This window comes from Micromonospora arida (assembly GCF_042873195.1).
Lineage (GTDB): Bacteria > Actinomycetota > Actinomycetes > Mycobacteriales > Micromonosporaceae > Micromonospora > Micromonospora arida.
Genome location: NZ_JBIALC010000001.1, coordinates 536,384 through 651,726, shown reverse-complemented (window position 1 = coordinate 651,726; position 115,343 = coordinate 536,384). Strand labels below are relative to the sequence as shown.

Below are 115,343 nucleotides of genomic sequence, written 5' to 3'. Positions count from 1 at the left end.
GTGACCGTGACTGGTCCTCCTTCAAGATCGTGCTCGATCCTGGTTGTAGTGGCTTCCGGCCGCTCGGAGGGCCCTCTTTCCGGGATCGAGCACGATCTTGTGAGTGGTCAGCGCCCGCGAGTGCCTTCCGGCGTCCCTCGGAGCCAGGTCCGTCGCCGACGGTCTCGGGGGACGGGAATTACACAAAACCTGATTCTCAGGATAAATAACGGTGTTATAGATCGATGTCTTGACGCCGCCGCAATCTCGCCGCAACACTCCTACGAGAGCGCTCTCCTCCCCGCGGCACCGCGTCGGCGGCACCATCCACGGCGTCACGGGCGAGTCCGATCCCCAACCGTGCGGCAACCCGTAACCCCCTATCGACAGGCGATGTCATGACATCTCGTGCTACATCCGTACGCCCGCGTCCCCGGGTCGTGCGGCACCTGCTCGTCGGGCTCACCGTGGCCTTGGTCGCGACGCTCACGCCGACCGGAACCACCACACCCGCGCAGGCCGCCCCCGTCCTGCTGTCCCAGGGCCGCTCGACCACCGCCTCGTCCACCGAGAACGCCGGCACCCCGGCCGCCGCAGCTGTCGACGGCAACACCGGCACCCGTTGGTCCAGCGCGTTCAGCGACCCGCAGTGGCTCCAGGTCGACCTGGGCGCCCGCGCCACCATCACCCAGGTCACCCTGGCTTGGGAGGCCGCCTACGGCCGGGCTTTCCAGCTGCAGACCTCCGACAACGGGTCCACCTGGACCACGATCTACTCGACCACCACCGGCACCGGAGGGACCCAGAACCTCGCCGTCTCCGGCGCCGGCCGCTACGTCCGCATGTACGGCACCGCCCGGGGCACCGGCTATGGGTACTCGCTCTGGGAGTTCCAGGTCTACGGCGAGAGCGGCGGGACCGGCGAGCCCCCGGTCGACACGACCGACCCGCGCAACCCGAACCTCGGGCCGAACACGTTCGTCTTCGACCCGAGCACGCCGACGTCGACCATCCAGAGTCGACTGAACACCATCTTCACGCAGCAGGAGACCAACCAGTTCGGCCCGCAGCGCTACGCGGTGCTGTTCAAGCCCGGTACCTACACCGCCGACGTCAACCTCGGCTTCTTCACCCAGGTCGCCGGCCTCGGCATGAGCCCCGACGACGTCAACCTCAACGGCCACGTGCGTGCCGAGGCGTTCTGGTTCGGCGGCAACGCCACCCAGAACTTCTGGCGGGCCGCCGAGAACCTGTCGGTCACCCTGCCCGCCGGGCAGACCGTGGAGCGCTGGGCGGTGTCCCAGGCGGCGCCGTACCGGCGGATGCACCTACGCGGCGCGCAGAACCAGATCCAGCTCTGGAACGGCGGCGACGGCTGGTCCAGCGGTGGCCTGATGGCCGACACCCGCATCGACGGCCTGGTCGTCTCCGGCTCGCAGCAGCAGTGGTACTCCCGCAACAGCGAGTTCGGCAACGGCTGGACCGGCTCGGTGTGGAACATGGTCTTCCAGGGCGTCAACGGCGCTCCGGCGCCGAGCTTCCCCAACCCGTCGCACACGGTCATCCCGCAGACCCCGCAGGTCCGGGAGAAGCCGTTCCTGTACGTCGACGGCACCGGTGAGTACCGGGTCTTCGTGCCGGCGCTGCGCACCAACTCGACCGGAACCAGCTGGTACAACAAGACCCCGGCCGGCTCGTCCATCTCGCTGTCGCAGTTCTACGTGGTCCAGCCCGGCACCAGCGCCGCCACCATCAACGCGGCCCTCGCCCAGGGGCGGCACCTGCTCTTCACCCCGGGCGTGCACCGCGTCACCGAGCCGATCCAGGTCAACCGGGCCGACACCGTCGTCCTCGGTCTCGGTCTGGCCACCATCCAGGCCGACAACGGCGCGGTGGGCATGCGGGTGGCCGATGTGGACGGCGTGAAGGTGGCCGGCATCATGTTCGAGGCCGGCACGACGAACTCGCCGGTGCTGATGGAGGTCGGGCCGTCCGGCTCGTCCGCGAGTCACGCCACGAACCCGACCTCTTTGCACGACGTGTTCTTCCGTATCGGAGGGCCGCACGTCGGCAAGGCCACCAACACGCTGACGGTCAACAGCGACAACGTGATCGGCGACCACATGTGGTTGTGGCGGGCTGACCACGCCGCCAGCGGCGTGCCGACCGGGTGGACGCTGAACACCGCCGACACCGGGCTCACCGTCAACGGCGACAACGTCACCATGTACGGCCTCTTCGTCGAGCACTACCAGAAGTACCAGACCATCTGGAACGGCAACGGCGGCCGGACGTACTTCTACCAGAACGAGCTGCCGTACGACCCGCCCAACCAGGCGGCCTGGATGAACGGGTCGACCCGGGGCTACGCCGCGTACAAGGTCGCCGATTCGGTGACCAGCCACCAGGCGTTCGGGCTGGGCAGCTACAGCTACTTCAACGTCAATCCCGCTGTCGTGGAGGAGCGGGCCTTCGAGGTGCCCAACAACCCGAACGTGCGCTTCACCAACATGGTCACCGTCTCGCTCGGTGGCGTCGGCACCATCAACCGGGTGATCAACAACGCCGGTGGTACCGCGAACGCGGCCAACCAGCAGGTGTACCTGACCACCTACCCCTGACCGGGGCGCCCGCGCCGACCCGGTCCTCCGTGACCGGGTCGGCCGGGTAGCACCCAGGGCCGTGGCCGGCCCGGTCCCGCCGAGACCGGGCCGGCTGCGGTCGTGCCGCTCAGCCGGCCAGGACCTCGGCCGCCGCCCGTTCACCGGCGCGCACCGCGCCCTCCAGGTAGCCACTCCAGCGGGTGGCCGTCTCGGTGCCCGCCCAGTGCACCCGCCCCACCGGCGTCCGCAGGTGCGGACCGTACGTCCGCCAGGTGCCCGGGGTGAGCGCACCGGAGAAGCAGCCCCGGGTCCACTCGTCGGCCGACCAGTCGTACTCGACGAGATCCACCGGGTCCTCGGCGCGTGGCCCGACCACGTTGGCGAACGCTTCCAGCAGGCACTGCCGACGTCGCGCGGGGGACATGCCGCGAAGCGCGGCGGCGTCCGTGGAGTAGCTGAACCCGGTCAGCACCCCGAGCGGCGAGGTGGGGGTGGAGTTGTCGACCGACTCGGTGAGCGGACCGGTGCTGCTGGTGGTCACCCCGGAGCGCCCGTCGGCACGCCAGAACGGCTCCGGGTAGACGGCGTGCACCTTCAGCGCCGAACCCATCGGCATGCGCTGGGTGAGCCCGTCACGCAGCGGGGGCAGCGGCGGGTCGTACCGGATCCGGCCGGCCAGTGCCGGGGCCAGCGCGACCACCACGGCGTCGCCGTCGACGCGCCCGGTGTCGGTCCACGCCGTCGCCCCGTGGATGGTCTGTTCGATGGCTCGCACCGGCGCGGCCAGGGTCAGGGCGCCCGGCGGCAGAGCGGTGGCCATCCGTTCCGCCAGCGCAGCCGGCCCGCCCACGATCCGGTCCTGCTGCGCGCCGCCGGCCATCCCCAGCAACGGCCCGGTCCCGCCGGCGCTGCGCAGGTAGAACAGCAGGTGCAACAGGGACAGCTCGTCCGCGCCGGTGGCCAGCAGCCCGCCGGCGAGCACCCGCCCCAGGTAGTCGGCGGTGTCGTCGTCCCCGGCCGTGGCGGCGAGCCACCCGCCGAGGGTCGTCCGGTCCCACCGTGCGGCCTCCGGCGTCGCCCAGGGTGCGGCCGGGTCCAGTCGTGCGGCGTACTCGTCGAGTAGGCCGAGCACCCGGCCCACCTGCACCGGCGGCTCGGCCCGACGCGCACCGGTCCAGAGCAGGGTGGGCGCGCCGACCGATGCCGAGGCGAAGGTGGCCAGCCCGTGCTCGGCGACCAGCGCGTACATCCGGTCCTGGGTCGGACCGATCCACTGCGCCCCCAGGTCGAGCTGCGTGAGCTCGGGCAGCCAGCGGGTCAACACTCGCCCGCCCACCCGGTCGCGGGCCTCCAACAATCGCACCTGGGCGCCGGCACGGGTGAGCGCCAGCGCGGCGGCGAGCCCGGAGAAGCCGGCGCCGACCACGACCACCCGCAAGCCGTCGACCACACCGGGGTCTACCCACAACCGTCGCAGGCATGGCTACCGGCTCCGGTCGCGGCACTGACGGACCGTACCCCCGTCCTTCGTCCTTTGCTCTGCACCCGCCGACGCGCCACCCGGGCCTGGGCACCGTCGCCTCCGCGGGTGCAGAGCAAAGGGCACGCCGACCCGACCACGGGGCTGGGCCGGTCGCCGAGTCGCTGTCGCCTCCGCGGGTGCAGAGCAAAGGGCAGGCCAACACCGGAGCCGGGTCGGCCGCGAGAACTTTCTGCCGGCCTGTCGATTCGGGCGGCGGCCGATCGTGTGGAGGATGAGAGGTCGGCGACGGGCCGGCCCCCCGCGAGGAGGAACGATGACGCTGTACCTGCTCAGCCTTCATCAGCCGCAGGGTGAGCTGCCCCCGGACCCGGAGTTTCTGGCCGGGGTGATGCGTCAGCTCGGTGAGCTGCGCGCCGAGTTGGCCTCCACCGGCTCGTGGGTCTTCGGTCAGGGACTGCACGGCCCGGAGACCGCCACCGTGCTGCGCGCCCGCGACGGCGACGTCCTGGTCACCGACGGCCCGTTCGTGGAGGGCAAGGAGTTCCTGGGCGGCATCACCATCATCGACGTGCCGGACCTGGACGCCGCCCTGCACTGGGGTCGCCGTTACGCGTTGGCCACCACCCTGCCGATCGAGGTGCGCCCCTTCCAGGGCGGGGCCGGCGACTGACAGTGCCGGACGTGGAGGCGGTGTTCCGCGCGGAGTACGGCCGCGCGGTGGCCGTCCTGGTCCGCCTCCTCGGCGACATCGACCTCGCCGAGGAGGCCGTCCAGGAGGCTTTCGTGGTCGCGGTGGCGCGCTGGCCGACGACCGGCCTGCCGCCCAGTCCGGCCGGCTGGATCATCACCACGGCCCGGAACCGGGCGATCGACCGGCTGCGCCGCGACGCGTCCCGGGTCGACCGGCACGCCCAGGCGGCTCTGTTGTTCGCCGCCGACAGTCCCGTCGAGGAGGGACCGGTGCACGACGACCGGCTACGGCTGATCTTCACCTGCTGCCATCCGGCGCTCGCCCCGAGCACCCGGGTCGCCCTCACCCTGCGGCTGCTCGGCGGCCTGAGCACCGCCGAGATCGCCCGAGCCTTCCTGGTGCCGGAGCCGACCATGGCACAGCGGCTGGTCCGCGCCAAGTCGAAGATCCGCAACGCCGGGATCCCGTACCGCGTGCCCCGCGACGCCGACCTGCCCGACCGGCTGCACGCGGTTCTCGCGGTGCTCTACCTGATCTTCAACGAGGGGTACACGGCCAGCGCTGGCCCGCACCTGGTCCGGACCGAACTGTGCGCCGAGGCGATCCGGTTGACCCGGCTGCTGGTCGAGCTGATGCCGGACGAGCCGGAGGCGCTCGGTCTGCTCGCGTTGATGCTGCTCACCGAGTCCCGCCGCGACGCGCGGACCAACGCCGAGGGTCAGCTGGTGGCGCTGCCGAGCCAGGACCGGGCCCGGTGGGACGCCGAGCTGATCACCGAGGGGCAGGCGCTGGTGCGCCGCTGCCTACGCCGCGACCGGCCGGGCCCGTACCAGATCCAGGCCGCGATCGCCGCCGTGCACAGCGCCGCGCGGCGCGCCGCCGACACGGACTGGGCGCAGATCCTTCAGCTGTACGACCAGCTGACGGTCGTCGCCCCCAGCCCGGTGGTGACGCTGAACCGGGCCGTCGCGCTCGCCGAGCTGTCCGGACCGGCGGTCGCGCTGACCGAGGTGGACCGCCTCGACCTGGTCGGCTACCACGTCTACCACGTGGTCCGCGCCGACCTGCTGGCTCGGCTCGGGCGGGGCGGGGAGGCCGTCGAGGCGTACCGGATGGCTGTCGCCCTGACGGACAACGCGGCCGAACGGGCCTTTCTCACCGCACGCGCGACGGCCCTGGCCACGCCCTGAGGGCGCGTTTGCCGCAGGGGCGGCCGGGAACCCGAGGCACCGCCGCAGCAGGGGATGGGGAGGGGCCATGGCGTACCGCCGGACCGTCGTCGACACCGCGCCCGACCTGTCCACCCTCACGCTCGGCGTGGAGGAGGAGTACCTGCTGCTCGACCCGGACAGCGGCCGGAACCTGCCGGTCGCCGACCAGGTGCTCGCCGCGCTGCGCGGCTCCGCCCGGGACCAGAGCCGCCAGGAGTTCCGGCACAGCATGGTGGAGATGGTCACCCCGGTCTGCGCCGACCTCACCGAACTGCGCGCACACCTGGTGGCGCTGCGCCGCTCCGCCGCGGAGGCCGCCACGGCGGCCGGGGCCCGGTTGGTGGCGGTCGGCGCCACCCCGGTGGCCGAACCGCACCGGACGGTCCCCGACAAACCGCGTTACCACGCGATGTCGCGCCGGTACGGGCCGGTGGCGCACGATCCGGCGGTGTGTGGCTGCCACGTGCACGTCGGGCTGCCCGACCGGGAACTCGCCGTGCAGGTCTGCAACCACCTGCGGGTGTGGCTGCCGGTCGTGCAGGCGATCACCACCAACTCGCCGCTGCACGACGGGTACGACACGGGGCACGCCAGTTGGCGCTCGATGCAGTTGGAACGCTGGCCCAGTATCGGTCCGACGCCATACTTCGACTCCGTCGCCGACTACGACCGCACGGTCGACGAGCTGATCGCCGCCGGCATCATGCTCGACGCGGCAATGGTCTACTGGTACGCCCGGCCGTCGTCGACGTACCCGACGGTGGAGGTGCGGGTCGGTGACGTCTGCACCGAGGTGGACGACGCGGTGCTGGTCGCGGCGCTGGTCCGGTCCCTCGTGGCCACCCTCGCCGACGACGTACGTGCCGGGGTGAGCGCCCCGGACGTCCGGGACTGCCTGGTCGCCGCGGCGCACTGGCGGGCCGCCCACGATGGTCTCGACGGCGAGCTGATCGACCTGCGTGCCGGTGGCACCCGGCCGGCCTGGGCGCTCGTCGACGAGCTGATGGCGGTGATCGCCCCGGCCCTGCTGCGCCACGGCGACCTCGGGTACGTGTTGGCGCAGCTGGCCCGGCTGCGTCGCGACGGCACCGGTGCCACCCGGCAGCGGCAGGTGCTGGAACGCGCCGGGGAACTGCACGCGGTCCTCGACGACCTGATCGCCCGCACGGCCGCCGGCTGAATGCCCGGCACGGCCCCCCGGGGTCAGCGGATGTCGTGGGTCTGGAGCCACAGCTCCAGCAGGCCGAGCTGCCACAGTTTGTTGCTGCCGGCCGCGGCCTCCGCCCGGTCCGGCTCGGCGAGCAGGTGGGCCACGTACTCCGGGCGGAACAGCCCCCGCTCGCGCGCGGCCGGCGCCTGCAACGCCTCGGCCACCAGCTCGCGCACCGGGCCGTCCACGTTGCGCAGCGCCGGCACAGGGAAGTAGCCCTTGGGCCGGTCGATCACCTCGGAGGGCAGCACCTCCCGGGCGACCTCCTTGAGCACGCCCTTGCCGCCCTGGCTGACCTTGTGCTCCGGCGGGCAGTGCGCAGCGAGGGTGACCAGGTCCTGGTCGAGGAAGGGCGTACGCACCTCCAGACCCCACGCCATGCTCATGCTGTCCACCCGCTTGACCGGGTCGTCGGGAAGCATCAGGTGGGTGTCCAGGCGCAGCACGGCGTCCAGCGCGGTCTGCGCCCCGGGCGCGGCGAGGTGCCCGGTGAGCAGATCCCGGCTGGCGTCGTGCTCCAGCGCGTACGCCGGGCCGACGATGCGGCGCAGCTCGTCGTGGTCGCGGTCGAAGAACGCGGCGGCGAACGTCTCGGCGGCGCCGTGCCGGGGCGCCTCGACCAGTGGCTGGTGGTAGCCGTAGCCGGCGAACACCTCGTCGGCGCCCTGACCCGACTGGGCCACCTTCACGTGCTGCGCCACCTGCTCGGAGAGCAGGTGGAAGGCGACCACGTCGTGGCTGCCCATCGGCTCGGTCATCGCCAGCACGGCCCGTCGGACGGCGGGCACCAGGTCGTCGTCGGCCAGTCGGATCCGATGGTGGTCGGTGTCGTACGCGCGGGCCACCAGGTCCGAGTAGTGGAACTCGTCGCCGGACTCGCCGTCGCGGCTGTCGAAGCCGATGCTGAACGTGCGCAGGTGTTGCTGGCCGGCCTCGGCGAGCAGCGCCACGATGAGGCTGGAGTCCAGACCGCCGGAGAGCAGCACCCCCACCGGCACGTCGGCGACCAGCCGTCTGCGTACCGCCGCGCGCAGCGCGTCGCCGATCGCGGCCCGCCAGTCGCCGGCGTCCATCCCCGCGTCGGCGGGCTCGCGCACGTAGTCGGGTCGCCAGTAGACCTCCTCTCGGCTGCGCCCGTCCGCCTCGATCACCCGCAGGGTGGCCGGAGGCAACTTGCGCACGCCGCGCAGCACGGTACGCGGGGCGGGAACGATGGAGTGCCAGGACAGGTAGTGGTGCAGCGCCACCGGGTCGATGCCGGTGTCGACGTCGCCGGCGGCCAGCAGCGCGGGCAGGGTGGAGGCGAACCGGAGCCGCCCCGGTGTCTCGGCGAGGTAGAGCGGTTTGATGCCGAGCCGGTCGCGGGCCAGGATCAGCCGCCGCCGGACCCGGTCGACCAGCCCGATCGCGAACATGCCGACCAGGTGGTCGACGAAACGTTCACCCCAGTGGGCGTACGCCACCAGGATCACCTCGGTGTCGCTGGTGGAGTGGAAGGCGTACCCGGCGCGGCGCAACTCCTCGCGCAGCTCCGGGTAGTTGTAGATGCAGCCGTTGAAGACCAGTGCCAGGCCCAGGTCGTCGCGGATCATCGGCTGCCCGCCCGCGTCGGACAGGTCGATGATGGTCAGCCGGCGGTGCCCGAGGGTCACCCAGCCGTCGGCGGACAGGCCCTCGCCGTCCGGGCCGCGTGAGCGCATCGCCTCGGTCATCCGGGTGACCGCCGACGCGTCGGGCGAGCGGCCGTCGAATCGCGCCTCCCCGCTGATCCCGCACATCAGCCGGGACGGTGAGGGTTCAGGGCAGACATGCGCGTCCTCCTGTCGCGTCTCCCCGACTTGGTGGTGGCGGGGGCCCCGCCGTGCGAACGGGGCCGCTGGCTACCCGGGCGCGGCGCGGACAAACCCGCAGGTCTCAGGTACGCAGTGTGCGCAGGATGCGGGCCAGTTCGGCACGGTCGGTGTCGTTGAGGTGGCCGAAGAAGCGGTCGGCCTCGGCCCGGCGCGCGGCCCGGATGGCGGTGCTGACGCGGTCGCCCTCCTCGGTGAGCGCGACCAGGGTCGCCCGACGGTCCGCCGGGTCCGGTCGGCGTTCGACCAGCCCTCGGGTCTGGAGGTCGTCGACGACCTCGGTCGCCGAGCGGGGCGCGATGCGCAGGTGCTCGGCGAGGGTGCCGGGGCGCACCTCGCCGTGCCGGGCCAGCACGCCGAGGGCCCGGGACTGGCTGGGGGTGACGTCCCAGGGCGCCAGTGAGTCGCGGGTCTGCCGGCGCAGACGGGACGCCACCGCCCAGAACGTCTCCGCCAGGCTCTCGTCGTCGGCGCTGTCGACGGTGTGCTCGGTCACCGGAATACCGTAGCAGGATATGTGGTTGCTCCCTCATGATGAGGTAACCTCAGCAATATCGCCGACGAAGGGTAGTGCCCCCTTGGAACCCACCCCGATGGGCCGCGACCGCGGCCACCGCACCCTCAGCGCCGAAGAGAAGACGCAGGCCCGTCAGGTGTCCCTGCGCCGCATCGGCCGCCTGTTCACCCCACACCGGCCAGCGCTGGCCGCCGTCACCGCGATCATCGTGGTCTCCTCGATCATCGCGATGGCCACCCCGTTCCTGCTGCGTGCCGTGATCGACCGGGCCCTGCCGCAGGGCGACGTGACGCTGCTGGTCTGGCTGGTCCTCGGCATGGTCGCCGTCGCGGCGGTGACCTCCGCCCTCGGCGTCGTGCAGACCTGGATCTCCACCCAGGTCGGCCAGCGGGTCATGCACCGGCTGCGCACCGACGTCTTCAGCCACCTCCAGCGCCAGTCGCTCGGCTTCTTCACCCGCACCCGCACCGGCGAGGTGCAGTCCCGGATCACCAACGACATCGGCGGGATGCAGTCGGTGGTCACCTCCACCGCTACCGCCGTCGCCGCCAACCTCACCACAGTGGTCGCCACCACGGTCGCCATGGTCGCGCTCTCCTGGCAGCTCTCTCTGGTCTCGCTCGTGGTGCTGCCGCCGGCCATCTGGCTGACCCGTCGGGTCGCCCGGATGCGCCGCGAGATCACCGCCCAACGGCAACGCGAACTCGCCGACCTCAACGTCACCGTCGAGGAAGGGCTCTCGATCAGTGGCGTACAGCTGGCGAAGACCCTCGGCACCGGCCCCGCGCTGATCGACCGCTTCACCGCCTCCTCGGCCCGCCTGGTCGACCTGGAGCTGCGCAGTGAGCTGGCCGGCCGCTGGCGGATGGCCTCGATGAGCATCATCTTCGCCGCCGTACCGGCGGTCATCTACCTCGCCGCCGGACTGCCCGGCACCGCCGGCACGCTGAGCATCGGCACCCTGGTCGCCTTCACGGCCCTGCAGGGCGGCCTGTTCCGACCGCTGATGGGCCTGCTCAACGTGGGTGTCTCGCTCACCGCGTCGCTGGCGCTCTTTGCCCGGATCTTCGAATACCTGGACCTCCCGGTCGACGTGGCCGACCCCACCGAGCCGGTCCGCCTCGACCCCACCCGGGTACGCGGCCACCTGCGCCTGGAGGACGTCACCTTCGGCTACCCGGGCAGCGACACCGCCGCCCTCGCCGGGATCACCCTCGACGTGCCCGCCGGCACCAGCCTCGCCCTGGTCGGCGAGACCGGCTCCGGCAAGAGCACCCTCGCCGGGCTGATCAGCCGACTGCACGACCCGACCGCCGGCCGGATCACCGTCGACGGCGTCGACCTGCGCGACCTGCGCCTGGCCGACCTGGCCGCGATCGTCGGCGTGGTCAGCCAGGAGACGTACCTGCTGCACACCACAGTCCGGGAGAACCTGCGCTACGCCCGCCCGGAGGCCACCGACAACGAGATCGAGGACGCCGCCCGCGCCGCCCAGATCCACGATCTGATCGCCGGGCTGCCCGACGGGTACGACACCGTGGTCGGCTCACGCGGGCACCGGTTCTCCGGCGGTGAGAAGCAGCGCCTCGCCATCGCCCGGACGCTCCTGCGCGACCCGCGCATCCTGGTTCTCGACGAGGCCACCAGCGCGCTGGACACCGAGACCGAACGTGCCGTGCAGCGGGCCTTCGACGTGCTCGCCCAGGGGCGCACCACGATCACCATCGCGCACCGGCTCTCCACGGTCCGCGACGCCGACCAGATCGCGGTGCTCGACCACGGTCGGATCGTCGAGGCCGGCACCCACGACAGCCTGCTGGACCGCAACGGCCGCTACGCCACGCTGGCGGCCTGAACATCGACTCAAAATAGTCTCGAAATAGTCTTGGAACTGTCTCGTTATGGTGCGGTCAGGTGGCGGTAGACGGTGGCACGCGAGACACCCAGCGCCGCGGCGATGGCGTCCACGGAGTGGGTGCCCGCCGCGTGCATCCGCCGGGCCGCCTCGACCTGCTCCCGGCCCAGCGCGGGCGGCCGTCCCGGCCGCCGACGGCGGCTCCCCGCGCCGCTCGCCGGCCCGCTGGCCGCCCCCGCTGGCAGCGTCGGGGTCGCGCTGCCTGAGGCCGCGTGCCGCGCGCTCACGTGCGTCGGGGTCTCCCGCGTCGGCGGCGGGACCGTCGCGGTCGTGCGCGCCCCGACTGCGGCGTCCGTTCGCGTCCCGGTCGCAGGGGCCAGGTGCGGCGCCGCCGCGGGGTCCGCGGGCAGCGGGGCCAGCAGTCGGCGTACGCCGTCGAGCATGTCGGCGCGCAGCACCTCGTCGGACACGTCGGTGAAGAAAACGATCGGATCGCTGCACGCCGCGACCGCCTGCACCGCCCGGACGCGCTCCAGACGCCCGGCGTCCGGCCCGGCGATGAGGTCGTTGGCCCGCATCGCGACCTCCATCAGACGGTGGTAGGTGTCGCCCCGACCGATCAGCGCGATGTCGTGGAAGAGCATGCCGAGCGGCCGGCGATGGGCGAGCATGATGTCCACCCAGCCCTCCAGCACCGTCCACCGGGCCAGCTCGGTGGGCTGACCCCGGGCCGAGTCGAGCAGCGCCTCCAGGTCGGCCACCAGGGGCTCGACCAGGGCGGCGAGCAGGTTCTCCTTGGCCGGGAAGTGGTACAGGATCGCGGTCTTGGTGAGCCGCAGCCGCTCGCCGATCTGGCGCAGCGAGGTGCGCTGGTAGCCGTGTTCGGCGAACAGGTCGAGCGCGGCGCGCAGGATCCGGGTGCGGGTGTCGTCCGCGGGATCGGCGGTCATGGGGCCAGCCTAGCGACGCCCTGACCGGTGGGCACGATCACCGTTGATTCTACTGACCGTTGGTCAGTAGAGTGGTGACGGTCGACGTAGCCAACGGCAGGAGGGGCCATGCCCGTCATCTCGATCGGCAACCTGGTCAAGACGTTCGGCGCCATCCGGGCACTCGACGGGTTGGACCTGCACGTCGAGCAGGGGGAGGTGCACGGCTTCCTCGGGCCCAACGGCTCCGGAAAGTCCACCACCATCCGGATCCTGCTCGGGCTGCTCCGCCGGGACTCCGGCGACGCCCAGGTGCTCGGCGCCGACCCGTGGCGCGACGCGGTCCGCCTGCACCGCCGGCTGGCGTACGTGCCGGGCGACGTCAGCCTCTGGCCCAACCTGACCGGCGGGGAAGCCATCGACCTGCTCGGTCAACTGCGCGGCGGCCTCGACCGGCGTCGCCGCGACGAGCTGCTGCACCGCTTCGACCTGGACCCGACCCGCCGTTGCCGCACCTACTCCAAGGGCAACCGGCAGAAGGTCGCCATCGTCGCCGCCTTCTCCTCCCCGGTGGAGCTGTACGTGCTCGACGAGCCGACCTCCGGCCTCGACCCCCTCATGGAGGCGGTGTTCCAGGACGAGGTCCGGCGGGTCAAGCAGGCCGGCGCCACAGTGCTGCTCTCCAGCCACGTGCTCGCCGAGGTCGAAGCGCTCTGCGACCGGGTCAGCATCATCCGCGAGGGCCGTACCGTCGAATCCGGCACCCTCACCGAGCTGCGCCACCTCACCCGTACGGCGGTGACCGTCGAGACCGCCCGCCCGGTCACCGGCCTGGACGCGCTGCCCGGCGTGCACGACGTGCACGAGGTCGACGGCCGCACCCACCTGGAGGTCGAGCCCGCCCACCTCGACGAGTTGCTCGGCCAGCTCATCCGCTTCGGCGTCCGCGCGCTGACCAGCACACCACCCACCCTGGAGCAGCTCTTCCTACGCCACTACGGCGACGATCCCGCCGCCGCTGCCACGGGTGCTCCCAGCGCCGCTGCTGCCACGGGTGCTCCCAGCGCTGCCGCCGCGTCGGGCGCTCCGGCCGCCGGCTCCTCGGACGCCGATGCGCAGGTTGACGCCCCGCAGGGCGGTGCCCGGTGAGCGCCCTCACCGGCACGACGCGGCTGGCCCGGCTCGTGCTGCGCCGCGACAGGATCCGCCTCGCCATCTGGATCCTCGGCACGCCCCTGCTCGGCTACGCCCTCGCCGGCAGCGTCGCCGGCATCTACCCGGACCAGGAGGCCCGGCTGGGCTACGCCACCACCTCGGCGTCCAGTCTGGTCGCCCGCGCCTTCAACGGCCCCATCCACGGCACCGACCTCGGTGCCGTGGTCGTCGCCGAGACGTACGTGACGCTGGCCCTGATCGTCGCGCTGCTGAGCACCTTCGCGGTGACCCGGCACACCCGCCAGAACGAGGAGACCGGCCGGGCCGAACTGCTCGGCGCCAACGTGGTCGGACGGTACGCGTCGCTCACCGCCGCGCTGCTCGTCATCGTCGCGGCGAACACCCTGGCCGCCGTGCTGCTCGCGGTCGCGCTGGTCGGCGCGGGTCTGCCGCTCGCCGGCTCCGTCGCGGCAGCGGCCGCGATCGGCGGCGTCGGTGTCGCCTTCACCGCGATCGCCGCGGTCACCGCCCAGCTCTCCGTCACCTCGCGTGGCGGCAACGCGCTCGCCGCCGCCACCGTCGGGCTCTCCTTCGTGCTGCGCGCCGCCGGAGACGTCCTCGGCGACCAAAGCGCCGACGGCACCCGCGTGCGCAGCGCCTGGCCGTCGTGGATCTCCCCGCTCGGCTGGGGCAACCAGGTACGAGCCTTCGACGGTGAACGCTGGTGGGTGCTCGCCCTGCCCGTCGCGCTGCTGCTCGCCGGAGTGGCGCTGGCGTACGCCCTCGCCGAACGACGCGACCAGGGTGCCGGGCTGATCGCCCCCCGACGCGGCCCCGCCACCGGCGCGCCACGGCTGCTCAGCCCCACCGGGTTGGCCTGGCGGATGCAGCGCGGCACGCTGCTCGGCTGGGCGGTCGGGGTGGCCGTACTCGGCTTCTCCATGGGCATCGCCGGCGACGAGTTCAACGACATGATCGACGCGAATCCGGCCGCCGCCGAAGCGATCAACGCGATGGGTGGCGGAGCCGACCTGATCAACGCGTACCTGGCCGCGATGCTCGGCCTCTTCGCCCTGACCATCGGCGCGTACGTCGTGCAGGCCCTGCTCCGCGTACGCGGCGACGAAGCCGACGGGGTGCTGGAGGCCGCCCTCGCCACGGCGGTCAGTCGCACCCGCTGGCTCGGCACCCAGGTGCTCGCCGCAACGCTCGGCGCGGTCGCCCTGCTGCTCCTCGCTGGCGTGACCACCGGCCTCGGCTACGGCATCGTCACCGGAGACCCGCTCGGCCAGGCCGTCGAGCTGGGCGGCGCCGCGCTGCTGCGCCTGCCCGCCCTGCTCGTGGTCGCCGGGGTGGTGACCGCGATCTTCGGGCTGCTGCCCCGCTGGTCGGTGGTGCTGTCCTGGACGGCGCTGCTGGTCTTCCTGCTCCTCGGGCAGCTCGGCGCGGTGCTGGAGTTGCCGCAGGCCGCCCTCAACGTCTCCCCGTACACCCATGTGCCGGCCGTGCCCGCTGTCGACCCGGCGGTGCTTCCCCTGGTGGTGCTGGCGGCGGTGGCCGCGGCCCTGCTGGCCGTCGGCGTGGCCGCCTTCCGCCACCGCGACGTCCCGTCCTGACGTGTCGTCGTCGGCTCGGGCATCCACGCGGTCCACCCCTGTCCGGTCTTGCCCGGTGCTGGCAGCCTCGACGGCGTGAGCACCCTTCTGACGCAGCTTCCGGCGCTCCTCGGCGTTCTGGTCGGCACCCTGGGCACTATCCTTGCCACCTCGATGGCCGACCGCGCCCGCTGGCGGCGTGGCCAGAACGTCCGGTGGGACGAACGGCGGCTCGACGCGTACGTCGACTACGCCCACGCTCTCAAGGAGAGCCACGCCGTGGCGCTACGCCTGACGGCGGACCTGGGCCGGGGTCCTACAGCCATCCGATCGACCGGGAAGAGGGCCTTGCCCGACTGGCCGAGGCGGAGGCCCGGCGCACCATTGTCTGGGAGAATCTGCTGCTTCTCGGCGACGCAGCGACGGTCGCCGCCGCCGCCAGTTGGCGGGACGCGATCTGGCAGGTCGAACGGCTCGCTCGGAGACTCGTCGAGGCGCCACCGGACATCGCGGAGACGCTTACCCGGGCCAACGAGGCCCGCGACGGCTACTACCGGGCGGCCCGTCGCAGCCTGGGTGTTCGGGGTGGTTCGGTGGAGCAGTCCGCCGCGCTGCGGGAAGCGCTGATTAGTCGTTCCGGCGCGAGGCCGGACATACCCGCGAACTGAGGCGGCGGCCGGTACTGAAAGATCATGGACAGCGAATTGACAGTGCGGGAATTACTGTCCCAGCATGGCATCGTCAATTCCCAGAAGTGTCAGTGCGAAAGACGTTGCCGACACGGTGAGGGGCCGTACCGGCGGGGGGCCGGCGCTGCCCTCGGTACCGACAGACCTGGCCAGCCGACAGATGTGCTGTGCCATGCACCTGCATCCGCCGTTGGCGGCGCAGGTCTTGCTGCAATACAGCATCGACAACCCGAAGGCATGGTGTCCCCCTTTCGGGGTGGACGCGGTTGCGCTGGTGCGGCACGCCCAGGCGTCCGACACCCATTGGCGGAAGCTGTACGGCGCGGTCGCGCTGACGCGTTATTCGTTGCTCGGTCTGGTCGCGCTCGGCACCCTCCTCCTCTGGCGCGACGGGCTGGTGACGGCGCTGCTCTCGCTGCCTCTCATCGCCGTGGCGTGCGGAGTCGGGTGGCGCACGACCTTCCTCAGTCTCCAGGAAACCCGCGCGGCGGCGATCGGCACCATGGCGGAGGAGAAGGCTCTGGCCGCCCAGGCGCCAGAGGTCGAATCCGACCTGGAAGACGAGCTTGCCGCCTTGCAGGACGCCAACATGATCGTCTTTGACGTCTCCGCGGACAGCCCGTTCGTCGGCAGCGGCACCGAGATCGGCCGCTGGGCCCTGCCGCCCATCGACGTCAGCCACAGTCGAGAACAGAATCGAGACGGTACGCGACCACCTGCGACCTTCTCCATCCGAGAACTGCACGACGATCTGATTCGGCTCGCTCGGTCGCGGCTCGGGCTGAGCGACATTGAGGTCACCAAGCGGATCTACGTGCGGGGGGACGTGCTGCCGGATTGTGAGGGGTTGTTCCATCCAGACGAGGTACGCCCGCCATCCCGGGTGGAAACCTGCTGGGTGGATCTGGGCAGCGACGTGCCAGGGGACCAGGCCAGGACGTACGTGTGTCTGGCGAAGAACCTCGTTGGTGGCCAGATCGTCGTCAGCCTCTTCGCCCGCTACACCCTTGAACTTGGCATTCTGTCCTGCGAGTTCGCCGCGTTCGTCCTGCCGCCCGTCCTACGCGACTCCGCGCCCGCCACGGGGTTCTACGGTCTGTTTGGGGAGGATCTGAGCCCGCTTCATAGGCGCTCGACGACCTGGGCCCTCGCCATCGCGGCGTGGCGCACCTACGTTGCCGAGCTGTTCCTGCGCTCGGACCGGGGCATCGACCTGGCCGAGGCGCACGGGGAACGGGCGCAGCATCACTACGAGGCGCTCGAGGAGGGTCGACGCTACGACTACGGGGCGCCCTTCAGCGCCCGAGAGCTCGCGGCGACCACGAGCATCGAGAGCTATTTCGAAGTCGCGGATGTGCGTGACTGTCTGTTACGGATGCAGCGAGGAGTGATCGACTGTCTGGTTGCGTTCCTGACGGACAAGGGCATCGACACGTCCGAGATAGCCGCCGGACAGCAGCGGATCATCAACAACATCACCAACATTGGGGAGGTGTCCGGCCGGGGCAACATCTTCGGGAACCACGGACGGGTGTCGAATTTTGATCGCGATGACCAGTCGGACTGATCGGTGTGGCCCGCAGGTCCGGCCGGCGGGCGACCAGGAAGGATGAGCCAGTGAGTCAGTTCAACTTCGGCGGCGACATCAGCGGTGAGGCGAACGTCTTCGGCGACCACGCGCAGGTGCACAACCGGAGCAACGATTTCAGTCGAGGCTCGGATCTCGCCGGGCTCGTCGCTGCCCTGGTCGACGAGATCGCGAAGCACCGGACGGAGGTTCGCGAGGCCGAACAGCTGACACAGTTGGCGAGCACGGCTGCGGCGTACGCCGCCGAGCCACGGCCCAACGTGGAGGGCATTCGCAGCCTGCTACCGGCTCTGCTGGCAGGTGCCGGAACGGTGACCGCCGTGGCCGATGCCGTTCTGCGCGTCTCCCAGGCCGTCAACAGCCTCTAGTGGGTGTGAACGTTGACCTGGCACCTTCAACCGGCGAGCACGGGGGTCAGTTGGCACTCGCCGACCAGGGCTGACCGCTGTTTCCCAGGTGGCCGACACGTTGTAGCTGTGCCAGATCGTGAACGACGATCTGCCGGTAGCCGGTCCGGATGACTCCCGCCCGCCGCAGTTCGCGGAGGGCCTTCTCGACCGTCGGCTCCGCAGCACCGCAGAGTGACGCCAACTCCGGCTGAGTCAGCGTCACGCCGACGGTGCGTCCGTCGCTGATGGCCTCACCGTGCGCCGTCGAGAGTTCGGCCAGAACCCGTGCCAGGCGGATCTTTGCCGGGTAGGCGGTGAAATCGACTCGGCGGCGGTTCGCCCACCGGAAGCGCGCTGCCGTGGTCCTCGCCAGGGCAAGCGCCGCCTCTGGCTGGTCGTGTAGGAACGGATGCCACTCTCGCTTGTAAATGACGGTCACCAATCCCGCACCGCACGTTGTGACCGTGGCCGTCCGCGGGGTGTCATTGAGCGCGGAGATTTCGCCGACCAGGTCGCCTGAGACCCGGATGGCCAGGAGCGTTTGGCGGCCATCTGCCATGTTGACGGTTACCTTTGTTACGGCTTCCCTGAGCAGTATCAGGTGACTACCGGTGGAGCCCTCCCGCAAGATGTGGTCTCCGGCCTTAACCGAGACGGTTGTTCCCAACGCGAGAAGGCTGGCTCTTGTCTTCGGGCTGAGGGAGCCGAGCAGTGTGCCAGGAGGCCAGCGAAGGCTCGTCGGCGGCTGCTCGTAGCTGCGTCGCACCTCAGCACCCCGTTCGTCGGCGGGCAACCCTGCTCATGTCGGATGAGACACGGGCAGTCGATGGATCCAAGTATTTCTGATTTGGGATCCTCGGAGAAGCCCTGCACCGCTTCTTTCAATCACTCAACACGGCAATGGCCAGCCAAACTGTGGCTGCGCAACTCGCCGCCACGCTCCACGGCATCGCCGCCTGCACCCGCCGGTGCTTCCTGAGTGCGATGTTCGCGAGGACCGCAGCCAGAAACCATGCTTCGGCGGCCTCCCGACCGGCGTCGAGTCGTGGCGGTGCGATGCGGGCGGCCGGCAGCGCCGGGAACCCGAACCTGTTGGGCGAGGGAGGCCCGGACGTCTGTGGTCGAAAGCCGATGGCGAGGTGTCGCGCCGCGATCAGGAGAGTGATCACGAAGAGCAGGCCTACTCCGTTGACGACCATGGAGAGGACGGGGGAATCCGCAATGACGTGGAAGACCACGGGCGCCTTGCTGACAATGAGGGCCACCACCGAGCCGTGGAAGGCGAACAGCCGAGAGATCTTGGCATCGGCATGTCGGATGGCGTCCTGGTGAAGGCGGATCGCGGCTAGTGCCCGCTCTACCTCCACGTCGGACCGTCGGTATTTCACGTGGCGCGATGAGATGGTCATGCATCCAGTGAAGGCAACAAGGTGTGGACGATCTCCGTAAGAGTATGGGATCTCGTGTATCCGACACATGCTCATCTACTTCCTGACAACCCGTACTTCGACGGGTTTCCCACGGCTGGCCATCGCTATAAGTGACATGACCAGGACCGCAGAGCGTGAGGAGGCAAGATGGCAACGCTGCAGCCAGACCGCAGATTGATCATGTTCGTCGACATGGAGAGCTACAGCCGGCACGACGACGCCGGCCAGGTCAACGCCCAGATGAACTTTCGCCCACTCATGCGGCGGGCGGCGGAGCAGTGCGGCCTAGACCGGGACGGCTGGGAGATCCAATCTTCCGGGGACGGGGAACTCGCGCTCTTTCCCCTCGGGACGCCTGAACCTCGGCTTGTTGCCGACCTCGTACCCGCCATGGACAGGATCCTCCGGGACCACAATCGCCATGCCGGTGCGCACGCGCAGGTGCGGATGCGGGTCGCGTTCCATCAGGGACTTGTGACAAGGACCGAGAACGGCTACGCCGGATCAGCAGTGGTGACTGCGGCTCGTCTGGTAGAGGCGCCCGCGCTGAAGGAGGCGCTAGCGTCGTTCCCCGCGGCAGCGGTAGCGATGATTGTGTCTTCGACGATCTACCGGGACGTGGTGAGCCAGTCGTACAGCGGGATACGGAAGGAGCGTTACGGTCGCGTCAGCGTTCGCGTCAAATCGTTCGGCGATGAGGCTTGGATCTTCATTCCCGATGAGAACGTCAACGCGACGACGATCGCATCCGCCGATGCCTCGACACCGGCCCCTCGGCCTGACCCGAGCGGTGGCGAGCGAGCACAAGCCGAACCGCCGAGTGGAAGCCGCTTCGCCTTCGGCTCAGTAGCCAACCACGGCCCGACCGTCTTCGGTGATCATGGCCGAGCCTGGGGTGCGGAGGCTACACGCGCTGATGGGCAGGGGCGACAGTGAGCCCGGAGTCCGCAACAGGGCCGGTGCAGGCGGGGGCGCCCGCAGCCGAGCCAGCCGCCGATCCGGCGGCACCCGCTGTGCCGCAGAACCCAGACCCCGCGGAGTCGCCACCTGTTCCAGAGCAGGGCACGAGACGCGAGGCAAACGCGGGTGCCAGACGCCATCGCGATTCGGAAGACCCGACAGACGTAGCCGACGAGCGGAATGATGATCGCGACTCGCCCGACGACTTCATCCGCTCCAATCCCACCCTTCGCTCCTTCACGTCGCGCAGGGGCAGCGAGTTCCGGATCGAGGACTTGACCAACGCTGGTCCCAGTGCGTTCGGTGATCGGGCAACGGTCATCGGAAATCTCAGTTTCGGGCAGGGCAGCTCGAAGCCGAGGTTCTTCGCCGACCGAATCAGCGATCTGACCGCGAGACGCCACACCTTCGTACGGCCACCCCACTTCGGTGAGTTGCGGGATCGGTTGCGTCGTTATCCGGTAGTGGGACTTGCTGGTCCGGTGGGCAGCGGTCGTTCGACCGCCGCCTGCGTCGCTCTCGCAGAGCATCTTGGATCCGACGAGGTCATGGAGATTGTGGTACCGCCCGGATTGGACGACGTCCGATTGATCCGTGAGCAGCCCGAATTTCTGGAGAAAGGTGTTGGTTACATCGTCAAGGTTGGCGGCCGGCAGGTCCGGAGCGCCGTCCGATCTATCGAGGCGGTGTTCCAAGAAAATGACTGTAGTGGGGTCATCATCCGGGACACGGAGGAGCCCGAGGCATCCCGCCACCGAGCGGAGGTGTTCCACCACTCATCAGTCTCGCGCGTTGACGTCTTCCGCCAGCATCTCTTGTATTACCTCAGAGAAAAATGCGTTGACAACTGCACCGATTGTGATCGCAGCTGCGGGAGAGCGTACACGGTCCAGATGCTCACACCAGAGGTGCGCAGATTGCTCGATCTGCTGACGAGACCGAGTGAGTGCGTCCTACACGCGGAGACGATCGCGCGCGAACTTCCCGCAGACGCTAATGGTGTCGTCGCGCTGTTGCCATCTGAGAACAAGCGGTACCGGGATAAGGCGCGGCAGATCCTCTTGCTGCCCGAGGACAAAGAAGCGGTCTTTCAGAACAGGCCCGTACAGCATCGACGAGCGCTGCGGATCGCCTACGCCGTCTTCGCGGGACAATCCATGGCGCGTGTTTCAGAGGGCGCTGGTCTGCTGCTCGGAAAGCTCGATCGACTCTTCAATGAGCCGGCTATCGGCCGGCCCGCGCTGCTCAACGACATGCCGGCTCTGTTGGGTCAGGAACTCGGAGCGGATTGGCACGACAGGGCCACGGAGGGGGAGTCTTCGCATACGGCGGCGAGAGTGGCCCACATCAAGCCCGAGATGGTGAGGGCGATCCTCGACGTTGCCTGGAACGATTTCGACAACACCCGCCCCGCACTCGTTGAGTGGATCGACGAACTCGCCGCCCATCCTGCCCCAGGGTTCAGTAATTGCGCTGCGGTCGCCGCCGCGATCTTTGCCACTCATGACTTTGAGCAGGTCTATGAGGAGGTGATCCGGCGATGGGCGAGGGATCGAAAGCGCGGGAGACGGAAGGCAGCCGCAGCCGCCATGGCTTCCGCGGCAAACCTGGACGGTGCGGTGGCGGTTGGATTGAGGGTGAGCTCCCAGGTCAGGGCAGACGTGGGTAAGAAGCTCGAATGGCTCGCCCACTCCAGGTCGGTGCTCGAACGGGACACCGCAGCGATGGTGTGGGGGATGGGTTACACACCACGTCACCCCTTCCAGACCGCACGGGCCCTGACCGCCGTGGCAGCAAATGCCAACGCGTCGTCCATCTGGACCGTCACGGACGCGATCGAGAATCTGTCTCGAAAATATGGGAGCGCATGGACGGTCAACGTCCTTTCCTGGTGGCTCGACAGCGACGACGCCACTCTCCGCGCGGGTGCCACCCACGCCTTCCTGAACTGGTTGGAGGAGCCGCTCACCGAGCGAGTTGATCAGCTCGTGGCTCTCCTGGAGGCCCAACCATCCATGGTCGATCGGTTGGCCACATTGTGGCGAGTCGTACTCCTCGATCCCGGATGCTCCGTCGCCGCGTGGCGGCGCCTCGCGGCTTGGTTACGCGGTGGTGCCAGCGACGCCCGGCTCAGGGAGCCGGTCCGAGCGCTCGCGATACGGCTTGCCGCTGAACCCGCGATCCGCTCCCGGCTGAACTACTGGCTCTCCAAGGCCTCAACGACATCCCCTTCCCCCGCCTGATCCAGGAGCCACCATGACCGCCGAGAATCAGGTCCCCCCAAAATCGGAACTGCACCAGGGCGCCAGCGCCATTCGCCGGCTGCTGACCCGTTTTCGAGCGGCGTTCGACTATTGGGACCGACCGCCAGCACCCGACCTCACCCAACGCCGCCGCCACCCCAGGCCGGTCATCGTGCCAGCTCGGGGCTATGTCTTCTCGTTCGAAATACATGTGGCTCTCACCTGGTACTCGGAAGGTTTGCGGGAGGATCAGCTCGGAGCGTGGTCGCTGCAGTTCGCGGACCTCGCCCGACGGGACGTTGAACACAAGGCGGCGGATCTCGCTCGGCACTTCCATCCTCACCAGGCGGGCGCCCTGGAGATTCAGCTCAACCGTGAGCTCTCTCGCGCTCGTCGACGTTACGAGCGTCAGGGTGTCGTATTGCACTGCAGGCCAGAGGTGCGAGTGAAGCTCGACGAGGACGTGAGGGCGGAACTCCGGCACGTCCACCTGCAGCGGCTCAGGGAGGAGAGCGAGCACGAGTTGCGGATTCGGCGGATCCAACTGACCGACCAGCTGACTCAACGCTGGATTGCTCTGATCGATCGTCTACGCCCGAGCCCACTGGCGCACGCCGCCCTCCGCCTCACCGATCAGGATCTCGCCAACGTCCTCGACGCATTCGTCCTGAAGGAGGAGCGGTCGAACGTCGAGCGCCTGGCTGCTCAACTGGAGGAAGCCCTGCGCCGTAGCGGCCGAGTCGGGCAGCCCCTGGAAGAGCACGAAGCCGCAGAGATCATCAAGCTTCTCGATGACATCCTCAGGGACGAGGCGACCGCACCGACTCCTGAGGCTTCCGGGATGAACGGAAACGGTCGGCACACAGCACCGCCAGCGGGTAGACCGTGACGGAAGGTCGGACGGGAACGCCCCGAAGGGGGTGCGCGACGCAAGGGTCAGCCGGTCAGGATCCCGTTCGTGCAGGCTGCAGTGTTCCTGTCCAAGCCTGGCCTGCGCGTGGAGCTGTCGGAGCGTCATTTGCACGGCATCTTCGGCCCGGAGCCGGCCCTGGGTCACGAACCGGGGCTGATGCCGGCGATCACCTTGCTGCTGCAGCGTCCACCGCAGGACGAACGGCAGCGGGTCACCAAGGAGATGTCGGCGGCGCTACCCGACCTCCTCGACGCCGTGGGCATCGCCCGTAGCCGCAGGCACTACTAGATCGGCGCGTGGGAGTCGACGCGATGGAGTCGCACGAGGCCGGCCCGGCGCTAATCTTCCGGTATGACCCTCGGTCGGTGCGTCTGGACCACTACACCACCCAGTAGGGCGACCGCCTCGACGCGCAGAGCACCGGCCGATTTCCTGACACCGTCCGCAGTCCCAACGGCGTACCGTCCGGGGTCAAGCATGGGGAGGAGCCGGATGAGTTTCCTGCAGCAGGCAGAGCAGTCCCTGGACACCGAGCGGATGTTCGATGCCGACACGAAGGCGATGGGCTACCTGCCCAACTACACCAGGTTGTTCGCCCATAGCCCAGCGGTGTACCTGGCATGGCAGCAGCTCAACGGTTCGGTGAAGGCCGGGATGGAGCTGCGCCGCTATGAGTTGGTGACCCTCGCAGCAGCACGGGCCCTGAAATCCTCCTACTGCGGCCTGGCACATGGAAAGGTCCTACGCGACAAGTTCTTCGACGCGCCAACCGTCGCCGCCATCGCGTCAGACAGTGGCAGCGCCAATCTCTCCGCGCAGGAGGTCGCAGTCGTCGACTTCGCCGGCAAGGTCGCGGCCGATGCAAACTCCGTCACCGAGGCCGACGTCGCGGGCCTGCGTGGTCACGGTCTCGATGACACGGATATCTTCCACGTGATCCTCGCCGTTGGCGCCAGATGCTTCTTCAGCACCGTCCTCAGCGCTGCCGGGGCTGAGCCCGATCCGCAGTACGACGAGAGCCTGGACGTGGATCTGCGGCAGGCGCTGAAGTTCGGCGGTTAGATCCCGAGAGAACGCACCGACCAGGCTGTCCCCAGCGCCCGCGGGCAAGCGCCGACTTGTCGAGGAGGTAGCGTTCGCCGCTCGCAACGCCCCGTGCGGGACATCTCTGCTCCGGTAAGCCCTGGAACGGATCGTTAAGCCCTGGAACGGAATCGCCCAGGCGCTTGTCGGCATCGGGCCTGCAGATCGTTTCAGCCATGTCCATCAGGAATCCGACACCATCAATAGATGCAGGCGGCCCGCGCAGCCGTCTGGCAGCTAAAGAATCTGGCTGACGCGGCGGAATGCCGCATCTTCAGCGACAGGACCCGATTGGCAGTGGCAGGCCAGGCACTTAGGGTCATCGGCGCTGGTCTGGGGGAGAACCGGACGCTGTGCAAAGGGCCTTCACGGACGCTTACCACAATCGACGGCGACCCGAACGGCTGTCCACAGGTGCCTCCGCTGTCCACAGCATCCCTCGCAAGGGCTGCGCTTCACGCCAGGGTGAGCCGGTGGATGCGCGCATACAATCCCTCCTCGTCCGCGGAGGCGGGCTGGTCACTCGACGGGACATGCTGCGGGTGGCCCCTGCTTGGACGATTCAGACCGCCTGGCGCGCGGACCGGTTGATACGACTGCTGCCCGGGGTCTACGGCGACGCCGCGCTGATCTGCAATCCCAACGCCGACGTGCCGATGCTGGCCCGGGTCGAGCGGGACGTCGCCCGACGCGCTGCGCTGGCCTACGTCGACGGGCGTGGGGCGCTGAGCCGCCTGACGGCGCTCGACGTGTGGGGCCTACGCCGCCAGTCACCGGGAGAGCCGCTGTATCTTGACGTGCCGCGAGGATCAGGCCTGCGTGATCGGCCGCATCTGGTCGTAGCCCATCGTTCCGACTTCGCGGTTGCGCCGCCGCAGGTGGTGACACGGGGAGAATTGCCGGTCACCCGGCTCGACCGGACCCTGGTGGACTGTTGGCCGCTGCTGCCGCCGATCGACCGATCGAGTTTGCTCATCCGTGCGGTCAACGATCGGATGACCACGCCGCGGCGCCTGGCCGCCGCCCTTGCCGAGGTGGCGAGAATGCCCGACCGTGGGGCACTGAGCGGTTTGCTGGACCGGCTCGCCGCCGGGTGCCGCAGCCCGTTGGAGATATGGGGCCACGACCACGTCTTCACCGGACCGGGAATGCCGACGTTCACCCGGCAGGCGCGGGTGCAGGTTGGTGCCCGGACGATCTACCTCGACATGTTCGCCGAGGCGGAACGGGTCAACATCGAGCTTGACGGCGCGACCAGCCACGGCGACCCGGCCGAACGCGAGATCGATCTCCGCCGCGACGCCCTGCTCGCGACCGTCGGCATCGTCGTCGTCCGCTTCAGCCACCGCCGCCTCACCAAAGAGCCGGTCCAGGTCCGCCAGGAGACTCTGGCCATTCTCGCCAACCGTGCCCGCCCCTCCCCATGATCAAGTGATGGGAAGTAGGTCCCGCAGGCCCCCCAGACCTACTTTCCATCACTTGATCATGAGGGGCAGGGACAGGGAGAGGGGGAGGGGGAGGGGGCGGGGGCGGGGGCGGGGGCGGGGAGGGCTACTCGGGGGCTGGCGGGGCCGGGGCGGGGGTGGGGTGGGTCTGTTGCGGGGGAAGTCGGGGCGGGGGTGCCGACTCTGGTGAGGGGTTGGCGTGGCGGTGGAGGAGTTCGGCGATCCATCGTGCGGCTTCTCTTTGCGCGGTGATCATGTGGTCGCGGGCGTCAGCCAGGTCGTGGTCGTCCGCGTGATCATCGAGGATTGTCGCCCACTGGCGGCTGAGCTCCTCGGCGTACCTGGCCTGCCGTATCTGCTCGTCGAACTGGTATTCCAGCTTGACCAGGCGGTCGACGTGCGGCTGGAGCGCGGGCAGGATCCGTTCGTCGAGTCGTACTGCGGCGTCGGGGCGGCAGGTGAGCGTGATGTCGCCCCGTTGGTAGTGCCACACGGGATCCTCGGCGAGTGCCCGCTGCAACGCGACCTCCAGGTCACCGGCCCGGTGTGGGGGCAGGTCCCGGGCCGCGTCGGCGGCCAGCCGGGTCAGCCGCTGGACCGCGTTCGGTTGGAAGTACTGCACGTACCAGCTCAGCACCTCGGACCGCAGGCTCGCCGGTGACGACCAGGCGAACGTGGCGCGGATGTAGAACGAGTAGACGTATCCGCGTGCCGGGACCGCGATCAGCCTGGGTGCGTCGCGTTGTTCGACGAGCGGACCGGACGGCGACGGCGCGGCAGCGGAGCCGACGGGTGCCTCGTCCTGGAGCGCGGCGACCAGCCGATCCCAGCTACGTGCCCACCACCGCCAGCCGCGCACACCGGCGTCGCGGGCGATGGTCAACCCTCGTACGCCCCGGTGCCGCCACTGGTCCGCGGGCCTCGGCCTCCCGTCGGGGGCGTCCGTCATGGCACCCCTCCACGGTCACGGATCCGCGTTTCACGCTAACAACCGGTGACCGATATGCCCGCCGCCACGCCGTCACCGAGCAGACGGCATATCGACACGAACCAGGTCATGGGCGCCTTCGACGGTGGGACGCCACCCGACGTTCGGACGATCAGCAGGCCACGGCACAACGTCGGACCGACTCGGCCGGTCAGCCGCGCTGCTCCCGATCAGGCGCGCGCCTACGCAGATGATCTCTCGGGGTTAACCGAACATTGTGGAGCAGTTGGGGTGCCGAGGGGTGTTGTCGTCGACCGGCAGCGGTGAGACTGGGTTCGGTCCGACAATCATGCGGATCGATGGATTGGATGGTCTGGAGGCAGCCTGTGTCCACCCTCGTGTCCCCGCTGGCCACGCTCGGCGCGATCCGCCGGCGTACCACCACCCTCGCCCTGCTCCTCGCCATGGTCGCCGCCGCGCTGGTCGGCCCGTCCGTGGTCTCCCCTCGGTTGACCGACCCGGCCTCGGCGGCGGTCTACAGCTCCTGCACCATGAGCCGCTGCGCGGACGCCCGCACCGCCCGTTCGGGCTGGTCCGCCAAGGGGTTCCCGACCAGCCGCGGCTGGTACTCCTGGAGCGGCGGGAAGTCCAACTTCGCCGGCGGCCAGTTCTACAACTACGAGGGTCAACTGCCCACCAACGCCACCTACTACGAGTACGACGTCTACCCGCGCAACCAGGGCGCCGCCCGGGATGCGTACCGGATCGTGGTGAACCGCAGCACCGGCGTCACCTGGTTCTCGCCCAACCACTACACCGACTTCTACCGACTCTGACCGACCTGGGGCCGGCCGGCTTCGGTCGGCCGGCCCCGCTGCGGCGTCGTCCCGGTCCGATGTCATACCGTTGAGATCAGGAGGAACGTGATGGTCGACGAGCACGTGGGTCGGGTGCCCGATTGGCTGATCGTCTGCCACGACGGCGGCCTCGACGTGCCCGGCGCGGTGGTGTTGGCCGGAGCGACGACGCGAACCAGGGCCGGGCTCTTCGCCACGCTCGCCGCCGTGTTGGCCCTGCCGGCGTACCTGGGGGAGACCTGGGACGCCCTCTCCGACGTGCTCCGGGACCGGCTCGACGCCGGTCCGCTCACCCTGCAGATCACCGACGCCGGCCAATTGCTCGTCGACGAGCCGTCCGATCAGCACGGTCTGTTGCTCGCCGTGCTCGGCGACCTCGCCACCAGCGCCCCGCACCCGCTGCGTGTCGTCCTCGACGAGACCGCGCCGTCCTGACCGGTGAGTCGAGCCCCGCCGTCGGCGGCGGTGGGGACCGCACTCACCGTGGGTGACTCCCGCGCCGGGCGGTCCGGCGGTGCGGGCGGGTGCCACCCGCACCGCCGGTCATCCCGGGTCAGTGCGTCGCGGGCGGGATGCTCTGCTCGTACTGGAAGACGTTGTGCGGGTCGTACTTCGCCTTGATCTTGCGCAGCCGGGGGAAGTTGCGCCCCCAGTAGGCCTTCTCCCACTCGGCCATGCCGATGTTCGGCACGTTGACGTAGGCGCCGTCCACGTAGGGCCGCAGCGCCTGGCTGAACTCGGCGATCCAGGTCTGGGCGATCGGGGTGATGGCGTCGCCGCTGTCGGGCTCGCCGCGGGTGCCCCAGCCGGCGCCGGGCTCGGAGTAGAAGAGCGCGTCGCGGTGCGGGAAGGCCGCGCCGCCGAACGGCTCCTGCCGCTGCGCGCCGCTGCCGAAGGCCTGGGTGAAGAAGTTGCTGTCGGGCGAGGGTGCCTTCTCCATGAACTCACGGACGATGCTGACCGCCTCCTCCGGGAACGGCTCGCGGGTGAACTGGGAGAAGAATTTCCAGTTCGCGGGCTCCTCCGCGGTCGGGATCTGGAAGCCGCCGTAGATGTCGCCCCAGCCGCCGATCTGCACGGTGACCGTGGGGTTGCCGATCGACAGGATCGGCGCCAGCAGCTTCCTGGCCTCTGCCTCGGACCCGTCCGCGAGCACCGCGAACAGCAGGATCTCGGTCGGGTGGACCTCGACCTGGGTGCCGAGGCGGGGGTCGGTGAAGGGTGCGACACGCTGCCAGGCGTCGAAGACCTCGTGCAGGTCGCCGAGGCCGGGCCAGGTCACCTGCAGGTAGGCGACGCTGGTGAGGGGAGCGACCTTGTAGGTCAGGGAGGTGACGATCCCGAAGTTGCCGTTGCCCGCTCCGCGCAGCGCCCAGAGCAGGTCCGAGTAGTTCCACGGGTCCACCTCGAGCACCTTCGCTCCGTCGGCGCCCGCCGCCACGACGATCTCCGCGCCGATCAGGTTGTCGCAGGCCATCCCGATGTAGCGGGTGAGGAAGCCGAAGCCGCCGCCGAGGGTGGCGCCGGAGAGGCCCACGGTCCCCTCCGTGCCCGTCGTCGCCGCGAGGTCGTGCTCACCGAGGGCGGTCACGGCCTCCGACTGGGTGAGCCCCGCGCCGACCTTCGCCGTGCGGGTGGCGGTGTCGATGTGGACGTCCTTGAGCTCGCTGACGTCGATCACGATGCCGTTGTCGACGTTCGACCAGCCTTCCAGGTTGTGCCGGCCACTGCGTACCCGCAGTGCGACGTTGTGCTGCCGCGCCCAGGTGAGCGCATTGACCACGTCCTGGGTCTCCTGAGCGAAGACGATGACCAGGGGATAGTGCACGAACAGCTCGTCCCAGCCGAGGCTGGCCTCCGCGTAGTTGGGGCTCTGCGGGCGGACGATCCGGCCGGTCAGCTGTGCTGGCGGGAACTTCGTGTCGGAGGGCCACCCGGGACCGTCGGCCGCGACGGCCGAGCTGCCGGCGATCACGCTCGGGATGGCGACCGCTCCGGCGCCGACGGCCGTCGCCCTGAGCAGATCACGACGGGAAAGGTCGCGCATGGTCCGAATCCTCTCGATTGGCTACACGCCGGAAAAACGAATCGAGAGGGGCATTTCCTCTCATTAGGCGCAAACCAACCGTAATGGCCGAGGCTTCCGGGCAGATCTGAGAACTTGTCACGGAACCCGGTCGGGTGATCCGGGGGACGGGTCAGTTCGGGGCGGGCTGGTCCAGGATGGCGCTGAACCGCTCCTCGGCAAGGTCCAGCTGGCCGAAGATGTGCCGCTTCACCGCGGGCGACAACGGGGTGTCCGGCCGGCCGATCAGATCCCGGAACAGCGGCACCAGCGGCCGGTACTTCCGGGCCGACGAGATCACCTTCGGCCCGACCGTGTGGATCACGCCCACCCCGTTGTCGGTGAAGTCCGAAACCTTGATCACCCGGGCCCAGGGTTCCCGATCCAGACTGACCGCCAGGTGCTCCCGGTACTGCTCGTTGCGGTCCCGCTCGGGGTCGTACACCGGATTGGTGACCGCCGCGACCAGGGTGGCCACCCGCGGCCCGAACCGCGCGGCGAGCGCGGCCAGCGCGGCCCCGGTCGGGTCGGTGCCCGGGTCGCCGTCGGCCAGCTCGACCGGATGGTCCTCCACCGCGTCGTGCAGCAGACCGGCGACGATCACGTCCACGTCCCGCACCTGGTAGTGGTGCATCAGCCTGATCGCCACCCGCAGCAGGTGGTTCAGGTACGGCTCGCGGACCCGTCGATCGTCGCGGTGCAGTTCGGCGGCGAGGTCGAGCGCGGCGGTCAACCGCGCCCGGGCTGCGTCGTCGAACTGCTGGACCTCCAACCGGAAACGTTCCAGCAGGCCCGGTTCGCCGTGGATCTCGGTGATCGCGTGCATCGGCATGCTGCCCAGGTGCGGCGGGAAGTCCATGCGTCACTTATAGCCGATCTTCACCACATCGATGAGCCCGTACGTCGCCGACCCGACCGCGAGTCGCGGGCGCGCCGAGCCGTCAGATCGGCAGCCGGTCGGCCCCGGCGAGCGGGCCCACCAGGAGGGGGACCAGCGGCGCCGGCAGCACGGGGTCGCGGCGCAGGGTGGGCGTCCAGCCCGCGTCCGTGGCGAGGTCGGGGTCATGGGTCGCGTTGTACGCCGCCAGCAGGTCGACCGGTCGGGGCGCGCCGCCGCCCTGGCGGACCCAGGAGCCTCGCTCGGTCAACGCGGTGCCGCCCCAGTCGTGGAGCAGGTTCGCAGGATCGACCGCCGCGTCCAGTGTGAAGAAGTTGTTCTGCGCGTAGATCGCGGACTGGACACCGACGCCGAGCGCGTACTGGAAGTCGTCCCCACCGAGTCGGTAGTGGTTGTTGTAGATGTCGACCTGACCGAAACGCACCCGGGGCAGCCGTTGCAGGACACCGTCGAAGAGGTTGTGGTGCAGGGTGACCCTCAGCCGGCCCACGTCCGGGCCGACGGTGTTGGACGAGCCGATCAACAGCAGCTTGTCCCGACCCGTGAAGCGGTTCCAGGAGGCGGTGACCAGGCTGGCGGTGTGTGTGACGTCCAGCGAGCCGTCGTGCACCTGGTACGGCCGACCGAAGTACACCGGCTGGGCGCTGTCCGGGTTGTCGCCGTCGGTGAAGGTGTTGTGGTCGACCCAGACGTTCTCGCTGCGGCGTACCGAGATCTGGTCGTACTGGCTGTTCCAGTTGCCTGCCTCGCCGTCGTTCGGCGACCAGGCGGGGAAGCAGTCCCGGGCGTCGACGAGGGTCAGATTGCGGACGATGACGTTCGACGCCCGGTCGATCATGAGGGTGAGACCGGTCAGTCGAGCGCCGCGCAACCCGACGATCGTGGTGTTCGGCCCGACGTTGATCTGGGTCTGCCGGGTCTGGTTGGTCACCGAGCGCACCCGAGCCTCCTCCAGCGGCCCGCTCGGTGGCACCCGTCCCCACACCGCCGGGTCGTACGCGGCCAGGTAGGCGTCCAGCCGGTATCCCGGGTCGGCCAGGTCGGCGCAGCTCAGCGGCGTGCCGTCGGGCCCCTCGAAGCCGTCGATCGCACCGTCGACGTAGATGAGCTTTCCGGTGGCGTCGGCGGCGTTGCCGGCGTTGTCGCCGCCCAGCGCGGCGACCAGCTCCGCCCGGCTGTGGACCACCCGGGTCCGCTCGGGAGTGGCCGCCGAGCCGCCGGTGGTGCCGGGGCCGTCGGCCGCCCAACCGTCCCGCTCGGGCAGTGTCTGCCGGCCGAGGTGCTCGGCCAACCAGGAGAGCCGGTCGGCTGACGGGACGTCCGGACGGGCAGCGGCGGCGGCCGGGGCGGCGCCGAGAAGAAGGGCGACCACTGTGGCGCCGCCGAGGATTCTGCGCATCGACTCACTCCATTCGTTGGTGGTGGAGGTCCGTCCCAGGTAGGTGTCTGCCGCTATCCGGCCAGCTCGGCGCGGTAGGCGGCGGACGCCCACGGCACCCCCAGTTCGCTCGGCAACGCCCCCTGCTCGGCCGACCGGCGCAACACGTCGACGACGCCCCGCAGGTGGCGGACCCGCTCCCCGCCCTCGCCGAGGGTGGTCACCAGCTCGCCGTCGAGCAGCCGGGGCTCCGGCGCGGGCCGCAACGCGTCCAGCAGCGCGGTGAACGGCGCGGTACGGGCCAGCGGTGCGATCAGTGGCACGCCCACCGGGTCGACCCGGTGGGCGAGCAGGTTCTCCAGCAGCCCCAGCCGCCCCGGCACCCGGCGGGTCACCACGTCCCCGGGCAGGCGCAGCCGGTCGGTCGGGTACTCCAGCACCGCCTGCCCCGTCGTACCGGTCACCACCACCTCGCCCGCCACGAACTCCTCGGCGGCCAGGGTCACCGCCACCAGCACCGGTGGCCCGGCGCGGAACCGGACCCGCAGCACGGCGGTGTCCTCCACCTCGATCGGCCGGACCCGGTAGCGTTCCACCTCGATCGCGACCGGCCACGGCGTCGCCCCGGCGAGCGCCTCGGCGATCGCCAGGCACTGCATCACCGCGTGCGCGAGCGGGTTGGCGAGCGCGCCGTCCAGCACCGGTCGGCCGTCCACACTCCGTCGACCGGCCCACGGGGAGCGGGCGTAGTAGGCGTCCGGCCGTTGCCAGGCGGCGATGGTGGAGATGCCGGTGACCGTGCCCAGCCGGCCGGCGGCCAGCGCGTCGGTCAGCGCGGTGAGGGCAGCCGAGCCGAGCGCCTGGAAGCCGACCTGGGCCACCCGGCCGGCGGCGGTGAGTGCCCAGGTCAGCTCCTCGTGCTCGGCCAACGACAGCACCGGGGGCTTCTCCAGCAGCAGGTCCGCGCCGGTGGCCAGGGCGTCGCGGGCGATCGCCAGGTGGGTGTGCGGCGGCGTGCAGATCACCACCACCTCCGGTCGGGTGGCGGCGAGCATCGCCCGGTGGTCGGTGAACACCGCCACCCCGGGCGGTACCGGGGCGGCCGGGTCGTCCTCCACCGGTCGGACGTCGACCAGGGCGACCAACCGCAGCCGACCGGCGGCGTGCAGGGGCGCGATCACCCGCCGGTGCCAGCGACCGTGCCCGTTCGCCCCGATCACCGCCACCCGGGGCGGCGGGGTTGTCCCGCTCACCGCCGACCGGTCCGGGTCGACCCGGTCACCGGGCACCGGCCAGAGTGGCCTCGACGCCGTGCCGTTCCAACGCGGTGAGCCAGGCGATCACGTCGGCGCGGACCTCGTCGTCCTCGGCCACCTCCACCGGGATGACGTCGCGCAGCGCGAAGACCGCGTCGACCGCGCCCGCCGGGCTCTGCGCCCCGGCGTCCAGCGCGGCCCGGATCGGCCCGGCCAGTGGGTCCTGGAGCGGCAACGGCCGGCCGTCGTCGGCGTATCCCAGCGCGAAGCGCAACCAGGACGCCACGACCAGCGCGCCCCAGCGCGCGGACCGCCCGGTCGCGCGCAGGTCGGCGATGGTGTGCAGGACGCGCTGCGGCAGCTTCTGGGAGCCGTCGATCGCCACCTGGAGGGTGCGGTGGTGGATCGCCGGGTTACCGAACCGGGCGAGGGCCTGCTCGCCGTAGTCGACCACCCGCACCCCGTCCGGTGGGGTGAAGCTGGCAGCCACGTCCTCGGCGATCAGCCGGCGCAGCACCTCACGCAGGTGCGGGATCTCCAGCGCGTCGGCGATCGTCTCCCGACCGGCCAAGGCTCCGAGGTACGCGATGGCGGAGTGCACCCCGTTGAGGGCGCGCAGCTTCAACCGCTCCCACGGGCCGGCGTCGTCGGTGAGCACCGCCCCGGCGAACTCCCAGCCGGGCCGACCGCCGGGGAAGTCGTCCTCGATCACCCACTGTGCGTACGGCTCGGCGGCCACCGCGGCCAGGTCGGTCACGCCGAGCGCCCGCCGGGCCGCCTCGATCGTCTCCGGGGTGCTGGCCGGCACGATCCGGTCCACCATGGTGCCGGGGCAGGTGACGTTGCCGGCCACCCACTCGACCAGCCCGGTGGGCACCGCGCCGGCCCGGCTGACCGCCTGGTCGAGCATGCCGCGCAGTCGTCGACCGTTGGCCGGCAGGTTGTCGCAGCTCACCAGGGCCACCGGCCCGGCGTCCGCGGCGGCCCGGGCGGCCAGCCCGCGCAGCAGCAGCCCCGGCACCGTGGTCGGCGGTCCGCCGCCGGCCAGGTCCGCGGCGAGCGCCGAGTCCGGGGACAGCCGGCCGGTCACCGGGTCGAGTTGGTACGCCTTCTCGGTGACGGTCAGGGTCACCACGCGGACCGCCGGGTCGGCGAGCAGCGCCACCACGGCGTCCGGGTCGCTGGGCGCGTGCCGGACACCGCTCAGGGCGCCCACCACCCGGGTGGAGCTGCCGGCCGCGGAGAGGGCGCTGACGCTGAACAGATTGTCCTGCGCGGCGATCGCCTCGACCACGCCGGTGCTGTGCGGGGCAACGGCCATGATGCCCCAGTCACCGCCGGCGGCGCCGACCGCCGCCTCGGTGAAGACGGCCTGGTGGGCGCGGTGGAACGCGCCCAACCCCAGGTGTACGACGCCGGTCGGCACGGTGCCCGGCCGGATCAACGGACGGGCCTCGGCGGGCAGCCGGCGCAGCATGCCCAGGCCGAGCCGGGAGGCCCCGACGGTCACCGCCATGCCGGACCGTCCGGGAAGCGGAACTCGGCGATCGATGCGGGCTTCATGGTGGCGCTGTAACCGGGTCGTTCGGGCAGCAGGTAGCGGCCACCTCGGGTCCGCACCGGATCGACGAAGTGTTCGTGCAGATGGTCCACGTACTCGATCATTCGACCGTCCAGACCGGTGCCCACCCGCAGGTAGTCGAAGATCGCCAGGTGCTGGACGTACTCGCAGAGGCCCACGCCGCCGGCGTGCGGGCAGACCGGCACCCCGAACTTCGCCGCCAGCAGCAGCTCGGCCAGGACCTCGTTGACGCCGCCGACCCGGCAGGCGTCGACCTGCATCACCCCGATCGCCTCGGCCTGGAGGAGCTGTTTGAAGATCACTCGGTTGGCGGCCACCTCACCGGTGGCCACCCGGCAGCGGCCGGCGGTCAACTCGGTCACCGCGCGGGCGATCCGGGCGTGCCCGAGGATGTCGTCGGCGTGGGTGGGCTCCTCGATCCAGTACGGGTCCACCTCGGCCAGCGCCGCCATCGCGGTGATCGCCTCGTCGACGTCCCAGACCTGGTTGGCGTCCATCATCAACAGCGCGTCCGGGCCGATCTCCTCCCGGATGATCCGGGCCCGCCGCAGATCGTCGGCGAGCGGGCCGCCGACCTTCATCTTCATCGCCCGCCAGCCGTCGGCGTACGCCTGCCGGGTCAGCGCCCGCACCTTGTCGTCGGGGTAGCCGAGCCACCCGACCGAGGTGGTGTACGACGGGAAACCGTCACGTTCGAGGGTGGCCAACCGGTCGGCGAGCCCGTCGCGCCCCTTGTCGAGGATGGCGGCCGCCTCGTCCGGGGTGAGCGCGTCGGTGATGTGCCGGAAGTCGACGCTGGCCACCAGATCCTCGGTGGGCAGGTCGGCGAGGAAGCGCCACATGGGCTTGCCGGCCAGCGTTGCCCGCAGGTCCCACACCGCGTTGACCAGCGCGCCGGTCGCCATGTGGATCACGCCCTTCTCCGGGCCCAGCCAGCGCAGCTGCACGTCGGCGCTGAGCGAGCGCCAGAACGCCACCGGCTCGGCCGTGATCTCCTCGATGGTGCGCCCCTGGACGTGGTGGGCCAGGGCACGCACCGCCGCGCAGGTGATCTCGTTGCCCCGGCCGTTGGTGAAGGTGAACCCGGCGCCGGTCGGGCCCGCGTCGGTGCCCAGCTCCACGTACGTCGCCGAGTAGTCACCCCGGTTGATCGCGTCGGAGCCGTCGCCCCGGGCGGCGGTGGGGAACCGCACGTCGTGCACCTCGACGGAGGTGATGGTGGTGGTCACTGGTCAGCCCTTCCGAAGTTGAAGACCCGCCTGGGCAGCCGGTACGCCAGGTCGACGATGGTCTCGGCGGCCTCGTCCATCGGCAGCCGGTGCTCGGCGACGAGCCGGGCCAGGAAGCCGGCGTCCACCCGGCGGGCCACGTCGTGGCGTACCGGGATGGAGCAGAACGCCCGGGTGTCGTCGACGAACCCGGTGGTGTTGTAGAAGCCGGCGCTCTCGGTCACCGTCTCCCGGAACCGGCGCAGCACCTCCGGGGAGTCCAGGAACCACCAGGGCGCGCCGAGCAGCAGCGCGGCGTACCCGCCCGCGAGGGGAGCCAACTCGCGGGTGAAGGTGTCCTCGTCGAGGGTGTAGAGCACCAGTCGCAGCCGGGGGTCGTTGCCGTAGCGCTCCAGCAGCGGGGCGAGCGCGTGCACGTACTCGGTGGCCTGCGGGATGTCGCCGCCGACGTCGCGGCCGTGCCGGGCGTGCAGCCACCGGTTGTGGTTGCGCACCGCGCCGGGGTGCAGCTGCATGACCAGGCCGTCGTCGAGCGACATCCGGGCGAACTCCACGAGCATGTGCGCCCGGAACGCCTCCGCGTCGGCGGCGTCGGCCTCGCCGCGCCGGCCCCGGTCGTAGAGCCGCTCGGCCTCGGCCGGGGTCAGGTCCAGGGTGCGCGCGGTGGGGTGGCCATGGTCGGAGGAGGTGGCGCCGGCGGCGATGAACGCGGCGCGTCGGGCCCGCAGCGCGGCCAGGTAGCCGGCGTACGTGCCGGTGTCCTCACCGGCCCGGTCGCCGAGACGGTCCACGTTGGTCGACCAGCTCTCGAACTCCATGTCCACCACGTCGTCCGGGCGGAACGTGGTGACCACCCGGCCGCCCGGCCCGCCCCACCCGTCGGCGGCGAGCTTGGCGTGCTGCGCGAGGTCGTCCAGCGGTGACTCGGTGGTGGCGAGGACCTCGATGTTGAACCGCTCGAACAGCGCCCGGGGCCGGAAGTCCGGCTCGGCGAGCCGGGCCGCGATCTCGTCGTAGAGGGCGTCGGCGGTGCTCGGGCGAAGCGGCGTGTGCACCCCGAACACCGTGCGGAAGGTCTGCTCCAGCCAGAGTCGCGACGGGGTGCCCCGGAACAGGTGCCAGTGCGCGGCGAAGCGTCGCCAGATCACCCGGCCGTCGGTCTCCACCGGGCTGCCGTCGCGGGTGGGCACCCCCAGATCCGCCGGGGGTACGCCCTGACTGAGCAGCATCCGGGTCAAATAGTGGTCGGGCACGATGAGCAGCTGCGCCGGGTCCGGGAAGGGGCGGTCCTCGGCGAGCAGGGCCGGGTCGACGTGCCCGTGTGGCGAGATGATGGGTTGCTCCGCCGCCAGGGCGTACAGCTCCCGGGCCAGCGCGCGCTGGCCCGGCTCGGGCGGCAGGAGCAGGTCGGTGTGGTCGAACGTGGGCACGGAGGGGGGCTCCTCGTCTCCTGTGTCAGCGGGGGGTGAGCAGGTCGGCGACGCGGACGGGTTGGCCGGTCTCGAAGGACCGGTTGGCGGCCAGACCGGTGAGCAGTGCCAACGCGCCGTCGTCTGCGGTCGCGGCGCGGCCCAACGGGTCGGGTTGACCACCGAGGAGCACCCCGGTCATCCGGGCGTCCGCGCCGCCGTGCCCGTGCCGACTGCGACCCTCCACCGGGATCTGCCGGGGCGGGGCCCAGAACGGGCGCAGGGTGAGCGTCGCACCACCGCCCTCGGCCGGCGCCTGCGCACCGTGCAGGGCAGCGCCCTTGACCGCGCCGGCGGTGCCCCGGTCGACGAAGTCGTTCTCGGCCACGTCCAGCTCCAGCCGGCCCCGGCTGCCGTTGACCATCACCCGGTAGCCCTCCCAGGGCGCGTACGCGGTGAGGTGGTAGCTCATGGTGGCGCCGGTGGAGTAGCGGGCCAGCACCGCCATGTCGTCCTCGATGCTCACCCCGGGCGCGAAGACGTTGCGGTCGCGCTGGTAGCCGTCCTCGGCCTCGGCGTCGAGGTACAGCTCGCGCAGCCGGGGGTGCGCGTCCAGCCGCAGCGCGAACGGGTCGTCGGCGGCGGCGGGGGAGCCGTGCGCCCGGTCGTAGTCGCGGGCGTAGCCGTGCCGGCGACCGTCCTCGCCGTAGAAGAAGAGTCGACCGGCCGCGTACACCTCGACGGGCGTGGCGGCCAGCCACCAGTTGACCAGGTCGAAGTGGTGGCTGGCCTTGTGCACCATCAGCCCGCCGGAGGTGGCCTTGTCGCGGTGCCAGCGGCGGAAGTAGTCGGCGCCGTGGCGGACGTCGAGCAGCCACTCGAAGTGCACCGAGCCGATCTCGCCGACCGCGCCCTCGGCGAGCAGCCGGCGAACCTGTTCGTGCAGCGGGTTGTAGCGGTAGTTGAAGGCGACCGTCACCCGCCCACCGGTCTCGGTGACCGTGTCCAGGATCCGCCGGCAGCGGGCCACGTCCACCGTCATCGGTTTCTCGGTGACGACCTCCCGGCCGGCGCGCAGCGCGGCCACCACGTACTCGTCGTGGGTGACGTCCACGCTGGTGACCAACACGACGTCGACACGCTCGGAGTCCAACATGGCCGCGAAGTCACCGGCCGGGTACGTGGGCACCGGGCGGTGACCCAGCTCGCCCAGCCAACGGTTGTGCGCGTCCATCCGGGCCTGGTTGACGTCGGCGAAGGCGACGAGCTCGGTGGTGTCGGCGTGGTCGAGCACCAGCGCCCGGACGAACATCTCGGCCCGCGCGCCGGTGCCCACGACGGCGTACCGGACTCGCCCGGCGGCTCTCGGTGACATGCGGTCGCCTCCCGTGGTGCTGCAAAGGTTTGCAATGAAGTAATCACGATCGATCCGTTCGCGTCAACGACGACGGCATGATCGGCGTCATTTGTCAGCGTTTGACGGGACTCAGGTCACCAAGGGGAGCGTGGGTGCAACGAAGCCGTAATCATTGACCGTTGACACTGGCGCAACCGTTTGCATTAATGGGCCACACCTACGTGACCGCCACCACATCGGACGAAGGGGCCGCCGTGCCAGTCACCATCCGGGACGTCGCCCGGGCGTCCGGTGTGCACATCTCCACCGTGTCCCGCACCTTCTCCGCTCCCCACCTGGTCAACCCGGAGACCCGGGTCCGGGTGCTGGCCTGCGCGGAGGATCTGGGCTATCGGCCCAACCGCGCCGCCCGAGCCCTGATCACCGGGCGGACGCACAACATCGGGCTGATCATCGCGGACATCGCGAACCCGTTCTTCCCGCCGCTGATCAAGGCGGCGGAGAGTCAGGCCCGGCACCGCGACTACCACGTCTTCGTGGCCGACACCAACGAGGACCCGACCGCCGAGGAAGAGCTCGTCCACGCGCTGGCCAAGCAGGTGGACGGGGTGCTGCTGTGCAGCCCTCGGATGAGCAACAGCCTGATCGAGCAGCTCAGCCGCGAGGTGCCACTGGTCGTGGTGAACCGTCAGGTGACCGGCCTGCCCTGCGTGCTGATGGACGTCGGGCAGGGCGCCCGTTCGGCGATCGAGCACCTGGTCGGCCTGGGGCACCGCAGCATCGCGCTGCTCGGTGGCCCGCGCAGCTCGTGGACCAACCGCGAGATGCGCCGTGCCGCCGGCGCGGCCGCCCGAGCCGGTGGCGCGGAGCTGACCATGCTCGGCCCCAATGCGCCCACCGAGGTCGGCGGCTCCGCCGTCGCCGAGCAGGTGCGACGCAGCGGTGTGTCGGCAGTGCTCGCCTACAACGACCTGATGGCGATCGGCCTGATCGAAGGGCTGGACGCGCTCGGGGTCCGGGTGCCGCAGGAGGTGAGCGTCGTCGGGGTCGACGACATCACCCTGAGCCGGCTGACCCGCCCCAAACTGACGACGGTGGCCACACCCACCGGGGCCGCCGGCCGGACGGCCGTCGACATGCTGCTGCAACAGGACATCGAGTCACCGCGCGGTGCGCGGGGGGCCGGTGCCGGCACGGCGCTCGGCGTCCGTCGTACCACCGCACAGGTAATGCTCCAGACCGACCTGGTCATCCGCGACTCGACCGGCCCGGGCCCGTACGCCCGACCGGCACGTCCCCTGGCCGCACCACGTGGCCCGGGCCCGCATTGCCCTGCGGGCCCGGGCATCCCGACTGCGGCCACCGGTGACGCCGTCGCCTCCTAATGCCGAGGAGTGAGCGCACATGCACCCCGCAACGCCCCCCACCACTGACGCGCCCGTCGGGCGCGCCCACCGTACCCCGCTGCCCCGGCGGCGCCTGCTGCGTGGCCTTCTCGCCGTGACGGTCGCCGCACCGCTGATGTTCGGCGCTGCCGCCTGCGGAGACGACGGCGGCGGCGCCGCCGATCCGAACGCCCCGGTGAAGCTCTCCGTCTTCTGGTGGGGCGGCGACGCCCGGGCCAAGCTGACCGAGGACGCGCTGGCCCTCTACACCAAGAAGCACCCGAACGTGACCTTCGAGAAGACCTGGCAGGCCAACCAGGGCTACTTCGACAAGCTGGCCACGCTCACTGCCGGCGGCAACCCGCCGGACCTGTACCAGATCGACGACAACTACCTCGCCGAGTACGCGGCCCGCAACACCACGCTCGACCTGACCTCGTACCAGGAGTCCGGGAAGCTGGACACCTCCAAGTTCCCCGAGAGCCTGTGGAAGTACGGCGTCGTCGACGGCAAGCTCGCCGGTCTGGCCGCCGGGGAGAACACCCAGGGTCTGGTCTACAACAAGACGCTGTTGACCAAGCACAACCTGCCCGAGCCGACCACCGGGATGACCTGGGAGCAGCACATCGCCTGGGCCGAGCAGGTCACCGCGAAGACCAAGGTGCCCGGCACCCAGGACCCGAGCGCCGACTACAAGGCGTTCTGGGTCTGGCTGCGCCAACAGGGCAAGGACCTCTACAAGGGCAAGGAGCTGGGCTTCACCGCCGAGGACGTGACCAAGTGGTTCGACCTGTGGAAGGGCGCCCGGGACCGTAAGGCCACCCCGAGCGCCGACGTCATCCACGAGGGCAACTCCAGCGACGTCACCAAGCAGTTGGTGGTCACCGGCAAGTCGGCGACCTCCTGGGTCTGGGCCAACCAGATGCCGGACCTGAAGAAGAACACCAAGGACGAGCTGGGCGTGATCGCCTACCCGGGTGACCCGAGCGCGCAGTGGGCCCGTGCCTCGATGTACTGGTCGGTGTTCAAGGGCAGCAAGAACAAGGACGTCGCCGTCGACGTGATCAACTTCCTGAACAACGACGTCGAGGCGGTCAAGCTGCTCGGCACCGACCGTGGTCTGCCGTCCAACCTGGACCTGCGCCGGGTGGTCAGCGACGACACCACCGACCCGGCCATGAAGCAGTCCATCGCCGTCGAGGCGGAGCTGACCCAGAAGTTCGGCGAGTCGCCGCAGGTGCCGATCAAGGGGCACAGCAAGGTGAAGTCCGAGCTGATCAAGGCCGCCGAGAACGCGCAGTACGGGCGGGCCACCCCCGCCGAGGCCGCCACCCAGTTCATCGAGGCGTGCAAGTCCGCCATCGCCTGACACGCCGTCAAGGCGCGGAGAGGAGCTGTTCGTGGCGTTGACCACGGCGCCCGACCCGACCCGACGCGGCCCCGGATCCGACCGGGCCCACGCGCACAGGCGTGGGCCCGGACGCTTCCGGCACAGCGAAGGTCTGGCGGGGTACGTCTTCCTGTCGCCGTGGCTCATCGGCCTGATGGGTGTCACGGCGATCCCCATGCTGCTGTCGCTCTACCTGAGCTTCACCAACTACGACATCCTCACCCCCTTCTCCGAGGTGGAGTGGGTGGGGCTGGCCAACTACGAACGGATGTTCACGGCCGACCCGTCGTACTGGCACGCGGTGCGGGTCACCCTGACCTTCGCGCTGATCGCCGTACCGCTGAAGCTGGCCGCGGCGCTCGGCGTGGCGCTGCTGCTCAACCGCGCCTGGCGCGGCGTCGGGCTGTTCCGCGGGTTGTTCTACCTGCCGTCCCTGCTCGGCAGCAGCGTCGCGTTGGCCATCGTCTGGGTCAACATGTTCAACCGCGACGGCGCGTTCAACTCGCTGCTGAGCCTGTTCGGCATCACCGGCAAGCCGTGGGTCAACGACCCCGACTGGGCCCTCGAGACCCTGATGGTGCTGGCCATCTGGCAGTTCGGCGCACCGATGGTGATCTTCCTGGCCGGGCTCAAGCAGGTGCCCACCGAGCTGTACGAGGCCGCGTCGGTGGACGGGGCCGGCCGGTTCCGCCAGTTCCGCAACGTCACCCTGCCGATGCTCTCCCCGGTCATCTTCTTCAACCTGGTGCTGGAGACCATCAACGGCTTCCAGGGCTTCACCGCCGCGTTCGTGCTCAGCAACGGCACCGGCGGCCCGGTCGACTCCACCCTGATGTACACGCTGAACCTCTACATCACCGGCTTCACCGACCTCAACATGGGCTACGCCTCGGCGATGGCCTGGGTGTTCCTGCTCGCCATCGCGGTCATCACCGCGGTCTTCTTCAGCACCGGACGGTTCTGGGTGCACTACTCCGACGGGGAGGACCGGTGATGGTGACGGTGACCCCGACGACCACGGCACCGACCACGGCACCGCCGACCACGCGCCGACGACCCGGCGGACGGCCCGTGCTGCGGCTGGTGATCCTGGTGGTGATCGTCGCGGTGGTGCTCTACCCGCTGATCTGGATGGTGGGCACCTCGCTGAAGTCCCAGGAGGAGATCGTCAACAACGTCGGGCTGCTGCCCGAGCGGTTCACCCCGGGCAACTACACCGCCGGCTGGTCCAACTTCGACGTCAGCTTCGGCCGGTTCTTCCTCAACAGCGCGATGGTCAGCCTGCTCACCGTCGTCGGCAACGGCCTCTCCTGCCTGCTGGCCGCGTACGCCTTCGCCCGGCTGCGGTTCCGGCTGCGCGGCATGTGGTTCGCCGTCATGATCGGCACACTGCTGCTGCCCCAGCACGTGCTGATCGTGCCGCAGTACATCCTGTTCCGCACGCTCGGGCTGGTCGGCGGTGACTGGCCCTACCTGCCGCTGCTCATCCCGCAGTTCCTGGCCACCGAGGCGTTCTTCGTCTTCCTCATGGTGCAGTTCATGCGCGGCGTCCCCCGGGAACTGGACGAGGCGGCCCGCATCGACGGCGCCGGCCCGTTCGGCATCTTCCGGCACATCATCCTGCCGCTGAGCCGCCCGGCGCTGGTCACCACGGCGATCTTCTCGTTCATCTGGACCTGGAACGACTTCTTCCGCCAGTTGGTCTTCCTGTCCCAACTGGAGGACTACACCGTCCCGGTCGCGCTGACCCTGTTCATCGACTCGACCAGCCAGAGCGCGGTCGGCCCGATGTTCGCCATGTCGGTGCTGTCGCTGCTGCCGGTCTTCCTGTTCTTCGTCGCGTTCCAGCGGATGCTCGTCGAGGGGATCAACACCAGTGGCATCAAGGGCTGATCCCGCCGACACCGGCGGGCGGCGGGACTGGCGCGACGTCGCGCGCGACGCCGCCGACCTGGCACTGCTGGGCATCCTGTTGACCCTCGCGGCGGTTCCCCTGCTCACCGCCGCCGCGGCGGCGGGCACGGCCAGTGCGGCGGTGCACGACTGGACGCGTACCGGCAGTTGGCCGTCGGCACGTACGAACGTGCGCCGGTTCGGCCGCGCGGTGCTGCCCGGTGTGCCGGTCAGCCTGCTCGCGCTCGCCGGCGCCGCGCTGCTCGCCGCCGACCTGGCGGCGCTGGCCACCGGCCGGGTGCCGGGCGGCACGGCTGCGCTTCTCGTGACGGCGCTGATCGCGGCCGGCCTGGCCGGGTACGGCGGGCTGGTCGTCGTCGAGGTGGGCGGCAACGGGGGCGGGCAGTGGCGGGCCTCGGCCCGCTCCGCCGCCCGCGCCTGCCTCGATGCGCCCACCCGCTGGGCGGCGCTCACCGGGGTCGTCGCGCTGGCCGTGCTGCTCACCGTCCTGGTCACCCCGGTCGCGGTGCCGATCCTCGCCGGCTACACGGTGGCCGCCCTGCACGCCGTCACCATCCGCCGGCCGGTCCCGGTCGCCGTCGCCGGTCGTGGGGAGATGCGGTGAGCGGGGAGCCGGTGCGGCTGACGGTCGGGGCCACGGAGGTGGCCGAGTACGTGCTCGACCCCGCGCTGGACGCGCGGCACGGGCCCCGACCGTACCTGCACCCGGTACGCACGCTCAGCGGAACGGTGGTCACCGACGCGCTCCCCGCCGACCACGTGTGGCACCTCGGCGCGTCCCTCGCGGTGCAGGACGTCGACGGCAGCAACCTCTGGGGCGGGCGCACCTATGTCCGCGACGTCGGCTACACCTGGCGGGACGACCACGGCGTCATCGCGCACACCGGCGAGGTCGAACGGTCCCCGGGCCGGTATGCGCACGATCTCCAGTGGCGCGACCGGGCCGGCGGGGTGCTGCTGTCCGAGCGGCGCTGGCTCGCCGCGTCGGTGGTCGCGCCGGACGCCTGGCGGCTCGACGTGGAGTCCGTTCTCGTCGCCCCGGACGACCGGGAGATCCGGCTGGGCAGCCCGGCCACCAACGGCCGCCCGGGCGGGGCCGGCTACGGCGGGTTCTTCTGGCGGGCCGCCGCCGACGGCGAACCGGCGGTGTTCACCGCCGACGCGGTCGGGGAGGAGACGGTCAACGGCAGCGCGGCGCCGTGGCTCGCGCTGACCGGCGTCCGGTCGGGCGGCGGGGCGTACACCCTGGTCTTCGCGGGCCTCGGCCGCGACGACAGGTGGTTCGTGCGGACCGGGATGTATCCGGGAGTCTGTGTGGCGTTCGCGTTCGACCGCCCGGCGGTGGTGCCGGCCGGTGGGAGCCGGCACGGCGGGTACCGGGTGTGGGTGGCCGACGGGGCCCTCGACCGGGACGCGGTGACGGCCCTGGTCGCGCTGGCGCCGTGAGCGCGACCGATCGGGTGGTCGAGGATCCGCTCGGCGATGACGCCGGAGATGCCGTGCACGTGATGAGGACCAACGCCGCCATGCGGAGTCTGCTCGGCAGCGCGGCCTTCGCCGCCGACCAGCCGACCGTTTCCGAGCTGGATCAGGAGACGCTCGACGCGGGCTGGACGGTGGAACCGAGCGGTGCCCTCCTGCTGGCGGGGCATCGGCCGAAGCACCTGCACCCCATCCCGGCAGAAGCGCTCGGGGAGGGCGAGTACGAGGTCAACGACGTCCACGTGTCTCTTGACGACCTGGGTAGGGAGACAGCCGACTTCCTCCCCAGGGCGGCGTCCCGTGGGCTGTACGTCGCCCGTCGGATGCTGGCGTCGGCGCGCGGCCTGCCGGGCTCGGCGACGCTGCTGGCTGCCGTCGCCATCCATGTCGACGTGGATGACGAGGACTTCGCCCTCCAGGGCGCCACGATCCGCTTCTTCAGCAGGCGGGGGTCCTATCCGCCCTGGTTCGACGAGCTGGAGACCTACACCCGGGAGGCGATCGCCGTGCTGGACCTGTCCGACGTCCCAACCTGATCAACGGGGTGGCGAGGGGCTGCTGATGCGGGCCGGGAGGGCGGCGGTGACTCGGATGGCCTTGACGATCGCCGGGATGGAGCCGATCAACAGCACCAGCCCCCAGATGATCGCGATGATCGCGAAGACCAGCGCCGCCACGTCGTCGACGATGCTGACGAGGATCACCGGCACCAGGTTGTGCAGGAACTCCAGCACGACAGTGCACAGCAGGGTGGTGAGGATCAGCAGGACGAGGCCCTTGTTCTGCAGGAAGCGCGGCTGGGCCAGCACCAGCATCCCGGCCCACACCAGCTTGAGCAGCAGCACCAGCCCGAGCAGCACCGCCGCCTCGCCGACCGGGAAGAACCCCCACAGCGCCAGGTACGCCAGGGTGCCGAACGGGACGGCCAGGAACAGCGACACCATGATGGAAAGCTCCACGAACGCGACGACCAGCGCGACCAGCCCGACGATGATCAGGATGATCGAGAAGATCAGGCTGGCGACGCCCTGCACCCGACCCTGGACGCGCTCGGGCAGCAGCAGGCCCAGGCAGAACAGCCCGGTGCTCCAGACCGCCACCGCGTCGATCAACGCCAGGTAACCGGTGCCCCGGCCGGACGGTTCGCTGACACCGGACACGTCGTCGATCTCCACGTCCAGCGCGCCGGCGCTGTCCGCGAGGGCCGCACCGGCGTCGCCGCCGCCGAGCAGGAGCCCGGCGCCGAGTTCCACCCCGATCGCCAGGACGATGGCGAGCATGGCCAGCAGCAGGAACGGCTTGCGCAGGTCACCCACGGCGGCACCTTCCTCTCAGTCCGGGTCGGGTCAGGACGTGGCCACGGCGACAGTGCAGCCGCCCAGGCCGGGGCAGACCAGGCCCACCTCGGTCGCCTGGTCGACGGCGATCTTCGCCACCGCGCCGGTGCCGTCCGCCGCCGGCTCGACCTCGTCGCGGATGGTGAGGTCGGCGTCGCCGGGTGCCGGGGCGACGACCGTGAACCGCGCCGCGCTGCGCAGCACCAGGGTGCGCAGCCCGCCGGGGTCCGCCACCCGCACCACGCAGCTGCCGGAGAACGCCAACCGGCCCGCCTCGTCGGCGCAGTCGGCGCTGACCGTCGCCGGATCCACAGCGGAACGCTCGCCGCCCAGCGCGCCCAACCGGTCGACGAACCCGTGCCGGGCCCCCGGATCACCCCGGTCGTCGCGGCCCGCGCCGACCGCGACCACGAAGAGCGCCACCAGCAGGACGGCGAGCAACCCCAGCAGCGCCTTCTGCCGACCACTCATCGCGCCACGGCCTGCGCCACGATCTCGGTGAACCGGATCGTGTCCACCCCGGCGAAGTAGGAGTTCGTGCCCTGCGTCTTGCCGACCACCAGCAGCGTCACCTGGTGGGGGCCCTTGGCGAGCCGGACCGTGCCGACGTCCAGGAACTCCGTCTTCTGCACCGTCGGCGTGAAGCCGAGGAACGTGCCGCCGACCTGGTTGCCGTCGATGGCGAAGACGGTGTTGGCGTAGTCGAGGGCAGTGGTGCGTACCGCGGCGAAACGCCAGGTGCCGTCGGCCGGGATCTGCACCGTCACGGTGACCTGGTCGCCGATCGCCAGCGCCGTGAAGAAGAGCTGCTTGTCCCCGGACCAGGTCACCCCACAGCAGTTGGGCTGCGCGCCCACGGCCGCCTTGCTGTTCTGCGGCGACTTGATCACCGCACCCTCCACCAGGCTCTCCGCCTCGACGGTGACCACCCGCGGCTCGCCGGGGGCCGGCTCGCCGTCGCGGGTCAGCAACACCACCCCCACGGCGACCACCACCAGCACCAACGCCGCGGCGGCGGCGATCCACAACCACGGGGTACGCCGTGGCGGCGCGACCGCCCGCACCTCGTACGTGACCCGGCCACTGGAGCGGGAGCTCTCCTCCGGCGCGGTGTTCGCCGAGTACGCGAACCCGGTCATGTCGTAGCGGCGGGGCGGGGTGCCGGCCGGCACGGCGAGCTTGACCAGGAACGACACCGAGCCCTGGCCGGGTACCACCCGCTGGGGTTCGGCGACGGTGAACCACGCCCGCTGGGAGCCGTCACCGGGTGCCACGTCGAACACCACGGTGTCCGGCGCGTTGCCCGGGTTGGAGACGGTGAAGGTCAGCTCGCCGCTGTTGCGCGGGTCGAGGGTGAACTGCTCGGCGGCGGCGACGACCGCCCACTCGGTGGTCATGACGACTCCTCTTCCAGGACGATCTCGACAGTGGCCGAGGCGGGTTTCTCCGCCTCGACGATGCGGGTGATCACGGCGAGCTGGCCGGCGGCGGCGACCGGCACCCGCACCACGACGTGGAAGGCCCGCTCGGCGGGCTCGTCGATGGCGAAGCCCGACATCCCGGTGGCCAGCTCCAGGGCTCGGCGCATTCCGTACGGGGTGCCGCGCCAGCGGGCCAGCAGGGCGGCGTTGGCCACCAGGTCGCGCAGCCGACCCACCGGCAGCGGCAGCGGGGTGTCCGGCCGGGGCGAGGCCACCACGTGGTCCATGGCCACCCAGCGGGTCAACCGCACGACCAGCCCGTCCGGCGCCCGGTACGGGTCGAACAGCGCGTCCACCTCGGCGAGGATCGCCTCGTCCGGGGCGTGCAGCCCCTCCATCACGTCCAGCAGCGCCCAGAGCACGCTGCCCGGCACGCAGGCCCGCTGGTAGGCGGCGGGCAGCAGCCGTTCAATCGCCGAGCGTCGCATCCTGGCGCACCACCTCGATGTCGTGCTCGCCGGAGCAGAGCAGCCAGGTATCGGGGACGGTCACCACGTCGGCGGTGGCCTGGTTGGCACTGGGCGTCCAGGTGACCGCGTCGGCGCTGCGGTGCACGCCGCGTTCGCCGCTGGCCAGGATCAACCGCTCTGCCGCGCCGGTGCCGCCGGCTGTCGCGCCGGCGGCCGTCGGGCCGCTCACCGCGATGGCGTCGACCGGCACGAACCGGGTCCGGTCCCGCAACGGCAACCCGCAGTTGACCGACACCGCCTGCCACTGCGGCTGGGCGGCCAGCGTGTCCAGCCGCAACACCCCGCCGCTCTGCGTGGCCGCCACCGCCTGCTGACCGGTGAACGCGAGGTCCCGGCAGGTGCCGCCGAGCCACCCAGCCTGCATCGACTGCCACTTCACGTCGGACTCGAACAGCCGGGTCCGGTGGCAGCCCTGGCCGGGCTTCTTCGGGTCCGGTTCGCCCGCGCCGCTCCACAGCAGGGTGGCCGGGCCGTCGTACTGCACGGCGAGGACCCGGTTGTCCACGTTGGCCAGACCGACATGGGTGAAGCTGCCGGGTCGGCCGCCGCTGGTCGACAGGTACACCCCGAAGCTGGCCTGCGCGGCCACCGCCACCCCCGGCGCGCCCCGCTCGGAGACGAACGTGCGGACCGCGTAGAAGCCCCGGTCGGCGTCGGACGGGTCGACCAGGATCTGCAACGGCACCGCCCCGGGCAGCAGCGACACCTCGTACAGGCCGGTGTCGGTGGCCACCAGCAGCGCGCCCGCGCCGTCGCGGTCCAGCCAGGCCACGTCGGAGATCCGCGAGTCCAGGTCGGTGAGCAGCGACCACGTCTCGCCCAGGTCGGTGCTCAGGTGCACCCGCGAGCCGCCCGAGGCGCGCAGCGTCACCACGGCCACCGAGCCGGGACGCGCGACGATGCCCGGCCGTACCGGCGCGGGCGCGGGTGCCACCCGCAGCACCGTCTCGTCGTCGAAGCGACCGGCCGGCTCCCAACCCGCGCCGCCGTTGCTGGAGCGGAACAACACCGGGCCGCGCCCGGCGTACCAGGTGCGCGGCTGGTACTGGTCCACGGCCAGAGCGCGGACGTCGGCGTCGGGGGCCTCGTCGACCACGAACCGCACCGACTCGACGTAGCGCACCCCCGGCTCGGCGTGCTCCAGCAGCCGGTACACGTTGGACGCCCGCAGCGGCTCGCCGAACGGCCAGCCGGTCGGGTTGAGCGCGGTGGGCAGCGGACTCAACGTCTGATGCAGCCGGTCGTGGATGCGACGACGGACCGCGTCCACGTCCTCCTCGCGGCGGACCACCACCCGGGCCCGCACGGACACCGCCTTGAACCGCGCCCAGGTGGCCCGGGAGCGGATGCCGACCATCCGGCGTTCCTCCAGGTCCGCCTCGACCCGGTGGCGCGCCTCGGGCACCTCGTGCTCGCGCAGCACCGCCACCGGCAGCCGACCGCCCGGTCGGGCCGCCTCCGGCACGTACGGCACCAGCACCACCTCGACCTCGCCCGGCCGGGCAAAGCTGTACACCGCCGCGCGGGTGAACGCCCGCGCCCGCGCCACCGCGCCCGCGCTGGTCGCGAGGACCTCGAAGTCGCGGGCGGTGACCGCCCGCTGCTGGGCGAAGAACTCGTACGGGCCGCGCAGCAGCACCGACTCCAGCGCCTCCATCTCCCGGCCGCCGGCCGCCGGGGCGGGGTTGTCCACGCGTACCCCGGGCAGTGGGTCGCGCAGGCTGGTCAGCGTGCCCGCCGCCACGTTGCCGGTGGGTCCGCCACCGGCGCGGTACCAGAGCCGGATCTGCCGTCCGGCCGGCGGCACCGCCGCGACGGTCACCGGCGGCGCGGCGCTCGGCGGCGTGGTCGTGTCGGCGGTGGCCTCGCCGCGCGGGGTCGCCCCGGTCGGGGGTCGCAGGTCGAGGGCCGGGGCGAAGATGACAGTGCCGGAGCAGCGGTCGACCAGGTACGCCTTGGCCTGCGGACCGAGCCCGGCGAAGCTGTCCACCGGCTGCCAGATCTCGAACGTGCGGCCGTCGTGCTCGCGGGCCGCCGCGCCCAGCTCGACAGTGCCGGCCGGCACCTCCACCCCGAGCAGCAGGTCCAGCGCCTCGGCGGTGTGGGTCAGCGGCGCGTGCGTCGCGCGCAGCACCTGCCCCGGCTGGCCGGTGCCCACCCCGAGCAACTCCGCCTCGACCGGTTCGCAGTGGTGCATCCGTACCGTCACCGACGTCTCGTCGGCGGGCAGCAGCGTCGGCTCGGTGGTGACGAACACGACCGGCCGGGGGTCCGCGCCCCGGGCCGCGGCGACCCGCAGCCCGGCCGGGATCCGGACCGCGCCGCGGTCGGTGCCGGTACGGGTGAACCGGACGTCCGCCCAGGCCGCGGTCGGCGCGTGCCGGGTGACCCCGAGCAGGTTCAAGAACGAGACGTACGCCTTCTCCGGCAACTGGTTCAACCGGTAGATCATCACCTCGGTGAGGTGCGCGAACGTCTCCACCAGCGCCATGCCGGGGTCGTGCGCGGACAGATCGGTCCAGGCCGGGCAGGACTGGCGGATCCGTTCCCGGGCCTCGGTGACCAGGTCGAGGAAGCCGCGATCGTCCAGGTGCGGCACGGGCAGCGTCATGACGCTCCTCCCTGGGTGGGCTCGTCGACCGGGAGCAGATCCACCGAGAAGACCAGTTGCCCGGGGGTCAGGCTGGCCCGCACCCGGTAGTCCAAACGGATCACCAACCGCCACGCGTCGTCCGGGTCCGGCCCGGCGTCCACGTCGATCACCTCGACCCGGGGCTCCCAACGGGCGATGGCCTGCCGGACGTAGTGAATGGCCAGACCGGCAGTGGTGTCGTCGTTGGGCGCGAAGACCAACCGGTGCAGCCGGGAGCCGTACCCGGGTCGCATCAGTCGCTCGCCCGGCGTGGTCGACAGGAGCAGGAACAGCGCCTGCCGTACGCTCTCGTCGCCCTCGGTCATCGCCAGGCCGCCGGCCGCGGTGAGCGCCAACCCACCGGTGCGGCCGGCGTCGAAGCCGGCGCCGACGAAGCGGAAGGCCCTCATCGGTCCGCCCCCAGGAACTGCTGGCGGGGGTCGCGCACCGTGTGCTTGACCAGCCCCGGCGGTGTGCCGTTGGTGAACCCCTCCAGGTGCGACAGCACCACCCGGTGCCCGTCGACGCGGACCCAGGCGCTGTAGCCGACCCGGACGGTCAGCGTCGTCGTGCACGGCTTGATGGTCGGGCCGTAGTTCGGGCAGGCGACGATTTTGCGTCCCTCCGGGTCGTCGTCGACGAGCACGGGAACACCGGTGACGGTCACCCACTGCCGCGAGGGTCGGTTCTCGACCCGGCCGTCGTGATCGCAGGTGATCACGGAGTCACTGTGGATCCAGCGCATCAGCCGCCTCCTTCGTGGTGGGCGCGGGCAAGCGTTCGGGCCTGCTCCGCCGCGGTGGTCGGGTCCTCGGTCGAGTCGGCGTGCAGGAAGTCCACGCTGCGGGCGCGCACCACCATGGCCCGGCCGGGTGCGGAGATCACCAGGTCGGACGCCGCGTGCAGGATGGCCAGGTCGGGGGTCAGCTCCAGGAAGCTGCCGCCCTCGGTGCCCAGCCGCAGACTGCGCCGCACGTCGTCGACGACGATCGACTGCCCGCCGGCGGTGCGCATCGTCCAGCGGCGGGCCTTTCCGTCGTCGATTCCCGCGTCGTACGGCTCGACGGCGCCGAACAGCGAACCGAGCACGATGCCTGAGGCCGGCTCGCCGCCGGGCAGCACCACCAGCACGGTGTCACCCGGATCGGGCAGCGCCACCAGACCCTTGCCCGGCCCGGCCCCGGGGCAGAGCACGGCGAGCCAGCCGGCGTCCAGGTCCCCGTACGCCGGCAGGGTCAACCGGACCCGGCCCAGCCCGTCCGGGTCGGCGACGTCGGTGACGCTGCCGAGGGTGACCACCGCCCCGCCGGTGGGGGTCGCCGGGGTGGCCGGCGGCACCGTGGAGAAACGGGTCAGGTGCCCGTTGCCGTCCACGGTGTGCACCACCTCGGTCAGCACGTACGTGCCGGCGACCGGGTCGGGCACCCCGCCGAGGTCGACGCGGCGGCCCGGCCGTAGCGCCGGATCGCCCTCGGCCACCCCCTCGGCCGTGGCCAGTGCCGCCGCCCGGGTGTCCAGCCGTGCCTGGGCCAGCGCCGCCAACTCGTCGTCGCTGCGGCCGGGCTGGTCCACTGCGGTGCGAACGCCGTCGGCACCCACGTCGGCCGGGTCCGGGCGGTCGTCGGCGGGTCGGCCGCAGCGCGCCTCGTCGACCTGCTGGCTGATCACCTCGGCCCGCTGCGGGTGCCAGCCCAGCGCCGCACTGGCACCGCTGGCCTGGTCGGTGTTGGTGGACAGCCGCAGGGTGTGCACCCCCGCGCCGAGCGTCAACGCGACCGGCTCCCCGTAGCCGGCGAGGGTGACCAGCCGGACGCCGTCACCGTCGGCGGCCAGGTGCAGCCCGGCCCGGCCGGCCACCTCGCGCAGCAGCTCCAGATCGCTGTGCCGGTGCTGGAGCAGCCGCTCCAACCGAGGGCCGTCGACCTCGGCGGTCACCGCCAGCCCCACCGCGCCGCACAGCTCCCGGGCCAGCTCGACGGCGGTCACCGAGGTGAACACCCGCAACCCCTGCCGCTTGCGCAGCCGGTGCAGCGGGTCGTACGCCCGCAGCCGCAGCACCGCCGCCCCGTCGGCGGCGTACTCCACCTCCACGCAGGTGACCTCACCGGTGAACAGGGCGTCCGCGTGATCGGCGAGCCGCACGTCCAGCGCCGTGCCGGGGTGTACCGCCGGGTCGAACGCGCCGGTCCCGGCGGTGGTGGCGAGCACGAGCTCGGCCTGGGTGGGCTGGTTGAGCCGGCCCGCCACCCGCAGTGAGCGGACCCGCTGACGAGCCGCGCCGGCCAGCTCGACGCCGTCCAGCAGGACGATCAACGCCCGGGGCGCGACGCTGGTCACGGCGTACCCCCGGGATTGCTGGACCCGGTCGGAGCCGCGCCGGTCGGGCCGGTGGCCGTGTCCCACGGCGCGCCGACGGCCGAGGCGCCCAGGTACGACGCCCCCGCGCCCACCGCACCCGCCACCGCCCGCGCCAACCCGGTCACCGGACCGGTGCCGGCTGTCGGTGGGACGGCGAGGGTGGTGCCGGCCGGCACGGCGAGGGGATCGGTGATCCGGTTGTGTTCGGCCAGCAGGCGCCAGCGCAGCGGCGAGCCCAGCGCGTCGTTGGCCAGCAGATCGAAACGAACACCGGAGCGACCCGGCTCGGCAGCGCCGTCACCGGCGGCGATCACCGCGCTGCCCGGCGCGGCGGTCGGGGTGCTCGCGGCGGCCAACTCCTCGGCGAAGCCGGCCTCGGCCTGATCGGCCGTCTCGGCGGCGCGGACCAGCTTCAGCCGCAGCCAGGACCGCCGCGGCGACCCGGTGCCGGTGAACGCGTCGAACCGTTCCGCCACCGCGATGATCACACCCGGCACGTTCCAGGTCTTGCCCCAGACCAACCGGACCAACGGCGGTCGCAGCCAACCATGCTCGGCCGTGGAATTCTCCGCCAGCATCCACAGCGGACGGGTGAGCACCCGGACGTCGGCCGGACGCAGCTGCGCCTCCACGAAGTCGACGTCGAAGAGCAGGTCCAACACCAGCTCGGTACGGCCACCGCCGGTGAAGACCAGCGGATCGTCGGCCAGACCGGACCCGGTGAGCTGCCCGCCGCCGGCACCCCGTTGCCGTACGCCGGCGAGCCGGGTCACCTGCACGGTCTCCGGGTTGAGCAGGCAGTCCACCCGAACGCCTGAGGAGTCGATGAGGAAGGCGACGCGTTCCATCAGTCACCCGCCTGTTCCCGGTCCAGTCGGGTCAGCTGGGTGGTGTCCACCGCCGCGCCAGCGACCGACCACAGCGCGGTGTCGTCGGGCAGTGCCGGCCACGGGTCGACGCTCCGCGCCGCCGCGCTGGGCGGCGGCCCGTCGACGCGCGTCGCTCGTCCGCCGCCGGCCGTTCCCGTCCCGGCGTCGCGCAGGGCGGGCGGGTGGCCGGGTGGTGCCGGTTCACCGGGCAGGGCCAGCCAGGGTCCACCGTCCGCGAGGCGATCCAGGTCGCCGCGCGCAGAGGCCGACGGGTTCCCGGCGCTCGTCGCGGTCGAAGCGGTCCAGGATGCGTCGACTCCGCCCCGGTTCGGCCCGTCCAGAAGGTGCTGCACAGCCACTGCGTCCACTGGCGACATCCGGGTCGCGCTCGCTGCATCACCATGTAGGTGCCCGCTCTGGTCCTCATTGGCCGAGGGCTGACCGTCCGAGTCGCCCCGCAACCCGTCGCGACCACCCGAGAGCCGGCCGGTGGGTCGTACGGGGGACGAGCCGGTGGAACGCCCGTGGTCGACCTCGCCCGACCACCCTGCGTCCAGGGTCGGGTGCGGCGTGCTTCGGGTCGCTTCGGCCTCGGCTCGGTGCAGGCGGACGCTCGGCGAACTGCGCGGCCCGAAGACCATGGAACGGATCGGCTGTCGGGGGCCATCCGCCCCGGGCAGCCCGCTCGCGTCGACGCCTGTGGTGTCGAAGGCTGTGGTGTCGAGAGCTGTGGTGTCGCCGCGGGCCGCCCGGCGCACCGGCGGCACCGCCGCGCCCGGTCCCGCCGGCCAGGTCCGACCGGCTGGCGGGGTCGAGGGGTCCGGCCAGGTGGATCCGACCGGCGGGGTTGTCAGGTCCGAGCTGGACGAAGGAGACCGGTCGCCGGATGGGCCGGCAGCACCGGTCCCCGTACCGTCGGGGTCACCGGCCCGCGACGAACGGCCCGAGCTGCTGGTTCGGCCCTCGGCCCGCGACCGCGTCGGCCCCTTGTCCCCGCTCGCACCGGGACCGCCCACGTCCCCCTCGTTGCCGAGCCCGCCGGAATTGCCGAGCCTGCCGAGCCTGCCGGACCTGCCGGACCCGCCGAACCTGTCGGGCCCGCCGGACCTGGCGTTCGCGACCGGGTCCGCACCGTCGGCGTCGACCCGATCGGCAGATTCGCCCTGCCCGCCGTCCCGAACCCCGGCCTCGGCGTTGCCGGCCGGGAACGGGTCGAGGTCCAGGTCGTGCAGAAGGCCGGGCGCGTGGACGGCGACCAGGTCCAGCCAGTGCTGCGGCGGCTCCCCGAAACGGCGTGGTGTCGCCTCGGGTGTCTGCGACGGCTGCGGAAGGTGGCCGCCGGGCTCGACCCGCCCGGCGAGGCGCTGCACCGCCCCGGCCGCCGAGCGCAGCCGGCCGGCCAGCCAGCTACGCGGGCGTCGGCGCGGTGGCACCGCCGGTCTCCAGCTCCAGGCCCTCGTAGCGCAGGGTCAGCGAGGCGATGGCGATCTCGTGGCTGAGGGTGTTGAGGTGTGCCCCGCGCCACCGGGTCGGCCAGGCGTCGATCAGGTTCCAGCGCAGCACCTCGGCCGTACCGACCGAGTCGAGCAGCACCACCGAGACGTTGCGCCGGTTGAGGGTGCCCTGGGCGGTGGCGTTCACCCAGTCCCACAACTCGCGGGAGGCGGTGAGGCCGAAGTGCAGCGTCACCGGCTCGTACTCGGCCTGACCGGGCACCATCCGCATCCGACCCAGGCCGTGCTCCCGGTACGGCTGCCCGGGGATGTTCACCTCCAACCCGGTCATCTCGGTGAAGTGGCCGTTGGTGACGCCGTTGATGAGCAGTCGGAAGTTGTACGCCCGGTACGGGTCGACCGGGGCCCCGGGTTGCGGGGTGGCGGTGGTGGGCATGTCAGCCTCCGATCGTCTCGGTCTCGGTGCCGCCGGCCCACTGGCTCAGCTTGAACACCACGAATTCGGCGGGCTTGACGACCGCGATGCCGATGTGGGCGATCACCATGCCCGCGTCGCGGACGTCGGGCGGGTTGGTCTCCTCGTCGCACTTGACGAAGAACGCCTCCTCCGGGCTGCGCCCCAGCAGTGCGCCGTCGCGCCACACCCGGGTGAGGAACGCGCCGATGTCGCGCCGGATCGAACGCCAGAGGGTGAAGTCGTTGGGCTCGAACACCATCCACCGGGTGCCGTTGGCGATGGCCTGCTCGATGGCGATGCTGAGGCGTCGGACGTTGAGGTAGCGCCACTCGCTGGCCTCGGCGGCGAGCGTTCGGGCGCCCCAGACGCGGATGCCCTCGCCGGCGAAGTAGCGGATCACGTTGACACCCTTGGGGTTGAGCACGTCGTGTTCCGGTCGGGTGACCAGGTAGCCCAGGTCGACGGCACCGCGTACCGGCTCGTTGGCCGGTGCCTTGTGCACCCCGCGCAGGGCGTCGGTGCGGGCCCAGATGCCGGCCAGGTGCCCGCTCGGCGGGGTGAGTTCCAACTCGCCGCTGATCGGGTCGCGCACCCGCAGCCAGGGGTAGTAGAACGCGCCGAACTCGGACTGTCGCGGCCGGTAGGCGGCCCCCTCATGGCCGCCGGAACCGCCCGGCTGGGCCGGACCGCCGCCGGGACCGCCGGCCGCGCCACCGCCCGTACCCTCGGCGGGCTTGGGGGGTTTGCCGGAGGACGGCGTGGCGACCCGGGTCAACGCGGAGATGTCGTCGATATCCGGTGCCGGGTCGCAGATCGCCACCATGGTGCGGGTGCGCTCGGCCATGCTGAGCAGCGCCTCGTGGGACACCACGTCGTGGAAACCTGGCGCGGCGATGATGGAGATCTCGTCGACGGCCTCCAGCAGTTGCAGACCGCCACGCCGCTGCCCGGTGCCGGTGATCGCGCCACCCTCGCCGACGTTGACCACCCAGCAGCGGGCACCCCCGTTGTCCAGGAAGCCGAAGACCGCCCGGGCCAACGGGGTGCTCTCCACCCGCTCCCCACCGGCGAAGAGCCGCAGGAACTCCGTCCAGTTGTTGACCGGCACCGCCTTGCCCAGGTGGGCGGAGCGGTCCGGGGCGACGCCGACGAAGGCGGCGATGCTGGTGCTCGCCGGCCCGATCGGTCGGGCGCCGCTGGGGACCTCCTCGACATAGATGCCGGGGGAGAAGTAACTGGGCATCGGTCCTCCTGTGCCTGTGGGTGTCAGTGGGTCGGTGGCGCGCAGACGATGACGATGTCGTCCTCGGCCGGGTCGACGTCGGCGGTGAGGACGAGCCCGCGTCCGGTCAGCCGCAGCCGGACCGGGCTCGGGTGCTCGGGGTCGTGCGGGACGCCGACGATCAGGAATCGGCCCTCGGTGTCGGTGCGGGTGGCGGACCCGGTGCCGGGCAGCTCGACCCGCATCGCGGCCAGTGGCTGCTCCTGGGGGCCGACCACCCGCCCACTGAGGCTGCGTACGTCGAGTTGCCGCAACCGCAGCGGTTGCAGCACCGGCGGCGCGGCCGGGGTCGGGTGGTCCACCTGCGCCGCGACGTCGATCAGCAACGCCGGTCGGGGCGCCGTACCGAACGCCGCCCACAGTGGTGGATCACCGGCCTCCAGCACGACCGGGTAGCTGCCGTCGCTGGTCGCGGCGGTGAGCACCCGGTCCAGCCGGGGCAACCCGGCCGGACCGGTGACGCAGAGCAGGTGGCGGACCGTGAACCGGTACGGTTCGCGGACCGCGCCGCTGGAGCGGGTCTGCCGGGCCGGGCGCAGTTCGAGGGGCCAGAGGATGAGCCCGTCGGCGTCGTCGCACGCGCGGGGCGGGCCGACCGGGACCGGTTCCCCCGCCGCGCTGGTCACCCAGGCGACCAGCTCGGCGGTGGCGGTCTCGATCGGTCCGCGCCCGTGGGTGGTCATCGCGGCGGCGTCCCCTGGATCCGGTACGCGATGGCCTCGTTCCACACGTGCGGGTAGACGCCGATCTCGAAGTACCGGGTGAAGCGGTTGATCGGCGCGTTGGTGTGGTCGTGGTAGAGCAGCCACACCGGCGCGATGGTGAACAGGACGTAGTTGGCCAGGACGAGGGGGATGTAGAGCGGCCCGAGCAGGCGACCCTGGAAGATGTGCACGTCCTCGTGCCGCTGGATGCCGGAGCTGGAGCCGGCGCAGACGGTGCCGATGGTGGTGGCGTAGCGGGGTGAGACCCCCTCCACCACGCTGACCCGACCGCTGTTCAGTGACGTGGGCCGGTCCAGCGAGTGCCCGAAGATCAGGTGCACGGTCAGGTAGATGGCGCCGACGACCGTGTTGAGCAGACTCCAGGTGTGGTCGACGACGAAGAGGAAGATGCCGCGGGCGTCCGAGGCGTACACCCCGGCGGAGGCCACCGACCAGCCGAAGACCGCGCCGACCACCAGGCCCACGACGGTGCCGATCAGCAGCCCGATCGGGCCACCGGCGAGGAAGCCGAGCAGGGCGGCGAAGCCGACCTGGATGGCTGCGCTGAGAATTCCGAAGACCATGACAGCACCCCTCAGACCCAGGAACGGAAGACTCGGGGCTCACGACCGCTCGCGACCTGGGTCGGCGTCGCCTGTCGGTTGCCGGGCGGGAACTGGTTGACGCCGAGCGCGGCGGAGAAGATGACCAGCGCGTTGAAGAACGCGATGATCCACTTTTCGCCGCCGGCGTCGTCGGCGAACGCCGCCGTCACGTAGGACAGCAGCAGCGCGATGGCGATGGCGATCCACTTGCGGAGCTTGTCGCCGCTCGGGCCGATCAGCCCGCCGATGACGTTGGTGGCCAGCAGGGTGGCGGCGCTCGCGCCGGCGATGGTCCCCAGGGCTGCCCAGGTGAAGAGATCGTTCATGACGATCCCCCTTCTGCGATGGTGCGACCGGGATGTGGTGGTGGTGAGGTCCGGTGCCCGTGCGGGGAGCACCGGGGCCGGTCGCCGTCGTTTCGGGGGCGGCCGGGGCCGGGCGTGGCCGGCTGAGCCGGCCACCAGATGGATCAGCCGGGCCCCGGGGCGCCGGCGGGCGGGCCCGGCGGCGGGGTCGGACCGGGCGCAGCCGGCGCCGCGGGGTGACGGCGGCGAACCAGGAGTACGCCCACCGCGGCGAGCAGCAGCAGGAGGAGGACACCGCCGACGACCAGCAGCCAGGGGAATCCGCCGTCGTCCTCCTCGCCGGCGGCAACCGGCGAGGTGGACGGTCGTGGTGGCGCCTCGGCCACTGCCCGTAGCTCGGCTGGCTTCTCCTGGTTGGGATCGACCTTCCAACTGACCGAACGGCCGTTGACGGTGCCATTGCTGTCGATCACCCGGCCGGGAAATGTCACCGAGATCTCGAACGACATGAGCTTGAGGAACGCCTGTTGATTTTGCGGATTCTGCTCCGCAACCTTTCCGCCATATTTCTTGGGATCGAGCGGCAGCGTGAAGCGGTAGAGATCGCCGTCCCTGACCAGTTTCACGCTCTCGGTGTCGAAACCGGCCAGCGGTGCCTTGCGGTAACTGATCTGGGAGCCGTAGAAAGTGGCGTCCTGGTAAAGGGTTTCCTCGCCCGCCGGTAGGGCGGGGATGTTCTGCCGCAACTCCGCGAAGGCGACCGGGAGGTTCTTGTTACGACCGCTCAGCACGGACTTCTGGGCCGTCAGCAGGAGCTGCCCGTCGACCGTGTCGTCGGCGTTGACGGTCAACCCCATGTTGAGTTGCATGCAGCCGCTCAGCGCGGCGAGAAGAAGGAGGCACACCGCGACGCGGAGTGCCCTACCGCGGTTGACTCTCCTGTTCATGGGCTCAGTGTGTGTGATCGCTTTCACCATCAGCAGTCAGCGATCGGTCACAACGAAGTCGCCGATTGTACCGGCGCACTGTCGCCTTTGATTAGCCCCGACGGCGACCCGAATGACTATTCTGGAGCTTTGGGGCCATGACGGTTCGTCGTCGGCCGTAGTCTGGTCGGATGAGAATTGTCGCGTGCGTCCTGCTGGTAGATCCCGAGGGGCAGCTGCTGTTGCAACTGCGCGACAGCAACGCGACGCACCACCCGAACGTGTGGGGGCTGCCCGGCGGCCACGGCGAGCCGGGGGAGACGCCGGAGCAGACCGCCGAGCGGGAGTTGCTGGAGGAGACCGGCCTGCGGGCCGACGGTCCACTGCACCCGGTCGCCGTGCAGACGCTGCCCGAGCTGGCCCGGGTGAAGCACTACTTCCTCGGCAGCACCAGGGCCCGGCAGGAGGACGTGGTGCTCGGCGAGGGCGCTGCGATGCTCTTCGTCCCCGGTGCCGAAGTGCTCGACGGTCGTCCCTGGACACCGGGCACCGTGGAGGTGTTGACCGAGTTCCTCGCCTCGGCGGAGTACGCCGCCCTGGCCACCGGCCGGATCGCTGGGCCGGCTCAGCCCGCGGGCGGTCGCCAGTCCGCGTAGCGGGCCATGCTGCGCAGGGCGACCCGGCCCGGGGTGAGCCGCAAGGCGGTGTCGCGCATCCCGACGGCGATCCGGTTGTGCAGCTGCTGTCCGAATCGGCCGGCGGTGGTGGAGGCCCGGGCGACGGCCTGGGTTCGCGGTCGGCGCTGCGCGTCGTACGCGGCCAGGGCGGCCGGCAACCCCTCGGCGCCGCCGGCGCAGACCGCGCCGAGCACCACCGCGTCCTCGATGGCCTGCCCGGCGCCCTGCCCGAGGTTGGGCGTCATCGCGTGGGCGGCGTCGCCGAGCAGCGCCACCCGCCCCCGCACGTACGAGGGCAGCGGCACGGCCAGGTAGTGGATGTCGTTGCGCAGCACGACGTCGGGTGGGGTTGCCGCGAGAAGCGCCGGAATCGGGTCGTGCCAGTCGCCGAAGCGCTCCCGCACGGCCGCCAGTTCGTCGGGGGCGTGGCCGCCGGGCGGGGCGTTCAGCGCGCCGTACCAGTAGAGCTGGCCGTCGCCGATCGGCACCATGCCGAACTCGGCCCCCGGCCCCCAGCTGATGGCGGCCGGGACCGGTTCGGCAAAGGCGATGGCCGCTCGCCACGTCGTCGATCCGGCGTACACCGGGCCGGGGTGTTGCGGCCAGAGCTGGGCGCGGACCCGGCTGCGCAGGCCGTCGGCGCCGACCACCAGATCGGCGCTGAGGGTGTGCGGGCCGTCCGGCCCCTGATAACGCACCTCGGCCCGGTCCGGGCCCGACTCGACGTGCTCCACCGCGGCGGAGGTGTGCAGGGACGAGGCGGGCAGAGCCTCGCGCAGGGTGCGGTGCAGCGTGGCCCGGTGCACGCCGAGCGCCGTGGTGCCCAGTTGTCGGACCATCTCCGAGGCGTCCACCCGGGACAACCACCGCCCGTGCCGGTTGCGGATTCCGCCGGGTGCCTCGCCGTGTCCACCCCGGCGCAGGGCCGGACCGAGGCCGAGGGCGTCCAGCGCGCGCACCGCGTTGGCCATCAGGCTCAGGCCGGCACCGACCTCGCGCATCTCGGGGGCGCGCTCCAGCACGGTGACCCGCCACCCGTGCCGGTGCAGGGCGAGCGCCGCGCTCAACCCGCCGATGCCGGCGCCCACCACCACCGCGTGTGAGTCGACCATGTCGATCCTCCTTCTACATCTGTAGAAGAGTGATACTACCTGCGGACCACCGGAAGGGAGGAGTGCCATGACGGCGCGGGCGAACCGGATCGCGACGCTGACCGACGCTGCCATCGAACTGATCGCCGACGGTGGCATGCGAGCCCTGACCCACCGGGCGGTCGACGGCCGCGCCGGAATGCCTCCGGGCACCACCTCCGCGTACCTGCGGACCCGACAGGCGCTGATCGAGGCGGTCGTCGGACGCCTCGCCGAACGGGACCGGGCCGACCTTGCCGCGTACGACCTGCCGACCGGCCCGCCACCCCCGAACCCTGCCCCCCGGCTCGACAGCGGCGACCTCGACGCGCTCGCCGCCGGCGTCGCCGAGGTGCTCGACCGCTGGTTGAGCACCGGACGCAGCCGGAGCCTCGCCCGCTACGCGTGCCTGCTGGAGGCGGTGCACCGGCCCGAGTTGCGCGGCATCCTGCAACACGGCACCGGCTTGCGGGGGCAGGCCCGGGACCTGCTAACCCGGGCCGGGGCCACCGACCCCGACCGGCAGGGCGACCAGTTCGTGGCGTTCGTGGACGGGCTGCTCTTCGACCGACTGGCCGGCGCGGGCGCGCTCAGCGCCCCGCAGCCCGGTACCGCGGCCAGCCGGGCCGACCTGAGCGCCGCCGTCCGTACGCTGCTGCGCGCCCTCACCGGAAGCTGACCCGACCGGCGCCGGTCGGCGAGCGGGTCGCCGTGCCCTGTCGTGTGCGCGGGCCTGGTGGCGCGCGGGCCGACGGTGGCCGGGCCTGGTGGCGCGCGGGCCTGACGGCGCGTGGCCTGACGGTGGCCGGGCCTGACGGCGCGCGGGCCCGACGGCGCGTGGCCTGACGGCGCGTGGGCCTGGTGGTGTACGGGCCTGGCTGCGTGCTGGTACCGGCCGGGTCGCAAGGTAGCCCGGTGATCAACTCTGACGCGTAATGGGAGGCGATCGGCTCGGATGCCGTGGGCTGCCGGCATTGCCGTGGACGGGCCCTTTGGAGCTGAATCGTTTACGACATCGAGCCTGATTCGTTTACGGCATCAGCTCCAAAGGGGGAGCGGATGGTGTGCCGCGGTGAGCCGGCGGCGTGGTGTCGCACTTTGGCGGTGCGCCGGCGTGAGCTGGTGGTGTTTGTCGTGACCTGACAAGGCCGGGCCGTGCCGGGCCGTGCCGGGCCGGGCCGTGCCGTGCCGTGCCGGGCTGTGCCGTGCCGGGCTGTGCCGGGCCGGGCCGTGCCGGGCTGTGCCGGGCTGTGCCGGGCCGGGCCGGGCCGTGCCGGGCTGTGCCGGGCCGGGCCGGGCCGTGCCGGGCCGGGCCGGGCTGTGCCGGGCTGTGCCGGGCTGGGCTGGGCCGGGCTTGGCTGGGCCGTGACGGCGGTGCGGTGTGGTGTCGCGGGTTGGCGGCGTGCCGGTGCGCCGACGTGAGCTGGTGGCGGGTGTGGTGAGCTGGCGGCCTGGTGTCGGGTCGGGGCGGTGGGCTGGGGCGGTGGGCTGGGGCGGTGGGCCGGCCAGCGTAGGTGGGAGAGGTTGGGCGATGGTGCGGTTCAGCGGCCTGCGGACGGCCGGCGGGCGGTTGCGGCACGGCTGGCGGCCGGTGCTGGAGGCGACCGTCGCGGCGACCGTGGCCTGGCTGTTGGCCACCCGGTGGCTCGGGCACCCGCAGCCCTTCTTCGCGCCGGCTGCCGCGCTGATCGTCCTCGGTCAGGCCCGGGGGCAGCGCATCCGCCGGGCCGTCGAGGTCATCCTCGGGGTCGCCGCCGGCGTGCTCGTCGCGGACCTGGTGGTGCAGGCGCTCGGCCCGGGCAGCACCTGGACGGTGTTCACCGTCATCCTGCTCACCGTCCTCCTCGCGGTGGCCTTCGGCGCCACCGGCGTGACGCTGGTGCAGGCGGCGGTCTCCGCGCTCTACCTGGTGGTGGTCGCACCGCCGGACGGCTCGTTGGTGCCGTTCCGCTTTGTCGACGCGCTGGTCGGTGGCGCGGTCGCCCTCGCGGCCAGCCTGCTGGTCGACGCCCGGCATCCGCTGGCGCCGCTGGTCGCCGAGGTGCGGCGGACCTTCGACGAGTTGTCCGGGCTGCTCGGCGGGATCGCCGACGCGCTGGAGGACCGCGACGAGCCGGCGGCGGTCGCCGCGCTGAGGCAGGCGCGGGGGATGGACGCCCGGGTGGACGGGCTGCGCGACGGTGTGCTGGCCGCCGGTGAGGCGCTGCGGCTCAACGTCCGTCGACGTCGGCACATGGGTCGGCTGCGCTCGGTGGACGAGTCGATCCGGCAGATCGACTACGCGGTCCGCAACGTCCGGGTGCTGGCCCGTGCGGGCGTGACACTCAGCCGGCTGCACACTCCGGCCCCGCCCGAGCTGGGCACCGCCCTGCGGTCACTGGCCGAGGCGGTCCGTCAGGCCGGTGCCGCCCTCGCCGCTGACCTGAACGGGCAGGAGGAGACCGCCGACCGGCACGCCACCCGGGCCGACGGGTCGGCGTTGGCCGCGGTGCACGCCGCCGGCCAGCTCTTCGGTCCCACGCAGACCCTCCCCCTAGCGATGATCATCGGACAGGTCCGGGCCACGGCCATCGACCTGCTGCGCGGCGTCAACCCGGAGGACGACGCCGCCGTCCTCGCCCGCGTCGACGACGCCCTCGGCCTCCCGCCGGTCTGACGCCCGCACCGCTCAAGGGTGGTTCCCTGCCCGTGGAGGATGGGCGGTGAGCCAGGCGATGGCGGAGTCGCGGATCGGGGCGGGGATGTCGTGGCCGCCAGGGAACTCCTGGTAGGTCACGTCGTAGCCGAGATCGTGCAGGCGGGGGACGAGGCGGCGGCTGCACACGTCGATCGGCAGCACCCGGTCGTCGACGCCGTGCGAGATGAAGATCCGTGGTCGGCCGTGGGTGACCGGTGGCGCGGCGAAACCGGGGGAGAAGGCCAGCACCGCGTCGATCAGATCCCCGTTCGTAAGGCCCAGCGACAGCGCGTACGAGGCGCCGTCGGAGAAGCCGCCGACCGTCACGTCGGCCACCGGGTAGGTGTCGAAGACGGTCGCCAACAGCCCGTCGATGCGCCCCACGTCCGCCCCGAAGCCGCCGGCGATCAGGTCCCAACTGGCCGCCGACGAGTCCGGGGCGACCAGCAGCAGGTGCTGCGCGTCCGCGACCGGCAACAGCAGGTCCAGCCCTTGTCGCGCCGAGCCGCCCGCGCCGTGCAGGAGCAGCACCAACCGGTACGCCGAACCGTCGGCCGCGGGCTCCGGGGCGTACCCCAGGGCCAGCCGGTCACCGTCGGGGCCGGTCATCGGCACCAGCCCGGTGCGGCCCGACGCCACCGGCGGGTGGCGGCGGGCGGTCAACCGGCCGTCCCGGGGGCTCGGCGCCGGGTCCCAGTGCGACGGCGCGGAGTCGGACACGGGTCGGCGCTCCTCACGGTGGACGAAAGGTCCGACGCGGTTACCCGGCCCGTACGGGGTTAACCGTCAGCGCGCTCGGCCGAGCGTCGACTCAGGCGCTGGCCCGCGCCACCAGGGCGGACGGGAAGAGGGTCACCGGGGCCGCCGGGCGCCCGTCCAGCAGGGCGGTGGCCGCGGCGGCGGCGATCCGCCCCACCGGATGACTCGCCGTCGTCAGCGCCGGGGCGGTCATCCCGGCCAACGGAATGTCGTCGAAGCCGGCCACCGCGACGTCCGCGGGCACCCGCGCACCGGCGTCCCGCAGGCCCGCGATCACCCCGAGCGCGGTGTCGTCGCTGATCGCGTAGATCGCGTCGATGTCCGGCCAGCGGTGCAGCGCCTCGCCGGCCGCCGTCCGGCCGCGCGCCGCCTTGAAGTCCCCGGGAAGTATCCGCTCCGGCAGGCCGGCCTCGGCCATGAGTCGGCGGTACGTCTGCACCGGGCGTTGCGCGCAGGGCAGCCACCGGGGGCCGGTCACCATGGCGATCCGGCGGCGACCCGAGGCGTACAGGTGGCGCAGCACCGCTTCGGAACCGGCGGCGTTGTCGACGTCGAACGACGGCACGGTCGCCGAGCCGACGCCGATCGAGACCACCCGACCGCGCAGCGACCGGGGCACCGCCGCCAGCAGCTCTTCGGTGGTGTTGACCAGGATCACCCCGCACACGCTGCGATCCCCGTCGAGTTGGTCGAGGCTGCGGGGGTCGCCGAACGGCAGCCAGTACAGCGCCACCCCGACACCGGCGGGCGTGCACACCCGGGCGGCCGCGCCGACCACATGGTGCACGTACGGGTCGTCCAGCACCGCGTCGCTGGCACCCAGAACGGCCACCACCAGGCGTACGCCGCCCCCGCCACTGACCAGCGCCCGGGCGACTGGGTTGGGCACGTAGCCGAGCTGGTCGACGGCTGCCGTGACCTGTTTCCGGGCGGCCGGCGAGGCGAACCCCGTGCCGGCGATCACCCGCGACGCGGTGGACCGGGACACCCCGGCGACCCGGGCCACGTCCTCGAGAGTGGCCGGCCGCTGTGCCGCTGTCGTCATCGTCGCCTCCTGCGGCCCGTCCGGTCGGATCAACGCCTGCTCACATCATGCCCTGGCCGGAGCAGCAGCGGTAAGGGGCGGTCCCGGGTTGTGGTGGTAGCGCTCTCAGGTGTGCGATCGTGCCAGGAGATCACCCCGAGAAAGAGGACCTACCCTCGTGAGCGCCCCCACCAGTCGACCCGTAGCCCGGGACACCGCATCGCCGACACTGCGTACGGTGCGGCTCGCCCGCAACGGCGTCGCCGTCACCTTCACGCTCAACGGGCTCGCCGTCGGCAGTTGGTTCTCCCGCGTCCCGGCGGTCCGGGAGGCGCTGGACCTCTCCGCCGGCCGACTCGGGTTGCTGCTGCTGGCGATGAGTGTCGGTGCGCTGCTGGCCATGCCCACCTCCGGCCTGCTCGCCCAGCGATTCGGTGCGGCCCGTACCGTCACGATGGCCACCGTGCTGGTCGCGGTCGGCCTGACCGTGGCGGGGCTGGGCGCCACGATGACCGGGTCGTTCGCCATCGTCGCCCTGGGACTGGTCGCCCTCGGCTACGGCTCCGGCGCCTGCGACGTGGCGATGAACGTCGAGGGCGCGTCGGTGGAACGGCGGCTGGGCCGTACGATCATGCCCCGGTTCCACGCCGGGTGGAGCCTCGGTTCGGTGGCCGGAGCGGCGCTCGGGGCCGGGGCGGCCCGGTTCGACGTCTCGGTCGGCGCGCATCTCGTCGCGGTGGCGGTGGTCGTCGTGACCGGCACCGCGCTCGCCGCCCGGACGTTCCTACCCGTGGGCAGCGATCACACCGGCGACCCGGCGGACGCCACCCCGGCCGCCCGTCGCCGGGCGCAAATCGCCGCCTGGCGGGAGCCGCGCACCCTGCTGATCGGGCTGTTCGTGCTGGTCGCGGCGTTCACCGAGGGTGCCGCCAACGACTGGCTGGCCGTTGCGTTCATCGATGGACGGGACCTGAGCGAGGCCGCCGGCGCGGCGGTCTTCGCGGTCTTCGTGGTGGGCATGACCGTCGGACGCACCGTCGGCACCATCGCGCTGGACCGGTGGGGTCGGGTGCCGGTGCTCAGCGGCACCATCGGCCTCGCCGTGGTCGGCGCCGGTCTGGCCGTGCTGGCGGGCTCCGGGCCGGTGGCCGTCATCGGCGTCGCGCTGTGGGGCCTGGGTGCGTCGCTGGGCTTCCCGGTCGGGATGAGCGCGGCGGCCGACGACGAGGCGCACGCGGCGGTGCGGGTGAGCGTGGTCGCGGTGATCGGCTACACCGCGTTCCTCGGCGGCCCGCCGTTGCTGGGGCTGGTCGGCGACGAGGTGGGCACCCTACGCGCGCTGCTGGCGGTGCCGCTGCTGCTGCTGCCGACCCTGCTGCTGGTGCCGGTGCTGCGCCCGCCGCGCTCCGCTGAAACTGCTCCGTCGGTAGTTAAAAACTAACCCATTTCGCCGTCGGGCGGTATCGGGTGCGTGGCCGACTGCGCCGCGCACCCGCACTGGTTACGGTCGCCCGATGCCAACCGACGAGATCACCGCCGCTGCGGCGGGCACCTGGACCCTGGGCGACCGCGCCGTGCACCGGATGGGCTTCGGCTCCATGCGGATCACCGCGAACCCCGACCCTGACCGGGCCGTCGCCCTGCTGCGCCGCGCCGTGGAACTGGGCGTCAACCACATCGACACTGCCGCGTTCTACGTCTCGCCCGGCGGCACGCTGCGCGTCGGCACCGGCCCGGCCCGCTACGCCACCGAGCTGATCCGCGCGGCGCTCGCCCCGTACCCGGAGGACCTGGTGATCGCCACCAAGGTCGGTTTCGGGTACGACCCGGAGGCGGGCTTCACCGAGGCGTTCACCCCGGCGCAGTTGCGGGCCCAGGTGGAGGAGAACCTTCGCCGGCTCGGCCGCGACCAGCTCGACGTGGTGAACCTGCGCCTCGGCCGAGGGCCGGGTGCGGTGCCGGTGGCCGACCGGTTCGGCGCGCTCGCCGAGTTGCGGACCGCCGGGCTGATCCGGCACCTCGGGCTCTCCAACGTCCGGCCGGAACAGCTGGACGAGGTGGCGGGCATCGCTCCGGTGGTCTGCGTACAGAACAACTACGGGGTGGACGCCTACCGGGAGCAGGACGCGTTCGTCCGGCTCTGCGGTGAGCGGGGCATCGCCTACGTGCCGTTCTTCGCGGTGGCCGGCACCGGGCGGGAGGCGGGCGCGAGCACCGCGCAGGGCGAGGCCGTGGAGCCGGTCGCCCGCGCCCACGGCGTCACCCCGCAGCAGGTACGCCTCGCCTGGACCCTGCACCAGGGCCCCCACGTGCTCGCCATCCCCGGCACCTCGGACCCGGAGCACCTGGTGCAGAACATCGCCGCTGGAGCCCTACGCCTGACCCGGGAAGACCTGACCCGTCTCCACTGATCGTCCACCCCGTCACCGCTCAGGCCCGCACGACGTGCACCACAATCTCCTGACCGTCGCCCACCGTGCCGGAGAACCCCTCGGACAACGCGTCCGCAACCGTCAGCTGGAGCGCGAGGGTCTCGTGCGCGATGAGCTTCTGATGCGTGGAGATGGCCGCCGCGACGTCCGCGGGGGCGGCGATCGACACCGTGATCCGGTCGGAGACCTCGAAGTCGGCGTCGCGGCGGGCCTGCTGGATGATGCGGACGACGTCGCGTGCGACGCCCTCGGCTGCCAGTTCGGGGGTGATCTCGGTGTCCAACGCGATCGTCGCGCCGCGCTGGGACTCCACGACCCAACCGGTGCGCGGCACCTCCGTGATCAGGATGTCGTCCAGGCCCACCTCGACCTGCGCACCGTCGACCGACAGGGGGTACGTCCCGTTCGCCCGGACGCCGTCGACCAGGTCCCGGGGGGCCACGGCGGCAATCGCCTTCGCGACGTGCTGGGTGCGGTTGCCGAACCGGCGGCCCAGGGTCCGGAAGTTCGCTTTGACCTGCACGTCGATGACCCCGCCCTGGGGATCGAGCGGCTGGAGGACCTTCACATTCAACTCGTCGCCGATGTCGTCCAGCAACGCCTGCGGGAGAACGGTGCCGGCCGGCAGCCCCACGAGGGCCCGGCTCAACGGCTGACGGATCCGCAGACTGCTCGCCTTACGCGCGGACCGCCCCGCTTCGGCCAACGCCCGCGCCGTGGCCACCTGGGCCGACAACTCCGTGCTGATCAGTGTGGTGTCGGGTGTGGGCCAGGTCGCCAGGTGCACCGACTCCGGAGCCGACTCGGCACCGCGCCGGACGACCTGCTGCCACACCTCCTCCGTGACGAAGGGAATGAACGGCGCCAGTAGCCGCGTGAGGATGTCGAGGCACTCGTACAGGGTGGTGAGGGCGTCGGGGTCGCCCTCCCAGAAACGCTGCCGCGACCGCCGTACGTACCAGTTCGACAGGTCGTCGATGAAGTCGGCGAGCAGTCGGCCGGCGCGCGCCGTGTCGTAGTTCTGCATCCGTTCGTCAACGGCGGCCGCGAGGGCGTGGACCTCGCCGACGATCCACCGGTCCAACACCGGTCGCTGGGCGACCGGCTGCGCCAGATGCGGCGCCCACGTCGAGTTCGCCGCGTAGAGGGAGAAGAACGCCGCGGTGTTCCAGTAGGTCATCAACACCTTGCGGACGATCTCGTCGAGCGGGCCGGGCCCGATCCGGCGCGGCGACCACGGTGAGCCGGAGCACGCCATGAACCAGCGCACCGCGTCGGCGCCGTGCGTGTCCATCAACGGGATCGGCAGCAGGATGTTGCCCAGGTGTTTGCTCATTTTGCGGCCGTCCTCGGCCAGGATGTGCCCGAGGCAGACGACGTTCTCGTAAGGGGACCGGTCGAAGACCAGCGTGCCCACCGCCATCAGCGTGTAGAACCACCCCCGCGTCTGATCGATCGCCTCGCAGATGTACTGGGCCGGGTAGGTGCGCTCGAAGATCTCCTTGCTGCCCGGCACGTGGGGGTAGCCCAACGACGCGAACGGCATCGCCCCGGAGTCGTACCAGGCGTCGATCACCTCGGGGACGCGGGTGGCGATCTGGCCGCAGTCCGGGCAGGCGAAGGTGATCTCGTCGACGTACGGGCGGTGCGGATCCAGCTCGGACAGGTCGGCGCCCGCCAGTTCCCCGAGCTCCCTACGGGAACCGACAGCTGTCACGTGGTTGTCGGGGCATCGCCACAGCGGCAGCGGGGTGCCCCAGTACCGGGCGCGGGACACCGCCCAGTCGATGTTGTTCTTCAGCCAGTCGCCGTAGCGGCCGTGTTTGATGTGCTCCGGGAACCAGTTGGTGTTCTCGTTCTCCCGCGTCAGCTCGTCGCGGACCTCGGTCGTCCGGATGTACCAGGACGGCTGCGCGTAGTACATCAGCGGCGTGTGGCACCGCCAGCAGTGCGGGTAGGGGTGCTCGAACGGTTCGTGCCGGAACAACCGACCAGACGTCTTCAGGCGGTCGATGAGCAACGCGTCGGCGTCCTTGAAGAACACCCCACCGACCAGGTCGATGCCGTCGTTGAACCGCCCGTTCGGGGCGACCGGGTTCACCAGCGGCAACCCGTACGCGCGGCAGACGGCGAGGTCGTCCGCGCCGAAGGCCGGCGCCTGGTGCACCAGGCCGGTGCCGTCCTCGGTCGTGACGTACTCCGCGAGGACCACCCGGTGCGCGTCCGGGATGTCCACCAGGTCGAACGGCCGCTCGTACCCCAAACCCTCCAGGGCCGACCCGGGTACGGTCGCAAGGATCTCCGCCTCGTCGCCGAGGACCCGCTGGGTCAGCGGTTCGGCGACGACGAACGTGCCCTGCCCGGTGCGGGCGAGGGCGTACGTCACCGCGGGATGTACGGCGACGGCGGTGTTGGACACCAGCGTCCACGGGGTGGTGGTCCAGACCAGCAGGTCGACGCCGCTGTGGCCGGCTACGTCCCCGCGCAACGGAAACCGCACGTACACGGAGGGGTCGGTGACGGTCTCGTACCCCTGCGCCACCTCGTGGTCGGACAGGGTCGTGCCGTCGCGGGTGCAGTACGGCGCGACCCGGAAGTCCTCCACCAGCCGCCCGCCGTCGTGGATCTGCTTCAGTGACCACCAGACGCTGTCCACGTACTCCGGGGACATGGTCTGGTACGGATGCTCCAGGTCGATCCAGTAACCCATACGCTGGCTGAGCTGGACGAACTCGTCCACGTGCCGCAGCACCGAGGTGCGGCACAGGGCGTTGAACTCCGCGACGCCCATCTTCTCGATGTCGGGCTTGCCGCCGAGCCCCAGTTCCTTTTCCACAGCGAGTTCGACGGGCAGGCCGTGGCAGTCCCACCCGGCACGGCGCGGCACCGAGAAGCCCCGCATCGTCCGGTACCGGGGAAAGAGGTCCTTGAAGACCCTCGCCTCGATGTGGTGGGTGCCCGGTGTGCCGTTGGCGGTCGGCGGCCCTTCGTAGAACACCCACGGCGGACCGTCGGCCGTCTGCTCCAGACTCCGGTTGAACACGTTGTTTGCCTGCCACCACTCGATGACCGCACGGTCCATCCCACCAAGGTCGACCTTGGTGGGCAGTGGCACGAATGGTGACTTCAACGGACCGTCCGGCACCGACGTTCTCCCTACACTCCACGTCCGCTCGCGCGGGCATCAGCTCACTGCCCACGCGGGGACGAAGCGCCGGGCGTATGGCCAGGACTCCGCGGTACCACCCCGCTTGCGCCTCGATGGTGCAGGCGCCGCTCAATTTCGCGACGTGACGTGCCGCTACGTCCGGTTCTACTGGGGCGGTCGAACTGCCCGTTCTTCCGGAGGCTCCCCGGTGATGGCCGGATCGGTGCCGATGCCGCCCAGCATAGCTGTCCGTGCGCGCAGCCAGTGGCCGGAGCGTTAGGGGTGCAGCCAGATGCGGAGAGGGCCGGTGGTGGTGAAGCCGGCGGAGAGCGCCGGCGTCAGGTCCGGGGTGGTCTCGTAGCCGACCAGCGGCGCGTTGGGCACTGTGGCGCACACCGCGCGCCAGATGTCCCGGGAGTTGTCGGTGCGGGTGAACAGGTTGGAGACGCCGTACGGGCCGTCGCCGTTGAGCACCGCCCCACCGATGATCACACCCCGGTCGTCGTAACGGGCGAGAAACCGTACCCGGGGGTGGGCCAGGAGCGCGGGGCGGAACAGCTCCCCACCGCCGTGGGCTGCCGCCCAGGCCGTCAGATCGTTGGGTGTGGTGACCGGGGCCAGCGGTGTGTCGACAGGCGGTGCCGACGGTGGCCGGTGGATCCACTGGGCGTCGAAGAGCACCCGGAACCCGTACCCGGACAGGTCGAGGTCGGCGAAGCTGTCCTTCACCGACGCGCCGGGCCCCGCGTCGATCCGGGTCAGCAGGGCCTCGGCGTCGACGCCCGGCCGCAGGGTGACCGCGTCCGGGTACCACTGTGGCGAACGGTGGGGGACCGACCAGGCGTCGGCGTCGGTACGGCCGGCCAGCCCGTGGCTGCCGCAGACGATGTCGCACCATTCGGCGTTGTTTCGGGCCGCCGTCACCCGCTCGTCCTCCAGCACGCCAGGCAGCCTAGCCAGGGTCAGCGGAGTCGAGTGAGCAGGATCCGGCCGCCCTCGTAGACGCCGCCGTCGATGGCGATGACTCTGTCGTCGGCGTACCGCAGCGCGGCTGTGACATCCTGCGGTGCGACGCCGAAGTGCTTGGTGAGGGTGCTGTGGCCGTGGACGAGCACGCTGCCTCCGAGTGTGCGCAGCATCAGCGATACCGGATCGTCGGGGTTCGCCTGCTCGGCGTCACGAAAGGCACCCCGATCGCTCAGCCGGCCACAGAAGTCCAGCCACGCAGCGGGGTCGCTGGAGCCGAGAGCCGTGGTGACTGCCGCGTTCACGGTGGTCACGCCGGATCCCAGTTCCAGGTACCGGGCGGTGTCCGAGTGCACGAGCAGGAACCCGTCGACGACCGTGACCGCGGGCAGCCGCGTCATCCACTCGACATGCTGTGGCGTCAGTTGGTGCAGGTCCGTCTCACGTCCGCCGAACCGCGCCCAGCCACCGCGAAACCCGCCGGGCTCGTCCCAGCCGGCGACGGGCATGGAGCCGAACCGGTGCGCGGCGAGCAACTGCGCCTCGTGGTTACCCAACAACGCCCCGACGTGGCCGCCCGCCGCAGTTGCGGCGACGGCGAGCCGCTGGATGTCGTCGATGACGCCGATACCGTCCGGGCCCCGATCGACGTAGTCGCCGAGCAGCCACAACCGCGCGCCACCCCCGGACCAGTGCCCCGTGCGGTCGACGAGCCCGGCCTCGTGAAGTGACTCGCGGAGTTCGGACCGGTGACCGTGGATGTCCGCTGCCACGTACAGCGGCGTCATGCCGCCGCCAGCTCACCCAGGTGGGTTGCCGCATGCGCGCCCCGGACCACCTGGAACCGGTCCCGGTCGGCGGCCAACCGCCGCATCGTCTCGTCGAGCGTCACCATGGCCGCCACGGTAGGGAGCACCGTCGGCCGGTGGCCAATGCCTGCACGTCTTCGGCAGGGAATCAGCGACGGAGCACGTCGAGCAGGTCGGCGCCTATCGTCTGGATGGCGGACGCCTCCAGCGAGTAGCGGACAAAGTGCCCAGCCCGCTCCGCGCGAACCAGTCCAGCGAGGCGCAGGGCGGACAGGTGCTTGGTCACCGCGGTCTCATCGAGCTGCCAGAGCCGGGCGATCTCCCGCGCTGACCTGGGCTCGACCGCGATCGCGCGGCACACCTCCAGACGCGCCGGATGAGCGAGCACGTCGAGCCGCCGCAGGGTCAGTCGCCGGTCGGCCGCACGCTCCGGCGGTGGAAACGGGTAATGCACCACCACCGGACGGCCCGCCTCATCGGCGACGTACACGTGTGGGGTGCCGAAGACGGTGGGGATCAGCACCAGCCCACGGTCGGACACCGCCAACGACTTGCTCTGCACCTTGTCGATGCTGACGCGGCCGTCTTCAGCGATGGCCACCGCAGGAGACAAGCCAGACAACGCGGCCCGGGGGCCGCCGCGCGCACCCATTCGCGATCGCGCCTGAACCTCACCAGTCAGCGCGGGCTCGATCCGGCGCCACTCGGCCGCGAAGAAGGCCGACCAGCAGCCCTCCAGAATGTCGACCACCGCGGCCTGCGCGGCGGCGGGCTTCTCCAGGAGCAGCCGCACCGCCCGCGTCGCCCCCGCTCCCCGCGCCCGCGACAACGCCATCAATTCGGCACCCACGCGGTGGTCGGCCACGTCGGCGGATCGCCCGCCCACCCGCAGCAGCGGCCGAAGCATCGCAGCGGCGAACTGCGCGGGAGGCATGCTCCGGAGCGCCGTCACCGCTTGGACCCAATTGAGAGCCGGCGGCAGCGTTGGATCCGCGAACACGGTCGCGCGGACCGCTCGAACCGCGAACGACCATGCGCTCAGCTCCGCGGCCAGGTCGTCTGGCAGCTCACCGAGGACCCGCTCCGCCCACTTCGCGCGCTCCGGGTGGTGCTCGGTGCCGACCAGCACGTGCCACGCCCAGGCCAACTCCACCATCGGCGACACCGCGAACGTCAGCGCCGTGGCCCGACCCGCAGGAAGCTGAAAGGTGATCGGCACGACCACACCCTAAGCGGCGGTGGCGGCAAGGACGGGCCGGGACGTCGCCGGTTCCGCACGGCCCCAGGCACCGCGCCGACCGGTGTAGCTCAGGGGGCGTAAACCAGGTCCATCGTGTCGGTGTGCCCGGACCAGCGCAGGTCGAGGCGCCAGCAACCGGCCTGGGGCAGGTCGATGATCGACGGACCGGGGCCGCCGGGGACCTCCCGGATCACCCGGGTGTCGGTGCCGTCCAGCCTCGCGGTGATCACCAGGGTCGCCGGCGCGGTGGGGTCGGGGGAGGTCGTGGCGGCGCGGGCCACCCACAGGATCTTGTTGTTCGACCCGTCTTCGCGGACCTGCCGCAGCGGGTGGGCGAACAGCACCGCCACGATGTCACCCTTCGCGCCGAAGACGTGCGGCACCCGCGCGTCCCCGCTGAAACCGGCGTCCGCCCAGTCGGGCAGGGAGCCCGTCTCCACCCGCGTCGCGCAGGCGGTCGCGGTGCTCGCCGAGGTGGCCGCACCCGCCGTCGGCGCCGCGCCGCTGGTCGTGGTGGTGCACCCCGCCAGCAGGACCACCGAGGATGCCAGCATCAACCTGCCCCAGGAAACCATCTCGCCCCTTCCGGTACCCACCGACCACTCGTCGCATCTTTCCGACACCGCTCGGCCCCGCTGGGTTCCTGGTGCCTCGTCTTGGACTACCCGTTCAAGGCCGCATGACGAGGCACTAGTTACCGACGCCGAGGCTCGACATGAACGCCGCCGGGTAACGGTCACCGCGCGCGGCACCCTTCGGCACGGCCGCCTCGATCTCTTCGAGATCATCGGCCGACAGCTTCACGTCCAGGGCCGGCAACGCCTCGGCCAGCCGCTGCCGGGTGCGCGCACCGACCAGCGGAACGATGGACGGGTCCTGCGCCGCCACCCACGCGATCGCCAACTGCGCCACCGTGCACCCCTTCGCGTTCGCGGCCCGGCGCAATGCCTCCACCAGGGCGAGGTTGTGCGACGCGTTCTCGGCGGAGAAGCGGGGACTGTGGTTACGCGGATCGTCCGCCCGCCCCGGCACCCAGTTCCCCGAGAGCAGGCCACGGCTCAGCACCCCGTACGCGGTCAGCCCGATGCCCAGTTCCCGCAGCGTGGGCAGCACGTCGGCCTCGACCGCCCGCGACAGCAGCGAATATTCAATCTGAAGATCAGCAACCGGATGTACGGCGTGCGCCCGCCGGATGGTCTCCGCGTCAACCTCGGAGAGCCCCATATACCGCACATAACCGGCGTCGATCATCTCCTTGATCGCGCCGATCGTGTCCTCGATCGGCACCGACCGGTCGAGCCGGGCCGGCCGGTAGATGTCCACGTAGTCGACGCCGAGCCGGGTCAGCGAGTAGCTCAGGAAGTTCCGCACCGAAGCCGGGCGGGAGTCTTGACCGGCGAACCGCATGCCCGGCCCCACCTGCTGCCCGAACTTCACACTCAGCAGATAGCTGTCCCGGTCGCGTCCCCGCAACGCCTCCGACAGCAGCAGCTCGTTGTGCCCCATGCCATAGAAGTCACCGGTGTCGACCAGCGTGACCCCCGCGTCCAGCGCGGCCCGTACGGTGGCGATGCTCTCCTCGCGATCGGCCGGGCCGTACGCGCCCGACATACTCATCGCCCCCAGCCCCACCGCGGAAACCTTCGGCCCCTTGTTGCCCAGACTGCGTGTCTGCATCGAAACTCTCCCTCATCGGTTGATCTCGGCTCCAGCCTGCGCCGCTTTCCCGCCCGCCGGCAGCGGAGCGCATATCGTGGGAGCGCCGCTCCCTGGCTCGGTGCCCGGTCCCTGGGGCAGCATGGAGGCATGCAGCGTGAGCAGCTCGCCGACTTCCTGCGGCGCCGGCGCGAGGCCATCCGCCCCGCCGAGGTCGGCATCGCCGACGGGCCCCGCCGCCGCACCGCCGGCCTGCGCCGCGAGGAGGTCGCCATGCTCGCCGGCATGTCCGTCGACTACGTCGTCCGCCTTGAGCAGGGCCGTAGCAGCCAGCCGTCGACCCAGCTGCTCGGTGCCCTGGCCCGGGCCCTGCGCCTGACCGACGACGAGCGAAGCCACCTGTTCCACCTGGCCGGCCACCAGCCGCGGCCCGCCGACGGCATCGCCCGCCTGGCCCGGGCCGGCCTGGTCCGCCTGCTCGACCTGGTGGGCGACACCCCCGCCATGGTCCTGTCCGACCTCGGCGAGGTCCTGGCGCAGAACCGCATGTCGATGCTGCTCACGGGCGACCACACCGGGCTGACCGGCGACCGCCGCTACGTCGCCTACCGCTACTTCACCGATCCGGTCATCCGCGACCTCCACGGCCCCGAGGAATGGCAACGGCACGCCCGCCAGCAGGTCGCCGACCTGCGCGCGGTGGCCGGCCGGCGGGCCGGCGACCCGGCCGTGACCGGCCTGATCGAACGGTTGCGGGCTGCGAGCGACGACTTCCGGCGGCTGTGGGCCGAGCACGAGGTGGCGGTGCGCCGGGCCGACCGCAAGACGTTCATGCACCCGCGCGTGGGCCGCATCACGATGGACTGCGAAACCCTGGTCACCCCGGACCTCGGCCAGCAACTGCTGGTGCTGACCCCGGCCGACGCCGAGGCCCGGGAGAAGCTTGAGCTGCTGCGCGTGCTGGGGGTCGAGGAGTTCCCGGCCGAGTTGCCTCACTGACTGTGCCGCGGCCACGTTCACAGACGCGGCACTAGTGCAGTGAACGCGCGATCTCGATCGCCTCGGCCTTGGTGAGGGTGCCCTCAAGCCGGTAACTCACGTCGTTGTCCTGCCAGATCAGGGTCGAGCCGGCAAGTCGGGCGGTCTCCCGGCGGATCCCGCCTGCCCGGTCCACGTAGGACAGGACGTGTGGACCGTCGACCCAGACGGCGAAGTCGCCGTTGACCTGGACCCAGTTCGCGCCCGGCGGGGTGACCTCCTTGTGGAAGGCCAGGTCGAGGTGACCGTCGAACGCGTCGACGCGCAGCGCGCCCCCGTCGTAGAGCAGCGTCGCCACCCGGAACCGGCCGGTGGCGTCCGGGTCGGCGACCAGCACCTGCTCGGGCGTGCCCAGCATCGCCGGCAGGCGGATCGGAAACCGCAACGACCGTTGGGCCTCGTCCAGGGCGACGGTCCGCTGCCCGGGCAACGGCGACGCGGTGCCGCCGGGCGGCGTCGGGGCGGGTGAGGTGGCGATGCTGACCCCGGCGAAGCGCAGCAGCCCCGTGACGACGTCGGCGATCGCGGCCCGCGTCGGCGGCAACAGCGCCACCAGCAGGGCGACGAGCGCCACCGCGGCGAGCGACCGCCACCGGCGCCGCCGGGGCGCGGGCGTGCCGAGTCGTACGCGGACGCGGGCTGTCACGTCGGGCGGATCGGGGGTGTCCAGCCAGGCGGACAGGTCGCGCAGTTCCCGTTCGAGGTCACCCATGCCGGACCTCCTCACGGTCGAGCAGCCCGCGAAGTTTCGCCAGCGCCCGGGACGTACGCGACTTCACAGTGCCCCGGGGCCAGCCCAGAGCCGCCACCGTCTCTTCCTCGGTGAGATCGAGGAAGAACCGGCAGACGATCACCTCGCGGTCCCGTACCGGCAGTTGTCGCAGGGCATGCACCAACGACGCCCGGCGCTCCCCGGCGAGGACCCCGCCGACCGCGTCGTCCTCGGCGATCTCGGACGTCGGGTCCGCTGCCGCTGCCCGCAGGACGAGCCCGTCGCGCCGGCCACGGGAGCGGTGCAGGTTGCGGGTCTCGTTGGCGACGATCGCGAGCAGCCACGACCGGAAGGACGCGTCACCCCGGTAACGGGACAGCTTCCGGTACGCCTTCACAAACGCCTCCTGGATGACGTCCTCGGAGTCCGAGCCCGCGCCGAGCAGCACCGCGGTCCGGTACGCGGACGCGGTGTGCCGGGCCACCAGGAGGTTGTACGCCTCCAGGTCGCCTGCCCGAGCGCGGGTGACGAGCGCCTCGTCGTCCAGGGGAGCCTCCGTTCGGATCACACTCATGACACCGCCCACCCGCCGCGGGTTCCACCCGGATCTCCCGGCGTAGGTCAGCTCTCTCCCATCCGGCGTGCAGCGTATTGCCAGCAATCGGTGCTGCACTGGAGGGACGTCGAGGAGAGGGGCGGGCATGAGCTGGTTCAACCGCCGATCACGGGGTGCCGAGGCGACCCCGACGAAGCTGGACCGGGAAGCGACCCGCGACGACCTCGCGGCGCTGGAGGCGTTCGTGGCCACCCGGCGCGGGGTGGAGTTCTACCTGGAACCGGAGACCACCGCGACGGACACCACAGTGGTGGCGATCGCCCACGACGGCGAGTGGATCCGCCGCCGTACCGGAACACCCCGTGCGGCCGGGGCCATCGCCCGCAAGCACGCGGTGCCGCTGTACGAGGCGGCGCGTACCGGTTACCCGGAACGGATGCGGACCTGGAGCCGGGCCCACCCGGAACGCCACGCCCGCTGAGGCCAGCTCAGTGCGGCTGGGCCGGCGCGGGTTCGTGGAGAACGTTGCGGGGGCGTTGCCGCCTGGATCAGGCGCCCTCGACGGCTGAGCGGGCCTGCTCGACCGTCATCGGCTCGGCGTGGCTGGAGACGTACCACTGGTAGGTGTCGTCGAGCAGTCGCCGGACCAGGCCGAGGTCCAGGTCGTCCTCCGGCCGACGCAGGTGCGCCGGCGGCGGGTAGAAGCAGTCGCCCAGCAGCATCACTCCCGAGTCGGGCACCAGCACCACTGCCGAATCCGGTGCGTGCCCGCCGCCGACGTGGCGTAGCCGAACTCCGACCGGCAGCTCGTCCACGTCGGCGAAGGTCCGGGTCGGCGGCAGGATGGCGAAGTCTTCCCAGGACGCCATCGCGCGTGCGCGGGCTTGAAAGCTCGGGCGCAGGCGGGGATCGGCGCGTACCTGCTCGTGCAGGTAGCGGTGGCTCCACGGCCGGGCGGCCTCGGCGCGCAGCAGCGACACGGCCGTCTCGTGCCCGACGATCTCCACCCCGGGCCAGGCGCAGGCGCCCCACACGTGGTCCCAGTGATGGTGGGTGTAGACCAGCCAGCGCGGCTCCGGTAGCCCGGCGGCGGCCAGCGCGGCCTGGATCTCGCGGGCGTGCGCGGGGCTCTGCCCGGCGTCGATCATCACACTGCCGCGTTCGTCGGCGACGACGGCGACGCCGGCCTGGACCGCCTCCGGGTCGGGATCGCCCGGGCAGAGCCAGACCCGGCCGGCCAGGTGGTGGAACTGCGGGGCGACCAAGGTGATCGACCTCCGAGATTGATCACGGACACTGGTGTGGCGTTCGCCGATCCTAGGCGAGGGTGTCGCATGCCACCGTCCCCTCAGACGATCGGCGCAGGCCAGGGTAGGTGCTACCCCCCTTTGCTCTGCTTACCTATATGCACCGGGCACGGAGCGTCACTGGCGCCTATAGGTAAGCAGAGCAAAGGACGTCCGGCATTGATCTGGGGCATTGCGCTGTGCGGAGTCGCGCTCGCAGCAATCGCTGAAGCTCGATGAGTGCCGTCCGCCTGGCGGGGCCGGACCGGCGTTGACCGGCGGCGCGGCGGTGTGGCAGCATTCGCGGCCTGACGGCAGTGAAGGAAGTCGGTGCGAATCCGACGCGGTCCCGCCACTGTCACCGGGGAGCGATCCCCCCTCGTGAGTCACGGCCGTGTGTCTGCGGTTGGAAGGCCGGGGGAGAGCGTCGATCCGGAAGCCAGGATACTTCGGCCGTCGGGACGTACCCCAGGGCGTGGACACCCGAGGAGGACCCGATGACGCACGGCGTCTCATTCATCGACGATTATCGTCGTATTGCGCTCCAGGCAGTGCATTCCAAGGACACCGGCCACCGGCACCGCTGAGCTGATCGCCCGGCGCTGACCGTCCCCGACCCATGCGTCGGTGCGCCGTTCGCTCGGGCCGTCGTACCGGCTGACGCCGTACCCACCCGCATCGTCCCGGTCGCCCCCGTGAGGGCCCAGGGCGTCACTCTCCGGAGCCTGCCGTGCGCATCCTGCTGCTCTCCACCGCCGACACCGATCTGCTGGCCGCCCGCGCCAGCGGTGCCGACTACCGGTTGGCCAACCCCGCCCGAGTTGCCGCCGACGAGGTGCCCGCCCTGCTCGACGGGGCCGCCCTCGCCGTCGTACGCCTGCTCGGCGGTCGGCAGGCGTGGCCGGACGGCCTCGCCGCCGTGCTCGCCACCGGCGTGCCGACGATCGTGCTCGGGGGTGAGGCGCTGCCCGACGCGGAGCTGATGGCGATCTCCACAGTGCCGTCCGGGGTCGTCACCCAGGCGCTGGCGTACCTGGTCGAGGGCGGACCGGACAACCTGGCGCAGCTGGCCCGGTTCCTCTCCGACACGGTGCTGCTCACCGGCGAGGGGTTCGCCGCACCCGCGCCCACCCCGGCGTACGGCGTGCACGGCGAACACCCCGCCGACCCGGATCGGCCCACAGTGGGAATCGTCTTCTACCGGGCGCACGCCCTCGCCGGCAACACCGGATTCGTCGACGTGCTCGCGGACGCGGTCCACCAGGCCGGCGGCAACCCGCTGCCGATCTTCTGCGGCTCGCTGCGCGGGCTGACCGCGGGCGCCGGCCCACTCGGGCTCTTCGCCCGCTGTGACGCGCTGCTGGTCACGGTGCTCGCGGCCGGCGGTGCGGTCGCCGCGGACGCCTCCGGTGGCGGCGACGAGGACGCCTGGGACGTGGGCGTGCTGGCCGCCCTGGACGTGCCGATCATCCAGGCGCTCTGCCTGACCAGCACTCGGGAGCAGTGGGCCGGCAGCGACGCCGGGTTGTCCCCACTGGACGCCGCGATGCAGGTGGCCATCCCCGAGTTCGACGGCCGGATCGTCACAGTGCCGTTCTCGTTCAAGCAGATCGACGCGGACGGGCTCTCGGTCTACGCCGCCGATCCCGAGCGGGCCGCCCGGGTCGCCGGGATCGCGGTGCGCCACGCCCGGCTGCGGTACGTGCCGCACGCCGACAAGCGGGTCGCCGTGGTGCTCAGCTCGTACCCCACCAAGCACTCCCGGGTCGGCAACGCCGTCGGGTTGGACACCCCGGCCTCGGCGGTCCGGCTGTTCGCCGCGCTGGCCGAGGCCGGCTACTACCTGGGTGACGCGCCACCGCCCGACGACGGCGACGCGCTGATCCACGCGCTGATCGCCGCCGGTGGTCACGACGTGGAGTGGCTCACCCCGGGGCAACTGGCCGCCGCCGAGGCCCGGATACCGGGGCCGACGTACCGGCGCTGGTTCGACCAGGTCCCGGCCGAGCTGCGCGAGCGGATGCGGGAGCACTGGGGTGAGCCGCCGGGCGAGCTGTACACCGACGGCGGCGACATCGTGCTCGCCGGGCTGCGCTTCGGCAACGTGGCGCTGCTGATCCAGCCACCCCGCGGCTTCGGGGAGAACCCGATCGCCATCTACCACGACCCGGACCTGCCGCCGAGTCACCACTACCTGGCCGCGTACCGCTGGTTGACCGCGCCGGCCGCGGACGGCGGCTTCGGCGCGGACGCCGTGGTGCACCTGGGTAAGCACGGCACCCTGGAGTGGCTGCCCGGCAAGGGCCTCGGCCTGGCCGCCGACTGCGCCCCCGACGCGGTCCTCGGCGACCTGCCGCTGGTGTACCCGTTCATCGTCAACGACCCCGGAGAGGGCACCCAGGCCAAGCGGCGGGCACACGCCGTGGTCGTCGACCACCTGGTCCCGCCGATGGCCCGCGCCGAGACCTACGGCGACCTGGCCAAACTGGAACAACTGCTCGACGAGTACGCGACAGTGCAGGCCCTCGACCCGGCCAAGGTGCCCACCGTACGGGCCCAGATCTGGGACCTGGTGCGCGCCGCCGAGCTGCACCACGACCTGCACGCCGAGGCGATGCCCGACGCGGACGACTTCGACGACTTCGTGCTGCACCTCGACGGGTACCTGTGCGAGGTCAAGGACGTGCAGATCCGCGACGGGCTGCACATCCTCGCCGACGCGCCCACCGGCGAGCCCCGGGTCAACCTGGTCCTCGCGGTGCTGCGCGCCCCGCAGATCTGGGGCGGCGCCCGGGCCCTGCCCGGCCTACGGCAGGCGCTCGCTGCCGCGTACTCCCTCGACGAGCAGGAGCTGCTCGCGTCGCCGGGACAGCGACTGGCACTGCCCGCGGCGCTGACCGACGTGGTGGACGGGCCGGCCGGCACCGCCGCCGACGCGATCGACCTCATCGAGGCCCTCGCGCGGCGGCTGGTCGTCGGCATGGAAACCCTGGAATGGGCCGTGGACACGGTCGACGCCGTGGTGACGGAGGTGACCGGTCGGTCGATCCCGGACGTCGCCGCGGTGCTGCACTTCGCCGCCACCGAGCTGGTGCCCCGACTGGACCGGACCACCGACGAACTGACCAACACCCTCGGGGCGTTGGACGGCAGGTTCGTGCCGCCCGGCCCGTCCGGCTCACCCACCCGCGGCCTGGTCAACGTGCTGCCCACCGGCCGCAACTTCTACTCCGTCGACCCGAAGGCCATCCCCAGCCGCAACGCCTGGGACGTCGGGGTGGCCCTCGCCGACTCGCTGCTGGCCCGGCACCTCGCCGACACCGGGGCGTACCCCCGCTCGGTGGGGTTGACCGTGTGGGGCACCAGCGCGATGCGGACCCAGGGCGACGACATCGCCGAGGTGCTCGCGCTGCTGGGCTGCCGCCCGGCCTGGGACGACAGGTCCCGACGGGTGACCGGCATCGAGGTGGTGCCGACCGCCGAGCTGGGCCGCCCGCGCGTCGACGTCACAGTGCGCATCTCCGGGTTCTTCCGCGACGCGTTTCCGCACGTGGTGGCGCTGCTCGACGACGCCGTCCGGCGGGTCGCCGCCCTGGACGAGCCGGACGAGGAGAACTACCTGCGGGCGCACGTCGCCGCCGACCTCGCCGAGCACGGCGACGAGCGGCGGGCCACCGCCCGGATCTTCGGCTCCAAGCCCGGCGCGTACGGCGCTGGGCTGCTGCCCCTGATCGACGCCCGGACCTGGCGCAGCGACGCCGACCTGGCCGAGGTGTACGCGGTGTGGGGCGGCTACGCGTACGGCCGGGGCCTGGACGGGCGGGAGGCGCGCGCCGACATGGAGCGCTCGTTCGCCCGGATCGCGGTGGCGGTGAAGAACCAGGACACCCGTGAGCACGACATCGTCGACTCCGACGACTACTTCCAGTACCACGGCGGGATGGTGGCGATGGTCCGCCACCTCACCGGCACGTCACCGCAGGCGTACGTGGGTGACTCGGCGATGCCGCACGACGTGCGTACCCGAACGCTGGGCGAGGAGACCCGGCGGGTGTTCCGGGCCCGGGTGGTCAACCCGAAGTGGATTGCCGCGATGCGCCGGCACGGCTACAAGGGCGCGTTCGAGCTGGCGGCCACAGTGGACTACCTGTTCGGCTACGACGCCACCGCCGGTGTGGTCGACGACTGGATGTACGAGCACCTGGCCGCCGCGTACCTCTTCGACGACACCACCCGGGAGTTCCTGGAGCAGTCCAACCCGTGGGCGTTGCGCGGCATCACCGAGCGGCTGTTGGAGGCCGCCGACCGGGGGCTGTGGGCCAAGCCGGAGCCGGCCACCCTCGACCGGCTGCGCGACACCTATCTGGCCAGCGAGGGCGACCTGGAGGACCGGGTGTGAGCGCGAGGAGTGAGCCGGTTTTGCGAGCCCCGCAGTCGCGAGCGGAGGAAGCGCAGTGAGCGCGAGGAGTGAGCCGGTTTTGCGAGCCCCGCAGTCGCGAGCGGAGGAAGCGCAGTGAGCACGAGGAGTGAGCCGGTTTTGCGAGCCCCGCAGTCGCGAACGAAAGAAGGCCCAGTGAGCGTCATTTACCCGTTCAGCGCGGTGCTCGGCATGGCCGACATGCGGCTGGCGTTGCTGCTCAACGCGGTCTCCCCGGCGATCGGCGGGGTGCTGGTCCGGGGTGAGAAGGGGACCGCCAAGTCCACCGCCGTGCGGGCTCTCGCCGTGCTGCTGCCCCCGGTGCGGCGGGTGGCCGGCTGCCGGTTCGGCTGTGACCCGGTCGAGCCCGACCCGGCCTGCCCGGACGGCCCGCACCCGGCCGACGCCGCCGCCGAGACCCGTCCGGCCCGCCTCGTCGAGCTGCCGGTGGGCGCCGCCGAGGACCGGGTGGTCGGCGCGCTGGACCTGGAGAAGGCGATCGGCGAGGGGGTACGCGCCTTCGAGCCGGGCCTGCTCGCCGCCGCGCACCGGGGCGTGCTCTACGTCGACGAGGTCAACCTGCTGCACGACCACCTCGTCGACCTGCTGCTCGACGCGGCGGCGATGGGCCGCAGCCACGTCGAGCGGGAGGGCGTGTCGGTCAGCCACGCCGCCCGGTTCCTGCTGGTCGGCACGATGAACCCGGAGGAGGGGGAGCTGCGCCCGCAGCTGCTCGACCGGTTCGGGCTCACCGTGGAGGTGGGCGCCAGCCGGGACCCGGAGATCCGGGTCGAGGTGGTCCGCCGTCGGCTGGCCGCCGACGCGGACCCGGTCGGCTTCGCCGCCCGCTGGGCCGACGCCGACGCGGAGATCGCCGGCCAGGTGGCCGCCGCCCGCCGCCGCCTTCCCGGGGTACGACTGCCGGACGCCGCGTTGCGGCAGATCGCCGAGGTGTGTGCGGCGTTCGACGTGGACGGGATGCGGGCCGACATCGTCACCGCCCGTACCGCCCTCGCCCACGCCGCCTGGCAGGGCCGGGACCGGGTCACCATCGACGACGTCCGGGTGGCCGCCCGGCTGGCCCTGCCGCACCGCCGCCGCCGTGACCCGTTCGACACCCCCGGGCTGGACGAGAAGCGCCTCGACGAGGCGTTGCAGCGCGCCCAGGACGCCCACCCCGACGACCCGGACGACGCCGGCCCCGACGACCGCGGCCCCGACGACCGCGGCCCGGACGACAGTGACCCGGACGGCGACGGTGGCCCGGCCGGTGGCGGTGGCCCGGCCGGTGGCGGCGGCCCGAACGGGGGCGGACCAAGTGGCGGCGGCCCGCAGGGCGGCGACCGCAGCGGCGACGGCATCGACCAGGGTGAAACCGGGCCGGGGCGCTCGACGGCGCGTGACGGCGCTGGCCCCGACGGGCGCACCGATGGCCCGGACGGCACCGACGGCTGGCCGCAGCGCCAGCCGGGCGACCGGGGTGACGACGGCCAGAACTCGCGCCCGCGCGGTGGCCGGCAACCGGCGACCGGTTCCGACGACCCGACCGGCGGCGGGGAGTCCCAGCCGGTGGCCGTACCCCGGGGTGGGCTGAAGGCGCGGGTGCTCACCGCGCCCGGGCTGGGTGACGGGGTGCCGGGCCGACGGTCGCGGGCGCGCACCGGGCGGGGCCGCACCACCGGCGCCCGGGTGCCGGCGGGTCGGGTGAGCGCGCTGCACCTGCCGGCCACGATCCGCGCCGCCGCGCCGCACCAGGCGGCCCGGGGCCGGGTCACCGGTCCGCTGCGACTGCGCCGGGACGACCTGCGCGAGGCGGTTCGTGAGGGGCGCGAGGGCAACCTCGTGCTGTTCGTGGTGGACGCGAGCGGCTCGATGGGTGCCCGGCAGCGGATGACCACAGTGAAGGACGCGGTGCTCGCCCTGCTCACCGACGCGTACCAGCGGCGGGACAAGGTCGCGGTGATCGCGTTCCGGGGCGCCGGTGCCCGGATCCTGCTGCCGGCGACCTCGTCGGTGCTGGCCGCCTCGACCCGGCTGGTCGAGCTGCCCACGGGCGGGCGTACGCCGCTGGCCGAGGGGCTGCTCGCCGCCGCGGATCTGTTACGGGTGGAGCGCCTGCGCGACCCGAAGCGCCGTCCGCTGGTCCTCATCGTCACCGACGGGAGGGCCACGGCGGGCACCCGCCCGCTGGACCGGGCGGCAGCGGCGGGGGCGGTCCTGGCCGCCACCGGCGCCCCGTGCGTGGTCGTCGACTGCGAGACGGGCCCGGTCCGCCTGCACCTGGCCGCCCGCCTGGCCACCCAGCTGAAGGCTCCCCGAACCCCCCTCGAAGCCCTCACCCACCCCCGCGATCTTGCACTTCCTGTCGCGGCATAGGGGGCGAAGTACGCATATGACCAACAGGAACTGCAAGATCGCGGGAGTGCCCGCGGGACGGGGGACGGGCTGATGCCGCAGGGACAGCCGAGTTCGGTGCCCGCTGACGGGTTGACGACCCGGCAGCGGCGGCACCGGCCACTGCTGATCGTCCACACCGGACAGATGAAGGGGAAGTCGACGGCGGCCTTCGGGCTGGCGTTGCGGGCCTGGACGGCTGGTCTGCCGGTCGGGGTGTTCCAGTTCGTCAAGAGCGCCAAGTGGCGGGTCGGGGAGGAGAACGCCTTCCGGGCGCTCGGCGAGGTGCACGAGCGCACCGGCCAGGGCGCGCCGGTGGCCTGGCACAAGATGGGCGAGGGCTGGTCCTGGATCCAGCGCGGCGGCGACGCCGACCACGCCGCCGACGCCCTGGAGGGCTGGCGGCAGATCCAGCGTGACCTGGCCGCCGAGCGCTACGGACTGTACGTGCTGGACGAGTTCACCTACCCGATGAAATGGGGTTGGGTGGACGTCGACGAGGTGGTCGCCACCCTGGCCGACCGCCCCGGCTTCCAACACGTCGTGATCACCGGTCGGGACGCCGACCCGCGCCTGGTCGCCGCTGCCGACCTGGTCGCCGAGCTGACCAAGGTCAAGCACCCGATGGACGCCGGCCAGAAGGGCCAGAAGGGCATCGAGTGGTGAGCGCGAACAGGTCGTTGCCCCGGGTGGTGGTCGCCGCCCCCGCCAGCGGCCACGGCAAGACGACGGTGGCCACCGGGCTGCTCGCCGCGCTGCGCCGACGGGGCCTGACGGTCAGCCCGCACAAGGTCGGCCCCGACTACATCGACCCCGGCTACCACGCCCTCGCCGCCGGGCGGCCCGGGCGCAACCTCGACCCGTTCCTGGTCGGGGCCGACCGGATCGCCCCCCTGCTCCGACACGGCGCGAGCGTCCCCACGCCCGCCGACATCGCCGTGGTCGAGGGCGTCATGGGCCTGCACGACGGCGCGGTGGGACGCCGCGACTACGCCTCCACCGCGCACGTCGCCCGGCTGATCGAGGCACCCGTGCTGCTGGTGCTGGACACCACCGCGCAGGGCCGGTCGGCCGCCGCGCTCACCCTCGGCATGGCCGCGTTCGATCCGGCGGTACGGATCGGCGGGGTGATCCTCAACCGGGTCGGCTCACCCCGACATGAGACGCTGCTGCGCGACGCCCTCGCCGAGGTAGGCGTACCGGTGCTCGGGGCGGTGACCCGCGCCGCCGAAGTGGCCGCGCCGGCCCGGCACCTCGGACTGGTGCCGGTCGCCGAGCGGGCACCCGAATCCGTCGCGATCGTCACCGCGCTCGCCGAGCTGGTCGAGGCCACAGTGGACCTCGACGCCGTGCTCGACCTGGCCCGGAGCGCCCCGCCGCTGACCACCCCGGCGTGGGACCCGGTCGCCGCCGTCGGTGGGCCGGCCGGCGTCGAGCGGCCACGGGTCGCCCTCGCCGGTGGTCCGGCCTTCACCTTCTCGTACGCGGAGACCGCCGAACTGCTCACCGCGGCCGGCGCGGACGTCGTCACCGTCGACCCGCTGCGCGACCCGACGCTGCCCACCGGCACCCGGGCGCTGGTGATCGGCGGCGGCTTCCCCGAGGCGTACGCCCAGACGCTGGCCGACAACACCACGCTCCGCGCCGAACTGGCCGACTTCGACGGGCCGATCGTGGCCGAGTGCGCAGGACTGCTCTACCTCGGGCGGTCCCTGGACGGCGTACCGATGTGCGGCCGGCTGGACCTGACCGCCCGGATGACCGACCGGCTCACCCTCGGCTACCGGGAGGCCCTCGCCGTCACCGACTCCCCGGTGGCGCGCGCCGGTGAGCCGGTACGCGGCCACGAGTTCCACCGCACCACCACCGACCCGGGGCACGGCGACGCGCCGGCGTGGCGCTGGAACGACGCCGAGCACGGCTTCGTGGCCGGCCGCGTGCACGCCTCCTACCTGCACACCCACTGGGCCGGTCACCCGGACGCGGCCCGCCGGCTCGTCGAGGCGGCCCGATGAGCGCCACGCTCACCGGGGTCGGCGTCGGCCCGGGCGACCCCGAACTGCTCACCGTCAAGGCGGTGCGGCTGCTGCGCGGGGCCGACCTGGTCTTCGTACCCGTGATGGCGGACCGGGTCGCGCCCACCGCGCCCGCCGCTGCGACGCCGCCGGACGCGGACCCCGGGCGGGCCGAGGTGACCGTCCGGGAGTACGTGCCGGCGGAGCGGCTGCGCCGGCTGCCGTTCGCGTTGGACGACCGGGGTGGGGTCACCGCGCGCCGGGCAGCCGCCTGGGACGACGCCGCCCGGGTGGTGGTCGAGGCGATCGACGCGGGCGCACGGTCCCTCGCGTTCGCCACCATCGGCGACCCCAACGTCTACTCCACCTTCGGTTACCTGGCCCAGAGCGTCCGCGCGCTGCGCCCGGCGGTGCGCGTGGCGACAGTGCCCGGCGTCACCGCCATGCAGGAGTTGGCGGCGCGCAGCGGCACCCCGCTCTGCGAGGGACGCGAACCACTCACCCTGCTGCCGGCCACCGCGGGCCTGGCGCTCTTCGCCGAGGCCCTCGCCGGGCCGGGCACCGTGGTCGCCTACAAGGGCTGGCGGCGGCACCCGGAACTGCTCGCCGAGCTGCGCCGGCAGGGCCGCCTCGCCGACGCCGTGCTCGGACGCAGCCTGGGGCTCCCCGGTGAACGCATCGGGCCGGTCGACGACACCGAGCACGACCTGCCGTACCTGTCGACGCTGCTGGTTCCGGCCCGCCGCGAGCACCGAGGAGGAAAGCTGTGACCAGCGACGGCACCGTGTGGTTCGTCGGAGCCGGCCCGGGGGCGGCGGACCTGCTGACCCTGCGGGCCGCCCGGGTCATCGCCGAGGCGGACATCGTGATCTGGGCGGCCAGCCTGGTGCACGCCGACGTGCTCGACCACGCCCGACGCGGCGCGGAGATCGTCGACTCGTCGCAGCTGCCCATCGAGGGTGTGCTGCCGCTCTACCGGCGTGCCGCCGAGCAGGGGCTGAGAGTGGCCCGGATCCACTCCGGAGACCCGGCGCTGTGGGGCGCGGTGCAGGAGCAACTGGACCTGTGCCGGGCACTCGACCTGGCCGTCGAGATCGTGCCCGGGGTGTCCTCGTTCACCGCCGTCGCGGCGATCATCGGACGGGAGCTGACCGTGCCCGAGGTGGCCCAGTCGGTCATCCTCACCCGCCTCGAAGGCGGCAAGACCCCGATGCCGCCCGGCGAGCGGGTCCGGGACTTTGCCCGGCACGGCACCACGATGGCGCTGTTCCTCTCCGCCGCCCGCTCCGGGCAGGTGCAGGCCGAGCTGCTGGCCGGCGGCTACCCCGACGACACCCCGGCCGTGGTGGCGTACCAGGCGACCTGGCCCGACGAACTGGTGGTGCGCTGCACGGTCGGCACCCTGGAGGCGACGGTCAAGCAGCACAAGCTGTGGAAGCACACCCTGTTCCTGGTCGGCCCGGCCCTCGCCGCCGAGGGCACCCGCTCGCACCTCTACCACCCCGGGCACTTCCACACCTTCCGCCGGGCCGAGCCGGCCGCCCGCGCCGAGCTTCGCCGTCAGGCCGGGGCCCGCACCGGGGGGACAGCCACACCGGGGCACACACCATGACGTACGCGGAGCCACCGCTGCGCGAGCCGGACCTGCCGCGTACCGCGAAGGTCCGGCCCACCGCGCTGCGCACCGGCTGGACCACCGGCGCGTGCGCGACGGCGGCGGCGAAGGCCGCGGTCACCGCGCTCGTCACCGGCACCACCCAGCAGGAGGTGGAGATCGGGCTGCCCGCCGGACGTCGGGTGCGCTTCCCGGTGGAGCGCTGCGAGGTGACCGGCACCCCACCGGTCCGGGCCGAAGCGGTGGTGGTCAAGGACGCCGGGGACGACCCGGACGTCACCCACGGCGCCGAGCTGACCGCCACCGTGAACTGGACCGACGTACCCGGCCTGCGGCTGGCCGGTGGTGCCGGCGTCGGCACGGTCACCAAACCCGGCCTCGGGCTCGCGGTCGGCGGCCCGGCGATCAACGACACCCCCCGCCGGATGATCGGCGAGGCGGTGGCCGAGGTCGTCGACCTCGGCGAGGTCGGGGTCCGGGTGGTGATCAGCGTGCCCCGGGGCGAGATCATGGCCCGCAAGACCACCAACCGTCGGCTCGGCATCCTCGGCGGCATCTCGATCCTCGGCACCACCGGGATCGTCCGTCCCTTCTCCACCGCGTCGTGGCGCGCCAGCGTCGTGCAGGCCGTGCACGTGATGGCCGCCCAGGGCGAGCCGACAGTGGTGCTCTGCACCGGTGGGCGTACCGAGCGGGCCGCCCGCGCGCTCCTGCCGGACCTTCCCGAGGTGTGCTTCGTCGAGGTCGGCGACTTCACCGGGGCCGCGGTGACCGCCGCCGTGGGTGACGCGATGACCGGTGTGGTGTTCGTCGGTATGGCCGGCAAGCTGGCCAAACTCGCGGCCGGCATCCTGATGACCCACTACACCCGCTCGAAGGTGGACCTCTCCCTGCTCGGCGCGGTGACCGCCGAGGCCGGAGGCGACCCGTCGCTCGTCGCCGCCGTGACCGAGGCGAACACCGGGCGGCACGCGTACGAGTTGTGGGAGGCCGCGGGGCTGCTCGCCCCGGCCGGCGACCTGCTCTGCCAGCGGGTCCGCCAGGTGCTGCGGCGCTTCGCCGGGCCGACGGTCACAGTGGACGTGGCGATGGTCGACTTCGCCGGAGCGCACGTCGTCGCCTCGTCCGGCCGGTGGCCCCGATGACGCGGATGGCCTCGGTGACGCCGGTGGCCCCGGTGACCGTGGTCGGTCTGGACGCGGCGGGCGCACCCGCGCACCCCGCACTCGCACCGGTGCTGGCCACCGCCGGGCTGGTGGTCGGGGCCGCCCGGCACCTGGCCGCGGTGCCCGTACCGGCCGGCGCGGACACCATCACCCTCGGGCCACTCGCCCCCGCGCTGCGCCGCCTCGCAGCGGCCGTCGACGCCGGGGTGCCGGCTGTGGTGCTGGCCAGCGGCGATCCTGGCCTGTTCGGCATCGTCCGGCGGCTGCGCGCGGCCGGGCTGCCGCTGCGGGTGGTGCCGGCGGTGTCCAGTGTGGCCGCCGCGTTCGCCAGCGCCGGGCTGCCCTGGGACGGCGCCGCCGTGGTCACCGCGCACGGGCGCGACCCCCGAGCCGCAGTGAACGCCTGCCGGGCGCTGCCACTGGTCGCGGTGCTCACCGCGCCCGGCGCCGGCGCGGCCGAGTTGGGCGCCGGCCTGATCGGCTGGTCGCGCCGCCTGCTGGTCGCCGAGCACCTGGGCACCGCCGCCGAACGGATCCGCGCGGTGACCCCCGAACAGGCCGCCGCCGAGACCTGGGCCGACCCGCACGTCCTGCTCAGCCTCGCCGACCCCGTACCGGCCGGCCTTGCGCCCGCCGACCCCGTACCGGCCGGGTCTGCGGACGCCCGGCCCGCCGACGCCGTTCCCAACAGGGGCGCGACCGGCGGCATGCGCGCCGACAACCAGCCCGCCGCCGCGCCGACCGGAGGCTGGGCGCTGCCGGAGACCCGGTACGCCCACCGCGACTCCATGATCACAAAGTCGGAGGTGCGCGCCCTCGTCGTCGCCCGGCTGCGCCCCCGACTGGGCCGGCTGATCTGGGACATCGGGGCGGGCAGCGGCTCGGTCGGCATCGAGTGCGCGCTGCTCGGCGCGGCCGTGGTCGCCGTCGAACAGGACTCCGAGGCCGGTGCCACCATCCAGGCCAATGCCGCCGTCCACGCCGTGCACGTTCGGCTGGTCACCGGACGTGCCCCGGCGGCGCTGGCCGACCTCCCCGAACCCGACGCGGTCTTCGTCGGCGGTGGCGGCGTCGACGTCCTCACCGCCGTGGTGGCCCGCCAACCCGAGCGGCTGGTGCTCACCCTGGCCGCACTGGACCGGGTCGCACCGGCCGTGGGTCTGCTGCGCGCCGCCGGCTACACGGTCGAGGGCAGCCAGCTCTCCGCCGCCCGCCTCGCCGACCTGCCCGGCGGGTCGATCCGCCTCGCGGCCACCAACCCGGTGGTCGTCCTCACCGGGGAGCGCCCGTGACCGACCAGAACCCGCCCGCCCGGATCGGCCTGGTGGCGGCCACCGCCGCCGGCCGCCGGCACGCCGACACCCTGACCGCCGCCTGGCCGCACGCCCGGCTGATCGAGGCGCAGACCGTCGCCGACGCGCTACGGACCGCCTGGGCCGGGTGTGACGCGGTCATCGCGTTCCTGGCCACCGGGGCGGTGGTGCGCATCGTCGCGCCGCTGCTCGACGACAAGCGCACCGACCCGGCGGTGGTGGTCGTCGACGAAGCGGCCCGGCACGCCGTGGCGCTGCTCGGTGGGCACGCCGGCGGAGGCAACGCGCTCGCCGAGCAGGTCGCCGACCTGCTGGACGCCCGACCGGTGATCACCACCGCCACCGACGCGGTCGACCTGCCAGGGCTGGACACCCTCGGCTGGCCCGTCCAGGGCGCTGTCGCCGCGGTGTCCCGGGCCATCCTGGACGGCGAGCCGGTCCGGCTGATCGCCGACGCCGACTGGCCGCTGCCCGCCCTGCCCCCGAACGTGCGCGCCGCTGACGAGGACCCGACGGACGACGGGTACCGGCTGCTGGTCACCGATCGGGTCGTGCCACCCGACGAGCGGACCGCCGTGCTGCGGCCACCGTCGCTGGTAGTCGGCGTGGGCGCGAGTCGGGGCGTACCCGCCGCGGAGGTGGCGGAGCTGCTGCACCGGGTGCTGGCCGAGGCCGGCCTCGACCCGGCAAGCCTGCGCTGCCTGGCAACCGCCGACATCAAGGCCGACGAGGCGGGCATCCGCAGCACCGTCGACGCGCTCGGCGTACCCCTGGTGACCTGGCCGGCGACGCGGCTGGCGGCGGTCGACGTGCCGCACCCCAGCGAGGTGGTCCGCGCCGCGGTCGGCACGCCGAGCGTGGCGGAGGCCGCGGCCCTGCTCGGCCCGGACGGCCGGGCCGACGACGCGACGCTGCTGGTGGGGAAGACCGCGACGGCGATGGCCACCGTGGCGGTGGCCCGGCACGCGCCACGCGGCCGGCTGGCCGTCGTCGGCCTCGGGCCGGGCGCCGCCGACCTGCGCACCCCCCGCGCGGTGGCCGAGCTACGTCGCGCCGCCGTGGTGGTCGGCCTCGACCAGTACCTGGAGCAGGTCCGCGACGTGCTCCGCCCCGGCACCCGGGTGCTCTCCAGCGGGCTGGGCGCGGAGGAGGCGCGGGCGCGCGCCGCCGTCGCCGAGGCCGCCGCCGGCCGGGCGGTCGCGCTGATCGGCTCCGGCGACGCCGGGGTGTACGCGATGGCCAGCCCCGCCCTGGAGTACGCCGACGAGCGCATCGACGTGGTGGGCGTGCCCGGTGTCACCGCCGCCCTCGCGGCCGGGGCGCTGCTCGGCGCGCCGCTCGGCCACGACCACGCCTACCTGAGCCTGTCCGATCTGCACACCCCGTGGGACGTCATCGAACGGCGGGTGACCGCCGCCGCCGAGGGTGACTTCGTGACCCTCTTCTACAACCCGCGCAGCCGGGCCCGCGACTGGCAGCTCGGCAAGGCGCTCGGCATCCTCGCCGCGCACCGGTCACCGGACACCCCGGTGGGCGTGGTGCGCAACGCCAGCCGCCCCGGCCAACAGGTGCACCTCGCGACCCTCGCCACGCTCGACCCGGCCATCGTCGACATGTACAGCGTCGTGGTCGTCGGCAGCAGCGACACCCGGCTGGTCGCCGGCCGGATGGTCACACCCCGGGGGTACCGGTGGCGCTCGTGACGATCCACGCCTGCCAGGGCTGCGGCGCCTGCCTGCTCACCTGCCCCACGCACGCGATCCGACCGGTCGCCGGTGGCCTCACCGTCCGCGCCGACCGGTGCACAGGCTGCCTGGAGTGCCTGGAGATCTGCCCGGTCGACGCGATCCGCGTCGTCGAGCCCAACCTTTCTGAAGGAGCCCGATGAGCCGGGTGGTGCACCCCATCGAGGCCGAGTCGTACCGCATCCTGCGCGAGCGCGTCGACCTGTCGCACCTGCCGCCGCTGAGCCGCGCGGTGACCGAGCGGGTCGTGCACGCCAGCGCCGACCTCGCGTACGTCGACGACCTCGTGTGCGACGAGGCCGCCCTGGAAGCGGGGCTGACGGCTCTGCGCGCCGGCGCGCCCGTGGTCACCGACGTGGCGATGGTCGCCGCCGGCATCACCCGCGCCGGCCTGGAACTGGTCTGCCCGGTCGCCGAACCCGCCGCCGCCGCGCTGGGCCGCTCGGCCGGGATCACCCGCTCGGCGGCGGCCGTCCGGATCGCCCTGGAACGGGTCGGGACCGGAGCGGTCTGGGTGGTCGGCTGCGCGCCCACCGCGCTCGTCGAACTGCTCAGCCTGGACGCCGCACCGGCGCTCGTCGTCGGCCTGCCGGTCGGCTTCGTGGGCGCCGCCGAGTCGAAGGCGGCGTTGCGGGCCAGCGGCCTGCCCGCCGTGTCCAACGTGGGGGAGAAGGGTGGCTCGGCCGTCGCCGCCGCCGCCCTCAACGCCCTGCTCTACGTCGAGGAGAAGTCATGACCGGGTTGGTCATCGTCGGGCACGGTACGCGCAGCGTGGCCGGGGTCGAGCAGTTCGCCGCTCTCGTCGAGCGGGTCCGCGGTCGCGGGGACATCGACGACGTCGAGGGCGGCTTCATCGAGCTGTCCCGCCCACCGCTGACCGACGCCGTCGGCGCTCTCGTCGCCCAGGGGCACCGGGCGCTGGTGGCGCTGCCGCTGGTGCTCACCGGCGCCGGTCACGGCAAGGGCGACATCCCCGCCGCCATGGCCCGGGAGCAGCAGCGCCACCCCGGGCTGAGCTACCGCTACGGCCGCCCGCTCGGCCCCCACCCGCTGCTGCACGACGCCCTCGAACAGCGCATCGACGCCGCACTGGCCGGCGCCGACCGAGCCGGCACGGAGCCGGCTGGTGCCGACCGGGCCGGCACGGAGCCGGCTGGTGCCGACCGGGGCGGCAAGGTGCCGGCTGGTGCCGACCGGGGCGGCAAGGTGCCGGCTGGTGCCGACCGGGCCGGCACGTGGGTGGCCTTGATCGGGCGGGGATCCACCGACCCGGACGCCAACGCCGAGGTCGCCAAGGTCGCCCGGCTGCTCTGGGAGGGACGCGGCTACGCGGGCGTCGAGCCGGGGTTCATCTCCCTGGCGCAGCCGTCGGTGCCGGCCGTGCTGGAGCGCCTACGCCGCCTCGGCGCGCGGCGGATCGTGGTGGCGCCGTACTTCCTGTTCGCCGGCGTGCTGCCGGACCGGATCGTCGCCCAGTCGGCGGAGTTCGCCGCGGCCCACCCCGACCTGGACGTCCGCGTCGCCGAGGTGATCGGCGACTGTGACGCCCTCGCCGACCTCGTTTTGGAACGGTACGACGAGGCGCTGGGCGGGGACATCAGGATGAACTGCGACACCTGCGCGTACCGGGTGTTGATGCCCGGCTTCGCGGACAAGGTGGGTCGCCCGCAACGCCCGCACGACCACCCCGACGACCCGGTCGGCCACCACCATCACCATCACGGGCACGACCACCACGACCACGCACACCACGACCCTGGTTCGGTCGCCGTGGTCGGCGGCGGGCCGGGGCCCGACGACCTGATCACGGTACGCGGAAAGGCCCTCCTCGACGCCGCGGACGTCGTCGTGGTCGACCGGTTGGCCCCGCAGGGGCTGCTCGCCGGACTGCGCCCCGACGTGCTGGTGGTCGACGCCGCCAAGGTGCCCCGTGGCCCGTCGATGGCCCAGGAGGCAATCAACGCGGCCCTGGTGTCGCACGCCCGCGCCGGTCGGCGGGTGGTCCGGCTCAAGGGCGGCGACCCGTACGTCTTCGGGCGCGGCCACGAGGAGGTGCAGGCCTGCGTGGCGGCCGGCGTCCCGGTGACCGTGGTCCCCGGGGTGAGCAGCGCGCTCGCCGCGCCGGCCCTCGCCGGCGTGCCGGTGACGCACCGCGGCGTGGCGCACGACGTCACCGTCGTGTCCGGACACCTGCCGCCCGGGCACCCCGACTCGCTTGTCGACTGGGCGGCGCTGGCTCGCGCCCGGGGCACCGTCGTGTTGCTGATGGCCGTCGACACCATCGCCAAGATCGCGTCGGTGCTGATCGAGCACGGCCGTGCCCCGGAGACTCCGGTGCTCGCCGTGCAGGACGCCGGGCAGGCCGACCAGCGGTCGGTGCCCGCCCGGCTGGACGAGATCGGCGCGGTCGCCGCCCGCGAGGACATTCGTCCGCCCGCCGTCTTCGTCCTCGGCCCGGTGGTCGCGCTGCCGACCACCGGGCTCACGGTCTGACGATCACTCGCTGCGGGCGGTCTCCGGCCCGGTGATGCGTTCCAGCAGCGGCAGGGTGGAGGCGATGACACCGAGGCAGGCTGCCAACCCGACGACGACGATCACGTAGAAGCGTGGCTCCGGCGCGATCAGCGTGTAGCCCATCTGTGCCCGCAGGAACAGGTGGGCGGCGAGGAGGCCCATCCCGATGGCGACGGCGGCGACGGCGAGCATCGGTACGGCGCTCTCCAACGCGACCACCCGGCGCAGGACCCGCACCGGCGCGCCGCTGAGGCGCAGCAGGCTGAACGGGCGTCTGCGCTCGGTGAGACCACCGATGACGCTGACCGCGAGGCTGCACCCGCCGAGCGCGAGGCTGGCGATGATGATGACGTTGGCGAGTTGTTCCCAGGCGCGCAGCGTGTCGGCGAAGTCCGACTCGAAGTCGCCGGGCACGTTCGGCCCCACCCAGAAGGTCGGGAAGGCGACCTCCAGCACGGTGCGGACGCGCTCGATGGCGGTGGTGGAGCCGTCCGTGCCCACGACGACCGAGATCACCGGCAGCCGCTGGAGGTCGTCGAGCGTGATCGACGCCGCGCGCCACTCCGTTGTGGACGACGCCGACTCCCGCCAGCGGCTCAGACCCATCGGCACCTCGATGACGGTGGCACCCTGGGCGCACCGGCCGTACGCGCTCGGGAGGTCGGCGCAGGCGATCACCCCGCCCTCGCCGCCGGTGTTGATGTCCGGGGCTTCTCGGATCGCGGTGGCGGACCGCACGCCGCTGATCGAGTGCAGCTCGGCGAAGAGCGTGTCCGGCACCGTCGCCGCCTTCTCATCGAAGACGGTGGTGACCGTGCCCGCGTCGGTCGAGCCGACCGGTGCCGGACCGCGTTCGTCGACGATCGTGGTGATCACGCCGACGGCGACGCTCGTGACGAAGAGCGCGAGCATGATCCCGCTGATCGCCCGGAAGCCGGCCTTCGGGTTGTCCGCCAGGCGGCGCGCGGCGATGAGCGTGGCCGGGCGGTTCGCGTACCGGGCCATGACCCGGGCGCCGACCATCGTCAACCACGGGCCGGCGAAGACCAGGCCGGCCATGATGAGCAGCAGGCCGGGCAGGAAGATCGCAGTCTGGCCGTCGGATGACTCGGGTCGGTAGCCGAGCGCGAACACCAGCACTGCGACGCCGAGCACCATCGGGATCAGCCGGTACGCGCGCGGCGCGCGGGGGGTGACCCGACGGGTGACGCCCAGCGGCGAGATCCGTACGCGGCGCAGCGAGATCTGTGCTGCCAGCGCCGCGCCGGCCGGAACACCGAGCGCCACGAGCAGGGTGTCCAGCACCCCCAGGGACATGTCGCTGGGGAAGAACGGCATGCCGGTGAACGGGATGCCCGCGAGCGGGTCGCGGAAGGCGTAGAACAGTCCGAAGCCGACGGCGGTGCCGGCGACGGCGGCGGCGGCCGCCTCCACCGCGGCGACGATCGCGATCTGCCGGGGTGTCGCGCCGACCAGGCGCATCGCGGCGAAGCGCTGCTCCCGGCGGGCGGCGCTGAGCCGGGTGGCGGTGCCGATGAAGATCAGCACCGGGAACAGCAGCCCACCGGCGATCACGCCCAGGATGAGGTTCACTGCGGTCTCGGGCAGGGCGGGGGCGTCGCCGACGCTGGTGACCTGCCGCGCGTTGGGTAGTTTGGCCACCTGGTCGGGGGTGCCGCCGGCGATGACGAGCAGGGTGTTCGGCGAGGTCAGCGCGGCCGGGCCGACGGTGCCGAGGTCACGCCCCGGGTAGCGGTCGCCCAGTTGGTCGCCCGGGTGGGCGGCCAGCAGTTCGCGGAGCGCTGGCGAGGCGTAGTACTCGCCGGGGCCTGGGATGCTCGGGATGCCGACCGGGGTGGGCGCGGTCGAGCCGGTTGCGGCGACGTCGATGCGGATGATCTGCTCACCGTGGAAGTAGTCCTGCCGGGTCGACCACGCCAGCGGGTCGGCGTCGCCGCCCGTCGAGGCGTTGGGATAGACCGATGCGTACCGGGTGAGCTGGGAGTTGACCGCGTTGACCCCGGCGAGGGTGGTCAGTAGCAGCCCGCTGCCGATCGCGACGGCGGCGGCGATGACGATCAGGCGGGTGAGCGCCTCACGGCCGCCGGCCAGGGCGAGGCGGAGCCCGAAGCGGATCATGAGGCGATCCGGTCCGGCGCGTTCACGCGCCCGTCGCGGACCATGACCTCACGGTCGGCGTACGCGGCGATCCGGGGCTCGTGGGTCACCAGGATGACGGTGGTGCCCTGCTCGCGGGCGGCGCCGACCAGCAGGTCCATCACCTGCTCGCCGGTGAGCGAGTCGAGCGCGCCGGTCGGTTCGTCGGCGAAGAGCACCTGCGGCTCGGCGACCAGGCCGCGGGCCAGGGCCACACGTTGTGCCTGCCCACCGGACAGCTCACCCGAGCGCCGCTGCTCCAGGCCGTCGAGGCCGAGGCGCGAGAACCAGGCACTGGCCTTCGGCAGCGCCCGCTTCCGGTGTACGCCGCTGAGCAGCAGCGGCAGCGCGACGTTCTCCACAGCGGTCAGCTCGGGGACGAGTTGACCGAACTGGAACACGAAACCGAACCGGTCCCGGCGCAGGCTGCTGCGCTCGGTCTCGGCCATGGCGTGCACCCGGGCCCCGTCGAAGAGGATCTCGCCGGAGTCGGGCACCAAAATGCCGGCCAGGCAGTGCAACAGGGTGGACTTGCCCGAGCCGCTGGGGCCCATGACAGCGAGGATCTCGCCCGCCTCCACCGCGACGCTGGCGCCGCGCAGGGCGGGCGTCTGGCCGAAGGAGAACGCCACGTCCCGTGCTTCGATCACGACGCTCACGGCCGCACCTCTTTCCGTAGGGCGTCCAGCCGGGCGCCGGTCATCTCGATCCACCGGAGGTCCGCCTCCAGGTGGTAGAGACCGTGGTCGGCGAGCAGCGCGTCGACCAGGCTGCCGGCGCGCTTGATCTCGGTGAGCTCACGCATCCGGTGCAGGTGCGCGCTGCGCTGGGTGTCGAGGTATTCGGCGGCCGGCCGGTCGAGCATCAGCGCGAGCACGACCTTGGCGAACAGCACCGTCTGCAGGTGCGGCTCCGGGTCGACCGGTTGGGTGAGCCACTGCTCGACCTCTGTCGCGCCGACGTCGGTGATGACGTAGCGCTTGCGGTCGGGGCCGGAGCCGGGGGCGACGTCGCTGATCACCACCTTGCCGTCGCGGGCCAGTCGGCTGAGGGTGGAGTAGACCTGGCCGAACGGCAGTGGCTTGCCCCGGCCGAAGAAGGCGTCGTAGTCGCGCTTCAGGTCGTAACCGTGGCTGGGCTCGCGTTCGAGGAGTCCGAGGAGGGTCAGTGGCACGCTCATGCCGAGGAGACTACACCGAGGGTATACCTCGCGTATATACCCTCGGTGCTTTCGTGGGGCACGCCTGGTCCAGGCGTTGCTGAGGATGGAGTCGGGCGCGGCGCGGCCGGTGTGCGGTCAGCCGATCAGGGTGCGGGCCAAGGCGTAGCCGGCGGTTGCCGCGGCGAGCCCGGCGGCCACGCTGCCGAGCACGTTGGCCAGCGCGAGGAGTCGATGACCGCCAGCGGTCAGCCGCAGCGTCTCGTAGCTGAAGGTGGAGTAGGTGGTCAGCGCGCCGCAGAACCCGGTGCCGAGCAACGCGCTGACCGCCGGACCGGCCGGCCACCCGACCAGGAGGCCGAGCAGCAGCGACCCGGCCACGTTGACGAGCAGCGTCCCCCAGGGGAACGCCGAGCCGTGCCGGGACTGCACGGCCCGGTCGGTGAGGTAGCGCAGCGGCGCGCCGATCGCCGAGCCCAGTGCGATGAGCAGCACGGTCATCGGGTCACCCGACCCAGCAGCCCGGCGGTGACGGCGTCGCCCAAGGCGACCGCGACGAGCGCCCCGAGCACCGTCGCGGCGAGATACGCCAGCGCGGTGCCCGGCGCGCCCGCGACGATCGCCTGCTGGACGTCGACCGCGTACGTGGAGAAGGTGGTGAACCCGCCGAGCACCCCGACCCCGAGGAACGGTCGAGCCAGTGGGTGCCCACCGTCGAGGTGCCCGAGCACCGCCATCAGCACGCCGATCAGCAGGCAGCCGGCCGTGTTGATGGTGAACGTGGCCCACGCAAAGCTCGTCGGCGCGTGCGGAACGGCGTGTTGCAGGCCGGCCCGGGCCAGCGCGCCGAGCACCCCGCCGGCCGCGATCACGGCGAGAATCGTCGCGGGGCGCGCGGTCAGCTCGCGGCGGTCGGCGGGGACGCGCAGGTCGACGTCGGGATCGGTACGCGGCTCGAACGGCTCTGGCACGGCTCCTCAGCGTAGTGGGGCGACGTCGGCGTCAGCGCACTGCTGGCGAGGGCGGCGTCAGCGCCCTGCTGCGACGGCGGGCGTCAGCGCCCTGCCGGCGACGGCGGCGTCAGCGCACCGCCGCGACGACGGCGTCGGGGCCACCTCGCCAGACCGTGCCGACCTCGCTGAAGCCCGCCGCGGTGAGCGCCGCCAGGTGCCAGGAGACCGGCGGGTTCCACTCGGGGCTGTGCCCGGTCGGGTAGATGGCGTGTCGTTGGGCGACCAGCGGGGCGAGCGCCGGGTCGGCGCCGGCCCGCTCCCACCAGTCCGACCAGGACAGCATCGAGCCGGCGGCGTACCGGGCGTTGCGCCGGTCCCGGGCCCGGTCCATCAGCCGCTTGGTCAGCTCCGGCAGGGTGTCGTCGGGCATGTGGTCGGCGTTGACGAAGACGCCGCCCGGTCGCAGCACGTCGCGCAGTTCGGCGTAGAGCTGCTTCAGCCGGTCGGCCGGCAGCCAGTGCATGGCGGTTGCGGTGAGTACGGCGTCGTACTCCTGGTGCGGGAGCGTGGAGCGCCACTCGGGGGTGCCGAGGTCGGCCGTGACGATGGTGGCCCGGTCGGCCAGCGAGGCGGCGGCGATGGCGAGCAGCGCCGGGTCGAGGTCGACCACTGTCGTCTCGGCGGCGGGGAAGCGAGCGAGGGTCCGCAGCGAGATGGTGCCGGTGCCGCCGGCCAGGTCGAGCACGCGCGGCGGTCGGCCGTCGAGGACCACGTCGATGGTGTCGAGCATGGCGGTGAACCGGTGCTCACGGTCCGGCATGAACGCTTCCTGCTGGCGGTCCCAGCTTTCCTGCCAGGCCCAGGGATCCGCGATGTAAGGACTCATGGCGATCAGGCTAGTTACGTCGCCGACGCGTTGTCCAGACCTTGTTGCACATCTTTTGCAATTGCGAGAAGATGGCAGGGCGATGATCGAAGCAACGCCGGGCCGGGCATCCGCCGGCCCGGCGTTGTCATCGGGCGGGTCAGACGGCGGTCCCCGCCAGCTCCGCCTCGGCTCCCGCCGGCTCGTCGCGGCGGGCCAGCCGCAGCGCGCCGAGGAGTACGCCCAGACCGATGAGGGTGAGTGTGGCGCCGGCCCAGATCGGTGAGGTATAGCCGAGTCCGGCGGCGATGGTCACCCCGCCGATCCACGCGCCCAATGCGTTGCCGAGGTTGAACGCGGCGATGTTCGCCCCGGACGCCAGGGTCGGCGCCTGGCGGGCGTACCGCATGATCCGCATTTGCAGCGGCGGCACGGTGGCGAAGCCGAACCCGCCCATCAGCACCAGCGCGACGATGGTCAGCACCGGGTTCGTGGCGGTCAGCGCGAAGCCGACGAGCACCACGGTGAGCACCGCCAGGACGGTGACCAGCGTGCGCGACAGTGACCTGTCCGCCGCCCGACCGCCGAGCAGGTTGCCCGCGAAGAGCCCCACGCCGAAGAGGACGAGCAGCCACGGCACCGTGCTGGTGGCGAAGCCGCTGACCTCGGTGAGCGTGTAGGCGATGTAGGTGAACGCGCCGAACATCCCACCGAAGCCCAGGACGGTGATCACCAGGGAGAGCCAGACCTGCGGGTGGGTGAAGGCGCGCAATTCGCCGCGCAGCCCGCCGACCGGGCGATCGGCGTTGGCGGTGGCGCCCGCCGGGATGAGCAGGGCCAGCCCGGTCAGGGCGACCACCCCGATGGCGGTGATCGCCCAGAACGTCGACCGCCAGCCGAAGTGCTGCCCGAGGAAGGTGCCGAACGGCACGCCGAGCACGTTGGCGATGGTCAGGCCGGCGAACATCATGGCGATGGCGCCCGCCCGTCGAGCCGGTGCGACCAGGCCCGCGGCGACCACCGCGCCGATGCCGAAGAACGCGCCGTGACAGAGCGCGGCGACGATCCGGCCGGCCATCATCACGGCGTAGTCGCCGGCGACGGCGGAGAGCAGGTTGCCGATGATGAAGAGCACCATCAGGCCGAGCAGTACCGGTTTGCGCGGCAGGCGGGTGACCGCCGCGGTGAGGGCGACCCCGCCGACGGCCACGCTGAGCGCGTAGCCGGAGATCAACCAGCCGGCCACCGGCTCGGTGACCGCGAAATCGGCGGCCACCTCGGGCAACAGCCCCATGATCACGAATTCGGTGAGGCCGATGCCGAAGGCGCCGATGGCCAACGCGATCAACCCGGGTGGCAGGGACTTTGGGCGTACGGACATGGTCTTCCCATCGGGAGAGGTCAGATATGCGGCGCATGCAACTACACGCGCCAGCAACGAAATACTTGCACGCGCTTTATATCGGCGCAAGCGTGGTAGCCTGGGGTCCGTTCGGATCACACGGAGGAGGCCGGCATGGGCATCGCCGACGACGCGGTCGAGATCCGCGCCCAGGGCTGGCGCACCCTCGCCGCCCTGCACGGGCTGATCGAGACGTCCCTGGAGCGGGCCCTTCAGGCCGGCCACGACCTCTCCGTCGTCGAATACACGGTGCTCGACGCGCTCTCCCGCCAGGACGGCTGGCACATGCGGATGAGCCAGCTCGCCCGCGCCGCCGCGCTCTCCGGCAGCGCCACCACCCGGCTGGTCACCCGCCTCGAACAGCGGGGGCTGCTCACCCGCATCCTCTGCGCCGACGACCGGCGTGGCATCTACACCGAGCTCACCCCGGCCGGCTCCGAGCTGCTCGCCCAGACCCGACCGACCCACGACCGGGTGCTCACCGACGCGCTCGGCCAGGCGGCGGCCACCCCCGAGCTGGCGCCGCTGGTCGACGCCCTGCACCGGCTGCCGGCCACCCGCTGACCGCGCCGCCGGCCCGGGCGACAGCGGGCGTACGGTACCCGCAGCCCCACCGGGACCGCCGCGCCAAGGAGGCAGCCGATGCAGGACCGCACCCCTCGTCCGGAGGAGCTGGAGCCGATCGAGCGAGCCGGCATCGACGAGCTGCGGGCCCTGCAACGCGACCGACTGCGCTGGTCGTTGCGGCACGCGTACGACAACGTGCCGCACTACCGACGGGCGTTCGACGCGGTCGGGGTGCACCCCGACGACTGCCGGGATCTCGACGACCTGGCGCGCTTCCCGTTCACCGGCAAGGCGGAGCTGCGGGAGAACTACCCGTTCGGCATGTTCGCCGTACCCCGGGAGCGGGTCGCCCGCCTGCACGCCTCCTCCGGCACCACCGGTCGGCCGACAGTGGTCGGCTACACCCGCGACGACCTGCGCACCTGGGCGCGGCTGATGGCCCGCTCGATCCGCGCCTCCGGCGGCCGCCCCGGTGACCGGGTGCACGTCGCGTACGGTTACGGGCTCTTCACCGGAGGCCTGGGCGCGCACTACGGGGCGGAGGAGTTGGGCTGCACGGTCATCCCGGTCTCCGGGGGCATGACCGAGCGTCAGGTCATGCTGATCCGCGACTTCGAACCCGAGGTCATCATGGTCACGCCCAGCTACCTGCTGGCCATCGTCGACGAGATGCGCCGCCAGGGCATCGACCCGCGGGCCACCTCACTGCAAGTGGGCATCTTCGGCGCCGAGCCGTGGACGGAGGACATGCGCCGCGAGATCGAGCAGCAGGTGGACATCCACGCCGTCGACATCTACGGCCTCTCCGAGGTGATGGGCCCCGGCGTGGCGACCGAGTGCGTCGAGACCAAGGACGGGCTGCACCTCTGGGAGGACCACTTCTACCCGGAGATCATCGACCCGGTCACCGGGGCCGTGCTGCCCGACGGCGAGCGGGGTGAGCTGGTGTTGACCTCCCTGACCAAGGAGGCGATGCCGGTCGTGCGCTACCGCACCCGCGACCTGACCCGGCTGCTGCCGGGCACCGCCCGCCCGATGCGCCGGATCGAGAAGATCACCGGCCGCACCGACGACATGATGATCCTGCGCGGGGTGAACATCTTCCCCACCCAGATCGAGGAACTGATCCTGCGCACCCCACAGCTCTCGCCGCACTTCCAGTGTGTCCTCGATCGGCACGGGCGGCTGGACACCCTCACCGTGCGGGTGGAGCGGCGAGCCGACGTCGACGTGGACGCCGCCGAGCGGGCCGGCGACACGCTGGTTCAGCTGGTGAAGAACACCATCGGCGTGAGCGTGGCGGTCGACGTCCTCGCCCCCGACACGGTGGAACGCTCGATGGGCAAGATGCGCCGCATCGTCGACCAGCGACCGTCCGCCTGACCACTGCCCGACCTACCGGATCGGAAGCTGTGGGCGCCTCGCCCGACGCTCGGCTGGCGGACACCGGGCCCCGGGCGTGGCCGTGGTCGACATAGGATCCTGCCCATGCGCGTGCTGGTGGTCTCCGCCCCGCTCGTCGGGCACGTCTTCCCGCTGGTGCCGCTCGCGGTCGCCCTTCGCGACGCCGGCCACGACGTGCTGGTGGCCACCGGCGGCGGAGCTCTGGCCGCCGCCGAGGCGGGTCTGCCGGTGCACGACGTCGCGCCGGGCTTCGAGTTCGGCCGGATCGCGCTGCGGGTCCTTCCCCGCCATCCGCTGATCGCGCGTGCGGAGCTGGCCGGCACCGCCGGCACCCGGGGCGCCGGCCTGCTGTTCGGCGCGCTCAACGACCAGCTCACCGACCCGGTGGTCGCGCTGGCCACCCGGTGGCGGCCGGATCTGGTGCTGTACGAGCCGTTCGCGGTCGCCGGTGCGGTGGCCGCCGCGCGGCTCGACGTGCCGGCCGTACGCCAGGAGAACGCCCTCTTCGACGGCCGGGACCTGGTCCGCGCCACCGTCGCCCGACTCGGCGCGGCGCTGCGCCGCCACGGCCTCACCGAGCTGCCCGCGCCGGCCGCCGCCCTCGCCGTGGCCCCACCCAGCGTTGCCACGCAGGGCGGCTGGCCGATGCGCTACACGTCCTACGTGGGCGGCGGGGAGCTGCCGGCCTGGCTGCGCGAGCCGGGTGAGCGCCCCCGGATCCTGGTCACCCGCAGCACCCTCACCGGCCCCGGCGACCGGGGGCCGATGCCCGCCGTGGTGGCCGCCGCCGCCGAGGTGGACGCCGAGATCGTGCTGGTCCGCCCCGACGAGCGGTCGGCCCGTTCGGTGCCCGCCAACGTGCGGGTGGTCGACTGGATCCCGCTCGACGAGGCGTTGCCGGCGAGCGCGGCGCTGGTGCACCACGGTGGTGCGGGCAGCGCCCTCGGCGCCCTCGCCGCCGGCCTGCCCCAGCTGGCCACCACGGGTGCGGGGGACCGGCGGCACAACGCCGAGCTGGTGGCCCGCCGGGGCGCCGGACTGGCGCTGCGGCCCCGGGACATCACCGCGCGGGCGCTGACCCAGCTGCTCACCGACGAGCGCCTGCGGACCGCTGCCGCGCAGGTCAGCCGCGAGATCGCCGAGATGCCGCCACCGACGGACCTGGTCGCGCGACTGGCGGCACTGGTCTGACGCCCACCCCGCGTGGCCACCCCGGATGCACTGTCGACTGCGGCAGGATGACCGGATGCGACACGTCGTGCTGTTCCACTCCGTGTACGGGCTGCGGCCCGCCGTGCGCGCTTTCGCCGACCGGTTGAGCGCCGCCGGGCACCGGGTCAGCACCCCCGACCTGTACGGCGTCCCGGCCACCGACACCGTCGAGGAGGGCTTCGCGCTACTCGACAAGATCGGCCAGGAGGTGGTGCTGGACCGGGCCCGCGACGCGCTGCGTGACCTTCCACCGGAGACGGTGCTCGCCGGCTTCTCGATGGGCGCCGGGGTGGCCGGGGCGCTGCTGGCCGAACGCCCCGCCGCCGCCGGCCTGCTCCTGCTGCACGGCACCGGCGGCGCCCCGGACGCGGTCCGACCCGGGTTGCCGGTGCAGCTGCACCTCGCCGACCCCGATCCGTACGACGCGCCGGACGAGGTCGACGAGTGGCAGCAGGCGCTGACCGACGCCGGCGCCGACCTGACGGTCTTCCGCTATCCCGGCGTGGGTCACCTGTTCACCGACCCGGAGCTGGCCGAGTACTCCCCGGACGCCACCGCGGCGGCCTGGCCGCGCGTGCTGGCCTTCCTGGCCGCAGGCTGAGCGCCCGGCTCGACCCTGGGTTACCACTCCCGGGCGGTGACGTGCCGTTGCGCCAGATCACGGCAGGTGCGGGCGGCGGCCCGGCAGCGCGCGGGGCACCGCCCAATACGCCTCATTCGATAGCGTGACACCACCATCAAGATCCTCGAAGGGCGCCTGGCAATGACGACGACGGCCTTCGACGAATATGAACGGTCGCGCTGGGCCGGGCGCGCCGGAGCGTACGACAGCAGTCTCGCCGCGCTCTGCGCGTACCCCGCGCCCGCGTTGTTGGACGCCGCCAACGTCGGGGCGGGCACGCGGGTGCTCGACGCGGGCACCGGCTCCGGCACGGTGGCCAGGCTGGCGTGCGCGCGCCACGCCAGCGTCGTCGCCGTCGACGCCGAACCCAGCATGGTCGAGTTGGTGCGCGACCGCGTTCCGTCCGTCGACGAAGTCCGCCTCGCGTCGCTGCCGCACCTCCCGTTCGCCTCCCGGTCGTTCGACGCGGCCGTGGCGAACTTCGTGATCAATCACGTGGGCGATCCGCTGGCCGCGATCACCGAGCTGCGACGGGTCGTCCGGTCCGCTGGTCGGGTCGCGGTCACCGTGTGGCCGCACCCCCCACCCGAGGCGCAGAGCCTCTGGGGTGAGGTCTTCGACGCCGCTGGGGTCGGACGTCGCGCCGCCGCCCCGACGGTGGACGCCGACCGGGACTTCCCCCGTACCCCCGACGGGTTGGCGGGCCTGCTCGACCAGGCCGGGCTCACCGACGTGCGCTGCGACACGATCACCTGGGAGCACCGCACCGACCCGGAGGCCTGGTGGAGCGGCCCCGCCAACGGCATCAGCAAGCCAGGTCTGGTGATGGAGACCCAGCCGGCCGCCATGATCACCCGCATTCGTGCCGCGTACGACGAGCTGACCGCCCGCTACCGTGGCTCCGACGGCCTGCTCGCGCTGCCCACCGCGGCGCTGCTGGCCTCGGCGTCCGTGCCCCTCGACGGCTGACGATTAACCGCTCGACCGCGCCAGCCGGGCTGTCGAGAATGCGGGGCATGGAGTTTCTCTGTTACCACCGTGACCGGCCGGGCTCGGCCGCGTTGCGCGACGAGTTGCTGCCCGAGCACTGGTCCTACATGGACCGGTACGCGGCGGGAATGATCGCCCGCGGCCCGACCGTCGTCGGCGACACGGCCACCGGCAGCGTGCACATCGTCGACGTGGCCGACCCGGCAGCCGCGCGAACCTTCGCCTTCGAGGAGCCGAACTACCAGGCCGGCGTGTACCGGGACGTGCTGCTGCGCCGGTGGCACAACATGCTGGGCCGCACCATGTGGGACTTCCCTGGCGGCCGTACCGGCGGCAGCCGTTATCTGGTGCTCGGCCTCGGCGCCGGGCAGGCCGCCGACCTGGCCGTGCCGCCCGACCCGGACGAGCTGATCGCGTACGGGCCCCTGCTGGCCGACGACGGCGTCACCTGGCTCGGCACCGCCGCGCTGCTCCGGGCACCGAACCCGGACGCGGCGCGCGCCATCCTGACGGCTGACCGGTATGCCGACATCGAGGTGCACAACTGGCAGTTCGGCGGGCGACCGTCCTGACCTGCCCTGCTGACCAGTCGGCGAGGGACCGGCTGGTCAGCAGGGCATCAAGTGATCATCGGAGTCAGGCGGAGGCGGGCAGGCCGTCCAGTGGGCGGATCAACGGTGGGCGGAGTATTGCCCGCACCACCCCTGGTGGAGTGCCGGCGTCGGCGAGTGTCCAGTGCCCAGCCGCACTCGCTCGCGTGGGGCGGCTCGGCGCTGCGGGCCGTCCGAGGTCCCGAAATGGGTTACCGCCCGTACCGCGCGCAGGTCGGGACGCCGCTGTGGCCGGCGTCGGCGGTACGTCGCCCGCCGAGGCGACGGCTCGGAGCCGGCGTGGGCCCGCCGTACGGTTGGCGTCGGAACCCGACGCGGCGGGACGGGTGGCCATCGTCGGGATGGGGCTGCCTCGCCCCAGCGCGGTCGGGCCGGTGGCACCGCCCGGCCCTGCCGAGGCCAGCGCCGCGAAGACGGCGTCAAGGCGACCGGTCCGAGCGCCGACGGTGTCGAGCCGCACGATCTGCGCACTCCTCGCCGCCGAACCGTTGATCGCACCAGCGGGCGGGTCGGCGTCCCGGTGCACGGTGTCGAGGTGCGGCACGCCGGCGGCCCGGCGTTGGAAGACGGCCCGCAGGGCGCGGGGCAACCGCTCGGCGGCGACCTGGCGCAGCGCCGGCGCGGCGAACGCGTACCCGTCGACGTGGTGGGGGAGCAGCAGCCCGGCGGCCACCAGCATGCGGAGTGCGGGTGCGGACCGGCCGGGCGTCCAGTCGAGTGCCCGGTCCACGGCAGCCCCGGAGATCAGACCGCCGAGGGTGCCGGCGGCCATCAGCACCGCCCGCCGCTCACCGTCGAGGTGGTCCAGCTCCGCGCCGACGGCCCGGCGTACCGCCTCGGGCAGCGGGAGCGCCGCCGGATCGGCACCGTCCACCAGCGCCGTGACGTACGCCGTCGCGTGCCCTGGGCGGCCTCCCACCAGCGGCAGCAGCCGGTCGACCAGGGCCACCGGCTGCCCGGCCCGGGTGAGCAGGTGGCGCAGCAGCCGTCCGGACTGCACCGTGGCCAGTGGTCCGATCGTCATCTGGCGGGCCGGACCGGGCCAGGTGTCGGCCCACTGCGGCTGGTGCACGGTGAGCAGGGCCAGCGGCAGCCCGCGCTCCGTCGCCGCGCCGAACAGCGCGTGCAGGAAGCGGCTCACCGCGGGCGCGGCCCGGTCCAGGTCGTCGACGGCCACTATCAGCGGCCGGTGGGCGGCCAGCCGCAGCAGGACCTCGCGGCAGATCGCCGCGCCGGCGAGGGCGGCGGCGGAGCCGTCCGGGGTGGTCAGCATCCGCTGGAGCGCCGGAACCGCGGTGGCCACCCGGGTCGGCGGGAACAGCGGCGTCAGGGCGGCGACGAGCCGGTCGTGGACCGCCGCCGGGCCGTCGCTGTGCCGGATCCCGGCGAGGCCGCGGAGCAGGTGCGCGACCGGCGCCAACACCTGATCGGGGTACGGCTGACAGGTCGCCACGCACCAGCGGACCGACAATCCGTCCACCGTGGTCAGCCCACGGGTCAGCTCGTGCAACAGCCGGCTGCGGCCACTGCCGGTGGGGCCGACCAGTGAGATCCAGCGTGGCGTCCGGTTTCGGATGGCCGCGCCCAACTGGTCGCGGATGGTGGCAAGTTCGCGGCGTCGACCGATCAACGGGCCGTCGTGCCGGTCGGCGCCGGGGCGTACCGGACCGACGGCGTGCCAGACCGGCACCGGCGGCACCCGGTCGGCGACCGGCACCGGCGTCAGCTGACGTTGGGTGATCAGGCCGGCGGTGGCGCGCGCTGTGGCCGCGCAGAGCGCGACGGCACCGGGTGCGGCGTACTCCTGCAGGCGGGCCGCGGTGGTGATCACCGCGCCGCTGGCCACGCCGTGCCCCCCGGTGACGACGTCGCCCAGGTCGACCACGACCTCGCCGGTGGCGACACCGACCCGGACGCGCAGCCTGATGCCGTCGACCATGGGCCGTCGGTCGAGCGCGGCCTGGATCTCGAGTCCGGCGCGCACCGCCCGGTACGCGTCGAAGCCGTCGGAGTGCCGTGCGCCGAAGAGCGCCATCACGGCGTCGCCGATGTACTTCTCCACCACCCCGTGCCAGCGGTGCAGCACACCTGCGACGGTGTCGAAGTAGGCGCGCTGCAACGCTCGGACGTCCTCGGGGTCGAGCCGGTCCACCAGGGCCGTGGAGCCGACGATGTCCGCGAAGAGGACGGTGACGACGCGCCTCTCCTGGGGTACCGGCCAGAGCGGGGTGACGGTCCGTTGCGTGTCGACGGTGATGCTGGTGGTCATGGGTGTCGCACCGGCCTCTCTCCCCGCTGTTGCCTGATCACCTCCGGAGATTGGCATTCCTGGGCCGACGGGGGATCTGCCGAACGACGTATGTCGGCCACCTGCAACCTTTAGTCGCAAAGTCGACGCGAGGAGTACCACAAGCGGTGGGCGGACGTAGAACGGTACGGGGCCCTGTGATTAGGCTGCGTGGCATGGCCAGCGATGTGGACACCGCACCGCTCGTGGGCCGGGCCGAGCTGGTGCAGTCGGTTCGGTCCGCGTTGCTCGGTGACGCCGCGCACGGGCAGACCGCGGCGGTCTTCCTGACCGGCGAGAGCGGTGTGGGAAAGACCCGGCTGTTGGGCGAGATCGGCGACCGCTTACGGGAGCGGGGCGCCGTGGTGCTCACCGGCAGCTGCCTGGACATCGGTGACGCCTCCCCGCTGCACCCGCTGTTGCAGGCGTTGCGCCGGTTCGACACCGAGGTGTCCACCTCACCCGCCCGCACCTCCTCGGCGGTGCGGGGGCTGCTGCAGATGTTCGCCGACGAGACCGCCGGCCCGGACGGCGCGGGCGCGTTGCTGGAGCGCGTCTCCCGTGGCCTGCACCTGATCGCCGAGGGTCGCCCCCTGGTGCTGATCCTCGACGACCTCCAGTGGGTCGACCGCAGCACCAGGCAGCTCCTGCTCTACCTCCTCGCCGGCCTGGGTGATCTCCAGCTGTCGGTGCTGGCGGCGGTGCGTGCCGAGTCGTTGCAGGGCGCGCACCCGTTGCGCCGGGTGCTCACCGAGCTGCGTCGACTCCGCACGGTGCGGGTGCTCGACCTGGCGCCGCTGGGCCGGTCCGACACCGAGACGCTCGCCGCCGCGGTGGTCGGCCGGACGCTGACCGCCGACGCGGCCGAGCAGGTCTGGCAGCGCAGCGGCGGCAACCCGTTCGTCATCGAGGAGCTTGCCCGGGATCTGCGCGACGGCCGCGACGGCCTGTCCGAGACGCTGCGGGAGATTTTCCTCGACCGCGTCGACGCGCTGCCCCAGCACGCGCACGCCGTGGTGCACGCGGTGGCCGCCGGGGTCGAGCCGGTACAGCACTGGCTGCTGGCCGAGGTGCTCCGCATGCCGGAGGACGAGCTGATCGCCGCGGCCCGGGCCGCGGTGGCGCACCGGCTGCTGGTCGGCGCCGACGAGGGCTACCGGCTGCGGCACCGCCTCGTGGCCGAGGTGCTGGCGCACGAGCTGCTGCCGGCCGAGCGTTCCGGGCTGCACCGCCGCTACGCCGAGGCGCTGACCACCGCGCCGGGTGAGCTGCACCAGGCCCGGCTGGCGCACCACTGGCGGCTGGCCGGCGAACCGGCGCGCGCCCTGCCGGCGGCGGTGGCCGCCGCCCAGGAGGCCGAGCGGCTGCACGGTTACGCCGAGGCGCACCGGCACTGGTCGGCGGCGTTGCAGTTGGCCGCCGAGCCGGGCCCGCTGACGGTGGACCGGGTCGAGTTGCTCGAGAACGCCGCCGAGGCGGCCCACCACTGTGGGGAGCACGCCCGCGCGTTGGCCCTGCTGGAGGAGTTGGCCACGCTGCGGGGTGGCGAGCCGAGCTGCGCGCTGTACATCCGCCGGGCCCGCTACCTGGCCGCTGCCGGTCGCTCCGCGCTGGCCGAGGAGGAATACCAGCGGGCGCTGAAGGCGGCGGACTGCTCCCCTCGGGACCGGGCCAGCGCCGCTGCCCGCCTGGCCGAGCTGCTGCTGCACCTGGGTCGCTACGCCGACGCCGGTGAGCGGGCCCGCGAGGCGTTGGCGTTGGCCGAGAACGTGGCGGGCTCGGCCACCGAGGTGGTGCTGGCCAGTTCGGCGTTGGGCTTCAGCGACGCCTGTCTGGAAGACCCGGACGCCGGTCTGGCGGTCATGCGCGACGCTCTCGAGACCGCCGAGCGTGCCGGTCAGCCCGAGGACGTGGCCTGCGCGTACCTGCACCTGGCGGAGCTGCTGACCGGGCCGCTGAACGTCCTCGAAGAGGGCGTGGTGGTGGCCCGGCGGGGCGCCGAACGGGTGGCCGAGCTGGGGCTGGGCCGCACCTGGGGCACCCGGCTGCTGGCCATCGCCATCAACGGACTGTTCCGGGTGGGCCAATGGGCCGAGGCGGAGAAGGTGGTGGCCATCGCCCTGCGGCACCGGCCGTCCGGTGCGGACGCCGTGGAGCTGCTGTTGGCCCGGTGCCGGCTGTCGGTGGGCTACGGCGACATCGAGGCCGCCGGCCGGGACCTCGACGCGGTGGCGACCCTGCTCGCCGGCGGCGGGGCGCGACACGTCATTCCGCTGCTCACCCTGCGTTCCGGGCTGGCCATGTGGGAGGGCCGGCACGACGTGGCCCGCCAGGCGGTGCAGCGTGGCCTCACCGAGAGCCGTTCCGACGACGTGATGATCCTCTCCGCTCTGGTCTGGCACGGCCTGCGCGCCGAGGCTGAGGCACACGCCAGCCGCACCGTGGAGGTGGACCCGACGGCGGTGCGCCGGCTACGGGACGTGGCCGAGCGGGTGGCCCGCAAGAGCGCCGGGGCCGCCCGGCCGGTGCGCTCGGTGGTGGAGGGCTTCCTGGCGCTGTGCGCCGCCGAGGTGAGCCGCCTCGACGGCAGCGATCCGGAGCTGTGGGCCGCGTCGGCGGCCGAGTGGGATCGACGCAATCACCCCTATCCGGCGGCCTACTCGCGGCTGCGGCAGGCCGAGGCGCTGCTGGCTCGGCGCAGCCGGGTGGCCACCGCCGGCAAGCTCCTGCGGGAGGCGTACCGGGTGGCACAGGGGTTGGGCGCGGTGCCGTTGACCTCGGAGATCCGCGAGCTGGCCGGGCGGGCCCGGGTGTCGCTCGACGAGCGTGACAGCACCACCGGCGCGCGCGGCGTCCCGGTCGAGGCGTCCGACGACGAGTTGGCGGCGCTCACCGCCCGGGAGCGGGAAGTGCTCGCCCTGGTCGCCGAGGGGTTGACCAACAGGGAGATCGGGCAGCGGCTGTTCATCAGCGAGCGGACCATCGGGGTGCACGTGTCGCACATCTTCGACAAGCTCCAGGTCCGTACCCGCGTGCAGGCCAGCGCGATCCAGTTGCGCAACCAACGGGGCTGACCGACCCGACCACCTCGTACGTATCCCGGCGCGTGTTCGCGCCGGGATACGTCGTTCTACTGATCCGGTGGCCCAGTGTCGGCTGAGAGGCTGGGCCGCGTCGACGACGGCACGGGGGTTGCCGCCGACCACAATGGAGGAGAAATGATCGAACCGGTCTGGGGGCCCGTGCACCGGGACATCGTCGACCTGCTCGCCGATCATCCCGCGGACGTGCCGGCCGTGGTCGATCATCTGACCAAGCTCCAGGACCTGCTGGTCCGGTTGCCACCGTTGGAGGCCAGTTGCCCCCTCGCTGACTTCAACAAGCTCTACCTGACCATCACCAGCAGTGTGTTGGACGGGCTGTACGACGACCGCTTCATCGATCCCGCCTTCCTCTCCCGGCTCGACGTCGAGTTCGCCGCCCGGTACTTCGACGCCATGCGGCTGTGGACCGACTCCAGCCCCGGCACCCCGAAGGCGTGGTCGTGCCTCTTCGAGCGGATGCGGGGGCCGGATGCCCGTCCGCTGCCGTCGGCGGCGGCCGGGGTGAACGCGCACATCAACTTCGACCTGCCGTTCGCCCTGGTGACCACGTTCGACCACCTGGAGTCGGAGCCGGTCGACGGCAGCGACCAGCACCACGACTACCTCGAGATCAACAACATCTTCGCGGACAAGATCCCCGGCCTGCGCCGGGGCTACCTGGAGCGGTGGCAGCTGCTCATCGACATGCTCAACGGCGACATCGACGACTGGTACCAGGGGGAACTGGTCGAGTACACCCGCGATGTCGCCTGGCGTAACGCGCAGAAGATCTGGCGGTGCCGGCACGATCCGGACGCCCGCGAGTGTGAGCGCACACGGTTGGACGACAACGCCGCGGCGCTCGGCCGGTTGCTGCTCTCGCCCCTCGGGGCGTTCCTGCAGTAGCCGGGACG

The 115,343-nt window shown here is 72.3% G+C and carries 101 protein-coding genes, 3 pseudogenes and 1 riboswitch; of the genes and pseudogenes, 53 read left to right on the top strand and 51 right to left on the bottom strand.

From position 1 onward, the window contains the following. The first annotated feature begins 377 nt into the window (after positions 1–377). Complete coding sequence (locus ACFYP0_RS03215) at positions 378–2,600, top strand: discoidin domain-containing protein (protein ID WP_386994171.1); 2,223 nt, start codon at positions 378–380, stop codon at positions 2,598–2,600. Positions 2,601–2,709: 109 nt separating this feature from the next. On the opposite strand, the gene ACFYP0_RS03210 is transcribed toward ACFYP0_RS03215, so the two are convergent. After that, positions 2,710–4,032, bottom strand: coding sequence for a flavin monoamine oxidase family protein (locus tag ACFYP0_RS03210; protein WP_386994170.1), 1,323 nt, complete (start codon positions 4,030–4,032; stop codon positions 2,710–2,712). A gap of 346 nt (positions 4,033–4,378) precedes the next feature. On the opposite strand from ACFYP0_RS03210, the gene ACFYP0_RS03205 reads away from it, so the two are divergent. The 3 genes from ACFYP0_RS03205 (at position 4,379) to ACFYP0_RS03195 (ending at position 7,147) form a co-directional block, all read left to right on the top strand. Then, positions 4,379–4,735, top strand: a complete 357-nt coding sequence (locus ACFYP0_RS03205; protein WP_124861235.1) for a YciI family protein — start codon at positions 4,379–4,381, stop codon at positions 4,733–4,735. 2 nt (positions 4,736–4,737) lie between these two features. Further along, positions 4,738–5,946: an RNA polymerase sigma factor gene (locus tag ACFYP0_RS03200; RefSeq protein WP_355498012.1), complete on the top strand. Its 1,209-nt coding sequence runs from the start codon at positions 4,738–4,740 to the stop codon at positions 5,944–5,946. A gap of 67 nt (positions 5,947–6,013) precedes the next feature. Beyond that, on the top strand, positions 6,014–7,147 hold the full coding sequence (locus ACFYP0_RS03195) for a carboxylate-amine ligase (protein WP_355498015.1): 1,134 nt from the start codon (positions 6,014–6,016) through the stop codon (positions 7,145–7,147). A 23-nt stretch (positions 7,148–7,170) separates the two neighbouring features. Here ACFYP0_RS03195 and ACFYP0_RS03190 read toward each other — a convergent pair whose 3' ends face one another. Both ACFYP0_RS03190 and ACFYP0_RS03185 read right to left on the bottom strand, forming a co-directional pair. Continuing rightward, positions 7,171–8,955, bottom strand: a complete 1,785-nt coding sequence (locus ACFYP0_RS03190) for an N-acetylglutaminylglutamine amidotransferase (protein WP_355498018.1) — start codon at positions 8,953–8,955, stop codon at positions 7,171–7,173. Between the two features lie 136 nt (positions 8,956–9,091). Then, positions 9,092–9,523 carry a MarR family winged helix-turn-helix transcriptional regulator gene (locus ACFYP0_RS03185; RefSeq protein ID WP_124861227.1) on the bottom strand — a complete coding sequence of 144 codons (432 nt, stop codon included), beginning with the start codon at positions 9,521–9,523 and terminating at the stop codon, positions 9,092–9,094. Between the two features lie 97 nt (positions 9,524–9,620). Here ACFYP0_RS03185 and ACFYP0_RS03180 point away from each other — a divergent pair, with 97 nt between their 5' ends. Beyond that, entirely contained in the window at positions 9,621–11,399 is a 1,779-nt protein-coding gene (locus ACFYP0_RS03180; RefSeq protein WP_386994166.1) for an ABC transporter ATP-binding protein, read from the top strand. Positions 11,400–11,443: 44 nt separating this feature from the next. Here the strand turns inward: ACFYP0_RS03180 and ACFYP0_RS03175 are convergent, their stop codons facing one another. After that, positions 11,444–12,349, bottom strand: coding sequence for a TetR family transcriptional regulator (locus tag ACFYP0_RS03175; protein ID WP_355498024.1), 906 nt, complete (start codon positions 12,347–12,349; stop codon positions 11,444–11,446). Positions 12,350–12,457: 108 nt separating this feature from the next. Between ACFYP0_RS03175 and ACFYP0_RS03170 the strand changes: the two are divergent. The 5 genes and pseudogenes from ACFYP0_RS03170 to ACFYP0_RS03150 all read left to right on the top strand — a co-directional run. After that, a pseudogene (locus ACFYP0_RS03170) lies at positions 12,458–13,369 on the top strand (ABC transporter ATP-binding protein); the annotation flags it as partial. 104 nt (positions 13,370–13,473) lie between these two features. Continuing rightward, positions 13,474–15,099 carry an ABC transporter permease gene (locus ACFYP0_RS03165; RefSeq protein WP_386994164.1) on the top strand — a complete coding sequence of 542 codons (1,626 nt, stop codon included), beginning with the start codon at positions 13,474–13,476 and terminating at the stop codon, positions 15,097–15,099. 194 nt (positions 15,100–15,293) lie between these two features. Continuing rightward, on the top strand, positions 15,294–15,746 hold the full coding sequence (locus ACFYP0_RS03160; protein WP_356978434.1) for a hypothetical protein: 453 nt from the start codon (positions 15,294–15,296) through the stop codon (positions 15,744–15,746). 193 nt (positions 15,747–15,939) lie between these two features. Beyond that, positions 15,940–17,334 carry a hypothetical protein gene (locus ACFYP0_RS03155; RefSeq protein ID WP_386994161.1) on the top strand — a complete coding sequence of 465 codons (1,395 nt, stop codon included), beginning with the start codon at positions 15,940–15,942 and terminating at the stop codon, positions 17,332–17,334. A gap of 50 nt (positions 17,335–17,384) precedes the next feature. Further along, the gene (locus tag ACFYP0_RS03150; protein ID WP_356978430.1) at positions 17,385–17,723 is read left to right on the top strand and encodes a hypothetical protein; all 339 of its coding nucleotides are present in this window, start codon (positions 17,385–17,387) and stop codon (positions 17,721–17,723) included. Between the two features lie 46 nt (positions 17,724–17,769). Here the strand turns inward: ACFYP0_RS03150 and ACFYP0_RS03145 are convergent, their stop codons facing one another. Both ACFYP0_RS03145 and ACFYP0_RS03140 read right to left on the bottom strand, forming a co-directional pair. Further along, positions 17,770–18,510 carry a Crp/Fnr family transcriptional regulator gene (locus ACFYP0_RS03145; protein WP_386994159.1) on the bottom strand — a complete coding sequence of 247 codons (741 nt, stop codon included), beginning with the start codon at positions 18,508–18,510 and terminating at the stop codon, positions 17,770–17,772. A gap of 115 nt (positions 18,511–18,625) precedes the next feature. Then, a complete protein-coding gene (locus tag ACFYP0_RS03140) occupies positions 18,626–19,111 on the bottom strand; it encodes a hypothetical protein (protein ID WP_356978426.1) in 486 nt (161 codons plus the stop codon). Positions 19,112–19,321: 210 nt separating this feature from the next. Here ACFYP0_RS03140 and ACFYP0_RS03135 point away from each other — a divergent pair, with 210 nt between their 5' ends. From ACFYP0_RS03135 to ACFYP0_RS03110, 6 genes are all read left to right on the top strand, one after another. Next, positions 19,322–20,110, top strand: coding sequence for a hypothetical protein (locus ACFYP0_RS03135; RefSeq protein WP_356978424.1), 789 nt, complete (start codon positions 19,322–19,324; stop codon positions 20,108–20,110). A 77-nt stretch (positions 20,111–20,187) separates the two neighbouring features. Beyond that, positions 20,188–22,377: a hypothetical protein gene (locus ACFYP0_RS03130; protein ID WP_356978422.1), complete on the top strand. Its 2,190-nt coding sequence runs from the start codon at positions 20,188–20,190 to the stop codon at positions 22,375–22,377. 13 nt (positions 22,378–22,390) lie between these two features. Further along, complete coding sequence (locus ACFYP0_RS03125) at positions 22,391–23,266, top strand: hypothetical protein (protein ID WP_356978420.1); 876 nt, start codon at positions 22,391–22,393, stop codon at positions 23,264–23,266. A gap of 69 nt (positions 23,267–23,335) precedes the next feature. Further along, complete coding sequence (locus ACFYP0_RS03120) at positions 23,336–23,578, top strand: hypothetical protein (RefSeq protein WP_356978418.1); 243 nt, start codon at positions 23,336–23,338, stop codon at positions 23,576–23,578. A gap of 204 nt (positions 23,579–23,782) precedes the next feature. Further along, complete coding sequence (locus ACFYP0_RS03115; protein WP_356978416.1) at positions 23,783–24,352, top strand: carboxymuconolactone decarboxylase family protein; 570 nt, start codon at positions 23,783–23,785, stop codon at positions 24,350–24,352. Between the two features lie 374 nt (positions 24,353–24,726). Next, entirely contained in the window at positions 24,727–25,800 is a 1,074-nt protein-coding gene (locus ACFYP0_RS03110) for a DUF559 domain-containing protein (RefSeq protein WP_356978414.1), read from the top strand. Between the two features lie 124 nt (positions 25,801–25,924). Here ACFYP0_RS03110 and ACFYP0_RS03105 read toward each other — a convergent pair whose 3' ends face one another. Next, on the bottom strand, positions 25,925–26,767 hold the full coding sequence (locus ACFYP0_RS03105) for a hypothetical protein (protein ID WP_356977597.1): 843 nt from the start codon (positions 26,765–26,767) through the stop codon (positions 25,925–25,927). 365 nt (positions 26,768–27,132) lie between these two features. Here ACFYP0_RS03105 and ACFYP0_RS03100 point away from each other — a divergent pair, with 365 nt between their 5' ends. Then, on the top strand, positions 27,133–27,582 hold the full coding sequence (locus tag ACFYP0_RS03100; RefSeq protein ID WP_244219186.1) for a ribonuclease domain-containing protein: 450 nt from the start codon (positions 27,133–27,135) through the stop codon (positions 27,580–27,582). Positions 27,583–27,672: 90 nt separating this feature from the next. Further along, the gene (locus ACFYP0_RS03095; RefSeq protein WP_356977599.1) at positions 27,673–28,038 is read left to right on the top strand and encodes a barstar family protein; all 366 of its coding nucleotides are present in this window, start codon (positions 27,673–27,675) and stop codon (positions 28,036–28,038) included. Positions 28,039–28,156: 118 nt separating this feature from the next. Here ACFYP0_RS03095 and ACFYP0_RS03090 read toward each other — a convergent pair whose 3' ends face one another. From ACFYP0_RS03090 to ACFYP0_RS03055, 8 genes are all read right to left on the bottom strand, one after another. Continuing rightward, the gene (locus tag ACFYP0_RS03090; protein WP_356977601.1) at positions 28,157–29,650 is read right to left on the bottom strand and encodes an FAD-binding oxidoreductase; all 1,494 of its coding nucleotides are present in this window, start codon (positions 29,648–29,650) and stop codon (positions 28,157–28,159) included. Between the two features lie 151 nt (positions 29,651–29,801). Further along, a complete protein-coding gene (locus ACFYP0_RS03085; protein WP_124861176.1) occupies positions 29,802–30,527 on the bottom strand; it encodes an HD domain-containing protein in 726 nt (241 codons plus the stop codon). Between the two features lie 82 nt (positions 30,528–30,609). After that, positions 30,610–31,965, bottom strand: a complete 1,356-nt coding sequence (locus ACFYP0_RS03080; RefSeq protein WP_356977603.1) for a pectate lyase family protein — start codon at positions 31,963–31,965, stop codon at positions 30,610–30,612. A 53-nt stretch (positions 31,966–32,018) separates the two neighbouring features. Further along, on the bottom strand, positions 32,019–33,233 hold the full coding sequence (locus tag ACFYP0_RS03075) for a Gfo/Idh/MocA family protein (RefSeq protein ID WP_356977605.1): 1,215 nt from the start codon (positions 33,231–33,233) through the stop codon (positions 32,019–32,021). Next, entirely contained in the window at positions 33,223–34,716 is a 1,494-nt protein-coding gene (locus ACFYP0_RS03070) for a mannitol dehydrogenase family protein (protein ID WP_355493649.1), read from the bottom strand. The genes ACFYP0_RS03075 and ACFYP0_RS03070 overlap by 11 nt, the downstream gene beginning before the upstream one ends. Continuing rightward, a complete protein-coding gene (locus tag ACFYP0_RS03065) occupies positions 34,707–36,011 on the bottom strand; it encodes an enolase C-terminal domain-like protein (RefSeq protein WP_386994152.1) in 1,305 nt (434 codons plus the stop codon). Before ACFYP0_RS03065 ends, ACFYP0_RS03070 begins: the two co-directional genes overlap by 10 nt. Next, positions 36,008–37,441, bottom strand: coding sequence for a glucuronate isomerase (gene uxaC, locus ACFYP0_RS03060; RefSeq protein WP_386994150.1), 1,434 nt, complete (start codon positions 37,439–37,441; stop codon positions 36,008–36,010). Before uxaC ends, ACFYP0_RS03065 begins: the two co-directional genes overlap by 4 nt. 25 nt (positions 37,442–37,466) lie before the next feature. Beyond that, positions 37,467–38,795, bottom strand: a complete 1,329-nt coding sequence (locus ACFYP0_RS03055; RefSeq protein WP_386994148.1) for a Gfo/Idh/MocA family protein — start codon at positions 38,793–38,795, stop codon at positions 37,467–37,469. Between the two features lie 236 nt (positions 38,796–39,031). Between ACFYP0_RS03055 and ACFYP0_RS03050 the strand changes: the two genes are divergently transcribed. The 7 genes from ACFYP0_RS03050 to ACFYP0_RS03020 are packed head-to-tail and all read left to right on the top strand — an operon-like array spanning position 39,032 to position 45,484. Continuing rightward, on the top strand, positions 39,032–40,162 hold the full coding sequence (locus ACFYP0_RS03050; protein ID WP_386994146.1) for a LacI family DNA-binding transcriptional regulator: 1,131 nt from the start codon (positions 39,032–39,034) through the stop codon (positions 40,160–40,162). Positions 40,163–40,181: 19 nt separating this feature from the next. Continuing rightward, entirely contained in the window at positions 40,182–41,531 is a 1,350-nt protein-coding gene (locus ACFYP0_RS03045; protein ID WP_386994144.1) for an ABC transporter substrate-binding protein, read from the top strand. Positions 41,532–41,562: 31 nt separating this feature from the next. Next, on the top strand, positions 41,563–42,546 hold the full coding sequence (locus tag ACFYP0_RS03040; RefSeq protein ID WP_386994141.1) for a carbohydrate ABC transporter permease: 984 nt from the start codon (positions 41,563–41,565) through the stop codon (positions 42,544–42,546). Further along, positions 42,546–43,445 carry a carbohydrate ABC transporter permease gene (locus ACFYP0_RS03035; protein ID WP_386994139.1) on the top strand — a complete coding sequence of 300 codons (900 nt, stop codon included), beginning with the start codon at positions 42,546–42,548 and terminating at the stop codon, positions 43,443–43,445. The genes ACFYP0_RS03040 and ACFYP0_RS03035 overlap by 1 nt, the downstream gene beginning before the upstream one ends. Beyond that, entirely contained in the window at positions 43,429–44,070 is a 642-nt protein-coding gene (locus tag ACFYP0_RS03030) for a hypothetical protein (RefSeq protein WP_386994137.1), read from the top strand. Before ACFYP0_RS03035 ends, ACFYP0_RS03030 begins: the two co-directional genes overlap by 17 nt. Beyond that, positions 44,067–44,912, top strand: coding sequence for a DUF6807 domain-containing protein (locus tag ACFYP0_RS03025; protein WP_386994135.1), 846 nt, complete (start codon positions 44,067–44,069; stop codon positions 44,910–44,912). The genes ACFYP0_RS03030 and ACFYP0_RS03025 overlap by 4 nt, the downstream gene beginning before the upstream one ends. Then, a complete protein-coding gene (locus tag ACFYP0_RS03020) occupies positions 44,909–45,484 on the top strand; it encodes a hypothetical protein (protein WP_386994132.1) in 576 nt (191 codons plus the stop codon). Before ACFYP0_RS03025 ends, ACFYP0_RS03020 begins: the two co-directional genes overlap by 4 nt. Here ACFYP0_RS03020 and ACFYP0_RS03015 read toward each other — a convergent pair whose 3' ends face one another. The 16 genes from ACFYP0_RS03015 to ACFYP0_RS02940 form a co-directional block, all read right to left on the bottom strand. Then, entirely contained in the window at positions 45,485–46,264 is a 780-nt protein-coding gene (locus ACFYP0_RS03015; protein ID WP_356977619.1) for a hypothetical protein, read from the bottom strand. Positions 46,265–46,294: 30 nt separating this feature from the next. Further along, positions 46,295–46,756, bottom strand: coding sequence for a hypothetical protein (locus ACFYP0_RS03010; RefSeq protein ID WP_355493637.1), 462 nt, complete (start codon positions 46,754–46,756; stop codon positions 46,295–46,297). Beyond that, entirely contained in the window at positions 46,753–47,682 is a 930-nt protein-coding gene (locus ACFYP0_RS03005; RefSeq protein WP_355493636.1) for a hypothetical protein, read from the bottom strand. The genes ACFYP0_RS03010 and ACFYP0_RS03005 overlap by 4 nt, the downstream gene beginning before the upstream one ends. Beyond that, a complete protein-coding gene (locus tag ACFYP0_RS03000; RefSeq protein ID WP_091398506.1) occupies positions 47,679–48,194 on the bottom strand; it encodes a phage tail protein in 516 nt (171 codons plus the stop codon). Before ACFYP0_RS03000 ends, ACFYP0_RS03005 begins: the two co-directional genes overlap by 4 nt. After that, positions 48,175–50,847, bottom strand: a complete 2,673-nt coding sequence (locus ACFYP0_RS02995) for a putative baseplate assembly protein (RefSeq protein WP_386994129.1) — start codon at positions 50,845–50,847, stop codon at positions 48,175–48,177. Before ACFYP0_RS02995 ends, ACFYP0_RS03000 begins: the two co-directional genes overlap by 20 nt. After that, positions 50,844–51,278 (bottom strand): GPW/gp25 family protein, encoded by a 435-nt coding sequence (locus tag ACFYP0_RS02990; protein WP_124857667.1) that lies wholly within the window; start codon positions 51,276–51,278, stop codon positions 50,844–50,846. Before ACFYP0_RS02990 ends, ACFYP0_RS02995 begins: the two co-directional genes overlap by 4 nt. Beyond that, positions 51,275–51,613 (bottom strand): hypothetical protein, encoded by a 339-nt coding sequence (locus ACFYP0_RS02985; RefSeq protein WP_356977626.1) that lies wholly within the window; start codon positions 51,611–51,613, stop codon positions 51,275–51,277. The genes ACFYP0_RS02990 and ACFYP0_RS02985 overlap by 4 nt, the downstream gene beginning before the upstream one ends. Continuing rightward, a complete protein-coding gene (locus ACFYP0_RS02980) occupies positions 51,613–53,205 on the bottom strand; it encodes a contractile injection system protein, VgrG/Pvc8 family (protein ID WP_356977628.1) in 1,593 nt (530 codons plus the stop codon). Before ACFYP0_RS02980 ends, ACFYP0_RS02985 begins: the two co-directional genes overlap by 1 nt. Continuing rightward, positions 53,202–54,074 carry a CIS tube protein gene (locus ACFYP0_RS02975; protein WP_356977630.1) on the bottom strand — a complete coding sequence of 291 codons (873 nt, stop codon included), beginning with the start codon at positions 54,072–54,074 and terminating at the stop codon, positions 53,202–53,204. The genes ACFYP0_RS02980 and ACFYP0_RS02975 overlap by 4 nt, the downstream gene beginning before the upstream one ends. After that, a complete protein-coding gene (locus ACFYP0_RS02970; protein ID WP_386994125.1) occupies positions 54,074–55,528 on the bottom strand; it encodes a hypothetical protein in 1,455 nt (484 codons plus the stop codon). The genes ACFYP0_RS02975 and ACFYP0_RS02970 overlap by 1 nt, the downstream gene beginning before the upstream one ends. Continuing rightward, positions 55,503–55,985, bottom strand: a complete 483-nt coding sequence (locus ACFYP0_RS02965; protein ID WP_030327509.1) for a phage tail protein — start codon at positions 55,983–55,985, stop codon at positions 55,503–55,505. The genes ACFYP0_RS02970 and ACFYP0_RS02965 overlap by 26 nt, the downstream gene beginning before the upstream one ends. A 1-nt stretch (position 55,986) precedes the next feature. Continuing rightward, complete coding sequence (locus ACFYP0_RS02960; RefSeq protein ID WP_112590216.1) at positions 55,987–57,249, bottom strand: phage tail sheath family protein; 1,263 nt, start codon at positions 57,247–57,249, stop codon at positions 55,987–55,989. A gap of 23 nt (positions 57,250–57,272) precedes the next feature. After that, the gene (locus ACFYP0_RS02955) at positions 57,273–57,971 is read right to left on the bottom strand and encodes a carboxypeptidase-like regulatory domain-containing protein (RefSeq protein WP_355493629.1); all 699 of its coding nucleotides are present in this window, start codon (positions 57,969–57,971) and stop codon (positions 57,273–57,275) included. After that, a complete protein-coding gene (locus ACFYP0_RS02950) occupies positions 57,968–58,576 on the bottom strand; it encodes a glycine zipper family protein (RefSeq protein ID WP_356977635.1) in 609 nt (202 codons plus the stop codon). The genes ACFYP0_RS02955 and ACFYP0_RS02950 overlap by 4 nt, the downstream gene beginning before the upstream one ends. 11 nt (positions 58,577–58,587) lie before the next feature. Then, a complete protein-coding gene (locus ACFYP0_RS02945; protein ID WP_112590221.1) occupies positions 58,588–58,923 on the bottom strand; it encodes a hypothetical protein in 336 nt (111 codons plus the stop codon). 143 nt (positions 58,924–59,066) lie between these two features. Next, positions 59,067–59,879 (bottom strand): LppM family (lipo)protein, encoded by an 813-nt coding sequence (locus ACFYP0_RS02940; protein WP_386994122.1) that lies wholly within the window; start codon positions 59,877–59,879, stop codon positions 59,067–59,069. 140 nt (positions 59,880–60,019) lie between these two features. Here ACFYP0_RS02940 and ACFYP0_RS02935 point away from each other — a divergent pair, with 140 nt between their 5' ends. Next, a complete protein-coding gene (locus tag ACFYP0_RS02935; RefSeq protein WP_356977637.1) occupies positions 60,020–60,484 on the top strand; it encodes an NUDIX hydrolase in 465 nt (154 codons plus the stop codon). Here the strand turns inward: ACFYP0_RS02935 and ACFYP0_RS02930 are convergent. Continuing rightward, the gene (locus ACFYP0_RS02930) at positions 60,454–61,617 is read right to left on the bottom strand and encodes an FAD-dependent oxidoreductase (RefSeq protein ID WP_356977639.1); all 1,164 of its coding nucleotides are present in this window, start codon (positions 61,615–61,617) and stop codon (positions 60,454–60,456) included. The genes ACFYP0_RS02935 and ACFYP0_RS02930 overlap by 31 nt on opposite strands. 67 nt (positions 61,618–61,684) lie before the next feature. Between ACFYP0_RS02930 and ACFYP0_RS02925 the strand changes: the two genes are divergently transcribed. Beyond that, complete coding sequence (locus ACFYP0_RS02925; RefSeq protein ID WP_356977641.1) at positions 61,685–62,314, top strand: TetR/AcrR family transcriptional regulator; 630 nt, start codon at positions 61,685–61,687, stop codon at positions 62,312–62,314. Between the two features lie 852 nt (positions 62,315–63,166). Then, complete coding sequence (locus tag ACFYP0_RS02920; protein WP_356977643.1) at positions 63,167–64,291, top strand: FUSC family protein; 1,125 nt, start codon at positions 63,167–63,169, stop codon at positions 64,289–64,291. A 12-nt stretch (positions 64,292–64,303) separates the two neighbouring features. On the opposite strand, the gene ACFYP0_RS02915 is transcribed toward ACFYP0_RS02920, so the two are convergent. After that, entirely contained in the window at positions 64,304–65,032 is a 729-nt protein-coding gene (locus ACFYP0_RS02915; protein ID WP_356977645.1) for an alpha/beta hydrolase, read from the bottom strand. A gap of 91 nt (positions 65,033–65,123) precedes the next feature. Next, positions 65,124–66,116, bottom strand: a complete 993-nt coding sequence (locus ACFYP0_RS02910) for a LacI family DNA-binding transcriptional regulator (RefSeq protein WP_356977647.1) — start codon at positions 66,114–66,116, stop codon at positions 65,124–65,126. 157 nt (positions 66,117–66,273) lie between these two features. Here ACFYP0_RS02910 and ACFYP0_RS02905 point away from each other — a divergent pair, with 157 nt between their 5' ends. Beyond that, entirely contained in the window at positions 66,274–67,536 is a 1,263-nt protein-coding gene (locus tag ACFYP0_RS02905; RefSeq protein ID WP_356977649.1) for an MFS transporter, read from the top strand. A gap of 73 nt (positions 67,537–67,609) precedes the next feature. After that, positions 67,610–68,506, top strand: coding sequence for an aldo/keto reductase (locus ACFYP0_RS02900; RefSeq protein ID WP_356977651.1), 897 nt, complete (start codon positions 67,610–67,612; stop codon positions 68,504–68,506). Positions 68,507–68,525: 19 nt separating this feature from the next. Here the strand turns inward: ACFYP0_RS02900 and ileS are convergent, their stop codons facing one another. From ileS to ACFYP0_RS02870, 6 genes are all read right to left on the bottom strand, one after another. Further along, on the bottom strand, positions 68,526–71,672 hold the full coding sequence (gene ileS, locus ACFYP0_RS02895; protein WP_356977652.1) for an isoleucine--tRNA ligase: 3,147 nt from the start codon (positions 71,670–71,672) through the stop codon (positions 68,526–68,528). A 279-nt stretch (positions 71,673–71,951) separates the two neighbouring features. After that, positions 71,952–72,617, bottom strand: coding sequence for a hypothetical protein (locus tag ACFYP0_RS02890; RefSeq protein WP_356977654.1), 666 nt, complete (start codon positions 72,615–72,617; stop codon positions 71,952–71,954). A gap of 20 nt (positions 72,618–72,637) precedes the next feature. Then, complete coding sequence (locus ACFYP0_RS02885) at positions 72,638–73,429, bottom strand: metallophosphoesterase (RefSeq protein ID WP_356977656.1); 792 nt, start codon at positions 73,427–73,429, stop codon at positions 72,638–72,640. 169 nt (positions 73,430–73,598) lie between these two features. Beyond that, complete coding sequence (locus tag ACFYP0_RS02880) at positions 73,599–74,669, bottom strand: ArsR/SmtB family transcription factor (RefSeq protein WP_356977658.1); 1,071 nt, start codon at positions 74,667–74,669, stop codon at positions 73,599–73,601. Positions 74,670–74,758: 89 nt separating this feature from the next. Continuing rightward, entirely contained in the window at positions 74,759–75,286 is a 528-nt protein-coding gene (locus ACFYP0_RS02875; protein WP_356977660.1) for a hypothetical protein, read from the bottom strand. A gap of 94 nt (positions 75,287–75,380) precedes the next feature. Further along, complete coding sequence (locus tag ACFYP0_RS02870) at positions 75,381–76,367, bottom strand: aldo/keto reductase (protein WP_356977662.1); 987 nt, start codon at positions 76,365–76,367, stop codon at positions 75,381–75,383. Positions 76,368–76,496: 129 nt separating this feature from the next. On the opposite strand from ACFYP0_RS02870, the gene ACFYP0_RS02865 reads away from it, so the two are divergent. Next, complete coding sequence (locus ACFYP0_RS02865; protein ID WP_356977664.1) at positions 76,497–77,345, top strand: helix-turn-helix transcriptional regulator; 849 nt, start codon at positions 76,497–76,499, stop codon at positions 77,343–77,345. Positions 77,346–77,376: 31 nt separating this feature from the next. On the opposite strand, the gene ACFYP0_RS02860 is transcribed toward ACFYP0_RS02865, so the two are convergent. Both ACFYP0_RS02860 and ACFYP0_RS02855 read right to left on the bottom strand, forming a co-directional pair. Continuing rightward, positions 77,377–78,096, bottom strand: a complete 720-nt coding sequence (locus tag ACFYP0_RS02860; RefSeq protein ID WP_356977666.1) for a hypothetical protein — start codon at positions 78,094–78,096, stop codon at positions 77,377–77,379. Continuing rightward, complete coding sequence (locus ACFYP0_RS02855; protein WP_356977668.1) at positions 78,089–78,670, bottom strand: RNA polymerase sigma factor; 582 nt, start codon at positions 78,668–78,670, stop codon at positions 78,089–78,091. The genes ACFYP0_RS02860 and ACFYP0_RS02855 overlap by 8 nt, the downstream gene beginning before the upstream one ends. Before the next feature lie 127 nt (positions 78,671–78,797). On the opposite strand from ACFYP0_RS02855, the gene ACFYP0_RS02850 reads away from it, so the two are divergent. Continuing rightward, positions 78,798–79,133 carry a hypothetical protein gene (locus tag ACFYP0_RS02850; RefSeq protein WP_112588084.1) on the top strand — a complete coding sequence of 112 codons (336 nt, stop codon included), beginning with the start codon at positions 78,798–78,800 and terminating at the stop codon, positions 79,131–79,133. Positions 79,134–79,200: 67 nt separating this feature from the next. Here ACFYP0_RS02850 and ACFYP0_RS02845 read toward each other — a convergent pair whose 3' ends face one another. Continuing rightward, the gene (locus tag ACFYP0_RS02845) at positions 79,201–79,917 is read right to left on the bottom strand and encodes an MBL fold metallo-hydrolase (RefSeq protein ID WP_356977670.1); all 717 of its coding nucleotides are present in this window, start codon (positions 79,915–79,917) and stop codon (positions 79,201–79,203) included. A 316-nt stretch (positions 79,918–80,233) separates the two neighbouring features. After that, a riboswitch (cobalamin riboswitch) is annotated at positions 80,234–80,410 on the top strand. Between the two features lie 258 nt (positions 80,411–80,668). Between ACFYP0_RS02845 and cobN the strand changes: the two genes are divergently transcribed. The 13 genes and pseudogenes from cobN to cobA all read left to right on the top strand — a co-directional run. Next, on the top strand, positions 80,669–84,337 hold the full coding sequence (gene cobN / locus ACFYP0_RS02840) for a cobaltochelatase subunit CobN (RefSeq protein ID WP_356977672.1): 3,669 nt from the start codon (positions 80,669–80,671) through the stop codon (positions 84,335–84,337). A gap of 114 nt (positions 84,338–84,451) precedes the next feature. Beyond that, a complete protein-coding gene (locus tag ACFYP0_RS02835; protein ID WP_356977674.1) occupies positions 84,452–86,731 on the top strand; it encodes a magnesium chelatase subunit D family protein in 2,280 nt (759 codons plus the stop codon). A gap of 72 nt (positions 86,732–86,803) precedes the next feature. Then, on the top strand, positions 86,804–87,415 hold the full coding sequence (cobO, locus tag ACFYP0_RS02830; protein ID WP_112673096.1) for a cob(I)yrinic acid a,c-diamide adenosyltransferase: 612 nt from the start codon (positions 86,804–86,806) through the stop codon (positions 87,413–87,415). Beyond that, complete coding sequence (locus ACFYP0_RS02825; RefSeq protein ID WP_356977676.1) at positions 87,409–88,764, top strand: cobyrinate a,c-diamide synthase; 1,356 nt, start codon at positions 87,409–87,411, stop codon at positions 88,762–88,764. Before cobO ends, ACFYP0_RS02825 begins: the two co-directional genes overlap by 7 nt. Then, on the top strand, positions 88,761–89,534 hold the full coding sequence (cobI, locus tag ACFYP0_RS02820) for a precorrin-2 C(20)-methyltransferase (protein ID WP_356977678.1): 774 nt from the start codon (positions 88,761–88,763) through the stop codon (positions 89,532–89,534). Before ACFYP0_RS02825 ends, cobI begins: the two co-directional genes overlap by 4 nt. Further along, positions 89,531–90,376, top strand: coding sequence for a precorrin-4 C(11)-methyltransferase (cobM, locus tag ACFYP0_RS02815; RefSeq protein ID WP_356977680.1), 846 nt, complete (start codon positions 89,531–89,533; stop codon positions 90,374–90,376). Before cobI ends, cobM begins: the two co-directional genes overlap by 4 nt. After that, positions 90,373–91,524 (top strand): cobalt-precorrin-5B (C(1))-methyltransferase, encoded by a 1,152-nt coding sequence (locus tag ACFYP0_RS02810; protein WP_356977682.1) that lies wholly within the window; start codon positions 90,373–90,375, stop codon positions 91,522–91,524. Before cobM ends, ACFYP0_RS02810 begins: the two co-directional genes overlap by 4 nt. Beyond that, positions 91,521–92,837, top strand: a complete 1,317-nt coding sequence (gene cbiE / locus ACFYP0_RS02805; protein WP_356977684.1) for a precorrin-6y C5,15-methyltransferase (decarboxylating) subunit CbiE — start codon at positions 91,521–91,523, stop codon at positions 92,835–92,837. The genes ACFYP0_RS02810 and cbiE overlap by 4 nt, the downstream gene beginning before the upstream one ends. Next, complete coding sequence (cobJ, locus tag ACFYP0_RS02800; RefSeq protein WP_355493599.1) at positions 92,834–94,561, top strand: precorrin-3B C(17)-methyltransferase; 1,728 nt, start codon at positions 92,834–92,836, stop codon at positions 94,559–94,561. The genes cbiE and cobJ overlap by 4 nt, the downstream gene beginning before the upstream one ends. Next, positions 94,549–94,746 carry a 4Fe-4S binding protein gene (locus ACFYP0_RS02795; RefSeq protein ID WP_355493598.1) on the top strand — a complete coding sequence of 66 codons (198 nt, stop codon included), beginning with the start codon at positions 94,549–94,551 and terminating at the stop codon, positions 94,744–94,746. The genes cobJ and ACFYP0_RS02795 overlap by 13 nt, the downstream gene beginning before the upstream one ends. Next, positions 94,743–95,339, top strand: a complete 597-nt coding sequence (locus tag ACFYP0_RS02790) for a precorrin-8X methylmutase (RefSeq protein WP_355493597.1) — start codon at positions 94,743–94,745, stop codon at positions 95,337–95,339. Before ACFYP0_RS02795 ends, ACFYP0_RS02790 begins: the two co-directional genes overlap by 4 nt. Continuing rightward, positions 95,336–95,707: pseudogene (locus ACFYP0_RS02785) on the top strand (sirohydrochlorin chelatase); the annotation flags it as partial. The gene ACFYP0_RS02790 and the pseudogene ACFYP0_RS02785, both read left to right, overlap by 4 nt. Positions 95,708–95,824: 117 nt before the next feature. Beyond that, positions 95,825–97,096: pseudogene (cobA, locus tag ACFYP0_RS02780) on the top strand (uroporphyrinogen-III C-methyltransferase); the annotation flags it as partial. A 3-nt stretch (positions 97,097–97,099) separates the two neighbouring features. On the opposite strand, the gene ACFYP0_RS02775 reads toward cobA, so the two are convergent. The 7 genes from ACFYP0_RS02775 to ACFYP0_RS02745 form a co-directional block, all read right to left on the bottom strand. Continuing rightward, positions 97,100–99,256, bottom strand: coding sequence for an FtsX-like permease family protein (locus ACFYP0_RS02775; protein WP_386994110.1), 2,157 nt, complete (start codon positions 99,254–99,256; stop codon positions 97,100–97,102). After that, complete coding sequence (locus ACFYP0_RS02770) at positions 99,253–99,933, bottom strand: ABC transporter ATP-binding protein (RefSeq protein WP_355493594.1); 681 nt, start codon at positions 99,931–99,933, stop codon at positions 99,253–99,255. Before ACFYP0_RS02770 ends, ACFYP0_RS02775 begins: the two co-directional genes overlap by 4 nt. After that, positions 99,930–100,454, bottom strand: a complete 525-nt coding sequence (locus tag ACFYP0_RS02765) for a PadR family transcriptional regulator (RefSeq protein WP_124853978.1) — start codon at positions 100,452–100,454, stop codon at positions 99,930–99,932. Before ACFYP0_RS02765 ends, ACFYP0_RS02770 begins: the two co-directional genes overlap by 4 nt. Positions 100,455–100,571: 117 nt before the next feature. After that, positions 100,572–100,934: a fluoride efflux transporter CrcB gene (gene crcB / locus ACFYP0_RS02760; protein ID WP_386994107.1), complete on the bottom strand. Its 363-nt coding sequence runs from the start codon at positions 100,932–100,934 to the stop codon at positions 100,572–100,574. Next, the gene (locus tag ACFYP0_RS02755; RefSeq protein ID WP_386994105.1) at positions 100,931–101,404 is read right to left on the bottom strand and encodes a fluoride efflux transporter FluC; all 474 of its coding nucleotides are present in this window, start codon (positions 101,402–101,404) and stop codon (positions 100,931–100,933) included. The genes crcB and ACFYP0_RS02755 overlap by 4 nt, the downstream gene beginning before the upstream one ends. A gap of 109 nt (positions 101,405–101,513) precedes the next feature. Continuing rightward, a complete protein-coding gene (locus ACFYP0_RS02750; RefSeq protein WP_386994103.1) occupies positions 101,514–102,272 on the bottom strand; it encodes a class I SAM-dependent methyltransferase in 759 nt (252 codons plus the stop codon). A gap of 139 nt (positions 102,273–102,411) precedes the next feature. Further along, the gene (locus ACFYP0_RS02745; RefSeq protein WP_355493590.1) at positions 102,412–103,632 is read right to left on the bottom strand and encodes an MFS transporter; all 1,221 of its coding nucleotides are present in this window, start codon (positions 103,630–103,632) and stop codon (positions 102,412–102,414) included. A 135-nt stretch (positions 103,633–103,767) separates the two neighbouring features. Between ACFYP0_RS02745 and ACFYP0_RS02740 the strand changes: the two genes are divergently transcribed. The 6 genes from ACFYP0_RS02740 (at position 103,768) to ACFYP0_RS02715 (ending at position 109,020) form a co-directional block, all read left to right on the top strand. Further along, complete coding sequence (locus tag ACFYP0_RS02740; protein WP_124853974.1) at positions 103,768–104,217, top strand: MarR family winged helix-turn-helix transcriptional regulator; 450 nt, start codon at positions 103,768–103,770, stop codon at positions 104,215–104,217. A gap of 78 nt (positions 104,218–104,295) precedes the next feature. Next, positions 104,296–105,603 carry a phenylacetate--CoA ligase PaaK gene (gene paaK / locus ACFYP0_RS02735; RefSeq protein WP_355493589.1) on the top strand — a complete coding sequence of 436 codons (1,308 nt, stop codon included), beginning with the start codon at positions 104,296–104,298 and terminating at the stop codon, positions 105,601–105,603. A 105-nt stretch (positions 105,604–105,708) separates the two neighbouring features. After that, positions 105,709–106,815: a nucleotide disphospho-sugar-binding domain-containing protein gene (locus ACFYP0_RS02730; RefSeq protein ID WP_355493588.1), complete on the top strand. Its 1,107-nt coding sequence runs from the start codon at positions 105,709–105,711 to the stop codon at positions 106,813–106,815. Between the two features lie 55 nt (positions 106,816–106,870). Then, a complete protein-coding gene (locus ACFYP0_RS02725) occupies positions 106,871–107,437 on the top strand; it encodes a dienelactone hydrolase family protein (RefSeq protein ID WP_355493587.1) in 567 nt (188 codons plus the stop codon). A 162-nt stretch (positions 107,438–107,599) separates the two neighbouring features. Then, the gene (locus ACFYP0_RS02720; protein WP_386994100.1) at positions 107,600–108,427 is read left to right on the top strand and encodes a class I SAM-dependent methyltransferase; all 828 of its coding nucleotides are present in this window, start codon (positions 107,600–107,602) and stop codon (positions 108,425–108,427) included. 47 nt (positions 108,428–108,474) lie between these two features. Beyond that, positions 108,475–109,020, top strand: coding sequence for a YciI family protein (locus ACFYP0_RS02715; RefSeq protein ID WP_355493585.1), 546 nt, complete (start codon positions 108,475–108,477; stop codon positions 109,018–109,020). A 64-nt stretch (positions 109,021–109,084) separates the two neighbouring features. Here the strand turns inward: ACFYP0_RS02715 and ACFYP0_RS02710 are convergent, their stop codons facing one another. Then, positions 109,085–111,328, bottom strand: a complete 2,244-nt coding sequence (locus ACFYP0_RS02710) for an AAA family ATPase (RefSeq protein WP_386994098.1) — start codon at positions 111,326–111,328, stop codon at positions 109,085–109,087. Between the two features lie 194 nt (positions 111,329–111,522). Here ACFYP0_RS02710 and ACFYP0_RS02705 point away from each other — a divergent pair, with 194 nt between their 5' ends. Both ACFYP0_RS02705 and ACFYP0_RS02700 read left to right on the top strand, forming a co-directional pair. After that, the gene (locus ACFYP0_RS02705) at positions 111,523–114,420 is read left to right on the top strand and encodes a helix-turn-helix transcriptional regulator (protein ID WP_386994096.1); all 2,898 of its coding nucleotides are present in this window, start codon (positions 111,523–111,525) and stop codon (positions 114,418–114,420) included. Positions 114,421–114,564: 144 nt separating this feature from the next. After that, positions 114,565–115,335 carry a DUF5995 family protein gene (locus ACFYP0_RS02700; protein WP_124853965.1) on the top strand — a complete coding sequence of 257 codons (771 nt, stop codon included), beginning with the start codon at positions 114,565–114,567 and terminating at the stop codon, positions 115,333–115,335. Positions 115,336–115,343 lie beyond the last annotated feature (8 nt).

Coding starts and splice junctions, on each gene's coding strand:
- ACFYP0_RS02810 (WP_356977682.1), top strand. CDS start 90,373: ATGACGTACGCGGAGCCACCGCTGCGCGAGCCGGACCTGCCGCGTACC.
- ACFYP0_RS02850 (WP_112588084.1), top strand. CDS start 78,798: ATGAGCTGGTTCAACCGCCGATCACGGGGTGCCGAGGCGACCCCGACG.
- ACFYP0_RS03180 (WP_386994166.1), top strand. CDS start 9,621: ATGGGCCGCGACCGCGGCCACCGCACCCTCAGCGCCGAAGAGAAGACG.
- ACFYP0_RS03085 (WP_124861176.1), bottom strand. CDS start 30,527: ATGGACTTCCCGCCGCACCTGGGCAGCATGCCGATGCACGCGATCACC.
- ACFYP0_RS03195 (WP_355498015.1), top strand. CDS start 6,014: ATGGCGTACCGCCGGACCGTCGTCGACACCGCGCCCGACCTGTCCACC.
- ACFYP0_RS02710 (WP_386994098.1), bottom strand. CDS start 111,328: ATGACCACCAGCATCACCGTCGACACGCAACGGACCGTCACCCCGCTC.
- ACFYP0_RS03125 (WP_356978420.1), top strand. CDS start 22,391: ATGACCGCCGAGAATCAGGTCCCCCCAAAATCGGAACTGCACCAGGGC.
- crcB (WP_386994107.1), bottom strand. CDS start 100,934: ATGACCGTGCTGCTCATCGCACTGGGCTCGGCGATCGGCGCGCCGCTG.
- ACFYP0_RS02945 (WP_112590221.1), bottom strand. CDS start 58,923: ATGAACGATCTCTTCACCTGGGCAGCCCTGGGGACCATCGCCGGCGCG.
- ACFYP0_RS02725 (WP_355493587.1), top strand. CDS start 106,871: ATGCGACACGTCGTGCTGTTCCACTCCGTGTACGGGCTGCGGCCCGCC.
- ACFYP0_RS03155 (WP_386994161.1), top strand. CDS start 15,940: ATGCACCTGCATCCGCCGTTGGCGGCGCAGGTCTTGCTGCAATACAGC.
- ACFYP0_RS03105 (WP_356977597.1), bottom strand. CDS start 26,767: ATGACGGACGCCCCCGACGGGAGGCCGAGGCCCGCGGACCAGTGGCGG.
- ACFYP0_RS02925 (WP_356977641.1), top strand. CDS start 61,685: ATGACGGCGCGGGCGAACCGGATCGCGACGCTGACCGACGCTGCCATC.
- ACFYP0_RS03135 (WP_356978424.1), top strand. CDS start 19,322: ATGGCAACGCTGCAGCCAGACCGCAGATTGATCATGTTCGTCGACATG.
- ACFYP0_RS02985 (WP_356977626.1), bottom strand. CDS start 51,613: ATGCGCTGGATCCACAGTGACTCCGTGATCACCTGCGATCACGACGGC.
- ACFYP0_RS02775 (WP_386994110.1), bottom strand. CDS start 99,256: ATGATCCGCTTCGGGCTCCGCCTCGCCCTGGCCGGCGGCCGTGAGGCG.
- ACFYP0_RS03055 (WP_386994148.1), bottom strand. CDS start 38,795: ATGTCACCGAGAGCCGCCGGGCGAGTCCGGTACGCCGTCGTGGGCACC.
- ACFYP0_RS03080 (WP_356977603.1), bottom strand. CDS start 31,965: ATGCGCAGAATCCTCGGCGGCGCCACAGTGGTCGCCCTTCTTCTCGGC.
- ACFYP0_RS02950 (WP_356977635.1), bottom strand. CDS start 58,576: ATGGTCTTCGGAATTCTCAGCGCAGCCATCCAGGTCGGCTTCGCCGCC.
- ACFYP0_RS02910 (WP_356977647.1), bottom strand. CDS start 66,116: ATGACGACAGCGGCACAGCGGCCGGCCACTCTCGAGGACGTGGCCCGG.
- ACFYP0_RS03005 (WP_355493636.1), bottom strand. CDS start 47,682: ATGACCACCGAGTGGGCGGTCGTCGCCGCCGCCGAGCAGTTCACCCTC.
- ACFYP0_RS03205 (WP_124861235.1), top strand. CDS start 4,379: ATGACGCTGTACCTGCTCAGCCTTCATCAGCCGCAGGGTGAGCTGCCC.
- ACFYP0_RS02955 (WP_355493629.1), bottom strand. CDS start 57,971: ATGACCACCCACGGGCGCGGACCGATCGAGACCGCCACCGCCGAGCTG.
- ACFYP0_RS02860 (WP_356977666.1), bottom strand. CDS start 78,096: ATGGGTGACCTCGAACGGGAACTGCGCGACCTGTCCGCCTGGCTGGAC.
- ACFYP0_RS02715 (WP_355493585.1), top strand. CDS start 108,475: ATGGAGTTTCTCTGTTACCACCGTGACCGGCCGGGCTCGGCCGCGTTG.
- ACFYP0_RS02960 (WP_112590216.1), bottom strand. CDS start 57,249: ATGCCCAGTTACTTCTCCCCCGGCATCTATGTCGAGGAGGTCCCCAGC.
- ACFYP0_RS02940 (WP_386994122.1), bottom strand. CDS start 59,879: ATGGTGAAAGCGATCACACACACTGAGCCCATGAACAGGAGAGTCAAC.
- ACFYP0_RS02745 (WP_355493590.1), bottom strand. CDS start 103,632: ATGTCCGTACGCCCAAAGTCCCTGCCACCCGGGTTGATCGCGTTGGCC.
- ACFYP0_RS02865 (WP_356977664.1), top strand. CDS start 76,497: ATGCAGCGTGAGCAGCTCGCCGACTTCCTGCGGCGCCGGCGCGAGGCC.
- ACFYP0_RS02990 (WP_124857667.1), bottom strand. CDS start 51,278: ATGAGGGCCTTCCGCTTCGTCGGCGCCGGCTTCGACGCCGGCCGCACC.
- ACFYP0_RS02900 (WP_356977651.1), top strand. CDS start 67,610: ATGCCAACCGACGAGATCACCGCCGCTGCGGCGGGCACCTGGACCCTG.
- cbiE (WP_356977684.1), top strand. CDS start 91,521: ATGACGCGGATGGCCTCGGTGACGCCGGTGGCCCCGGTGACCGTGGTC.
- ACFYP0_RS03175 (WP_355498024.1), bottom strand. CDS start 12,349: ATGACCGCCGATCCCGCGGACGACACCCGCACCCGGATCCTGCGCGCC.
- ACFYP0_RS02995 (WP_386994129.1), bottom strand. CDS start 50,847: ATGACGCTGCCCGTGCCGCACCTGGACGATCGCGGCTTCCTCGACCTG.
- ACFYP0_RS02765 (WP_124853978.1), bottom strand. CDS start 100,454: ATGAGCGTGCCACTGACCCTCCTCGGACTCCTCGAACGCGAGCCCAGC.
- ACFYP0_RS03070 (WP_355493649.1), bottom strand. CDS start 34,716: ATGGCGGTGACCGTCGGGGCCTCCCGGCTCGGCCTGGGCATGCTGCGC.
- ACFYP0_RS02870 (WP_356977662.1), bottom strand. CDS start 76,367: ATGCAGACACGCAGTCTGGGCAACAAGGGGCCGAAGGTTTCCGCGGTG.
- ACFYP0_RS02975 (WP_356977630.1), bottom strand. CDS start 54,074: ATGGAACGCGTCGCCTTCCTCATCGACTCCTCAGGCGTTCGGGTGGAC.
- ACFYP0_RS03095 (WP_356977599.1), top strand. CDS start 27,673: ATGGTCGACGAGCACGTGGGTCGGGTGCCCGATTGGCTGATCGTCTGC.
- ACFYP0_RS02930 (WP_356977639.1), bottom strand. CDS start 61,617: ATGGTCGACTCACACGCGGTGGTGGTGGGCGCCGGCATCGGCGGGTTG.
- ACFYP0_RS02730 (WP_355493588.1), top strand. CDS start 105,709: ATGCGCGTGCTGGTGGTCTCCGCCCCGCTCGTCGGGCACGTCTTCCCG.
- ACFYP0_RS02920 (WP_356977643.1), top strand. CDS start 63,167: ATGGTGCGGTTCAGCGGCCTGCGGACGGCCGGCGGGCGGTTGCGGCAC.
- ACFYP0_RS03090 (WP_356977601.1), bottom strand. CDS start 29,650: ATGCGCGACCTTTCCCGTCGTGATCTGCTCAGGGCGACGGCCGTCGGC.
- paaK (WP_355493589.1), top strand. CDS start 104,296: ATGCAGGACCGCACCCCTCGTCCGGAGGAGCTGGAGCCGATCGAGCGA.
- ACFYP0_RS02740 (WP_124853974.1), top strand. CDS start 103,768: ATGGGCATCGCCGACGACGCGGTCGAGATCCGCGCCCAGGGCTGGCGC.
- cobI (WP_356977678.1), top strand. CDS start 88,761: ATGAGCGCCACGCTCACCGGGGTCGGCGTCGGCCCGGGCGACCCCGAA.
- ACFYP0_RS02750 (WP_386994103.1), bottom strand. CDS start 102,272: ATGAGTCCTTACATCGCGGATCCCTGGGCCTGGCAGGAAAGCTGGGAC.
- ACFYP0_RS03115 (WP_356978416.1), top strand. CDS start 23,783: ATGAGTTTCCTGCAGCAGGCAGAGCAGTCCCTGGACACCGAGCGGATG.
- ACFYP0_RS03010 (WP_355493637.1), bottom strand. CDS start 46,756: ATGAGTGGTCGGCAGAAGGCGCTGCTGGGGTTGCTCGCCGTCCTGCTG.
- ACFYP0_RS02700 (WP_124853965.1), top strand. CDS start 114,565: ATGATCGAACCGGTCTGGGGGCCCGTGCACCGGGACATCGTCGACCTG.
- ACFYP0_RS02790 (WP_355493597.1), top strand. CDS start 94,743: ATGAGCCGGGTGGTGCACCCCATCGAGGCCGAGTCGTACCGCATCCTG.
- ACFYP0_RS02855 (WP_356977668.1), bottom strand. CDS start 78,670: ATGAGTGTGATCCGAACGGAGGCTCCCCTGGACGACGAGGCGCTCGTC.
- ACFYP0_RS03215 (WP_386994171.1), top strand. CDS start 378: ATGACATCTCGTGCTACATCCGTACGCCCGCGTCCCCGGGTCGTGCGG.
- ACFYP0_RS02885 (WP_356977656.1), bottom strand. CDS start 73,429: ATGACGCCGCTGTACGTGGCAGCGGACATCCACGGTCACCGGTCCGAA.
- cobO (WP_112673096.1), top strand. CDS start 86,804: ATGCCGCAGGGACAGCCGAGTTCGGTGCCCGCTGACGGGTTGACGACC.
- ACFYP0_RS03035 (WP_386994139.1), top strand. CDS start 42,546: ATGGTGACGGTGACCCCGACGACCACGGCACCGACCACGGCACCGCCG.
- ACFYP0_RS03190 (WP_355498018.1), bottom strand. CDS start 8,955: ATGTGCGGGATCAGCGGGGAGGCGCGATTCGACGGCCGCTCGCCCGAC.
- ACFYP0_RS02935 (WP_356977637.1), top strand. CDS start 60,020: ATGAGAATTGTCGCGTGCGTCCTGCTGGTAGATCCCGAGGGGCAGCTG.
- ACFYP0_RS03000 (WP_091398506.1), bottom strand. CDS start 48,194: ATGCGACGCTCGGCGATTGAACGGCTGCTGCCCGCCGCCTACCAGCGG.
- ACFYP0_RS02705 (WP_386994096.1), top strand. CDS start 111,523: ATGGCCAGCGATGTGGACACCGCACCGCTCGTGGGCCGGGCCGAGCTG.
- ACFYP0_RS02965 (WP_030327509.1), bottom strand. CDS start 55,985: ATGCCCACCACCGCCACCCCGCAACCCGGGGCCCCGGTCGACCCGTAC.
- ACFYP0_RS03045 (WP_386994144.1), top strand. CDS start 40,182: ATGCACCCCGCAACGCCCCCCACCACTGACGCGCCCGTCGGGCGCGCC.
- ACFYP0_RS02720 (WP_386994100.1), top strand. CDS start 107,600: ATGACGACGACGGCCTTCGACGAATATGAACGGTCGCGCTGGGCCGGG.